The sequence below is a fragment of the Glycomyces sp. NPDC049804 genome, from assembly GCF_040674615.1.
Taxonomy (GTDB): domain Bacteria; phylum Actinomycetota; class Actinomycetes; order Mycobacteriales; family Micromonosporaceae; genus Glycomyces; species Glycomyces niveus.
Genome location: NZ_JBFAMQ010000016.1, coordinates 1 through 115,343, shown reverse-complemented (window position 1 = coordinate 115,343; position 115,343 = coordinate 1). Strand labels below are relative to the sequence as shown.

The window sequence follows — 115,343 nt, the reverse complement described above, 5'->3', positions numbered from 1 at the left end:
CATTCTTACATCGGATACCTTGAGGTCGGTGATTCCGAGGTCGGCCTTCTTGGCGAGATCGACAAGGATTGGGTGGCGTTCGACCGCTGAGGGAAGGTCGTCGACCGTATCTTCACCGGTGAATTCACCTCGTCTAAGATCTGTCTTGAGCCATTTCCAGAAAGGCTGCCACTCGGTGGCTTTGTAGACATCCGCCATGGCCAGCGCCGGAGCATAAACTGGCGTTTCTGCAGAGAGAGTCTGCAGCGCCGAACGGTTCGTCATAGTTGCGCCGATGATGATGTTCTCCCCGGTGCGATCGAGGAGGACTCGTTTCCGGTTCTGAGGGTAGGCGCTCAGATGCTCCCGGTCGACATTTCCCTCCGCGACCGACAGGCGATATTCGTACCGCACTCCGTTCAGGTCGCATTCGATCTCGTAGGAGGTAGGAAGTCCAGTCGAGGTTTGGTCGAGACGGAACGGTCGGTGCAGCGGTTCAATCCATCGAGTGACGAAGCGGTCTTTGAACAACAATGCTTCGATCAGGTTCGACTTGCCGGAGGCATTCGCGCCGTAGATCGCGGCGACCGGAAGCGCCTCGAACTCGCTGTCGCGGCGGCTTGGGAGCATCGAGAGTTCCTGGGGGTCGCGGAGCGACTTGTAGTTGGACACCTTGAAGCTGATCAGCATCCCGAACACCTCCTCTTTCAGAGGCTATCACGCAGAAAACCTGCACAAAGCCAGTTGAAGGCTCGGTGGGCCGAAGGACGGGCCCGCACCGCCACCCGAAAGCAGTGCGGGCCCGAACTGTTCTCCTCCCGGCTCCGGAGGAGAGTCTTACCAGCCGATCCAGGCGGTCTGGGCGTAGTCGCCGCCGAGGTCGTTGGATTGGAGGCCGGCGTTGGAGAGGGTCCAGAGCTGGTCGCCGATCACGACAGTGCGCAGGATCTGCGTGTTGTAGGGGTCGACGTCGGCCGCGCTGTGGTCGATCCAGGCCGCTTCGGTCAGGGTGTCGGCGCCGATGTCCAGGACGAGGACGCCGGACTGGTACTCCATGTCCCAGTCCGAGACGGGCAGCGCCGCGATCGAGGCGTCCTCCCAGTACAGGAACGCGTGCGGGTCCCATTGGACCGGCGAGTCCGCGCCTTCGCGGTAGTACTGGTCGAGCACCGTCGCCTCGGCCGCGGCCGTGTCGAAGAGGCTCACTTGGAGGCCCGTCGTCTGGCCTTCGGCCGTGGCCTCCTGGCCGACGCCCAGCAGGCGGTCGGGGCCGACCGGGTGGAGGTAGCCGGAGTAGCCGGTGATCTTGAGTTCGCCGGTGACGACCGGGTTCGCGGGATCGGCGAGGTCGATCGTGTAGAGCGGGTCGGTCTGGCGGAAGGTGACCACGTAGCCGGTGTCGCCGATGAAGCGGACCGCGTAGATCTGCTCGTCCACACCGAGATCCGTGACCGAGCCGGTCTTCTCGAGCGAGTCGTCGCCGACCGCGAAGACCGTGACGGTGGACTTCGACGGCTCGGCGTCCTCGGCCGGCTGGCCGCCCCACAGGCAGTCGATCCAGGGGCCGCAGCCGCCGCCGGTCGGGTCCTCGGTGGTCGCGACCCGCAGGTGGCCGTCGAACTCGCTCAGGGAGTACTGGTTGAGGAGGCTGCCGGGGACGGCCGCCTCGCCCGCGAGGCGGGCCTGGCCGCCGTCGAAGACGAAGCGGTAGATCTCGCTCTCGGCCTTCGCTTCGTCGTCGCCCCAGGCGTAGTCGTAGTGCGCCAGGTAGAGGCTGTCGGTGGTGCCGTGGACGGTCTCGCCGTCGACCATCACCGTCTGCGGCGCGGCCTCGGTCCAGCCGCCGTCGGCGGGGAGGGCGAGGACGCTCACCGAGGCGCCGGTGAACCGCTCGGGGTGCGCGATCTCGGCGCAGTCGACCTCGTGCGCTTCGCCGTTGACCTCGAACGAGGGGAGCCAGTCCTCGAGTTCGGTGTCCCGCACCGCGTCCGCGATGTCGGACTCGTCGGCCTCGCCGGTGTAGAGGGTGTCCCAGACCGGCTGGATGAGCGGCTGCGAGCCGATCGCCAGCCGCACTTCGCCGTCCACGAGACGGGCGTCCACCATGGACCCCTCCATCGTGAACGTGTCGAGCACTTCGAGCGAAGCGGTGTCGAGCCGCTCGAGCCGGAACTCGTTCACCCACTCGTCGCCGCGCTCGGCGCTCAGGCTGGACATCAGCAGCAGCTCGTCGTCGCCGAGGAACAGCTGGTGGTTCCACGCGTCGTCGGCGAGGTCGTGCTCGGCGGCGACCTCGCCGGTGCGGACGTCGACCGCGCGCAGCTTGCTGTAGTCGATGACGCTGTAGACGAAGGTGCCGTCGGTCTTGACGATGTCCGGTTCGTCAACGCCCGCAACGGCGTTGTTCGTGCCCGAGAACGCGTCGTCGCCGGCGGCCTGGGTCGGGGCCTCGGCGCTCGTCGCCCCGGAGTCCTCGACGGCGAATTCCTCGCCGCCGTTGCGGGCCAGGTCGTCGAACTCCCATTGGCTGAACGCGGCGATGGCGGCGTCCTGGATGCCTTCGAGGGCGTCGTCGCAGGAGTCGAACGCCGCGAGCTGGGCGGAGACGGGGACCCAGGGGATCGTCTCGATCGTGGGGTCGGGGGAGGGGGAGGTGCACGCGGTCGCGGCGGCGACGGTCGCCGCCGCGGCGCATGCGATGAGGAGTCTGCGGTTCATGTCCTTCGGACGCCGGGGCGGCGCGAACGGTTCCCGCGAACGACGAGACGGGCCCGGGGCGTCCCGGTCACGGCGAAACTTGCCAGCCGTAGACCAGGAGAGGCCCACGGGCCCGTCTCGGAACCGATCGGTTCAGCCCTTGGTGCTGCCCGCGGTCAGGCCGCTGATGAGATGCCGTTCGGCGAAGGCGTAGAACACCAGAGCCGGGAGCATGGCGAGCATGACGAAGGCGAGCACTTTCGCGGTGTCGGAGGCGAACTGGCCGCTGAACTGCGTGACGCCGAGCGGGAGCGTCCACCATGTGGACTTCTGGAGCACGACCAGCGGCAGCAGGAACGAGTTCCAGGAGCCGACCAGCGCGAGCACCGACACCGTCGCGAGCACCGGTCGCGACATCGGCAGCAGGATGCGGGTGAAGAACAGCCACGGCCCCGCGCCGTCGATCGTCGCCGCCTCCTCGACCTCGCCGGGGATCTGCCGGAAGAAGGTGCGCAGGATGATGATCGTCAGCGGCAGGCCGAACGCCGCCTGCGGCAGGATCACCCCGAAGGGGCTGTTGAGCAGCTCGAACGTCCGCAGGATGATGAACAGCGGCAGTACCGCCACCGCGAACGGGAACATCATCCCGGCCGCGAACAGCGTGAACAGGCCCTCTCGGCCGCGGAAGGTGAAGCGCGCGAACACGAACGCGATCATCGCCGAGCAGATCACCACGATGAGGGTGGTCACGAGCGCGATGAACACGGAGCTCCAGAGCTGCTGCCAGAACGTGGCCGAGGCGAGGACGTCGGTGTAGTTCGCGGTGTGCCACGGGTTCGGCAGGCCCAGCGCGTTCTCGCGGAGCTGCTGGTTGTCCTTGAAGCCGCCGAGGAACGCGAACAGGATCGGCGTCGCCACGAACGCGGTCGTGATGAACGCGGCGATGTAGAAACCGGTGTGGCGCAGGATTCGCGCGCTGCGCATGGTGACCGTCATGAGCGGGTCCCCCCGGAGGTGGTGATCGACCCCTGGAGGTCGCGGTTGAGGACGAATCGCTGGTAGAACAGCGCGAACACGAGGCTGATCAGGAACATCGCGATCGACAGCGCTGAGGCGTACCCGATCTGGTTGCGCTGGAAGCCCTGCTCGTACATGGTGATCGCGAGGGTCTCGGAGGCGTGGAACGGCCCGCCGCCGGTGAGCACGTACACCAGGTCGAACAGCTGCACGGCGCCGATCACGGACAGGAACACGATCATGCGCGCCGTCGGGCCCATGAGCGGGAGCGTGATGTTGCGGAAGGCCTGGCCCCTCGTGGCGCCGTCGATGGCCGCGGCCTCGTACAGCTCTTCGGGGATGTTCTGGCGCCCGGCCAGGAACAGGATCATGTGGAAGCCGAAGAACTTCCAGGTGAGGATGCCGAAGACGACGAACATGATGATGTTGCGGTCGGACAGCCATCCGATCTGCGCGTCGATGCCGAGGCTTCCCAGCAGGGAGTCGGCGAACCCGCGCCGCGGCGAGAACACCAGGCGGAACAGCACGGCCGTGACCGCCTCGGTGAGGACGTACGGCACGAAGAAGAGCAGCCGGAACGCGGTGCGCCCCGGGAAGCGCTGGTGCAGCAGCATCGCCAGGCCGAACGAGATCGGCAGCTGGACGAGCAGGGACAGGACCACGATGAGGCCCAGGCGCCACAGGTCCCCGAGGAAGACCTCGTCCTTGAGGAGGTTCTGGAAGTTCTCGAGCCCCACGAACTCGGTCGGCACGCCGCCGAGGCCGTTCCAGCGGAAGAACGAGACGTACGCGGCGAACAGCACCGGCAGGATCACGAACAGCAGGAACAGCATCAGGCCGGGGACGATGAACGTCGAGAGGGTCCCCGCGCCGGGGCGCCCGGACCGGCGGCGCGGGCGTGAGCCCGCGCGCCGGTCCGGGCGCCCCGTTACCGGGGAGACCCGAAGGGGCTCCTTGAGTGTCACTGCTCGGCCGCCCAGGCCTCGTTGACCATCGCCACGAAGTCCTCGGGGGTGACCTGGCCGAGGAGCAGGCCCTCGGTGGCGTCGTTGATGACGCCGCCGATGGCCGGCGGGTACGCCTGGTCGAGGTAGAGCTGCGTGCCGGTGGCGCCGGCGAGGGCGTCGACGACCTTCTGGGTGTCCTCGCTCATCTCCGGCGCGACCGACGCGGGGTCGGCGGCGACCGGGGTCAGGTTGCCCTCGGCGACCGCGCGGGAGTAGTTCTCGGGCGCCATGAAGTCGCACAGGAAGTCCAGGGCCGAGTCGGGCGCGTCCGCGGCGACCGCGTAGCCGTTGCCGCCGCCGAGGAACTCGGTGGTGGTGCCCACGCCGCCCTCGACCGAGGGGAAGGGGAAGAACCCGAGGTTCTCGGGGCCTTCGGTGCCGGAGTTGTCGCGCTGGGCCTGCGGGGCCCACTGGCCCATGAGCTCCATCGCGGCGAGGCCCTCGCCCATGATCGCGGCCTGGCCGTCGGCTTCGGCGTACACCGTGGATTCGAAGCCCTCCTGGAAGGGCTCCATCGCGGCGAGTTCGGCGAGCATCTGCCCGGCCTGGACGAACGCCGGGTCGGAGAAGTCGCCGGCGTCGGCCGCGGCTTCGAGGCCGTCGAGGCCCGCGAGGCGCATCGAGAGGTAGGTCCAGTAGAAGTGGCCGGGCCACTTGTCGGCGCCCGCGAGGGCGATCGGCGTGATGTCGGCGGCCTTCAGGGCCTCGACGGCGGCCAGGAACTCGTCCCACGTGGCCGGCGGCTGCTCGATGCCCGCTTGGGCGAAGAGGTCCATGTTGTACCAGAACCCGACGACCCCGGCGTCGAACGGCAGGCCGTAGAGCTTGCCGTCGATCGTGTAGGGCTCTAGGGCGATCGGGTTGATCTGGTCGATGCAGTCGAGCTGCCCGGTGAGGTCCTTCACGAGGCCGGCCTCGGCCTGCTCGGCGAGCACGCCGCCGCCCCAGGTGTGGAAGATGTCGGGCATGTCGCCGGATTGCGCGGCGGTGCCCATGCGGTCCTTGAACGCCTGGTTCTCGATGGGCTGCACGTCCATCGTGAGGTCGTTCGCGGCCTCGAAGTCGTCCGCGAACTCCTGGAAGAGGGACATGAGCGGGTCCTGGTTGCTGATGTGCCACCAGGTCAAGTCGGCGCTGCTCTCGCCGCTGTCGCCGCAGGCGGCGACGCCCAGCGCGAGCACGGCGGCCGTTCCGGCGGCCACCACCGCCCGCGGACGGAATAGGGGATTTCGCATCGTTGCTCGTCCTCTCGAGGGATGAAGGGTGCTCCGAAACTTTCGGAGCGAGTATCGGAAATTATCGATGCGGCCATACTACCGGTGAGCACTTCGAATGTGAAGGGGGTCTCTGTTACCGCTCGCCTTAGCGCCTTGACAGCATCGACGCAGGTCAATGGGGTGGGCCGGAATCGCCGACGGAGACGCGAAAACGGCCGCCCCGGTGAACCGGGACGGCCGTCAAGACTCTGGAGCGGGTGACGAGAATCGAACTCGCCTCTCAACCTTGGGAAGGTCGCATTCTACCAATGAACTACACCCGCGAACTCTGGCGAACAGAGCCGATCGAAGTATACAAGGCCGCGGCGGCGGGGCCGGGAGGCCCCGCCGCGCGCCTCGGCTACAAGGTCGCGAGCGCGGCCGTGATGTCGCCGTGGAGCAGCCCGACGTTGGCGTACACGCCGGGGTTGCCCGCCTCGGCGCAGCCGTGGCCCCAGCTGACGATGCCCACGAGCACGCCGTCGGCGACGAGCGGGCCGCCGGAGTCGCCCTGGCAGGAGTCCGCCCCGCCGTTCGCGAGGTCGCCGGCGCAGATCATGCTGCCCGCGTCGAACTCCGCGCCGTAGGCGTCGGCGCATTCGGCGTCGGTGACGTAGGGGACGTCCACGTAGAGCAGGTCCCGCGAGCCCGAGTCGCTCTCGGTGGTGCCCCACCCGGCGACGGTGAGGGTGCCCCAGTCCTTGGTGTCGGCGTCCGCCAGGGGAACGGTGGCGGCGTTCGGGATCGGTGCGGCGAGTTTGACGAGCGACCAGTCGTCGACCATGGTCGAGCCGTCGTAGCCGTCGGCGACCTTGATCTCGGCGACCTCGTACACCTCGGTCTGGGTGATGTCGGTGCCGCCGTGGCGGATCACCATGTCGGCGGCGGCGGTGCCCTCGGTGCAGTGGGCGGCGGTGAGGACGACGTCGGCCGCGATGAGCTGGCCGCCGCAGTAGTTGAAGGAGGGGTCGTTCGCGTCGGCGAGGGCGACGATCCAGGGGAACTGGCCGTCCTCGGCGGGCTGGCCGCCGATGATCTGGGCCTCGAAGCCGCCGTCCGTCGTGTCGGCTTCGGCCCAGGCGCCGGTCGCGCCGAGGGTGAGGGCGGCGGCGAGTCCGGCCGCGGCCGCGGCGCCGATCCTGGTGAGGGTCTTGCTGCGGTTCTGCACGCGCAGGTCCTTTCGAGATGGGTGGTCCGAAAGCGGCGGCCGTGGTGGGCCGCCATGCCGTGACCCTACGGGAAAAGCCCTCATATTCATATAATCCCGTCATCATCGGTATTTCAGTGAATATCCCTCTGAATAATGCCAATAAGGACATTCGATGGCGCTGAGTCCTCATCGGTGGATGGCGGTGCCGCCCGGCCCGGTGCGTCACTCGTTGGCGCTCAGCTGCATGACGGCGATCGCGATGTCTGCGCGCCGACGCTGGCGCAGACCCCGGCGTCGGGCGCTGCGAAGCAATAACGGCGACGGCCGGGCGGGCCGCGTGTCGCGCGCGGCCCGCCCGGCCGTCGATGAGTGACATCAGGTGGCCGCCTGCCATGCGGCCTCAAGTGGTCGGAGGGTTAGCCCTCCCAGCCCGCCAGGACCTCTTCGATGGCGTCGTTGAAGTCCGCGACCTCGCCGTACACGCCGGGGTTGCCCGCCTCGGCGCAGCCGTAGCCCCAGCTGACGATGCCGACCAGGACCTGCTCTTCACCGGCCGGGGTCATGATCGGGCCGCCCGAGTCGCCCTGGCACGAGTCGACGCCGCCGTTCTCCAGGTCGCCCGCGCACAGCATGGTCTGCGCGTCGACCTCGTCCGGGTAGGCGGCCTCGCAGTCGGCGTCGCTGACGAACGGCACCTCGACCCACTGCGCGGTGGTCGGGAAGCCCTCGCCCGTGTCGCCCCAGCCGGCGGTCTCGAGGAGGTCGTACTCCTCGGGCTCGGTGGCGAGCGCGATCGGCTCGACGTCGAGCGGCTCGGCGAGCTTGAGCAGCGCCCAGTCGTTCGACATCGCGATGGGATCGTTGTAGTCCTCGGCCACGTGAAGGTCCGCGACCGCGGTCTCGACGACGTCCTCGGACTCGAGGTCGATCGCGCCGGAGAAGACCACGAGGTCCTCCGCGACCGACTCCTCGACGCAGTGGGCCGCGGTGAGCACGACGTCCTCGGCGATCACCGAGCCGCCGCAGAACTGCCGCTCGTACGGGGTGCCCTCGCCGGGGGAGCCGAGGCCCACCAGCCACGGGTACTGGCCGTCGGTGACGTCGCCGCCGCCGATGATCATGGTCTCGAAGTCGCCCTTGGCGTCCGCGGGCTCCTCCGCGTTGGCGGCGATGCCCGCCCACGCGATGGCGGCGGCGCCGAGTCCTGCGGCTACGCCGGCGCCGAGACGGATCGCTTGCTTCCTCGTTCTGTCCACTGTGCATCCTTTCGGGGTGGATGTGAGGGTTGGGCCGTTTGGCCGTCCTAGCCCGAAAGACGCAGTGAGAGAGTTTCACGGTTGCTCGCGGCTAAAGAATGTTTTTCGGTGAATAGCGGCAAACGTCTACCGAGGCAACGCGAACGGCCGGGCAGGCGACGCCTGCCCGGCCGGAAGCCGCTGCGTGCTACCCCTTCGCGGAGCCGAGCTCCTTGCCCAGATGGATCGAGCCGTCGGTGCACGCGTAGAACCCGAACGGCGTGACGGGCGCGTAGCCGAGGACCCCGTACATGGCGACGGCCTCGGGCTGGCGCGGGCCGGTCTCGAGGATCACGCGCTTGCGGCCCGCCTCGGCCGCGGACGCCTCGACGGCGGCCACGAGGAGCTTCGCGAGGCCCTGGCGCCGGGCGTGCTCGCGCACGTAGACGCGCTTCATCTCGGCATCCTCGCCGTGCGAGCGCCAGCCGCCGCAGCCGGCCGGCTCCCCGGCCTCGTCGTACGCGACGATGAAGTCGCCGTTCGGCGGGTGGAAGTCGTCCTCGCCGAGCTGCGTCTCGTCGCCGCCGCCGTAGCGGCGGACGTACTCCTGCTGGATCTCGGCGCAGAGCAACTGCGCCACAGGGCTGTCGAACCGGGTCCTCGAAAGCGTGTACTGCACGCGTCCAACTCTGGCATGTGCGGGCCGGGCCGTGCCAGCGCTCTCGGTCACGCGGAAACACACCGCAAAGCGGTCGTAAACCGGCTGATCGGACGAGGTGCGAACTGCCCGTTCGGCGTCCGCGGCCGACCGAACGCACAGACTTGTCGCGCACCCTTCCAGCGGCGTCCTCCACGGCCGGTATCGGGTTCCCGACCATTACGATCTTCACATCGGCGATTGGTTGAATCGGGTCCGGCGTCCCGGGCACTCCGTCGCCCCGAACGCACGCGGGCGCGCGCATCCCTCCGGCTCCGGCCGGGCGCGTCCGGGCCCGTGCGCGAGCTTCTGCGAACACGCGGGCCGTCCGGCCGCGATCCTGTAGGAAGGAGGCATTCACCCATATGCGCGCAATGCTGCGACGGAAGCCCCCGATGGCCCGCGCTGACCGCTGGAACGGCTGGTCGGCGCCCTCGGTGCGGACGGCGTTCACGGCCGCGTTCGCGGTCGTGGTGGTCCTGGTCGGGCTGCGGCTGACCGTGCGCGACGATTCGCACGCGGTCTCGTGGCTGGCACTGCCTCCGCTGGCGGCCTCGGCGTTCCTGCCGTGGCGGTGGGTGGCCGGGGTCGGGCTGGCGAGCATGGGCGCGGCGTTCGCGTATCTGTGGATCCTGTACGACTTCGCGATGCACGGCGTGGCCTCGCACGGCGTGGACTTCCTGGTCGTGGCCGTGGCGGTGGTGATCTCGGCGGCGGTGGCGATCGTGCGCGAGCGCGACGACGAGCGGATGAAGCGCCTGACGCAGCTCGCCTCGGTGGTGCAGCAGGCGATCCTGCGGCCGATCGGGGAGCGTCTGGGGCCGTTCGACATCGCGGCGCGGTACGTCTCGGCGCGGTCGGGCGCGGAGATCGGCGGCGACCTGTACGAGGCGCTGAACACCGATTTCGGGGTGCGGATCATCATCGGGGACGTGCGGGGGAAGGGCCTGGACGCGGTGCGGCTCTCCTCGACGGTGCTGGGGTCGTACCGGCATGTGGCGTTCGAGCGGTCGGACCAGCGCTACATGATCAACGACCTGGACCACGCGGTGGCGCGGAACGCGGGCGACGAGGACTTCGTGACGGCGATCCTGCTGCAGGAGCGCGGCGGGACGCTGGAGATCATGAACTGCGGGCATCCGCCGCCGATGCTGGTGCGCGACGGGGTGGCGACCTACCTGGAGCCGGAGTCGATGGCCCCGCCGTTGGGGCTGGGCCCTTCGGTGCGCGAGCTGACGGTGCGGCTGCAGCCAGGGGACCGGATCTTCCTGTACACGGACGGCCTGGCGGAGGCGCGCAAGGACGGCGAGTTCTTCCCGATCCGCGAGCGGGCCTGGAGCCTCATCGGGCACGGCAACGTGGGCGACGGCCTGGCGTCGCTGGAGTCGGCGCTGCGCCGCTGGGTGGGCGGCCCGCTGACGGACGACATCGCGCTGCTGCTGCTGGACTACCGGCCGGAGACCGGCTGAGCCCGGGCGTTCAGACGGATTTGGCGAGGCGGCAGCGGCGCAGTCGCCGCATCCGCGAGACCAGTCGGCGGCGCTTGGTGAACCGGACGGGGAGCTGGCGGCGGAACTTCACTGCGCGGCCTCCTCGGCGGGCATGGCGACGGGCAGCTCGAGCTTGAAGACGCGGTGCAGGACGGGCCTGGCGCGGCGGTGGCGGCCGATGTAGGCGGGGCGGGCGCGCGCCGCGATGCGGTCGGCGACGGCTCGGATCATGGGTGTGCTCCAGGTGGGTTCGCACAGGCGGTCGGTCACCCGGTTCAACGAGGCACGGGTGCGCAGGTTACGGCGGCGCGCCCGCGGGATCGCGACGGTCACCCGATCGAAGGAGCGGCGGGTGGCCGGTCCGTCGGAAATCGGACTCGGTTTTCCTGCTGAGAGTACTTTCGCGCGGCGTTTCGGCGCGGCATACTTGAGGCTAGCTACTGACGGGTAATATGATGAGGGTTACCACCGAGTAATGGAGGACCCGCAATGACGCACTTCCGCCACAACCTTCGAGACCTGGAGTTCAATCTCTTCGAGGTCTTCGGAGCGGACAAGATTCTCGACGACCCGGCCTTCGCGGACCTGGACGAGGCGACCGCCCGCGAGATCCTGACCGAGCTGGCACGCCTGTCCCAGGACGAGCTGGCATCCGGCTGGGTGGAGGGCGACCGCAATCCGCCGGTGTTCGACGCCGCCAGCCACTCGGTGACGCTCCCCGAGTCGTTCAAGAAGGCCTACAAGGCGTTCATCGACGCCGAGTACTGGCGCCTGGACCTCCCCGAGGTCCTCGGCGGCACCGTCGCGCCGCGCATGCTCTGGTGGTCCCTGGCCGAACTCGTGCTCGGCGCCAACCCGGCCCTGTGGATGTACGCCGCGGGCTCCTCCTTCGCGCACACCGCCCACCTCGAGGGCACCCCCGAGCAGCAGGAGTGGGCGAAGCTCTTCGTCGAGAAGGGCTGGGGCGCGACCATGGTCCTCACCGAGCCCGACGCGGGCTCCGACGTCGGCGCGGGCACCACCAAGGCCTACAAGCAGCCCGACGGCTCCTGGCACATCGAGGGCGTCAAGCGCTTCATCACCTCGGGCGACCAGGACATGACCGAGAACATCGTCCACTACGTGCTCGCCCGCCCCGTGGGCGAAGAGGGCGTAGGCGGGCCGGGCACCAAGGGCCTCAGCCTCTTCATCGTGCCCAAGTTCCTGTTCGACCCGGCCACGGGCGAGCTCGGCGAGCGCAACGGCGTCAACGTCACCAACATCGAGCACAAGATGGGCCTCAAGGTCTCGGCCACCGCCGAGCTCACCTTCGGCGAGAAGGCCCCCGCGAAGGGCTGGCTCCTCGGCGAGAAGCACGAGGGCATCCGCCAGATGTTCCTCATCATCGAGTACGCGCGGATGATGGTGGGCACCAAGGCCATCGCCACGCTCTCCACCGGCTACCTCAACGCGCTCGACTACGCCAAGAGCCGCATCCAGGGCCCGGACCTGCTCAAGTCCACGGACAAGTCCTCGCCCCGCGTGCCGATCATCAAGCACCCGGACGTGCGCCGCTCCCTGCTCATGCAGAAGAGCTACGCCGAGGGCCTGCGCGCGCTCGTCGCCTACACCGCCTCCTGGCAGGACAAGTCCCGCCTGGCCGAGCTCGCGGGCGACGAGGACGGGGCCGAGACCGCGAAGAAGGTCAACGACCTGCTCCTCCCGCTCGTCAAGGGCTGCGGCTCGGAGCGGGCCTACGAGCTGCTGAGCTCGGAGTCCCTGCAGACCTTCGGCGGCTCCGGCTACCTCCAGGACTACCCGCTCGAGCAGTACGTGCGCGACGCCAAGATCGACACGCTGTACGAGGGCACCACCGCGATCCAGAGCCTCGACTTCCTGTTCCGCAAGATCATCAAGGACAACGGCGAGTCGCTCATGGTCGTCGCCGGCGAGATCATGGAGTCCACCCAGGACGGCCACCCGGCGCTTGAGGAGGTGCGCGGCAAGGTGCTGCGCGCGCTCGGCGACGTGCAGGGCATCCTCGAGGCGCTCCAGCCCGCGCTCATGGCCGCCATGGGCGACGAGCCGCGCGAGCTCTACAAGGCCGGGCTCCACTCCCGCCGCCTGCTGCTCGCCGTCGGCGACCTCATGGTCGGCTGGCTCCTGCTCCGCCAGGCCGAGATCGCCCAGGCGAAGCTGGACGAAGGCGCCGACGACGACTTCTACCGCGGCAAGGTCGCGGCCGCGACCTTCTTCTCCAAGGAGGTCCTCCCGCGCCTCACCGCCGACCGCAAGATCGTCGAAGCCGCGGACCTGACCGCCATGGACCTCCCCGACGAGGCCTTCTAGGTCTTCTGACCGGTCGCGACGAGACGCGCGCCCCCGCCTTCCCGGCGGGGGCGCGCGCCGTTCCGGGCCGGCTCTCGTACCGTCCGGACGCTAGGACGCCCCCGCCGTCGGGTCGAACGCGCCGAAGTCGAAGTACACCGCGGCCTGGTCGTCGCCGCTGGTCATCTCGGCGAGGGCCTGGTCCAGGCCGTACAGGGTCCCCCGCAGGTACTGCAGGTTCCGCCACATCGCCGCGTGGAACTCCAGGTACTGGCCGAGCGCGTTCTCCGCCGCCCCGGGCGCGGTCCCGAACGCGGGCGCCCTGCTGAGGGTCCCGGTCGCCAGGACCGGCAGCACCTCGTTCTCCAACTCCTCGATCAGCTCCACCAGGAACTGTCGGTACTCGCCGATCGACTCGGGGTCGAACACCCGATCCGCCATGGCCTTGCCCTCCGTCGCAGGTCTAGTTGTAGGGGTCCTCGTTGGGCTTCACATAGCCCCACACGTTCCCGGTCTCGCGCCGCGCCAGGCTCTGCGGCTCTTCCTTCTCCTCGGGCTTCTTCTTGTCCGCGTCCGAACGCTCCGAGGACTTTCCGCCCCGAGTCGGCGCCCCGGCCTGGTTCGCCTGGAACAGGCCCCCGCCGCCGCCGCGCGCCGGGCTCGAGGCCGCCGTCGTCGCCGGCGTCGTCATGGCCGGGCCGAACAGCCCCTGCGGCGCACCGCCACCGGCAGGCGGCGCCATCGCCCCGCCCGGCGGCCGCCCGCCGGAGCCGAACGAGCCGCCACCGGACCCTCCGCCGACACCGCCGCCGCTCGCCAGACCGCCCGATACCGCCTCGTCGTCGCCGGCCTCCTCGGCCTCCCACGGGTCCTCCTCGGCGTTGACCGTGCCGTCACCGCCCGGCGGGACCGGGCTCGGATCCTGGGTGGTCTGCGGCGCGACCGGCGGTGCGGGGCGCTCCGCCTCCGGCACCGCCAAGTCCATATAAGACGTACTGGCGCCGCTGGGGTACGGCCGGTCAGTGCCGGTCGTCTGCACCGCCGCGAGCTCGGCGCTCTGCCCGTCGCGCTTCTCCGCGATCGACTCGTCGATCGCCGCCTGCCGCTCCACGTACGCCGCGATCTCGGCCGCCACCCGCTCGGCGAAGACCTCCTTCGCCTCCTCGCCCACGAGCGCCCGCACCTCCGACACGAGCGTTCCGAGCGCCGAAAGCCGCTGCCCCACACGCTCTTCGATGAAGTCCCGCACCTCGGTCGCCAGCCCCGCGTCGGCCCCCGCCAGCTCCAGGGCCCTCTCGGCCTCCTCGCACGTCATCGTGATGCAGTCCCCGTGCCACCACGCCGGCCGCACATGCAGCGCCACCAGGCTCGACCACTCGCCCTCCGTGCCCACCAGCGGTGCGGGGTAAGGGATCTCGCCCGAGTCCCCGCCCTGCAGGGTGTAGATCGCCGACTCGCGCCCCGCCAGCTCGCCCACGGTCGCCTCGATGTCGTCGAGCGCGCCCTCCACCAGCGTCCGCGCCTCGCCCGCCTGCGCCGCGAAGGCGTCGAAGTCCTCCCCGGCCCAGCCCTCCGCCAGCAGCGCCAGCTTCGACTTGAACCGATCCGGCCACGTCCTCAGCCGCGACCCCACCTCCTCGGTCCAACCGGACCGCAAACGCTGCAAGGAGAACGCGTCGGCGTCCTCCGGCCGCACCGCCGTCACCGCCGCCCGGAAGTCCTCCTCCGTCGGGTACGCCATGCCCTCGCAGCGCGGCTTGAGCCGGTCCCGCTGCCCCTCCACCGGCACTGCCGACGCCAGCTGCACCCACGCTTCCTCGGCCGGGTGCGCCACCGGGTGCGGGCACGCCGCCGCCGAGCACCCGGCCCGGTCACCCGGTGCCGACGTGTCGCCGAACGCGATCGTGAACTCGAACGACGGCAGCTCCAGCGCACCGGTGTCAGCGGTCCAGTCCCCGCTTCCGGCGAAAAGCCCATCGGTCATCGGCGGCGCACCTCCTCACGTGGCGGCCCGTGTCCCCGGGCCTCGATTGCGTGTGCGCCCCATGGAAAGCGCCGCCGTCACGAATCCGTCATGGGTTGATCAAGCGCGCGCCGGGACCGACCCGTGACGGGCCGCGCGACAGTACTTCCGACGCCGCCGGGCGTCCGCCCGCGAGGGCGTCGACACCTCGAGAAGGAGGAGCCCATGACCGTGCACATGGACGTTGACGATGTGCGAACGGGCGGGACCGGCCTGCGCGGCCTGGCCCCCAACAGCCAGGCCGCGTCGAGGCGGGTGGAGCGCCCGGCGGCGACCGCGGCCGAGCAGAACACCGGCTTCGCCACCGGGGAGGCGGGCCGCCGCTGGCAGGCCGCCCTCGCGGCCGTCGCCACCGGCGTCGAGCGCCGCCTCGCCTGGCAGGGCGACCAGGTCGTCGGCGCTGCCGACGACCTCGACGCGGCCGACAAGGAGATGAGCTCCCGGTTCGGCGGCATCCAGAGCCAGCTCCCCGCCACGCCGAAGCCTTAGGAGGACCCATGCCCAGCTACCAGGACGCGCTCTCGGCCCACCCCTCGGAGTTCCTCACGTACGCCTCCGAGATGACCGCCGCCGCAACGGATCTCGCCACCCAGCAGACCGACTACGGCGCCAAGGTCGCCGAGATCAACAGCCACTGGCGCGACACGGCGAACGACGCCTTCAACGGCGAGGTCGGCAACGTCAACGCCCACCTCACGCAGGTCATCGGCGAGGTCACCGCCACGGCCGGCAGCCTGGCCGGGACGGCCGCGCAGATGCTCCTCGAATGCGCCGGCCTCAAAGCCGCCGACGCCGCGCTCAAAGCCGTCGGCTTCAGCATCCAGCCCGCTCCGCTGGTGACCCTCGGTCCGGCGCAGCGCACCGCGATCGCCATGGCGGGCCCGTTCGGCCCGATCCTCGAAGCCGCGCTGCAGGCGCAGGCGGCCGCGGGCACGATGGGCCTCCAGACCCTCACGTCCCTCATCAACGCCGCCGACGCGACGGCCGGAGCCGCCCTCAGCCAGGCCGCGGACCTCCTCAAGCCCTTGGACGACAAGTCGACCGGCGGCAAGGACATGGAGCGGCTGAAGGCCGCCGACGACCACTCGTCGAGCGGCACCGGGGGAGCGAACGACGAGGAGTCCTCCGAAGAGGAGGAAGAGAAGAAGGAAGAAGAGGAGAAGCAGGAAGAGCAGGCCGAGGAAGAGCAGCAGGGCCGGCAGCAGGAGCAGACCCAGCCGCAGGGCGAGCAGCCCGCCATGCCGGAGAACCCCTCCGGCATGGAGGACGTGGCGCAGCCCGAAATGCCCGCGATGGACAACCCTTGGGACGCTTCCGAACTCGAAGACCCTGACGACCCCGCCGGCGGCCTCGCCTCCGGCGGCGGCCTCGGAGGCGGTGGCATGGGCGGCGGCGCCGGCGGTCCGGGCTCGGGCCTGCCCGGAGGCGGCGCCCCGACGGGCGGCGGCATGGGCACCGGCACGATGCTCGGCGCTCCGGTCGGCACTCCCGCGGCGGCGGGCACCGGTGCCAAACCCGGTGGCGGCATGATGGGCGCCGGTGGCGGCCGCGGCGCCGGCGGCAACCAGGACGACGAGGTCGAACGCGAATCGTTCCTCACTGAAGACCCCGAAGACGACGTCTGGGGCATCGCCAAGGATGAGGAGACCTACTCCTAGCCGCACCCGCGCGCGTCAACCGTAGTTGACGATCGACGGATCGTCAACTATGGTTGACGCATGGCAGACGACAGGCGCACCACCCTCGCGGAGGACGAACCCGACCCGCTGCGGGGCCTGCAGGCCGTGCGGCACATGCGCACCGAGGCCGAGCGGCTCGAATCGGTCATGGTCCGCCGTGCCCGCAACGACGGTGCGAGCTGGGCCCAGATCGCCACGGTCCTCGGGGTCTCCAAGCAAGCGGTCCACAAGAAGCACGGCAGGAGCCGCTGATCGGCCGGTGAGCAGGTGGAGGCCGCCCCGTCCTCGGTGCGGCCTCCACTGCGGGGTCACTCCACGCTGGGGCAGCTGAGGCCGGCGGGCGGGACCTCGCGGTCGATGAAGTAGGCGTCGACCGCCTCGTCCACGCACGCTGATTTCAGGCCGTACACGGTGTGGCCCCAGCCCTCGTACGTCACGAGCGCGGCGCCGGTCTGCTCGGCGACGCTCTCCGACCACGGGTACACGGTCGCGTAGTCGTGCACGGTCCCGACGAGCACGATCGGCGGCGCGCCTTCGATGTCGAGCGGCGCTTGCGGGTTGGTCGCCTCGATCCCGGAACCCGAGCACATGAGCGGCAGTCCCGCGTAGGGGCTCCACTCGGTGACGGGGTGCGCTTCGGCGAGGCGGTCCATCATCGCGTCCCACTCGTCGAACTCGTCGATGCGGAAGTCCCAGTCCTGGCAGAACATGGCCATCTCCGGGAACTGCCGCACGGCCGCGGCCTCCATCACGGCTCCGTTCGCCTCGGCGGAGACCGAAGTCCCCTCCCGCATCGCCTGCAGCCCTGCGGCGAGCGGCGTCCACGCCCTCGGCTGGTTGGCGGCGAACGCGAAGCGGGTAAGCCCGAAGAAGTCGAGCGGCGCACCGCTCTGCGGGTCGGTCAGCTCGCCGGCCCGCGCCCGCTCCTGCAGCTCCTTGTAGACCTCGACGGTGCCCGCGCCGTGCAGGGCGCAGTCCTCGGTGGAGTCGCACCACTGCGCGAACTCGGTGAAGTTCCGCTCGAACGCGGCGGTGTTGGCGCTGATGAACTCCCACATCGTCTCCTGGCCGTGGTCCTGGTTCCCGTCGAGGACCATCGTGCGGACGTGATGCGGGTACGCCTCGGCGTACTGCTGGCCCATCAAGGTGCCGTAGGAGAACCCGAGGTAGTTGAGGTCGCCTTCGCCGATCGCGCGCCGGATGCGCTCGATGTCCTCGACGACGTGCAGGTTGTCGGCGTGGTCGAAGAGCGGCCCGGTGAGCTCGCGGCAGGACTCGGCGGTCGCCTCGCTGAGCGCCAGGTGCTCCTCGAAACCCGCCTCGGTCGTGGGCACGGGGTGGGTCTCGAACGCCGCCACGAGCTCGGCGCTGCAGTCGATCGGCGTGCTGCCCCCGACCCCGCGGGGGTCGAACCCGATGAGGTCGAACCGCTCGGCGGCGTCCTCCGCGAGCGCGTACTCGCCGTTGATCACATCCTGCACCCCGGACCCGCCGGGCCCGCCCGGGTCCATGAGGATCGACCCGATCCGCTCCTCCGGATTCGTGGCGGGGCGCCGCGCCAGCGCGATCTCGATCTTCTCCCCGCGCGGGCGATCGTAGTCGAGCGGCACTTCGACAGTGGCGCAGTCGAACTCGGGCGCGCCCTCGCACGGCCGCCAATCAATGGACCCCGGACCGCCCCCATCCCCGGCGAACGCCGCAGCGGGAACGAGCGCGAGCACGGAAACCGCCGCGGCACCCGCGGCCACAAGCAACCTGTTGATACTTCGCATACCATGGAAGCTATGCCGAACCGCCTTTGAAAACACTCCCGCCAGCACCCCCGAACCCGGTGGGGCACACGGTAAAACCCCAGCCAGAGGGGGGAGCTCGGTTGAGAAGGTCGCGCCGCTCTCCGGGCTTCAGGCCAGGTCACCGAGATAGACCGCTCGTCCCGGTCCTTCCTCGACACCGAGGGCACTGAGGTGCTTGCGCAGCCCGAGCGGCAGCACGACCAGGTCGGTGATCGCGGTCAGCGGATGCCAGACGACCCCCGCTTGAGTGCCGTCCGGTGCGGTGGCCGACTGCGTGTCGGCGGTGATCGCTCTGGCGCTGAAGTAGAGCTGGAGTTGCCGGGTCCGGGTGCGGTGATGCGGGTTGCCGATGTGCCGGTCGGGCAGGAACTCGCGGACCCAGAGCAGGTCGCCGACGGTGACGTGCAGTCCGGTCTCCTCCAGGACCTCTCGCTCGGCGGCTTCGGCGGCCGTCTCGCCGGCCTCGACCCGCCCGCCCGGGAGGACGTGGAACTCCCGGTCCTCGGTGCGGTGCCGGATGAGCAGCAGCCTGCCGTCCTCGTCGATCACGACAGCGCGGGCGCTGACCCGTGGATCTGGAGCGGGGTCGGGCCCCGAAGGAGTGGACGAGGTCCGGTCGCTCATCGGTCTGCCAGGAGCGGACCGGCGACTCGTAGGCTTTCGCTGCGCCTCAGGTGGATGCGGGCTTCGGCCGCGATGGGGCCGCCTGCGGCGATTGCGGCTCCGGTGGCGGTGAGGTCGGCGAAGGTGGTGGCGGGGCCGAAGAGGGTGCCGGTCCGCAGGGGCATCCACACGAGGGCCGCGATGTCCGGGTCTTCGGGGGCGAAGGCGGTCGGCTCCTCGATGAACTCGGCGAGGAACATGCAGAAGTAGGTGTAGGGGCCGAACGGGAGTCCCGGGCGGTACGGCCGGGTCGGGTCGGGATTCGGGACGCGGTGCACGATGAACGGCGCCGGGGCGTCGTCCGTGCGGGATTCGCGAAGCTCGTCGGTGTCGATGTCGTGCAGGAAGGTCCGCTCAGCGGGCACGAGCCGGACCGGCATTCCGAGCTCTTCGCGGGCCTCCCGGAGCGCGCACTCCCACGGGTCCTCGCCGGGCTCCTGGCCGCCGCCGACCCCGCCGACGTACCAGTCGGTGCCGCTGGCGTCCACGGCGTCGACCCCGTCGGCGGCGAACGTGGTGAGCACCTTGCCGTCGCGCATCAGAAGGACGCCCGCGCAGAACGGCCGCCCGGCCGTCAGCTTCCGGAACTCCACGGCCCCGGAGTCGGCCGCCCACAGCTGCGTTTCGTTCGATCCGGTGCTCATCGCGTTGCCTCCCTTAGTGAACCCCGACGGTACGCGACCAGGCGAGAATCCGCGCCGCAACGCCCGCCGGGTCGGTGTCGTCGGTGCGGACGACCGCGTCGAAGAGCGGCCGGTACGCGCGGGCGTCTTCGAGTGCCGCATCGACCTGGCCCGCGTCCCATCCTCGGGCGCGCAGGCGGTCCGCCCGCACCGCGTCGTCGCAGTCGAGCAGCAGGTAGGCGGTCGCGCCCGGCAGCTCGGTCGGGATGTTGGGGCTGAGGAAGAGGACGGGGTGTCCGGAGCGCCGGGTCATGTCGATGATCCGCCGCCACATCCTCCCGTAAGCAGGCCAGACCGGCTGGGCCTCCGGGACCGCGATGGGGACTCCGAGCAGGGCGCTGTCTTCGAGGAGTTCGTCGATGTCCATCACGACCAGGCCGTCTCCGTTTGCGAGGAGGGCGGCCTGGGTGCTGGTCTTGCCGGCTCCGGGCGCGCCGCTGACGGCGTAGAGCGGGGCGAGGGCGGTGTCCATGGCGCTCAACCTCCGATGCGGCGGAGCCAGGGGTGGTCGCCGTAGGCGGTGGTGATCGCTTCGCGGAGCCATCGGCGCTGTCCGGTGTCGAGCAGGGGGAGGACCTTCTCGAAGTCGTGCTCGTCCTTCGGACGGGGGCCTTTGGCCTTGTAGAGGAGCTGGATCTCGGGCCGCAGGTATGGTAGGCCGTCGCCCGCGACGCGACCGATCTCGTTCAGCGGCAGGCGGATGCGGGGGTCGCGGCGGGAGACCCATTCGGGGCCTTCGGATTCGTCGAGCATGAACTGGAACCGCCAGGGGGAGTCCGGGGTCGGGCGGCACCAGATGTCGTGGACTTCGGCGGGGAGCACTTCGCCGGGTGCCCAGGGGCGCAGCGAGCCCGGGGGGTCGGCCGCCCACAGTTCCCAGCCGGGGAGCGCCCGTTGGGCTTCCTGGTGGTCTCGCCGCAGCATGAGGATGTCGACGTCGCCGTGTTCGCGGAAGGGCTCGCCGACCGCGTACTCGATCGCGTAGCCGCCTGCGACCCACCACGGCGCGGCGACTCCCGCGAGCAGGTCGCGGACCGCTTCGGGGAGGAGGGGTTCCCACCGGTCCAGATCGATCGCTTCGGTCATGGCCTCATCCTCGCGTGCGGGAGGCCCTCGGCGCGAACGGTTTGCGGAGGGCCGCTCAGTTCCCGGGTTCGTGCCAACCGCCACCAACCTATTGATTTTCGATAGGAACCGATTGATAATCGATACATGAATCGTTTTTCGATAGCCATGCTGCGCCTCGCCGTCATCGCCGCGTTCCTCGGCGGCCTCTTCGGCCAGATCGTGGTCGCCCCCAACGTCGTGTCCGAAGGCGTCTACAGCGCCTTCTACGGGGACTACAACGAGCTGCGCCCCTATGTCATCGCCTACACGACGGTCGCGATCCTGGGCATCGCGTGTGTCCAGGTCGGGCTGTTCGCCCTGTGGCGGCTGCTCGCGATGATCAGCTCCGGCGCCATCTTCTCCCTCAAGGCCTTCCGCTGGCTCGACGCGATCATCGGCGCCTCGCTCGGCGCCACGGTCCTCGCCTTCGGCATGGCCCTGCACCTCACCTTCGATGTCGTCCCCTTCAGCCGCGAGAACACCATGGAAGCATTGAGCATGCTCGGCGGCTCCGTCGTCGGCGTCGGCGTCGGACTCGCGTTCGCGCTGCTCATGACGATCATGCGCGGCCTCCTCCGCAAAGCCACCGACCTCGAGACCGAGATGGCCGAGGTCGTCTGATGCCGATCATCGTCGACCTCGACGTGCTGCTGGCCGAACGCGGCATGTCGGTGGGCGAGTTCGCGGCGGCCGTGGGCATCACCCCCGCCAACGTCGCGGTCCTCAAGAACGGCAGGGCCAAAGCGGTCCGCTTCACCACCCTCGAGGCGATCTGCCGCGTCCTCGAATGCCAGCCCGGGGACGTCCTGCGCTGGGTCCCCGACGAGGAGTCCTGACCAGCGGGGATCATGGACGCCATGACCCCCATCGAACTGTGCTGCCTCCTCCGGGCCCTGCCCGGCGCCGAGCAGGCCATGACCGCCTACGAGGACAAGGTGACCGCGCTCGTCCCCGAACACGGGGGCGAGCTGCTGTCGCGCGTGGTCGGCGACGGCGCGGACGGCAGCCCGCACGAAGTCCACGTCTACCGCTTCCCCGACCAGGCCGCGATCGACGCCTACATGGCCGACCCCCGCCGCCTCGCCCTCGCCGCCGAACGCGACCGCACCGTGGCGAGCACGGTCCTCTTCCCCGTCCGCGTCGCCTGACCCTCACGCCAGCAGCGACTCCAACCGCGCCATCGCCTTCGCCTGGGCCGCTTGGACGGTCGCCGCCGCCTGGACGGACAGGTCTTCGCACTCGGTGTCGAGGGTCGCGTTCGGCACCAGGAACTTGAACGCCGTCAACCGCCCCTCCACATTGACCTCGGCGGAGCACAGGTCGTCATCGGTCGTGTGCTCGAACCGCTCATGCGAACTGCGGGCGATGCGGTCGCGCAGTTCGTCGCCGCCCCGGTCGGGGACGCGCGCGCCCACCAGGTCGGCGTGGGCGCGTTCGAGGACCAGCACGTACTCCGAGCGGGCCGCCTCCGCGGCCGTCCAGGCCGCCTGGATCGCGTCCGCCACCGCCGGGTTGCTCAACCGGTCGATAGTCGGGCTCAGCGCCAGGGACTGCAACCGCCCCAGGTAGTCGAGGCGCAACCACGCCACCCGGTCCGCGTCGGTGCCGTCGAAGCCGCGCCGCCCCAGCTCCTCGGTGAGCGCCTCGGCCCGCTCGGCGAGGTCCGCCGCCCGCTCGTACCGCTCCCGGTCCGGGGCGGCCTCCAGGGCGCGGTCGACGCCGTCGCGCACGGCCCCGGCGGGGAGCCGGGCGGCGGCGTGGCGGCCGGCGGCCAGGCGGTCCTCGTAGTCCTCGGGGATCTCGATCCGGTTCATGGGGCTTGCCTCCTCAAATGCTGTGGACCGCATCGTCGCCGCCGCGCTCACGGATCGGTCACCGATCGGTCATGCCCCGCCGCTGCGTTGAGGAATGCGCCGCTTATGGCGTTGTGGGACACTGAGGCCAACCCTGTCCCGGTCCGGATCGAAGGCGGAACCATGCCCCACCTCGACGTGCGTCTGCTTGGGCCCCTTGAGCTCCGAGTCGACGCCGCACCGGTCGCCATCCCGCGCGGGAACACCGCGACGGTCCTCGCGATCCTCCTGGACGAGGCGAACGGGGTGGTCCCGCTCGAGAGCATCGTGCGCGCCGTCTACGGCCTCGACATCCCCCAGGACCCCGAGACGCAGGTGCAGAACACCGTCGGCGTCCTGCGCCGCAAACTCGGCGCCGCCCGCGACCGGGTCGAGACCGTCGGCCGCGCCTACCGCTTCCGCATCGCCCCCGACGAGCTCGACACCCTGCGCTGCAAGGCGAACGAGGACCGCGCCCGCACACTGCGCACCGAAGGCCGCCTCGAGGAGGCCGTCGCCGCCCTGCGCGACGCGCTCGGCGAATGGCGCGGCCCCGCCCTCGCCAACCTCTCCGGCGCCACCGTCGACGGCATCCGCCGCCGCTACGACGAGCACCGGCTCGCCCTCCTCGAACGCCGCGTCGACCTCGACCTCGAGCTCGGCCGCGCCGCCGAGGTCGTCGACGAGCTGCGCCAGATCGTCGCCGTCCACGGCACCCGCCAGCGCTTCACCGCCCTGCTCATGCGCGCCCTCCACGGCGGCGGCCGCACCGCCGAGGCCCTCGAAGCGTATGCGGCCCTGCGGGAGCGACTCGCCGACGAGCTCGGCGCCGACCCCGACCAGGCCCTGCGCGACCTCCACACCGCGATCCTGCGCGACGGCCCGCCCAAGGCCGGGCCGGGCGCGCCCCCGCCCGTCGCAGAGGCGCCGTTCCCGCGGCCCGTCCCGGCGATGCTCCCGCGCGCGAACACGCGCTTCACCGGCCGCACCGGGCAGTTGCGGCTGCTGGACGGGCACCTGGCGGCGGCCGAGGGCGCGGCCGGGCTCGCCGTCATCACCGGCATGGGCGGCGTGGGCAAGACGGCGCTCGCGGTGTCGTGGGCGCACCGGATCGCGCACCGCTTCCCCGACGGCCAGCTGTACTTCAACCTGCGCGGGTTCGACCCGCTCGCCCAGGGCGCGGACGCGGCCGCGGTGCTCGCCGAGGCGCTCGTGGCCCTCGGCGTGGAGGCGCATCAGGTCCCGACGGGGCTCGACGAGCGGATCGGCCTGTACCGCACCGTCCTCGCCGGGCGCCGCGTCCTCGTCGTCCTCGACAACGCCCGGGACGCGGCGCAGGTGCGCCCGCTCCTGCCGGTCGCCCCCGGATCGTTCACGCTGGTCACGAGCCGCGACCGCCTCGCGGGCCTCGACGCGACCGAGGGCGCGGACACGGTCCCCCTCGAACTGCTCTCGGACGCGGACGCGTGGGCGCTCCTGGTGCGGCGCATCGGCATGGACCGGGCGATGGACGAGGAGCGCGCAGTGCTGCGGATCGTCGCCTCATGCGGGCGGCTGCCGCTGGCGCTGACCCTCATCGGGGCGTGGGCGGCGGCGCACCCGCAGTTCTCGCTGGCGTCGCTCGCGGACCGGCTCGACACGACCACGAACGTGTTCCGGGTGCTGGCCTCCTCCGACCCCGCTTCGGATCCGCGCTCGGTGTTCGCCTGCTCCTACCAGGCCCTGGGCTCGCGCGCGGCGCGCGCGTTCCGCCTCTTCGGCCTGCACCCGGGCGCGGAGGTCACGGTCGCGGGCATGGCGAGCCTCATGGGCCTGCCGGCCGCCGACGCGGAGGCCGCGCTGCACGAGCTCGCCGACGTGCACCTGGTCGACCAGCCGAGCGAGGGCCGCTACACCATGCACGACCTGCTGCGTTCCTATGCGGCCGAACGCATCGCCGAAGAGGTCGGGGCAGCTGAGCGGGACGCGGCCGAGACCCGCCTGGTGGACTACTTCATCCATTCGGCGCACGCCGCCGACACGCTCATCGGCCTCCGCGGCGACGGCGTCGACCTGGGCGAGCCCGGCCCGGGCGTGCTGCGCGAGCCGATCGCGGACCCGCGCGCGGCCTCGGCCTGGTTCACGACCGAGAGCGAGGTCCTGCTGGGGCTGCTGCGCCGCCCGGAGCTGCCGGGCGGGGACGTGAACCGGTGGCGGCTGGGCTGGTGCATGGCCGGGTACCTGACGGACCGCAGCGTAGGCAAGGAGCTGCTCGAGACCCAGTCGGCGGCGTTCGCGGCCGCGCAGCGCACCGGCGACGGGTTCGGCCAGGTCGTCTCGCTCGGCTATCTCTCGGCGGCCGCGATGTTCCTCGGCGACGAGGCGGCGGCCGACATGCACCTCAAGCGCGCCATGGCCATGGCGGACGATCTCGAGCAGCCGTGGGCGAAGGGGTTCGTGTGCTTCGCGCACTGCGTCCTGACCGCCCGCAGCGGCGACGACGCGGGCGCGGTGGCCTTCGCCCGCCAGGCCGGCGCGCACTTCCGGGCGTCGGGCGACAGCTTCTGGGAGTACCGGGCCGAGTGGGTCGCCGGCTGGCACAGCCTCCTGCTGGGCGACCTCGACGAGGGCCGGGCGGTCTTCGAGAAGCTGCTGGCCGTCAGCGAAGCGCTCGAAATCGTGCCCGCCGTCGCGAACTCGCAGCTCGGCCTGGGCCTCTTGGCGCACAAGGAGGGCCGACTGGACGAGGCCCTGGAGCGGTACGCGCTCGCGGCGTCGCTGCTCGCCGATTTCGGTCTGCCCTTGAGCGTGTCACTGGTGGGTGAACTGGTCGGGGACGTGCTCGAGACCCGCGGGGACCTCGCGGCCGCGGTCGCGGAGTGGCGCAAGGCCGAGCGCGCCTGCGTCGAGTTCGGGGCCCGCTGGGAGCTCGAGCGCATCCGCGGGAAGCTCGCCGCCGCGAGCCGGTAGCGGAAAGGGCCGCGCCCGAGGGCGCGGCCCGAAAATGCTCGCGGGTCAGGCGGTCTCGGCGCCGAAGTCGGTCGCGAGGAGCGCTTCGACCGCCGGGTCGTACAGGGCCGCACCGGTTTCGGAGACGCTGGCGATGCCGATGAACCCGTTGACGCCGTCCACGTCGACGACGAGGATCGCGGTGTCCTCGTACAGGTCGGTGGTGTCGGGCGAGGAGGTCCAGGAGTTGCGCCATTCGGCGAGGACGCCGGGGCGGCCGTCCACCTCGACGGGCGTGTAGGTGATCTCGCTCTGCTGGTAGCCCTCGACGGTGGAGAAGCCGTCGCCGAGCCAGACTTGGGAGGCGCTGAGGGCGCTGGCGTTGAGGTCGGCGGGGTCGAAGACGGCGGCGGCGCCGGAGTAGAGCCCGACGCCGAGGAAGGAGATCCAGCTCTCGGTGTGCTGGATCTGGTAGATCTCGGCGTCGGTGAGGGGTTCGGAGGCGACGCCGGGGCCGGCCGCGTACTGCCATTCGGTGCCGGGGATGGGCGTGACCGATTCGAGTGAGGGGACGGTGAGGTGGGTGCCGGATGGCGCGGGCGGCGCCTCGGACTCCTGGCCGCCGTCGTCGCCGGTCTCGCCTTCGCCGCCGCCGGGCGTGTCTTCGGCGGTGGTGTCGTCGCCGGCGTTGAGCCGGCCGTCGTCGTCGTTGCCGAGGAAGTAGTAGCCGCCGAACGCGCCGACGGCCATCAGGAGGACGACGCCGATGACGAGGATCGCGGTGCCCGCGCTGCTCTTGGTGGTGGCTTGGACGGGCGGCGGCCCGTACTGGCCGTACTGCGCCTGGTAGGCGGCGTTCGGGTCGTACTGCGGGTACGGCTGGCCCCCGGGCTGGCCGGGGTAGGGCGGCTGGCCGGGGAGCTGGGTGGTCGCGTAGGTCTCGGGGCCGGCCTGGCCGGGGGCGTAGCCTCCCGCGGGCTGCTGCGCGCCGGGTTGGGAAGGCCCGTACTGGCCGGGCTGGCCGGCGGGGTCTTGCGGGGGGTACGTCATGGACCGATCGTATCCGGCAGCCGCTCCGGCTGTCCCCCTCCGTTCGGTGGCCTTCGCGCCCTGGAGACGCTAAACCGGGACGGGTGCCGCGCCCGCCCCGGCTTCAGGGATCTCGAAACTAATCCCTAGTATTCCCGCCCTGTCAAGAGCGGTTTCGTTAGCGGATCACTACTTCAGGACGTGAACACCGCCACGGTCCGGCCGGGGACGGTGAACGTCCCGGTCGCATCGTCGAACGAGGCTTCGGCCATGGCCGGGTCCGCGGATTCCCGCAGCACCGGGTGGAGCGCAGCGCCCGAACCGGCGGCATCGGCGACGGTCTGCGCGACCGGGTCCGGACTGGCGTTGAACACCACGGTCACGGTCTCGAACGCGTCGTCCAGGCCATCGAGGTCGATGCGCATCGTGATCACGCCCGGCGTCTCCCCGGTCCCTGACTGCGCCTTTTCCGACAGTGGGAACGAGACCCGCTCGGCCACAGCTTCGGCGTCGCCGAGGTTGAACGCGCACGTGGAGGACGAGATCCGCAGGAGCTCCAGGTACCGCTGCTCGGCGAGCTCGATGTCCTCGCACGAGGGCTGGTCCACCGTCGCGATGGCGTCCTCGGCATAGGGCCACTTGGCCTCCGAGGTCCACTGCGGCGGGAGCCCGGCCCCGAAACCGTTGCTGGAGGTCCCGAACCCGGGCGTGCCCTCGCAGTTCCAGCGGATGGCGTTGAACCAGTCGCCCGAGTCGTACGAGTCGCGGTCGAGGGACTTCGAACGGAGCATTTCGGTTCCGGCCGTGGAGAACCCGGTGCCCTGGCTGAGCACCGCCGTGGCCATCGACAGCACCTGCATCTGCGCCCGCTCGGTCCCGGTGGCGTCGCCGTTCAGCTTGTAGGCGAGGGCGTCGAACAGGATCTCGTTGTCGTGCGCGTCCACATAGTTCACCGCTTCGCCGGGCTGGGCGGTGTATCCGGCGCCGGTGCCGTTGTAGTCGAGGCCGGCACCGGTCGTCGCGGTACCGTCCGCGGCGGTGAACTCGTAGCCGGCGAGGTTGCCGACGAGCCCGAGCTTCGTGAGGTCCTGGGCGTGCAGCAGCGCCGCAAGCTCAGCGTCCGTGGCGGTCCCGTCGTTGTCGTCGGTCCACGCGCCCGAGCCGAAGCCCTGCGTGGTCGGGTCGGCGTCGAACGGGCCGCCGCCGCGCACGGCGTCGCGCATCCGGTCGTTGAACGTCCCGATCCCGGTGCCCGCCATGTTCACCTGCGTGGCCTGCTCGAACAGGGCGTCGTCCGCGACCTCGCCGAAGTTCCAGCCTTCGCCGTAGAGCAGCTGGTCCTCGTCGAGGGCCGCTTGCACCGCGAGGAGGTTCGACTTCGGGTGGTGGCCCATGAGGTCGAACCGGAACCCGTCCACGTGGTAGGCGTCCTGCCACAGCACGGTCGACTCGACGATGAACTTGTCGAACATCGGCCGCTCGGTCGCGGTGTTCGCGCAGCACGTCGAGGTGTGGACCTCGCCGTCCGCGTCGAGCCGGTGGTAATAGCCGGGCACGATCCGGTCGAGCACGGACTTGTCGGCGGTGCCCGAGGCGGCCGTGTGGTTGTAGACGACGTCGTTCACCACGCGCAGGCCCAGGCCGTGCATGGCCTGCACCATCTCCCGGTACTCCAGGATGCGCCGCGCCCCATCGGCTTCCGTCGCGTAGGAGCCCTCCGGGGCGTTGAAGTGCAGCGGGTCGTAGCCCCAGTTGAACGCGTCCTCGGAGCGCACGGCCCCGACGCAGGCCTGCTGCTCGGCCGAGTCCGCCGCCATCGCGTCGAGCTCGCAGTCCACAGTGGCCTGGACGGTCTCGGGGATCGAGGCGATGTCGAACGTCGGCAGCAGGTGCACGTGGGTGAGCCCGGCCTCGGCCAGCTCCGCCAAGTGCCGCACCGACGCCGAGTCCTCCTGCGTGAACGCCGCGTAGGTGCCGCGCAGCGATTCGTCCACCGTCTCGTCGGCGATCGAGAAGTCCCTGACGTGCAGCTCCCACACCTGCGCCGCGGCCGGATCGACCGCGGCCGGCGCTTCCTCGCCGTCCCAGCCCTCCGGCTTGAGGTCGGCGGCGTCGAGGTCCACGATCTGGCTGTGCGTCGAGTCCGCCGCGAGCGACACCGAGTACGGGTCGGTCACCGAGTACGACTCCACCGCCTGCGTGGCGGGGTGCCACACTTCGAGCGCGAACCGGTAGTACTTGCGGTCCCAGTCCTTGCCGCCCTTGACCGACCAGACGCCGGTCCGCTCCGAGAACGTCATCTCGTGCACGCTCGGCTCGGTGTCCTCGGGCGAGTCGAACAGCTCGAGGCTCACCGACCGCGCCGTGGGCGCCCACAGCGCGACCGTGGGCTTCCTGCCCTTCCACGTCACACCGAGGTCCGCGTTCAGGGCGTCGTCGTAGACCGCGTCGATCACCCCGGCGGTCTGCACGCCCGTGGCGTACCAGGCCGCCCCGGTGTGGTCGCGTTCGACCGCGACGAGCTGCCCGCGCAGGGCCTCCCGGATCGCGTCGCCCTCCGCGTTCACCTTGAACGCCCGGTAGTCCCAGTACTGCGGCCACGCCCGGCGCTGCGCCTCGGTGAGCCCGCCCGCGGCGGTGAGGCCGATCGTCTCGAAGTCCCCGGTCAAAGCGCCGTCCTGGACCGCGATCGATCCGTCGGCGCTCGAAAGCAGCTCGAAGACCTTCCCGTCGGTGGCCTCCACGTCGAGGGCGATCGTGTCGCCGTCGAGCCAGACCGCCTGCTCCGCAGCGAGGTCGAGCTCTTGCGAGCGGCCCGTGGACGCCCCGGCGGGGCGCACGTAGCCGGGCGTGGCGGCGGTGATCCAGACTTCCTGGCCGTACTCGGCGAAGTCGAGCCGCTGGTCGGTCGGCAGGTCCTTCTCGTCGCCGCGGTGGAGGATGTACGACAGCGCCTCCGCGCCGTCCGCGAGGTCCACTTCGTACACCGCGCCGTAGGTGTCGGTGCGCACGGGCTGCAGCCCGGCGTTCCAGTCGGTCGGGTTCGCCGCGCCCTCCCAGGTGTGGAGGGTCCAGCCGTCGAGGTCGCCGTCGGCGCGCCGGTAGTGGATCACGGCCTTGCCGTCGGCGGCGGCCTGCGAGGCGTGCGCCCCGGTCGCAGTCACCCAGGTCTCGCCGAGGGAGGCGGGCTTGAACAGGACGTCGGAGTCGTACAGCTTCGTGTCTCCTGAGTGGACGATCAGGCCCATGTCGGCGTTCACGTCGTCCACGGGCACGTGCCAGTACTCGCCCCAGGCGTCGGTCCCGTCGGGCGCGCGCGGCGCGTCCCACTCGGTCGCGACCCCGTCGGCGAGCGCGTCGCCCCACAGGTGCAGGCCCCAGTCGGTGCCGGTCTTCGGCGAAGCTTGCGAGCCGTCAATGTGCTCTGCGGGGGCGTGGACGGTGACGTACCCGTTCGCTTCGGCGAGCGAGTAGGCCACGTTCCCGGACCCGGCGCTGAGCCAGATCTCCGGGGTCGCGTTCGGGTCGAAGGTGCGGTCGGAGGCGTAGTCCTTGTTGCCCTCGCCGTCGATCACGAGGTACCCGACCGAGGCCGCGTCCTCGTTGAGCCGCAGCGACGCGAAGGCACCGTAGGAGTCCTCGCCCGCGAACGCGTTCGACTCGGGCCAGGTGGTCTGCGAGGACTCGGCGATGTCGCCCCACGCGTACAGGCCCCACTCGGCGGCGTCGCCGTCGTAGTGGACGTTGGCCCAGTCGAGGGACCCGCCGGCCTGGTCGGGCGTGGCGACCGCGGTGGCCGCGAGCGCGGAGGCGGTGCGCCCCTCGCGGTCGGCGACGACGGCCTTGAACTCGACGCTCTGACCGCCCGCGAGGCCGTCGAGGTCGTAGGCGATGCGGTGGTCCGGGCCGGGCGAGGTGCCGACGTAGGTCCATTCGCCGCCGTCGACCGAGGCCGCGAACGCGACGCGGGCGAGCGGGTCGCCCGTGACCTCGGCGTCGACATACGCGGTGGTCGCGGACTCGGCGTCCACGGTGAGGCTCACGCCGGGCGCGTCCCCGGTCTCGACTGCGTCGTCGGCCTTGAAGACCACGGCCGAGAGCGGCGGCACGGTGATCGAAGCACTGCCGCTCGAAGCCTCGATCGAACCGTCCCCGTAGACCGGCGTGAACGAGTCGGCGTACGTCTCCACGCCCACCGTCTGCGCCGACGTCGAGTTCGAGACCGCGACCAGGTACTCGACGCCCTCGGCGGACCCGATGCGCGAGAACGCGAACACGCCGTCCTCGGAAGCGCGGGTCACCTGGACGCCGTCGGCGAGCGCCGGGTGCTGCTCGCGCAGTTGCGAAAGCTCGGCGATGGCCTGGTAGACCGGGTGCGAGGTGTCGTAGTTGTCGACCGCGTGGGTCGCGTCGGTGCCGATCAGCTCGTCGTCGAGGTACTCGCCGACCTGGGACGCGAACATGGTCTGGCGCGCGTAGTCGTCCCCGCCGGAGCCGGTGAAGCCCTGCTCGTCGCCGTAGTAGACGACCGGCTGGCCGCGTGTGAGGAACATGAGCTGCTGCGCGAGGATCGCCCGGTCGGTCCAGGTGGACTCCTCGGCCGTCTCGACGATGGTGCGGCCGACGCGGCCGATGTCGTGGTTCGACACGAACGTGGGCATCGCGAGCGCGTCGGTCCCGTCCGCGGTGAACAGCGGGTCGGAGGCGTACAGGTTCGCGAGGCCGTCGGCCCCGGCGGCGCCGGACGCGAAGCCGGTGGCCGCGCCGTGGAACCCGAAGTCGAGCACCGCGTCGAGCCCGCCCTGGCGCACGTACGGGCTCGTCACGGTCGGGTCGCCGGAGTAGACCTCGCCGAACGCGAAGAAGTCGATGCCCTTCGCGGCGGCGGCCTCCTCGATCCCTGCAAGAAATTGCGGCCAGAATTCCAGGTTCACGTGCTTCACGGTGTCGAGGCGGAACCCGTCGACGCCGGACTCGGCGATCCAGTCCGAGTAGACGTCGATCCAGCCGTCCACGACCTCGGGGCGCTCGGTCCACAGGTCGTCCAGGCCCGAGAAGTCGCCGTACGTGGAGGACTCGCCGGTGTAAGTGGAGTCGCCGCGGTTGTGGTACATCGTCGGGTCGTTCAGCCACTCGGGCGACTTCAGGTCGCCCTCGTCGTCCTCGAGCACCGGCGTGTAAGCCGACGAGTCGGCGTCGACCTCGGGGAACTCGTCGGAGGCGGCGTAGTTCGCGTCCTCGAACGGGCGCCCCTCGGCGTCCGTGTACGGCGAGTCCTCCTTCTCCACATAGGTGTTCGCGCCCTCGGCGTACTCGACGGCGTCGGCGGTGTGGTTGACGACGACGTCGAGGTAGATCTCGATCCCGCGCTCGTGCGCGGCGTCGATGAGGCTCTGGAGCTGGGCGTCGTCGCCGAGGTGCGGGTCGACGGCGGTGAAGTCGGTGCCCCAGTAGCCGTGGTAGCCGGCGCCGGTCCAGTTCTCGGTGACCTGCACGGGCTGGTTGACGACGACCGGGGTCAGCCAGATCGCGGTCGTCCCCAGGCCCTCGATGTAGTCGAGCCGCTGCTCGACGCCGGCGAGGTCGCCGCCCTGGTAGAACATGCGCTTCGCGGGGTCGTAGCCGGTGGCGAGCGCATCGCCTTGCATGCCACCGGTGTTGTTGGAGGCGTCGCCGTCCGCGAAGCGGTCGGTCATGACGAAGTAGAACTGCTCGGCCTCGTCGGCGGGGGTCGTGGCGAGGGCGGCCAGCTGGGCGTCGGTCGGCTCGTCGCTCCACGAGCCGTCGTCGCCTGGGGGCGGGTTGGTGCAGGCGGTCAGTGCCAGGGCGGAGCCCAGCACTCCCGCCGCTATGCGGGCGGTACGCGGCATTGCGCTTCTTCCTCCGGGGTTGGACGGGGGACGGGGCGCGCGCCGCGGCGTGACGAGTGCACGACGAGACGCGCACCCCGTGTGCGCAAGAACATACCATCTATGAAATTTTCTTACAACGTCTTGGTAATCCGTTGCGGCCGTGCTGCGCGGTCATGCGAAACGCCTAGTGGCGCTCGTCCTCCAGGACGCGCGTCGCCACCGGGCCGGTGTACTCGTAGTGGATGCCGCTCGCCGGCAGCGGGAACGACGACGTGCCGAACGGCGAGGAGGCCCCGATGTGACCGGAGGTGAACTCACCGACCTCCAGGTGGCCGGGCTTCACGGCGCGGCTGCGGGTCTTGACCGCGTTGTTGTCGGACGGGCTGGCGATGTTCGAGTCACTCATGCGCCGGATTCTAGCGGTCGCCCCTCGAACCGGGCACCGGATCACGCGTGCCTCGAGTCACCCCCGGACGGCACCGCAGCACCCGCCCCAGCGCCAGCCGCCCGCCCGTCCACAGCCCGTACCGCGACACCGCCCGATACCCGAAACCCGAACAGCTCGGCACGAAACGGCACTCCACCCGCATCCGCGGCGACAACCACCGCCGGTACCCCGCGATCAGCCGCAACCCCCACCGCCGCGCCCCCGGCCGGTGCCGCTGCTCGGCCGCGGCCAGCCGCTCCGGCGTCAACCGCCCGAACCCCAGCAGCGCCAACCCGAAAGCATGAAACGGCCCCGGATCGGTCGCTCCGCCGCATGCCGCCGCGCACGCGTTGCACGGCCCGCCCGGATCGCAGGACGCGGCCAGCGGTGCGCCGCAACCGGCCGAACACCCCGGCTGGTAGGCGCTGGCGCAGCCCGAAACCTCCACAGGACCGTTCTACACGCCGAACCGCGCCCGCTCCCGGAGCCCGGAGGATCAATGCGGATCGGGCCGCTTCCAGGTGTCGAATGAGGATGGTTGGCGGCTCTCTGCCGCAAAAGGACGCACACCGCACGTTATGACGAGAACACCCCGGTATCAGGGAATTGCCAGGGACGGTTCAGGGCCCGCTCAGGCTCATGTCCCACGGTTGAGGCCTCGGGGAATGAGGGGTTCCCGAGGGGTTATGGAACCCGGTGAGGCGGGTCTTCGGACTCATCCTCCACTGACGATCGCCGCTGGCCCGTCTCACCGGGCACTCTCCGCCCCGAGCGCGAGGCCGAAGCCTCGCACCGTGGCGAAGCCACCTTCCCCCAGGGCGGCCTACGTGTTGACCCGAGCAATCCCCACCCGGCCGACCCGCGTGCTGACCTGAGCAATCCTCTTGAGTCGCTTGCTGTCGCACCTTCGTGTCAGGGTTGTCGACGGGGGGCCCATCATGTGGAACATATCCGGAATATCCTGATATTCCATGCGCGCCACCGCCTTCATCAGCGCCGTCGTGCGACCGACCCCCGCGCGGCACTACCCGGAGCAAGCCGTCCGCCGATACGTCGCTCGGGAGTACGGCTCGGGGTCGTTCAGCGGTAGCGTTCGGGGTTCGGGAGCAGCTCGTTCATCGCCCCGGACCTGAAGCCCTGCTCGTCCAGGCGCACCTCGGCGAAGCCCTCGACGGCCGCCAGCACCTCGGGCCGTCCGGCCACGGCCGCCACCAGTTCGGCGTCGATCTCGACCTTGGCGGTGTCGCCGCCCATGTCCCGCACCCGCAGGTTACGCACCGGGATCGACGCGCGCGCGAGCGCGCGCCGCAGCGCCTCCTCGGCGTCGGCGACGCGTTCGAGCCCGCCCGCGGTCACCTCCACGCCGTACGCGATGCGGCTCGCGAGGCAGGCCGCGGCCGGTTTGTCCCAAGTGGGCAGGCCCCACGCCTGCGAGGCGGCGCGGATCTCGGACTTGCTGAGCCCGGCGTCGGCCAGCGGCGTGAGCGCCCCCGCGTTCGCGGCGGCGCGGATGCCGGGCCGGAAGCCGGCGCGGAGGTCGTCGGCGTTGGTGCCGGTCGCGACCGCGGCGATGCCGCGCTCGGCGGCGAGCGGCGCGACGACGCTCATCAGCTCGGTCTTGCAGAAGAAGCAGCGGTCCCCGGCGTTGGCGCGGTAGCCCTCGCGCGCGAGCTCGTCGGTGGCCGGGGCGTGGTGGGCGACCCCGAGCCCGGCCGCGAACTCGCGGGCGCGCTCGAGTTCGATGCGCGGCAAGGAGGGCGAGACGGCGGTCGCGGCCTCGACGCGCTCCGGCCCGAGCGCCCGCACGGCGGCCGCGAGGAGAAACGCGGAGTCGGCGCCGCCGGAGAACGCCACCATGAGCGACGGCAGCGCGGCGAGCCGCTCGAGCAGCGCGTCCACCGGGGCGCCGCCGACGGGTGCGGCGGACGGAGTGGAGTCGGTCGTCTGGGGAGTCGCCTGGGCCTGGGAGGTCACCTCACAGAGCCTATCCCGCCGCACGCGAGGGACCGTTTTCTGCGGGCATTCCGGATATGTCCCTACCGATGGGCCCCCCGTCAACAACCCTGACAGCAAGGTGTGACAGCAAGCGGCTCAAGAGGAACGCTCGCGTTCCGGAGCGCGGCGGTCGCCGCCGGGCGATGGTGTGGCGGGAGCGTCGATCCGCTGGAGGCCGGCGTCCCATGCACGGTTGCCGTTGGGCATCGCGGTCGCCGTTGCCACCACCTATGACCGGGAGGAGCGCCCGCCGGTTCCGCTACTCGAGGTCGCCGGCGACGGCGCGGAGCATTTCGGCGATCTTCGCGCCGGTCTTGCGGTCCGGGCGGCGGCCGCGGGAGAGCGGCGGCATGATCTGCTGCTCGAGGACGCCGATCATGTCCTGCAGCAGGCTGTTCAGCTCCTCCGGCGAGCGCTTCGGCGTCTCGGCCGCGGGGGCCGCACCGGCCTGCGGGGCGGCCACGACGTGCAGGCCCATCGCCTGGACCCCGCGGCGCGTGTCGATGATGCTGTACTCGACCTTGGTGCCCTTGGCGAGTTCTTCGACGCCTTCGGGCAGCGCGTCGCGGTGCACGAACACGTCCTTGCCGCCGTCATCGCGGGAGACGAATCCGAATCCCTTCTCGGCGTCGAACCATTTCACTCGACCACTGGGCACCGCTGAACCTCGAACTTCTCGTCTGCAGGGAACTGATGAGTCCGTCAAGCCTAGCCTGACACGAATCGGACGGAATGGAACGCTCGGGTGACAGGGCGACTACCCTGGTCCGCCTTAGGGGAGCGGGATCTCGAGCTTCGGGACCAGCCCGAGCTCGGCCGCGCCGCCCAGCAGCCGCTCGACCGCCGCGCGCCCCTCGGCGCCCAGGTCCCGCGAGAACTCGTTCACATACAGGTCGATGTGCATGCGGCACACGTCGTCCGACATCTCCTGCGCGTGCTCGGCCACATAGGCGCGGCTCGCCTCAGGGTGCGCCCACGCGTAATCGAGCGAGGCCCGGATCGCGGCGGTGATCGCGTCGGTGTCGAGATGGGACTTCGCGACGATCGCGCCGAGCGGGATCGGGCAGCCGGTGCTGCCCTCCCACCATTCGCCGAGGTCGACCAGCGATCGCAGCCCGTAGTCGCGGTAGGTGAACCGGGCCTCGTGGATGACGAGTCCGGCGTCGAAGCGGCCGTCGCGCACGGCGGGCATGATCTGGTCGAACGGCACGACCTCCCATGCCACCTCGGGCGAGCCGAGGTCGCGCAGCCACAGGTTGAACAGCATGAACGCGGTGCTGCGGTCCGACGGCACGGCGACGCGCTTCCCGGCCAGGTCGCCGACCGCGGTCCCGTCGCCGGTGAGCACGAGCGGCCCGCAGCCGCGGCCGAGCGCGCCGCCCGCGGGCAGCAGCCGCCACTCGTCGCCGAGGTGCGGGAGGGCCGCGTAGGAGACCTTCGCGACGTCGAATTCGCCTCGCGCGCAAGCGGTGTTGGTGACGTCGATGTCGGCGAACGTCAGGCGCGTCGCCGGTCCGTCGACGAGGCCCGAGGTCCACGCGTGGTAGATGAAGGTGTCGTTGGGGCACGGCGAGTGCGCCAAGTGCAGCGCGCCGGCCGGATCCTGGTCGAGGTCGAACGGTGTCCCGAGTGCCGCCATGCCTACAGCTCCCGGATGCCGGTGGTGAGCGTCTTCAGGGCGGAGCTCCAGTCCCAGTTCTCGACGTCGCGGTCGCCGATGTAGTTGGAGACGGCGCGGATCTCGGCGAACGGCAGCCCGGCCTGCTGGGCGGCCGTGGCGACGCCGAAGCCCTCCATGGCCTCCCCGATCGCGTCCGGGTAGCGGTGGGCGAGGTTCGCGGCGAGGCCGTCGGAGCCGGTGATCGACGCGAGGGTGAGGATCTCGCCGCGCACGCCCTCGACGGCGACTGTGAGGACGGTGTTGCAGCCGATCCGGTTGGTGCCGAAGCCGATCTCGTCGATCGGCTGGAACCGCCAGGGCAGGGCGACGCCGAGTTCGGCGGCGACGGAGTCGGTAGCGATGAGGAGGTCGCCGATGCGGGCCTTGCCTCGGAACGCGCCGCAGATGCCGGCGTTGACGACGACGTCGTAGGCGCGGCCCATGTGGCTGTTCTCGGCGATGGTCCGGGCGGTGGCGGCCGCGGCGGCGGCCGGGCCGACGCCGCAGACGAGGACGTCCAGCTCGTGGCGGAGTGAGCGCCCGGCCTCCACGGCCTGGGCTTCCTCGGGGACCGCGCACACGACGAGTATTCGCATGGCCTCAAAGCTACCGGGCGCCCGCAGGAGGCGGTCGGCGCCGGACCCGTGGCGAACGCCTCGCCCGCCGCACGGCCCTGAAGCGAGATCCGCTCGCGCGGCGACCGCAGGATTCGTTTGCAGGATCGGTTCGCGGGCAGTGCAAAGCGGGCATTTTGGGTGGGTCGTGCGTTGGAAGTGCGGGCCCCCGGTCGAAACCCTGACCGAGGGGTACGACATTTCCGTGCCGTCCATCAGCGGAGTGTGGTGTATTCCGCTCCCCACCGGGCGCACCGTCCGCGGGGTGCGGGCCCGAGCTGACCTATGCTTGAAAGCGTGCCTGACACCTCTGCCGCCGCCGCCAAGACCCGCAGCCGCAAACCGCGCCTGGACCGGGTCCTCGCCGACGCCCTCGACCTGGCCCGCGAGGCAGCGGAGGAGGCCGGCGAGGGGATCGGCGAGCACCTGGGCGTGGAGGCCGAGACCGAGCGGGTCGTCACCCACTACTTCGAGTGCACCCTGCCCGGGTACCGCGGCTGGCGCTGGGCCGTCGTGCTCACCCGCGCGCCCCGCGCCCGCGCCGCCACCGTCTCCGAGTCCGCGCTCCTGCCCGGCCCGGACGCGCTCCGCTCCCCGACCTGGGTCCCGTGGGCCGACCGCCTCCAGGGCGGCGAGGTCGGCACCGGCGAAGTCCTCCCCACCGAGGACGACGACGACCGCCTCATGCCCGCCTACCAGCTCTCCGACGACGAGGCCGTCGAAGACATCACCTTCGAGCTCGGCCTCGGCCGCGAGCGCGTGATGAACCGCGAGGGCCGCGCCGAGACCGCGCAGCGCTGGTACGAAGGCGACCGCGGCCCCCACGCGCCCATCGCCGAGGCCGCCCCGGCGCCCGCGCGCTGCGGCACCTGCGGGTTCTTCCTGCCGCTGGCCGGCTCGATGCGCCTGGCCTTCGGCGCCTGCGCGAACCTGTACTCCTCCGAGGACGCCCGCGTCGTCTCCGCCGACCACGGCTGCGGCGCCCACTCGCAGATCAGCGAGTTCGTCGACACGACCCCGCAGGGCGTCGAGAAGTCCGAGGTCATCTACGACGACGAGGGCTCCGAGCTCCTCTAGCCTGCGGGGACGCGAAACGGCCCGGGCGTCCCTGACACGACCCCGCAGGGCGTCGAGAAGTCCGAGGTCATCTACGACGACGAGGGCTCCGAGCTCCTCTAGCCTGCGGGGACGCGAAACGACCCGAGCGTCACTGACACGACCCCGCAGGGCGTCGAGAAGTCCGAGGTCATCTACGACGACGAGGGCTCCGAGCTCCTCTAGCCCGCGGGGACGCGAAACGGCCCGGCCGCTCAGCGCCCGGGCGTCACTCCACTGCTTACCGCTGCTCCGGCTCCCGCTTGGGGCGGCGGAAGTGCCTGCGGTCGGCCACCGCCATCCCGGCGGTGCCGAGGAGGCCGATCACCACGCCGGTGAGGGCGCAGGCGCCCCACCATTCGCGGCCCGCGTCGGCCAGGTCCTCGCGGAAGATCTGCGTCAGCACCAGTGCGACCGCCCACAGTAGAGTGCCGATCGCGGCGATCGGGGCCATCCGCATCTTCACGGCTTCGGGCGCGGGCAGGTCCGGGGTCCGCTTGACCCGCTGGTACGCCTCGCGAGGGGACGCCGACGAGCCGGACGGCGCCGGAGGCTGGGAAGTTCCGTCGGTGGGCACGCTGCCAATGTACGCTGCGTCAGTGCCTGCGACAATCGGTCACGCTGACATGAAGCGCCGTCGCGTCGGCGCGGGCGGGCCGGAGCCGCCGCGGGACGGTTTGCGGCGAAGGCGATCCGTTATCGGCACCCCGCCGGTTGTGGTCCGCCGGTAGGGTTGGGCGTACGCTCGGATGAGCTGGCGATGCGGCGCTGACAGACGACACGCGAGGGGTGGAAAGGCATGAGGCCGGTACGGTTCGTAGCCCTCTCAGAGGACGGTCATGCGCTGGTGCTCGCCGACGAACTCGGGAGGCTCCTCGCCCTGCCCATCGACGAGCGCGTCGCCGCCGTCGTCGACGTCCCCGAGAGCGGCAGCGCCCTCCGGGCCAAAGTAGAGGGTGCGCCGAGCCGGCCCGAGGCGAACCGCCGCCCGGCCCCGCAGCGCCCCGCCGCCGTCAGCCTCTCCCCCCGCGACATCCAGACCCGCATCCGCGCTGGTGAGAGCGCTGAGGACATCGCCGCTTCCGCGCAGGTCGCCGTCGACCGGGTCCTGCGCTACGCCGGGCCGGTGCTCCAGGAGCGCGCGATGCTCGCCCAGGCCGCCCGCCGTTCGCGGCTGGCGACGTCCGAACGCGGCGAGCGCATGTCCAATGTGGTTGATGTGAAGCTCGGGACGCACGGGGTGGACCCCGAGGCGGTCTCGTGGGACGCGTGGCGCACCGAGGACGGCTCGTGGCTCGTGCAGGCGTCGTGGTCCTCGGGCAAGACGACCGCGCGGGCGCGGTGGAAGCTCGACCGGGCCCGCCAGACGGTGACGCCCGACGACGAGATGGCGCAGTTCCTCTCGACGCCGCTGCCGCAGCAGGTGGCCGGCCGCCAGGAGGCGGTCTCGGAGCTCGGGGTGCGCCCGGGCGACCCGGTGCGGCCTTCGCGCGACCCGATGCACGGCCTGCGCGACGACGACGCCGCCTCGCACCCGGACCCGCTCCGGCGCGACCGGCTGCGCGAGGTGCTCGAGCGCCCGCTCGACGACATGTCCGGGCGCGGCAAGCGGACCTCGCAGCTGGGCCTGCCGGGCACGTCGGCGCCGGAGCAGCGCGAGACGCCGGAGGTGCCGTCGCTCGCGGTGCTGCGCCCCGGCAAGCGCTCGGCCGCCGAGGACGACATGAACACGCCGCCCCTCGCCGCGGCCGGCTCCAAGCCCCGGAACCAGCTCCCGGGCTGGGACGACGTGCTCTTCGGCGGAGCCGAGAAGAAGTAGCCCAGCGGGCCAACAAGCGGCTCGCGCGCCTGCGCGCAGGACATGACAACGGCCCGCGTTCCGTTCGAACGCGGGCCGTTGTCGTACCCCTATGGGACGCTGTCCTTTTTCGCTGGTAGTGGTGAAGGTGGGACTGGGCGGGTACCCGGGGTCACCCGTACGCCTCAGGGCGGGCCGTCGCGGCCCGCCCTTTTCCGTGTCCGCGGCCACGCGCCTTCGCCGCGCCCGGGCCGCGAGAAGTCGGTCACGGTTACTGGCTAGCCGACCGGTAAGTAGATATCCTTGCATGCAATGTCCCCGGTCATCATCAGTCAGCTGCACCGCACCTTCCGCGCGCTCGCCTACCCCGGCTTCCGCATCTACGCCGGAGGGCAGCTGCTCGGCACCCTCGCGTTCTGGCTCCAGACCACCGCCGTCAGCTGGCTCGTCCTCGAGCTCTCCGGCAACTCCGGCACCGCCCTCGGCTGGACCCTCGCCCTCCAGTTCGGCCCCTACCTCCTCTTCGGCCTCCAAGGCGGCAAGATCGCCGACGGCTTCGACAAGCGCCGCGTCCTGCTCCTGTGCTCCCTCGGCTCCGCCGCCGTCACCGCCGGGCTCGCCGCCGTCGTCCTCACCGGCCACATCCAACTGTGGATGGTCTACGTCGGCATGTTCGCCTTCGGCTCCGTGTCCGTCGTCGAAGGCCCCGCCCGCCAGGCCTTCTTCTCCGAACTCGTCGACCGCGAAGCCCTCCCCAACGCCGTCGGCCTCGGCAGCGCCATCTTCAACATGAGCCGCATCGCCGGCCCCGCGCTCGCCGGACTCCTCATCGCGGTCACCTCCACCGGCGCCGTCATCGCGGTATGCGCGGTGATCTTCCTCGGCCCCGCCCTCTCCTGCGCGGTCCTGCTGCGCCGCAGCCTCACCAACCCCATCCGCCGCGACGCCGCCGTTGGCGGCATCCGCGACGCCCTGCGCTACGCCGCCGCCCGCCCCGACATCATCGCCGTCCTCCTCTGCTCGCTCCTCGTCTCCGGCTTCACCTTCAACTTCGCGCTCACCCTCTCGATGCTCGCCCGCACCGAGTTCGAGACCGGCGCCGACTCCTACGGCCTCCTGCTCACCTCGCTCGCCGTCGGCGCGCTCGCCGGGGCGCTCGCCTCCGGCCGCCGCTCCACCCGCCCCAGCCTGAACACGATGCTCGCGTCCTCCGCCCTGCTCGGCGTCGGCACGCTGCTCGTGGGCTTCGCGCCCTCCCTGTGGTCGGCCATGGTCCTCCTCGCCCCCACCGGATTCGCCATGGTCTTCTACGCCCAGGCCGCCAACCAGCGCGTCCAGATGGGCGTCCGCGCCGACTTCCGCGGCCGCGTCCTCAGTCTCTACATGCTGGTCTTCCTCGGCTCCACCGCCGTGTTCGCGCCCATCGTCGGCGTCTTCATGGAGGTCTACGGCGCCCGCGCCGGCCTGTGGCTCGGCGGCCTCGTCGGGATCGCGACGCCCGCCGCGCTCGCCCTCGCCAAGCGCGCCCAGCTCAAACGCCGCGCCACCGCCCTCACCGGGAAGGCCATGCCCTAGCGGGCGTGTCATACCGTGAAACGGACGAAGACGTACCAGGACGCCGCCGAGTGTTCATTCACTGTTATCCGGCGATTCCCACTTCTTGAAAGACGCTGCCCGCGCCGCCCGCACGGCTTGTCCGAGAGATCCCGCGATACCCGTAACCTCCTGCGCCTCCACCGCACCAGGCGTGAACAGAAGTGTTACTCCGACGAAATTACTGTCCCGTCCCATGGGATTTCACTGAATGAGCCGTGTGCCATCCTGCGAGGATGGATCACATCGTGACAGCCCCGACCACGCCGCGACGACACACCTCTCGCCGCAGCGCGTGTCACTGACCCCGAGTAGAGCCCCTGGAGGGAATCCAGTGAGTGCCTCCGCCACCGCGGTCCCGCAGGCCGCGACCCACGTGCGCACCGAGCGCCTGTTCGCCGCGCTCCCGCTGCCGGACAACGCCGTCGCCGACCTCGCCGAAGTCGTCGCCGACCTCAACATCGCCCGCCGCGGCGCCCCCAGCCGCCCGGGCGCGACCGGCCGCCGCACCCCCTCTACGCGGCTCGTCCGCTCCGAGAACTGGCACCTGACCCTCTCCTTCCTCGGCGAGGTGCCCGCCGAGCGCTGCGCCGAGACCGCCGAGGTCATCGCCGCCGCCGCGCGCGAGTCCGCGCCGATGCGGCTGTGCGTCTCCGGCGGCGGCAGGTTCGGCCGCGGCCGCTACTCGGTCGTCTACGCCGGGCTCGACGGCGACGTCGCCGCCCTCGTCGACCTCGTGCACCGCGTCCGCGCCGGGCTCATCGCCGGCGGCCTGCCGGTCGACCAGAAGCAGTACCGCCCGCACGTGACCCTCGCCCGACCCGGCGACCGCGTCACCAACCAGCAGGCCGCTCAGGACCTGCTGACCCTGCGCCGCTACTACGGTCCGAGCTGGACGGCGAACGAGGTCGTCCTCTACCGCTCCGACTTCGGCAAGGGGCCGGTCGGCGCGCAGCCCCTCTACACTCCGGTGGCCGTCGCGCCCCTCGGCTGAGGCCCAAGAGAAAACGCCTCGCGATCTGCGCGAAAGCACCGCTACGCGCAGCGGTGACCGGTAGAAAGAGGGCATGTCCCACAGCGCCTCCGGCACCGGCCGTTCGACTCTCGCGTCCTCCGCGACCCAGGGCAGCACCAAGGGGTCCGGGCGCCCGCTCGCGCGGGTGTTCCTGCGCGCGTCCGGGATCACCGCGCTGGTGTGCTGGGCGGTGCTGCTCGTGTGGGCCTCGTTCGGCACCGGCGCGAGCTCCGGGTCCTCCGGCGTCTACATGATCATCGGGACGGTCGGGTCGGTCCTGCTCGTCGCCGTCGTCATCGCCACCGCCGCCACCCACGCCGGGCTGCGCACCATCATCGTGGCGCTCTTCACGGCGGTGCTCGCGGCCGCGGCCGGCTGGACGGTCTACTCGTCGATGCCCGAAGCCGGGCCGGGGCAGTTCATCACGCACCGGGCGGGGGTCGCGGCCCTCGCGTACGTGTTCGGCGTGGTCGGCGGCGGGCTCCTGGCGCTCTCGGAGTTCGTCGTGGAGGGCTACGCGGGCGGGCGCGCCCCGGCCCCGAAGCAGCTGCGGCGCAAGGTGGCCGTGCTCGCCACCGCGATCATCGTCATCCTCGCCGCGGCGCTCGCGCCCGCGATGCAGCGCTGGGCCGAGCTCGCGAACCAGGACGTGCTCGTGGGCGACGCCGCGGCGACCGGCAGCGCCACCGACCCGGGCCTGGACGGCCTCGCCGACCTCGCAGGCGAAGGGCGGTTCACCGACACGCCGTTCGGGCTCCTGCGCACCGACCACCCGGCCGACCCGACACCGCAGGCGGTCACCATGCTCGATCCCGCGACGGGCGCCGCGACCTGGTACCACCGCCGCTGGAACTGGCTCGCCTCGCAGTCGCCGGTGCTCTCGCAGGCGCAGGACCTCGTGGCGCTCACCGGTCCGCGCGCGGACAACAACGGCGACTTCCAGACCCGCGTCCTCAGCGCCCGCGACGGCTCCGTGGTCGGGACGGCCGACTTCGACGGCTCGCCGGGGGTCCTGCTCGCGCTCGCCGACGACCGGCTGCTGTTCACGAAGGACCGGAGCGAGACGTTCAGCGTGTACGACTTCGGCGGCGGCCTGGCGTGGCAGGCCGCGCTGCCCGACGGGTGCGAGGGGACGGCCGCGCAGCTGGCGGCGGGGCGCGCGCTCGTGCTCGCCGACTGCATGCCCGCGCCCGACCGGTCCGTGGCCCGCGACCTCGTGCTCGCGTTCGACCTCGACGACGGCACGGCCGCGTGGCACCAGGAGATCGACAGGAGCGCCGTGGTCGTACCCGAGTCGTTCCTGGTCACCGAGGACACGATCGTGATCGACAGCCGCATCGAGCACCGCGTGACGGACGGGCCGTTCTCGGCGCGCCGCTTCGAGCACCAGCTCATCGCGTACTCGATCGCCGACGGCGTCGAGCACTTCCGGGTGGCCGACCAGGTCTTCGGCTCGACGAACTCCTCGGCGTGCGGGGGGACCCTGTACCTGTCGCAGCCGACGGCCGCGGCCGCGTCGGGCGTGGCCGCGGGCGGCGAGGCGAAGGCGCAGGCCCCCACCAGCGAGCGGCGCACAGTGCAGATCATCGAGTGCTACAGCGCGAAGGACCGCGAGGGCTCGTGGCTCGGCGCGATGGCGTACGACGCGGACACCGGCGAGCGGCTGTACCGCAAGGCGGTGCGGCTGGGCTTCACGCCGCTGGACCCGGAGGTCGCGCGCGGCTGGGCGACGGTGCTGCCGGACAACCGGGCGATGCTCGCGGCCGACCTCTCGCTCGACCAGACCCGTCCGGACTGCCGCCTGTACGCGGTCGCGGAGGGGCGGGCCAGCGAGGTCGAGTTCGCGACCGAGCGGCCCGACGGCACGTCGATCCCGGCGAACTGGTGCCACGACGCGCAGCTCAGCCCGGTCGGCACGGGCGCGGCCGTCAGCTACGTGGACGAGGACGGGACCCGCGGCATCGCGGTGGTGGAGTGATCCGCCCCCTTCTTAAGGCGGTCATGTGAGCGCGCCGTCGTGAGCGCGGTCAAGCGAGGACGGCTCGCAACGTCCGCACAGCGGCGGTCGCGAGAGTGATTCGCGACCCGCGCTACGCGGGTTTCGCGAGTCGAGTTCACGATCCTTGCCGCCGCGAACTGGGCGAACACCTGGTGCCGCAGTGGTGAACGGGCGGCGAACGCCAAGAATGATCAAACGGTGTGATCAGTTCTCGGCTATCCGAGCATGAGTGATGCGCGAAACTGGGGTAGGGTGCTTCGCATGTGTGGAATCGTTGGATACGTCGGGGCGCGCAGCGTCGTCGACGTCGTGATCGACGGCCTGCGCCGTCTCGAGTACCGCGGCTACGACTCGGCGGGCGTCGCCCTCGTCTTCAACCCTGAGGCGGCCGACTCGTACCTGGAGTTCGACAAGAAGGCCGGGAAGCTCGCCAATCTCGAGGCGGTCCTCGCCGAGCAGGACCGCGGGCTCGAGGCCTCGTGCGGCATCGGGCACACCCGCTGGGCGACGCACGGCGTCCCCTCCGACCGCAACGCCCACCCCCACCTCTCCGCGGACGGGCGCATCGCGCTCATCCACAACGGCATCATCGAGAACTTCGGGCAGCTGCGCGCCGAGCTCGAGGCCGCCGGCGTCGAGTTCCTCTCCGACACCGACACCGAGGTGGCCGCCCACCTCCTCGGCCGCGAGTACGCCGTCGACGGCGACCTCACCGACGCCATGACCCGCGTCTGCGCGCGCCTCGAAGGCGCCTTCACGCTCCTGGCCGTGGCCGCCGACGACCCCGACACCGTGGTCGGCGCCCGCCGCAACTCCCCGCTCGTGGTCGGCCTCGGCGACGGCGAGTACTTCCTGGCCTCCGACGTGGCGGCCTTCATCGCCTACACGACCGAGGCGGTCGAGCTCGGCCAGGACCAGATCGTCACCATCAACCGCGAGCGGGGCATCACCGTGCGCGGCTTCGACGGGCAGCCGTCCGAGGGCAAGCCGTACTCCGTGGACTGGGACATCGCCGCCGCCGAGAAGGGCGGCTTCGACACGTTCATGGCCAAGGAGATCCACGAGCAGCCGCAGGCGGTCGCCGACACGCTGCGCGGGCGCATCGACGAGACCGGGCAGATCGTGCTCGACGAGGTCCGCATGTCCGACCAGGACTTCCGCGACATCGACAAGGTCTTCATCGTCGCGTGCGGCACCTCGTACCACGCCGGGCTCGTCACCAAGTACGCCATCGAGCACTGGACGCGCATCCCGTGCGAGGTCGAGCTCGCCAGCGAGTTCCGCTACCGCGACCCGGTGCTCGACCGGTCCACGCTCGTCGTCGTCATCTCCCAGTCGGGCGAGACCATGGACACCCTCATGGCGCTGCGCCACGCGAAGGACCAGAAGGCCCGCGTCCTCGCCATCTCCAACACCGTCGGGTCCACGATCCCGCGCGAGTCCGACGCGGTGCTCTACACGCGCGCCGGGATCGAGGTCGCGGTCGCGTCCACGAAGGCGTTCCTGACCCAGCTCGCCGCCTGCTACCTGGTGGGCCTCCACCTGGCGCAGGTGCGCGGCATCAAGTACGCCGACGAGGTCTCGGCGATCCTCGACGAGCTCGTGGCCTCGCCCGGGAAGATCGCGAAGGTCATCGAGAACCTGGAGCCGGTGCGCGAGATGGCCCGCGGCAGCGTCGGCAAGGACCGCGTCCTGTTCATCGGCCGCCACGTCGGCTACCCGGTCGCCCTCGAAGGCGCCCTGAAGCTCAAGGAGCTCGCGTACCTGCACGCCGAGGGCTTCGCCGCGGGCGAGCTCAAGCACGGCCCGATCTCGCTGATCGAGGACGGCACGCCGGTCGTCGCGATCGTGCCGAGCCCGCGCGGCCGCTCGCTCCTGCACGACAAGATCATCTCCAACATCCAGGAGGTGAAGGCCCGCGGCGCGAAGGTCATCGCGATCTGCGAGGAGGGCGACGCGATCACCGCCTCGCACGCGGACTTCGTGATCGAGACGCCCGCGACGCCGACGCTCCTGGCGCCGCTGCTGACCACGGTGCCGCTGCAGGAGTTCGCGATCGAGCTCGCCACCGCGATGGGCCGCGACATCGACCAGCCGCGCAACCTCGCCAAGTCGGTGACAGTGGAATAGCGCACTGAATCCTTTGCGGCGCGCGCGGACTCCGCGCGCGCCGATACGCGTTCGGTAACCATTCGGTTGCCTTGCGACCGTGCGATTTGCGGAACTTCCCCTGCACTCCGGCGGGAGTCCGACATTCTTCGTGCATAGACTCGCGTAGTGAGAAAACGCACCCTTATCTCGAGCGCCGTGGCGGTCGCCGCCGCCGGCGCCATCACCGTCGCGGGCACCGTGGTCGCCCAGGCGCAGGAGACCGGCGACGAAGCGCTCGCCGCCGCGATCGACGCGATCCTGACCGACAAGCGCCTCACCGACTCGCAGATCGGCGTCACCGTCGCCGACGCGAACACCGGTGAGGTCCTCTACGAGCGCAACGGCGCCAAGCGGGGCATCCCCGGCTCCAACGACAAGCTCACCACGACCGCCGCCGCCCTGGAGCACCTCGGCGCGGACTTCACCTACACCACTGACGTCCTGGGCGACCGGCCTGTCGACGGCGTCGTCGCCGGGGACCTCTACCTGCGCGGCAGCGGCGACCCGACGCTGCTGGAAGCCGACTTCGACCGGCTCGCGGCCGACCTCGCCGCCCTCGGCGTGTCCACGGTGGAGGGCGACCTCGTCGCCGACGACACCGCGTTCGACTCGGTCCGCTCCGGCGCCGAATGGGGCTGGTCCGACCTGCAGTTCACCTATGCCGCCGAGGTCTCGGCGCTCACCGTCGCCTCCGGCGACGACTACAACGCCGGCTCGGTGCGCGTGTTCGTCAAGCCCGGCGCCGCCGAGGGCGACCCGGCGCAGATCACCACGTCCCCGGCGACGGACTACGTGGAGATCGTCAACACCGCGACCACCGGCACCAGCACCAACGTCAGCGTGAACCGCGACCCGCACGACAACGTCATCCGCGTCAGCGGCACCGTGAAGGCCGGCGGCAGCGGCACCTTCGCGACCCGCTCGGTCATCGAGCCGACGCGCCTCGCCGCGGACGTCTTCGCCGACTCCCTCGAGGACGCGGGCATCACGCTCAACGGCGACCTGCGCTTCGGCGAAGCCACCCCGCAGGGGCCGGAGACGCTCGCGAGCCACCAGTCGATGACCCTCGCCGAGCTCGAGCCCGTGATCCTCAAGCCCTCCAACGCCTCCGTCGCCGAGGCCCTGTTCAAGACCCTCGGCTACGAGGCGACCGGCCTGGGCACCTTCAGCAGCGGCAAGGCCGCCACGTACGCCGGGATCGAGCCCTACGGGGTCGACACCGGGCCCATCCGCCAGGTCGACGGCTCGGGCATCTCGCGCCACAACATGATGACCTCCAACATGCTCGCCGATCTGCTGGTCGGCGCCAAGAAGGCCGACTGGTTCTCCACCTGGTACGACGCCCTGCCGATCGCGTGCCAGGACGGCACGCTGGGCGGCCGCATGTGCGGCACCGCCGCGGCCGGGAACGTGCGCGCCAAGACCGGCTCGATGACCAGCGTCTCGGCCCTGTCGGGGTACGTGACCGACGCCGACGGCCGCGAGCTCGTCTTCAGCGTCATCGTGAACGACTTCCTGTGGTCCACGGTCAAGGACATCGAGGACAAGATCGCGGTGGCCGTCGCCTCGCACAGCACCGCGGCGACCGAGGCCGAGATCAGCACCCTCTCCGCCGAGATCGACACGCCCGACTTCGCGGCACTCGAAGCCGAGGCCGAGGAGCTCCCCGCCGAGGGCGAGATGCCCGCCGGCCTCGAGTGCACCTGGTACGAGCCGGCCGTCTGCTAAGCGGCGCGGACACCACCGCACACGGAACGAGGGCCCGGCCGCTGCGCAGCGGCCGGGCCCTCGGCCGTATGGAGGGTCCTTTGAACGGATGATTTCGGTCTGGCCGAACGGCCGATACGGGCGGCCCCTCGCATTCGCGTCTGGATGCGCGGGTACGTCGTATCGGCCGTTTTCCGTTGCCTCCGAAGCGAGTTGCGTACCGCACATTTACGGATCATTCGCCGAAACGGGCAGGAGGTCGTACATACGCTCCCGCCTGTGAAGACTCGCACCCTCATCTCGGGCACCGTGGCGGTCACCGCCGCGGGGGCCCTCGCCCTCGCCGGAACGGTCGTCGCCCAAGCGCAGGAGACCGGTTCGGACGCCCTGGCCCAGGCCATCGACGCCATCCTCGCCGACCCCGCGCTGACCGACTCGCAGGCGGGCGTCATCGTCAAGGACGCGGCCACCGGCGAAGTCCTGTACGACCACAACGGCAACCAGCGCGGCCTGCCCGGCTCCAACCAGAAGCTCACCACTGTCGCGGGCGCCCTCGAGACCCTCGGGGAGGACTTCACGTTCACCACCGAGCTGCTCGGCGACCGCCCGGTCGACGGCGTCATCGACGGCGACCTCTACCTGCGCGGCTCGGGCGACCCGACCATGCTCGAAGAGGACTACCAGCAGCTCGCGGCCGACCTGGCCGCGCTCGGCGTCTCCACGGTCGACGGCGACCTGGTCGCCGACGACACCGCCTTCGACGCCGCCCGCCACGGCGACGAATGGGCCTGGGGCGACCTCCAGTACGCCGCCGCGTCGGAGATCTCCGCGCTCACCATCGGCTCGGGCCCCGACCACTGGGCCGGCACCGTCCGCCTGTTCATGACCGGCGGCGCCGCGAACGGCGACCCGGTGCAGATCAAGATGGTGCCCGAGAACGACTACGTGACCGTCGTGAACGAGGCGACGACCGGCGCGGAGACGGACCTCTCGGTCAACCGCGACGAGCACGCGAACACCATCCGCGTCACCGGGACCGTCGAAGCCGGCGTCACGCCCGACTACTACTCCCGCTCGGTCATCGACCCGACCGCCCTCGTCGCCGATGTCTTCGCGGACGCCCTGGCCGACAACGGGATCGACCTGACCGGTGACCTCCGCGTGAGCGAGCCGACGCCGCAGGAAGCGGGCGGGACGCTCGTGGCCCGCGAATCGATCCCGCTCTCGCAGTTGGCCGTCGACCTGCTCAAGCCCTCGAACAACTCGTACTCCGAGGCGCTGTTCAAGGCGGTCGCCCTCCACAACACCGGCGAGGGCACCTTCGCGGCGGGCCAGGACGGGGTCCACGCGGCGATCGAGCGGTACGGGGTGGACACGAGCGTCCTCCTCCAGGTCGACGGCTCGGGCATGTCCCGCTTCGACCAGATGACCCCGGACATGATCACCGACCTGTTCATCGGCGCGAAGGACTCGCCCTGGTTCGACACGTTCTACGCCGGTCTTCCGATCGCGTGCGTCGACGGCACGCTCGTCAGCCGTATGTGCGACACCCCGGCGGCGGGCAACGTGCGCGCCAAGTCCGGCTCGCAGAGCTCGATCTCGGCCCTCTCGGGCTTCGTGACCGACGCGGACGGGCGCGAACTGGTCTTCAGCGTCATCCTCAACGACTACCTCGTCAGCTCCGTGAAGTCGATCGAGAACCGGATCGCGGTCGCGATCGCCGGCCACAGCGAGGACGCCACCGAGGCGGAAATCTCGACGCTCGCGCGGGCCGAGGAGGTCGCCGAACCCGCCGAGGAGATGCCCGCCGAGCGCGAGTGCACCTACTACGAGCCGGTCGTCTGCTGATCGCCTGAGGCGCAACCGCACACGGAACGAGGGCCCGGCCGCTTCGCAGCGGCCGGGCCCTCGGTCGTCAGGGGGTCGCGTGACCCCGGGGCGCGACCGGTTCCGGGCCTGCGGGCGGGTTCACCTGCGGCCGTAGGTCAGTCGGCGCAGCAGTACCTCGAGCGGGCCGCGCAGCCCGGCCCGCGCCATCCATGCCGCGAGCGCCACGGTGGCGGCCCAGACGAGGACGGCGATCCCGGAGGCCGCTGCGTCCCCCAGTCGCGCACCGAGGTTCCCCGCGTACGGCACGAACAGCGCGGTGAACGCCACCGACTGGAGCAGGTAGCAGGTGAGCGACCGCTGCCCGCACGCCGCGAGCGCCCGCGTCAGCGGCCCCGCCGAGTCCGCAGTGGCGCGGGCGGCGGCGAGGCCGACCAGCGCGGCCAGCCCGAGCCCGGCGGCGAGGCCGGTGAGGGAGTGGAGGGCGTAGACCGCGACCGCGACGGGCGTCCCGGGGTGCCACAGCTGGGTTTCGGCGAGCATGAGCGGGAGGCCGCCGGCGACGCCTATCGCGATGCCGCCGAACGCGGTGCGGCGCAGGAGCGGGAGGTGGAGGGCGGGGTCGTCGAGGACGCGGCGGCGGGCGGCCCAGATGCCGATCGCGAAGGCGGGCACCACGTCGACGACGTAGAACGTGGGGGTGAGGGCCGACCACACGGCGAGGCGCATGGCGGCGGCTTCGAGCGGGTCGGCGACGAGTGTGGGGGTGGCGTTCTCGTGCCCGGCGGCGACGGCGGCGTACCCGGCGGCGATCACGACGAGTACATGGCAGGCGAGGACGATCCCGGTGGTGCGGAAGAGGGTGCGGTCCTTGGCGGCGAGGAGCCCGGTGAAGACGAGGCCGATGAACCCGTACGCGGCGAGGATGTCGCCGAAGAACAGCAGGAGCGCGTGCGCGAAGCCGAACGCGAGCAGCCACCGGGAGCGGCGGCGGACGAGGCGCTTGGCCTGCGGCCAGTCGGCGCCGGATCGCATGCGGCGGTCGACGAGCCGGGCGAGGCCGTAGCCGAAGAGGCCGGCGAACATCGGCAGCGCGCGCCCGTCCACGAACAGGACCTGGAGTCCGGCGACGACGCGGTCGAGGGGGTCGCCGTCGACGGCGTAGCCGCGGAAGCCGGTGGTCTCGTGCGCGAGGAACATGTGCGCGTGGGCGAGGGCGATGAACAGGAGCATCGCGCCCCTGGCCAGGTCGGGTGCGAGCGAACGCTCGGCGACGGGGGTGCTCATAATGGCGGGCGGGGAGAGGGCCATCTCGCCTCCAAGTTTTAGGTACACGACTGTATCTAAAACGATAAGATACATGACTGTAGCTAATTGAGGGGACCGCCCGTGCCCGAAGGACCGACGCGCCGCCGCGGCAAGGCACTGCTCGACGCCATCTACACCGCCGCCGTCGACGAAGCCGCCGCCTCCGGACCCGGCCGACTCACCATGGACGCCATCGCCAAACGCGCCGCCACCCCCCGCTCCACCCTCTACCGCCGCTGGTCCGACCCCCTCGACCTCCTCCTCGACGCCCTCGCCGACCGCCACCCCGTCGAACGGCCCGCCCCCGGCGCCGACGACCTCCGCGGCGACCTCGTCGCCGCCCTCCGCCTCATGGTCGAATGGGGATTCAGCCCCGCCGGACGCGCCGTCATGGCCATCCTCGGCGACCCCGCCCGCGACCCCCGCGTCGTCGAAGCCCTCTGGGAACGCGTCTTCGACCGCCGCGGCGGCACCTTCACCCAGACCGTCCTGCGCCACTACGCCTCCCGCGGCGCCCTCGACCCCGCCCGCCTCACCCCCGTCGTCCTCGACATCGGCGAAGCCATGGTCACCAAGCGCATGCTCGACACCGGCGCCGCACCCGACGACGACTACCTCCACGCCATCGTCGACCAGGCCATCCTCCCCGCCGTCGGCCTCGGCCCCGCCCCCGCCTGACCCGCCGAGACCCCAAGCGGGAACCCGCGAACCGTCACCCGGGACGGTGGAACCCTCCGATGCGGGGACGATCCGCCCGATCCCGTGGCACTCTTGGGGGGTGATCGTCGCCGTGGGCATAGACGTAGTGGCAGTGGACCGGTTCGAGCGCGTGCTCGAACGGACCCCGCACGTCGCCGACAAACTCTTCACCGAGGCCGAACGCCGCACCCCCGACGGGCAGAGCCGCCGCACCGAATCCCTCGCCGCCCGCTTCGCCGCCAAAGAAGCCGTGGCCAAAGCCCTCGGCGCCCCCGGCGGCATGCACTGGGCCGACTGCCAAGTGCTCTCCCTCCCCGACGGCCGCCCCACATTGACCATCACCGGAACGGTGGCTGCAGCGGCAGCGCAGCGTGGCGTCTCACGCTGGCACGTGTCGCTGTCGCATGATGGCGGTATCGCTACAGCGGTGGTGATCGCCGAAACGGCATGACGGCCGAACAGGCCTGAGAGGGAACACCATGGACGGTGCCTGGTCAGCAGCGGCAGTCCGCCGCGCCGAAGCCCAGCTGATGGCCCAGCTCCCGCCGGGCACCCTCATGCAGCGCGCCGCAGCCGGACTCGCCACCGAATGCGCCCGCCTGCTCCGCGAACGCAGCCCCGGCCGCCGCCGGCGCGGCGTCTACGGCGCCACCGTCACCGTCCTCGCCGGACCCGGCGACAACGGCGGCGACGCCCTCTTCGCCGCGGCCCGCCTCGCCAAGCGCGGCGCCCGCGTCTTCGCCGTCCCCGTCATGGGCGAACGCGTCCACCCCGTCGCCGCCGCCGCACTCACCAGGGCCGGAGGGCGACTCGTCGCCAACCCGCCCCGCCGATGCGACCTCCTCCTCGACGGCGTCCTCGGCATCGGCGGCCGACCCGGCCTGCCCGGCCGCGCCATCGACCAGCTCGCCGCCATCGACGCCGGCACCGTCGTCGCCGTCGACGTGCCCTCCGGAGTGGACGTCGACACCGGCGCCGTCCCCGCCAGCGCCGTCACCGCCGACGTGACCGTCGCCTTCGGCTCCTACAAGCCCTGCCACGTCCTCGGCCGCGCCGCCCTCCTCACCGGACGCCTCGTCCTCGTCGACATCGGACTCGGCCCGCACCTCGACCCGCACCCGGCCGTGCGCGTCGCCCGCGACGGCGACCTCGCCGCCTGGTGGCACGAGCCCGGCCCCGACGACGACAAGTACACGCGCGGCGTCGTCGGCGTCGCCGCCGGCTCCGAGCAGTACCCCGGCGCCGCCGTCCTCGCCACCTCCGGCGCCCTCGCCGGGCCCGCCGGATACGTGCGGTACGCCGGGGCCGCCGCCGAGTACGTGCGCCGCCGCCACCCGGAAGTGGTGTGCACCCAAGAGGTCAAGGAGGCCGGACGCGTCCAGGCCTGGCTCGCCGGCCCCGGCTTCGGCACCGACGAGGCCTCCCTCGCCGAACTGCGCCACGTCCTCGAATCGCCCGCACCGGTCGTCCTCGACGCCGACGCCTTGACGCTCATCGGCGAGTACCCGTCAGTGCTCTCCCAGCGCGAGGCGCCGGTGGTGCTCACGCCGCACGACCGCGAGTACGAGCGGCTCTACGGCTCCGCGCCCGCCGAGGACCGCGGCGCGGCCGCGGCCGCGCTGGCGAAGCGGTTGAACTGCACGGTGCTGCTCAAGGGCCACCACACGGTGGTCGCCTCGAGCGACGGCGAAGTGTGGGCGAATCCGACCGGTCGGCCCCAGTTGGCAACGGCCGGTTCAGGAGACGTGCTCGCGGGCTTCATGGCCTCGCTCCTGGCCTCGGGCATGAGCGGTATCCGCGCGGCGGTCGCCGCCGCCTACCTCCACGGCCGCGCCGGCGGCATCGCCGCCGCCGGCCGCCGCACGATCACCGCCACCGATGTCGCCACGGCCCTCCCGCAAGCGGTGGGCGAGACCCTCTCGGCAGCCGACACGCCCGGGCGCCGCAGCTGACGGGCAACGGTGTCGCACCCGTGCGTCAGGGTTGCGACCGGGGGCCCGTCGTTTTCCGATTTGCCCGGGACGCTCCGTTCACGTTCGGCGCGTTACCAGTCCTCGCCGGCGCGCATGATCGTCGCCGGGGCCAGGCCGGTCTCGTCGAGGAGGTAGGTGCGCATCGACTCGAGGCCGGGCGCGTAGACGTGGAGGCTCACGGCCGGGGTGTCGGAGAGATTCCGCATGCCGTGCACCGTGCGGTCGTCGACCACCGAGACCTCGCCCGCGTCAAGGGGTCGGCGTCGCAGGCCGGGGAAGTCGCCGGGCTGGACGGTGAACTCGGTGAGCCGGCCGGAGACCACCGCGACGGCGGCCGCGGCGGGGCGGTCGACGCCGCCGTGGTCGTGGAGGTCGGTGCCCTGCCCGGGGAGCCAGGCGAGGAGCCAGGCCTCGTGGCCCGGGCCGGTGAGGACGCGGCGCGCCCAGCGGCTGCCCTTCGTGAAGCGCGGGCGCAGGGTGAGGTTCGCGGCGTAGAAGGCGGCGAGGGACTCGAGGCGTTCGGCGGCCGGGGCGGCGGGCGGCAGCAGGCTGGAGCTCGTGCGAGTGCTGGAGTTCATCAGAACGATGTGACTTTCGATGTGTCGGAACGGTTGTCAGCGGAGGAGCACTGAGCGGCCGACGGGCGGCTCAGTGCTGGTGACAGCGACACATCGAGAAGGTCATGCGGGCAATGGTACACATTCCCAGGCAACTCACAGGAGCGACACACCATCGGTGGAACGCTCGTTACGCTGCGAATTTGTCACGGCCGGGGGCTACCCGCCCGCCAAGGCGCGCGCTAGGCTCATGTTCGGCCTCCCCGGCGGCACCCCAGTGCATCCCGCGGACGGCCGCGCGCGTGTCTTGAGTGCACCCCGTCTTCCCATCCCGAAGGAGCACCCTCCTCGTGAAGCAGCCGTCTCTTCGACGCAAATGGATGTCCGCCGCCGTGGTCGGCGGCCTCCTGGTCACCGTCGGTTCCGGCCCCGCCTGGGCGCAGGACTCGCCGGAGGACATCAACGACGAGATCGACGCGCTCGACGACGACCTCGCCGCGGCCGTCGAGGAGTACAACCAGCTGGCCTCCGAGGTCGACGCGAACCGCGAGCTCATCGAGGAGACCGAGGCGAACCTGCAGACGGCCGAGACCGAGCTCGACGGCCTGCGCTCCCAGCTCGCCGACTTCATCACCGAGACCTATGTGGACCAGGGCATCGGGGACGCGGCGCTGCTGCTCGAGTCGGGCACGCCCGACGCGTTCGTGGAGCGGCTCGACCGCCTCAACTCCGCGAACCTCTACAACTTCAACCTCATGGACGAGCTGCGCGCCGCGTCCGAGGAGTACGCCACCCAGCGCGACCTGCTCACCGACCTCCAGGCCGACCTCGAGACCGAGCAGGGCGAGCTGCAGAAGGCCGCCGACGAGCTCACCGACCGGATGACCGACCTCGAAGAGGAGTGGAAGACGGCCGCGGGCGAGGAGGTCGTCGAGTACGACCTGCCGCGCATGACGAACGAGCAGTGGACCATCGTCGACTTCGCGCTCGACCAGATCGGCGAGCCGTACGTGTGGGGCTCCGCCGGACCGGACTCGTGGGACTGCTCGGGCCTCATGCTCGGCGCTTACGCCCAGGCCGGGATCAGCCTGCCGCACAACGCGGCCGCGCAGTGGGACATGGTCGCGCACATCAGCGAGGACGAGCTCCAGCCGGGCGACTTCGTGTTCTACAACGGCCTCGCGCACGTGGGCATGTACATCGGCAACGGCCTCATCGTCCACGCCCCGAACTCGACCACCGTCGTGAAGGTCGTCGAGGTCCACCACGGCAACAGCTACTACGGCGCGGGCACGCTGCTGCACTAGCGCGACGCGTCGAGAGGCCCCGCGAGCACCGCTCGCGGGGCCTCTCCGCTTGTCCAGCCTTGCCGATCCGCCGCCACTGCCGCGAGCCGCTACGGCGGCTCCACGGCGATGCCCGCGAGCCGTAACTTGGGATCGCAGCGCACCACGAGGATCGCGATGTCGTCGCGCGGCGACTCGGGGGAGAACGCCTCGACGGCCTCCAGCAGCGCCGTGGCGATCTGCCTGGCGCCCTTGCCCGCCGCGTCCCGCACGGCCCGCTCGATGCGCTCGTGGCCGAACATGGCGGCGCCGTCGCGGCGCTCGGTGACGCCGTCGGTGAAGAAGACGAGGGCGTCGCCGGCGTCGAGGCGCACTTCCTCGGGGTTGACCTTCACGTCGGGGAAGAGCCCCACGGCGGTGCCTTCGCGGCCGACCCAGGAGGTCTCGCCGTCGGCGCGCAGCAGCAGCGGCTTCTCGTGGCCCGAGAGGCACAGGGTCGCGTTCAGGGTGCCGTCGCGGCGCGGGTCGAGCAGCGCCGAGGCGATGGTCGCGTAGCGCATGTCGCCGGGCTGCTCGAGGAGCGTGGCGTTGAGCAGTTCGAGGGCGCGCGGGAGCGGGCGGCCGTCGCGGGCCATGACCCGCAGGACGTCGCGCACGACGCCGGTGACGGCCGCGGCCTGCGCGCCCTTGCCGCACACGTCGCCGATCGCCACCCACAGGCGGTGGTCGGCGAGTTCGGTCGCGTCGTAGAAGTCGCCGCCGACCTCGGTGCCGGACACGGGGCCCGGCCCGGAGCCGGGCAGGCGGCGGGCCGTCGCGGGCAGGTACTCGGCGGCGAAGGAGACGCCCGTGACGTCGGGCAGCGAGCCCGGCATGAGCGCGGCCTGCAGCTCGTTGGCGACGGCCTGGCGCTCGGCGTGGATGCGGGCGTTGTCGAGGGCGAGCGCGCTGCGCTTGGCGAGGTCGGCGACGACCGCGCGCTCCTCTGAGGAGTGCTGGCGCTCGACGTGCTTGCCGACGGTGAGCACCCCGATGGTGGCGCCGCGCGCCGAGAGCGGCACGGCGATGCCGTCGAGGCCGCGCGGGACCGGCAGCTCCATGCCCGTCCAGCCGTCGGTGGCGAGCGCGGCGGCCAGGGCGGGGGCGGCGGTGTCGAGCTTGCTGCGCAGGTGCTCGAGCTCGCTTTCCTCGGCGTGCGTGAGCGAGGCGAGGCGCAGGTCGCCGCCGTCGGCGGTGAGGTGGACGGCGGCCCAGCGGCCGAGCTGGGGGACGACGAGCTGCGGGATGAGCGCCACGGTCAGGTGCTCTTCGAGCGAGTGCGCGAGCAGCTCGCCGGCCTCGGCGAGGTAGGTGAGCCAGCCGGAGCGGCGCTGCTCGTCGGTGCGCATGCGGTCGATCTGGATCGCGAGCGCGATGCGCTCGGCGACGAGTTCGGCGAGGGGCCGCCAGGTCGGCTCGGGCTCCCCGGCGAGCATGAGCTTGCCGCAGGCGGGGGCGGTGAGCGGGAGCGGGACGGCGACCGCGACGGTGCCGACGTCGCCGAACTTGGCGAGGATCTGCGCACCGGCCCCGTCGCCCGCGTCGTACTCGATCGCGCCGCCCGCGGCGGCGGTCGCGTCGTGGCAGCGGGCCAGGAGCTCGGTGACGATCTGGTCGACCGGCAGCCGCGACTGGATCGCGGGCGCGACCGTGAGGAGCGCGGCGAGCTGGCCCAGGTCGGGCAGGTGCGGGTCGGCGGCCGCGTCCGGGTCGGGCCGGGTGGCGGGCCGGGCGTCGGGGTCGCGGTCGATGCGGAACCAGATGGACTTGCCGGTCGCGTCGTGCGTGGTGCCCCAGGAGGACGCGAACCGGTCGACGAGGAGCAGGCCGCGCCCGCCTTCGGCGGTGACCTCGGGCATGGCGGTGTCGAGGGGGTCGATGCCGCCGGAGCGGTAGTCGGTGACGGTGACGCGCACGCCGATCGGGTCGGCCGCGACCGTGAGGTTGATGTCGGTGCCGGCGTGGACGACGCCGTTGGTCGCCAGCTCGGTGGTGAGCAGCAGGGTCTCGTCCAGCAGCTCGGTGAGCCCGGCCTCGGTCAGCACCGCGCGCACGGCGGCGCGGGCGGCGGCGGGGGAGCGGTCGTCGGCCGGGAGCCGGAGGCGCCGGGCGAACCTCTCGGGGTACGTCACGGGCCCCAGTCTATGCCCGTCGGGCCCCTGCCTGCGGGACCGCGTCGCCGCGCCGGGCCCTCGGGTGGGGCGGCTCGCGGCCACCGCTCGATGCCGTTGCGCGCCAACGGAAAACATGGGAACGGCGGCCGTCCTGTGGGGCGGCCGCCGTTCTGGAGTCGATCCGTGCGCTCTCGTACGCCGTCGATCGGCGCGCGCCTGCCCCCTACCGGGCGGGGGGCGGGCATGCGTCTCCAAGGGGTGCGGCGCTCTCGCGGTCTCCACTGATCGTTCGAACTCGCCCGCGGGAGCGCTGCGAATATGCACACGCACCACACGAGGCAGCGGTTGCGAGCTTCTGTCAGTTTTCTTTCGCTAACGTGGGGTGACCGAGCATAGTGCCCTGAGTAACCTGCCTTCACGTTTGCCCGGTTCATGTGACAACCTGGTACCGAAGCCTGTCTACGCAGCTGAGGAACCACGACATGACGGACACCGTTTCCCGTGTAGCCAACCCGATCGACGAGTCCGACCTGCTCAGGAGCCTGGCCGACGCGCTCGGGGCCGTCGAGCGGGGCGACTTCTCGGTGCGGCTCCCCCGCGGCGAGGGCCTGGCCGGGGAGGTCATCGACCGGTTCAACGCCGTCGTCGAGCAGGCCGATCGGCAGACCCGCGACCTCGCGCTCATCGCCCGCGCGGTGGGCGAGGAGGGCTCCTGGCACCACCGGCTCATCGTCGAGCACCTCGACGGCGGCTGGTCGGAGGGCGCGGCGAGCGTCAACCGGCTCGTGGAGGACCTGGTCCGCCCCACCACCGAGCTCGGGCGCGTCCTCGAGGCGGTCGCCGCCGGCGACCTCTCGCAGGAGGCGGCGCTCGACATCGAGGGCAAGCAGCTGCGCGGCGAGTTCCGCCGCCTCGGCGAGACCGTCAACCGCATGGTCGGGCTCCTGCGCGACTTCGCTGGCGAGGTCACGCGCGTGGCCCGCGAGGTGGGCACCGAAGGCCAGCTCGGCGGGCAGGCCGACGTCCAGGACGTCTCCGGCACCTGGCGGTCGCTGACCGACGCGGTGAACACCATGGCCTCCAACCTGACCGAGCAGGTCCGCTCGATCTCCACCGTGACCCAGGCCATCGCCGCCGGCGACCTGACGCAGAAGATCACGGTCAAGGCCTCCGGCGAGGTCGCCGAACTCGCCGACACCATCAACTCCCTCACCGCGACCCTCCAGGTCTTCGCGGGCGAGGTCACCCGCGTGGCCCGCGAGGTCGGCACCGACGGCCGCCTCGGCGGCCAGGCCGCGGTGCCCGGCGTCTCCGGCACCTGGAAGGACCTCACCGACAACGTCAACTCGATGGCGTCGTCCCTGACCGACCAGGTGCGCGACATCGCGAAGGTCACCGGCGCGGTAGCGCGCGGCGACCTCAACCAGAAGATCGCCGTGCCCGCGCAGGGCGAGATCCTCGAGCTCAAGACCACCGTCAACACGATGGTCGACCAGCTGTCGAACTTCGCCGACGAGGTCACGCGCGTGGCCCGCGAAGTGGGCACGGAGGGCCGCCTCGGCGGCCAGGCGCAGGTGTTCGGCGTCTCCGGCACCTGGCGCGACCTCACCCAGAACGTGAACCAGCTGGCCTCGAACCTCACCGAGCAGGTGCGGTCGATCTCCACGGTGACCGCGGCCGTGGCCCGCGGCGACCTGACGCAGAAGATCGCCGTCGACGCCCAGGGCGAGATCCTCGAGGTGAAGACCACCGTGAACACGATGGTCGACCAGCTCTCGAGCTTCGCCGACGAGGTCACGCGCGTGGCCCGCGAGGTCGGCAGCGAGGGCCGCCTCGGCGGCCAGGCCAACGTGCAGGGCGTCTCGGGCACCTGGAAGGACCTCACCGAGAACGTGAACCTGATGGCGTCCAACCTGACCGCCCAGGTCCGCAACATCTCCTCGGTCGCCACCGCCGTCGCCACCGGCGACCTCTCCCGCCAGATCACCGTCGACGCGCGCGGCGAGATGCTCGAACTCAAGACCACGATGAACTCGATGGTGGCGCAGCTGTCCCAGTTCGCCGACGAGGTCACCCGCGTGGCCCGCGAAGTGGGCACCGACGGCCGCCTCGGCGGCCAGGCCAACGTCCAGGGCGTCTCCGGCATCTGGGAGGCCCTCACCGACAACGTGAACTCCATGGCGTCCAACCTGACCGCCCAGGTGCGCAACATCTCCTCGGTCGCCACCGCCGTCGCCCGAGGCGACCTCAACCGGCAGATCACCGTGGACGCCCAGGGCGAGATGCTCGAACTCAAGACCACGATGAACTCGATGGTGGCGCAGCTGTCCCAGTTCGCCGACGAGGTCACCCGCGTGGCCCGCGAGGTCGGCACCGACGGCCGCCTCGGCGGCCAGGCCAACGTGCCCGGCGTCTCGGGCACCTGGAAGGACCTCACCGAGAACGTCAACTCGATGGCCTCCAGCCTCACCAGCCAGGTCCGCGACATCGCCTCGGTCACCACGGCGGTGGCCCGCGGCGACCTGACCCAGAAGATCACCGTCGACGTCCAAGGCGAGATGCTCGAGCTCAAGACCACCGTCAACACCATGGTCGAGCAGCTCTCCAGCTTCGCCACCGAGGTCACGCGCGTCGCCCGCGAGGTCGGCGTCGAAGGCAACCTCGGCGGCCAGGCCGAGGTCGCCGGCGTCTCCGGCACCTGGCTCGCCCTCACCCGCAACGTGAACTCGCTCGCCGCGACGCTCACACTCCAGCTGCGCGCCATCGCGAACGTCGCCCACGCCGTGGCCCGAGGCGACCTCACCCAGTCCGTCGACTTCGAGGCCGCCGGCGAGATCGCCGACCTCACCGAGTCGATCAACCAGATGATCACCGCCCTGCGCGACAAGACCCGCCAGAACACCGACGCGGACTGGCTCAACTCGAACCTCGCCCGCATCTCCTCGCTCCTGCAGGGCCGCCGCGGCGTCGAAGAGGTCACCCGCATGGTCCTCGACGAGGTCACGCCCCTCATCGACGCGCAGACCTCCACGTTCTACGTCCGCCACGAGGACGTCTCCGGGCACGTCACCTACCGGCTCAACGCCGTCTACGGCCACCCCAACCCCGGCGAGAAGAAGCTCATCGAGGACAACGAGGGCATGGTCGGCCAGGCCGCCGCGTCCAAGCGCACCATCCACCTGCACGACATCCCCGAGGGCTACCTCGAGATCTCCTCCGGCCTCGGCCAGGCCACCCCGACCGACCTCATCATCCTGCCCGTCCAGTTCGGCGACAAGGTCCGCGGCGTCATCGAGTTCGCCTCGTTCAACACCTACTCCGGGCTCCACAAGCGGTTCCTCGACGCCCTCGCCCCCAACGTCGGCGTCACCCTCGCCACCATCGAGGGCAACGCCCGCACCGAGGTCCTCCTGCGCGAGTCCCAGCGCATGGCCCAGGAGCTGCGGGCCCAGTCGAACCGCCTGCAGGAGACCAACGTCGAACTCGAGGAGAAGGCGCAGCTGCTCTCCGCCCAGAACAAGGCCATCGAGCTCAAGAACGAAGAGGTCGAGACCGCCCGCAAGGACATCGAGGAGAAGGCCGAGCAGCTCGCCCAGGCCTCCAAGTACAAGTCCGAGTTCCTCGCGAACGTCTCCCACGAGCTGCGCACGCCCCTCAACTCGCTCCTGCTGCTCGCCCGGCTCCTCTCCGAGAACTCCGACGGCAACCTCTCCGAACGCCAGATCGAGTTCGCCCGCACCATCTACAACGCCGGCACCGACCTGCTCACCCTCATCGACGACATCCTCGACCTCTCCAAGATCGAGGCCGGGCGCATGGACGTCTCCGTCCACCCCGTCGACCTCGCCGAGATCCTCGGCGACATCGAGTCCGCGTTCCGGCCCCAGGCCGAGGACAAGGGCCTCGAGTTCAACGTCGACGTCGGCTCGGGCGTGCCGCAGATGATGCAGACCGACGGCCAGAAGTTCCAGCAGGTCCTGCGGAACCTCCTGTCCAACGCCGTCAAGTTCACGCGCAAGGGCTCCGTCACCCTCGCCGTGCGGCGCGTCCCCGCCGACCTGCGCTTCGACGCCCCGCACCTGAACGCGGCCGGCGAGCGCCTCGCCTTCAGCGTCATCGACACCGGCATCGGCGTCGCCGAAGGCAAGAAGGGCATCATCTTCGAGCCCTTCCACCAGGGCGACGGCACCACGCGGCGCCTCTACGGCGGCACCGGCCTCGGGCTCTCCATCTCGAAGTCCCTCTCGCTCATGCTCGGCGGCGACGTCTACATCGAGCACACCGGCGACGCCGGCTCGAAGTTCACCTTCGTCGTGCCCGTCGAGATCGACGCCGACGGCGACTTCACGCCCATCCACGCCGAGATCCCGGCCGAGCGCGAGCCCTCTCCCGGGATCCTCACCGGCGCACCCGAGACGCCCTCCTCGTCGGCCGCGGCCCAGCACCTCGAAGGCGCGACCGTGCTCATCGTCGACGACGACATCCGCAACGTCTTCGCCCTCACCGCCGCCCTCGAACTGCACGGCATCGACGTGCACTACGCGGAGAACGGCGCCGACGGCATCGACGCCCTGCAGCACCACCCCGGCATCGACATCGTCCTCATGGACTCGATGATGCCCGGCATGGACGGCAATGAGACCACCCGCGTCATCCGCCGCATGCCGCAGTTCGCGGACCTGCCGATCGTGTTCCTCACCGCGCAGGCCCTCGCCGAGCAGCGCGAGAAGTCCGTCGAAGCCGGCGCGAGCGCGTACCTGACCAAGCCCGTGGACCTCGACCTCCTGCTCGACACCATGTCCCAGTGGATCGTCACCGACGACGGCGGGAACGGCCGCCACGCTGCGCGAGGCGGCGCACACGAGGCCGCCCCCGCGGTCGGCCTCCCCGCGTCCGAACGCGACAATGGCGGACCGACCGTTGGAGGCCCCGCATGAGCACCGCCCGCGTCCTGCTCGTTGACGACCGATCCGAGAACCTCCTCGCCCTGGAAGCCATCCTCCAAGGGCTGCCGGTGAACACGATCGCCGTCACCTCCGGCGAAGAGGCGCTCAAGCGGCTCCTCTCCGAGGACTACGCGGCGATCCTGCTGGACGCGCAGATGCCCGGCATGGACGGGTTCGAGACCGCGCGGCACATCAAGCAGCGCGAGAAGACCCGCCACACCCCGATCATCTTCCTCACCGCCGCCGACCGCGACGCCCACCTGGCGATGCGCGGGTACTCGGTGGGCGCGGTCGACTACATCACCAAGCCCTTCGACCCGTGGATGCTGCGCACCAAGGTGAAGGTCTTCATCGACCTGTGGGCGCAGGGCCAGGCCCTCCGCCAGACCTCCGAGCGCACCCGCGACCTCCGCGAACGCGAAGGCCACCTCACTCGCCGCCTCGACCAGGTCCGCGACGCGCTCGCCGCCTGGCAGGACGGCCGCGAGGCCGACCCCGAGATCGCCCGCATCCTGGGGATGCTGGAGCCGGGGCAGGCGTAGCGGCACAGGTTCGACCGCGGCCCCGCGCCCGGCGAAGCCTGCGAGCCGGCTTCGAGCACGGCAACCCTGACAGGGGTGTGACGCCGCGGCCTCGCTGCGTGTTCGAACGGCTGCGACGCATGCTGAAGAGGTTCGACCGCGGCGTGGGCCCCCGGTTTCCACCCTGACCGACGGGTACGACATCGTCGCCAGGGTGGTGTTCGAAGGGCAAGGGCGACAAGGTTTCGCGTTCTATCCGCCGCGGGGCCTCCTGCTTTCGGGCGAAACCGGTTAGGGTTGTCTCCGTGGTGCACCAGAAGCTCGACATCTCGGTATACCGCGAGGCGAACGAGACGATCGTGGTGCTGACCGGCGAAATCGACCTGCACACCGCGCCCCGGCTCTCCGCGGCCGTGGACGCCGCCCTCGCGGACGACCCTGTGCGCGTCGTCCTCGACATGCAGGGCGTGACCTTCTGCGACTCGCGCGGACTGGGCACGCTCGTCATCCTCGCGCGCGCGGCGGCCCGCTCCCGGGCCGTGCTCGTCCTCGCCAACCTCGGCGACTTCCTCAAGCGGCTCCTCGCCGTCTCCGGCATCGGCGAGCACTTCGTCATCCGCGAGCCCGAGCCCGAAGCCGAGACCCCCACGCTGGGCCTCAGCGACATCGAGGAGACCGGCACCGACAGCGGCCAGACCTTCGGCCGGCCCGCCCCCGACGCCGGCTCAGCCTCAGACTCCGGCCAGGAGCCCCCGCGATGAACCTCACCACCACGGCCCAGGCGATCCTCGCCTCGGCCGCCCTCCTCGCGCTGGGCGGCATCCTGCTCACCTGGATCGGCCTGGCCCGCAAGGCCAAGGGCCTCCTCGTCACCGGCGTCGCGCTGCTCTTCGCGGGCGGCGCGACCGTCCTCGCGTGGGCCATCGTCGAAGGCGCGGGCGCGCAGGCGTTCGCCGTCGGCCTCGCCGCCGCGCTCCTGCCCGCGCCGGTCCTCGTCGGCACCTTCCTGTGGCTCGGCCGCTACCGGCGCCGCCCGTGGCTCGTGCTGGCGTTCTGCTTCGGCTGGGGCGCGTGCGTCGCCACCGCGATCTCCCTGATCGTCAACACCAGCGCGTCGATCATCCTCGAGAAGAACGACCTCGACCCGAACCTCGCGGCCGTCGTCTCCGCGCCCGTGATCGAGGAGATCACGAAGCTCCTCGGCCCCCTCCTCGTGTACTGGACCGCCCGCCGCCACCTCACCGGCACCCTCGACGCGATCGTCTACTGCGGCCTCGCAGGGGCCGGGTTCGCGGTCGCCGAGAACGTCCTCTACGCCTCCGGCGCGTACCTGAACGGCGCCGAGTCCCTCGACGTCGCGGCGGGGATCGCGCAGGTGACGATCCTCGTCGCGGTGCGCGGCCTCGCGACGATGTTCGCGCACCCGCTCATGACGGGCCTGTCCGCGATCGGCCTGGGCAAGGCCGCCCGCCGTCCCGGCCGCAAGGGCCTGCAGACCGTCTGGATCATCGGGATGCTGCTGTGCGGTATGGGACTCCATGCCGTGTGGAACGGCTCCTCGGTGCTCGGTGTCAACCTCGACCTGCCCGCGCTGTGGTTCGCGCTCTACCCGGCGTTCCTCGCGCCCCTGTTCTTCACGATGGTCGGCGCGGCCCTGTGGCTGCGCGCCGCCGACGCCCGCCGCACGCAGGTCGCGCTCGCCCCGATGGTCGCCGCGGGGCAGGTCTCGCCGCCCGAGCTGGCGTCCCTCGCGACGTTCTCGCGCCGCGCCGCCGCGCGCGCCTGGGCGTACCAATACGCCGGGACGCCCGGTGAGGCCGCCATGAAGGACTTCCAAAGGGCCGCCTCCGATCTCGCCGAGCAGTACGACCTCGCCTCGATCGGCCGGCCCTGGGACCGGGCCCGCATCGAGCACGCCGCGCACACCATGAACGCGGCCCGCGCGGTCTACGCGGGCGCCGACCCGCACACGCCCGCCGCCCTCTGGGACGGCCGCCAGTACCACGTGACCTTCCCCGACGGGCAGATGCGCGCCGTGGACGCGCCCCCGCAGCCGGTGATGCCGCTTCCGGTGGCGCCCCCGCCTGCGTACCCTGGCACGTATGCATGAGGGACCCATCGGGCCCACCTCCTGGACCGCTTCCGCTGAGCCGTCCATGACAGTGCCCCCGCCGCGCTCCGGGAGGCCCCGCTGGAGGGAGCCCCATCCAGTCCGCGTCGGCCCCGTGGCGGCCGGCTCGGTCCTGTCCGGGCTGTGGGTGCTCCTGTGGCTCTTGGCGTACGCCAGGAGCTCGGGGGAGGCCCTGCCTACCGGGGCGGGCTTCGCCTGGGTGACTTTGGCCGCGAGTACGATCGGAGCGGTCGCCGCCGCGCTGCTGGCGCGCTACGGTGACCGCGGTGCAGCGGTCGGCGTAGCGGCGGTCGCAGGGACGGCCGCTGGCGTCACGGGGCTCTCATGCGAGCTGTATCTTTTGCTGACCGGCGACTGGATCCTGTGGTTACATCGACCGCAGGTCGCCACATCCTTCAGTAGGTCGTATCGAACGGCTGCCCAATCGGGCCGCAGGTTCCAATGAGTGAGAAGACGGGGACGGATCGTGTCGTATTTCGCTGTGGCTGTGGGCCGCGAGGGCGACGAGTGGGAGGCCGCCGAGGTCGACCTCGACGCTGTTGCCGACGTCGAGGACGCGGCCGAGGTCATGCGTGAGGCTTTCCCTGACGCCGACCTGACACTGCTGTTCGTCGACGCAGACGACGAGTACCTGACGGTGATGCGCCTCGACAACGGGGACGATCTGCGCACTTTCGGGTCCGACGCCGAGTACGCGTCGCAGTCGCGCCTGGGCGAGGCCCTGCTGGGCGACCTCGAGCCCGAGGACACCGAGGAGATCGACACCGAGGACGAGGAGTCGATCTCGGCCCGCCCGACCGAGCTCGACGCCGAGCCCGTCGGCGAGGCGGACGTGCTGGGCGACCTGGGCGTGCCCGGTTCGACCCTGCTGGCCCTGTGCGCCAAGGAGGGCATGATGCCCTCTGACGTCGTCTCCGAGGTCGCCAAGGCCATCGGGTTCACCGAGGCCCTGGAAGACGCCACCGGCTCCTAGGCCGCAGCCCCCATGCAGTCTCGCCGCGAGGTCCACGAGCAGTGGATGCGCCGCGCCCTCGCGGTCGCGCGCACCGGAGGCCTCCCGGCGGACCCCGAGCCCCGTTCGAGGCCGGGCGCCCCGGCACTCCCGGCCGACACCCCAGCCGCACCCCGACTGGATCTGCCCGTCGGCGCCCTCGTCATAGGGCCCGACGGGAACGAACTCGCCGCGGCCGCCAACGCCCGTGAGGCCCTAGGCGACCCGACCGCGCACGCCGAAGTCCTGGCGCTGCGCGCGGCGGCGGCCGCGCACGGCGACGGGTGGCGGCTGGAGGGCTGCACCCTCGTGGTCACGTTGGAGCCGTGCACGATGTGCGCGGGCGCGGCGGTGCTCGCCCGAGTGGGTGAAATCGTGTTCGGCGCTTGGGAGCCGAAGACGGGCGCGGTCGGCTCCCTCTGGGACGTCGTCCGCGACCCTCGCCTCAACCACAACCCGGACGTCTACGGCGGCGTCCTCGAAGCCGAGTCCGCGGCGATGCTTCGCGAGCATTTCGGGCGGAGCCCGAACGGCTTACGCAGCGGGCGGAGCCCGATCGGCTTACGCAGTGGGGCGGAGCCCGAACGGCTTACGCAGTGGGGCGGAGCCCGAACGGCTTACGCGGTGGTCGGAGCCCGATCGGCTTACGCTGTGGGCGCCAGCCTTCGAATCGGTCCCCTGGGACCCCCGATTTCCATGGTGCCGCATGGGTCCGACACGGCTCGCCGCCTTGGGCGTTTTCCGGCTCTAGCCTTCAAATCGGACACACGCGGGCCCCCCGAATCCAAGGGTGGCATCGGGGTCCGACACCTCGCGGCGCTTCGGGTGTTTCGCGGCTCTAGCCTTCAAAACGGGCAAGCAAAGGACCCCCGATGCCAAGGGTGGCACGGGGGTCCGACAGCGTTGCGAGCCTATTCGGCGACGGCGGCCTTCTCGGCGCGCTTCTCCTGCGTCCTGGCGAGCAGCTGCGCGATGTCGATGACCTCGACGTCCTCGTGGCCGGCGTCCGCGACGCCGTCACGGAGCATCGTCGAGCAGAACGGGCAGCCGACGGCGACGGTCTTCGCGCCGGTCGCCACGGCCTCGTCGGCGCGTTCGCGGTTGACGCGCTTGCCGAGCGGCTCCTCGAGCCACATGCGGGCGCCGCCGGCGCCGCAGCAGAACGAGCGCTCCTCGGTGCGGGGCATCTCCGTGACCTCCGCGAAGGAACCGAGCAGTTCCCTTGGCGGCGTGAAGATCCGGTTGTGCCGACCCAGGTAGCACGGGTCGTGGTAGGTCAGCTTGCCCTCGTGCTCCTCGACCGGCGTGATCTTGCCGGCGTTCACCAGGTCGTTGAGCAGCTCGGTGTGGTGCACGACCTCGTAGTTGCCGCCGAGGTCCTTGTACTCGTTGCCGACCGTGTTGAGGCAGTGCGGGCAGGTCGCGACGATCTTCACCGCGCCGACCTCGTTCAGCGTCTCGACGTTCTGCTCGGCGAGCATCTGGAACATGAACTCGTGCCCGATGCGCCGGGCCGAGTCGCCGGTGCACGTCTCGGCCTCGCCGAGGACCGCGAACTTGACGCCGGCGTCGTGCAGCAGCGTCGCGACCGCGCGGGAGGTCTTCTGCGCCTTGGGGTCGTACGCGCCGGCGCAGCCGACCCAGTACAGGTACTCGAAGTCCCCGCCGGCCTCGGCGATCGGCACCTCGAAGTCGAGCGGTTCGGCCCACTTGAGGCGGTTGGCGGGGTTCTCCCCCCACGGGTTGCCCTTGTTCTCGAGGTTGCGGAGCATCGTCTGGGCCTCGTCGGGGAAGTCCGACTCGATCATGACCATGTTGCGGCGCAGGTCGAGGATGTGGTCGACGTGCTCGATGTCGACCGGGCACTGCTCGACGCACGCGCCGCAGGTGGTGCACGACCACAGCACGTCGGGGTCGATCACCGAGCCGATGATGTTGATCTTCTCGTGCGGGTCCTCGCCGCCGCGCTCCTTCGCGATCGCCGCGGCCTTGAGGTACGGCGCCTGCTCGTACAGGTGGTCGCGCAGGTCGGTGATGAGCTTCTTGGGCGAGAGCGGCTTCCCGGTGTTCCAGGCGGGGCACTGCGACTGGCAGCGGCCGCACTCGGTGCAGGTCGAGAAGTCGAGCAGGCCCTTCCAGGAGAAGTCCCCGATGGTGGCGACGCCGAACGGCTGCGTCTCGGGGTCGGCGGTCTCGAAGTCGGCGGGCTCGCCGTCGATGAGCATGGGCTTGGCCGGGCCGAGCGAGGCAGCGCCGTCCGCGTTGCGCTTGAAGTAGATGTTGAAGAACGCCGTGACCCGGTGCCAGCCGATGCCCATCGAGGGGATGAGCGCGAGCATGAGGAAGAACGTCCAGGAGACGAGGATGTCGAGGCCCGCGACGAGGGTGACGGCGGTGTGCAGGGCCTCGGCGGAGGCGCCGTTCCACAGGTCCGCGATGAGCGTCGAGACCGGCGAGGTCCACTCGTGCCCGATCTCGCCGAGCGCGACCTTGAACGAGCGGATCAGCATGTGCGAGACCACGATCGTGAAGATCGTCGCCTCGATGTAGAAGGCCATCCACTGCCGGGAGTTCTCGAACCGCGACGAGGAGCGCCGTTGGCCGGCGTCCGAGGCGGTGCCCTGCGGCGGCACCGGGTTCGCGCGGGGCTGGCGGGCCATGCGGATGGCGAACAGGGTGACGATGGCGAGGCCGGTGAGCACGGTGAGGATCTCCGAGCCGAGCAGCCAGACGCTCCAGTGCCCGACGATCGGCAGGCTCGACTCGGGGTCGATGACCTCGAAGTACGACTGCGCGAGGGCCGGGAACAGCAGGAAGAACCCGAAGAACACCGCCCAGTGCGCCAGGCCCACCCAGTGCCACTTGAGCATCCTGGTGTGCCCCAGGGTCTCGCGCAGCATGGTCTTGACCCGTTCGCCGCGTTCGCCCTTCCTGGTCTTGTCGGGCGCGCCGAGCCGGATGAGCTCGAGCATCCCGAGCCCGGCGCGGACGAACAGCCCGATGGCGACCGCGGTGTACGCGAACGCGACCGTGGCCGTGACGATTTGGACGACTCCCATGGCGACCTCTCGACGTGCGGTGTTCCCGATCACGATACATGTTACTGATCAGTAGCCGCCCGTTGCCAGCAGCCCCGCCGAACAGGCCGTCCGACACTTCCCGGGAACTCGCTCCCACGGAACCCCGATTCGCGTGCAACCGGTATCCGCCAGCGCGCGTGTAGTCAGCACCGGATTCCTCCGGTCCCCATAACCCCCAGCTCAACGGCTAACTGAACAAGGAGCCCCATGTCCCCTGACTCCCCCAGGGCCCGCCGGGCAGGCCTCCGCCTGCTCGCCGCAGCAGCGGCGGGATGCACCGCCGCGGCCGCATTCGCGACCCCGGCGGCGGCCGCGATCCCCGGCATCTACGGCGACCCCGTCGCCACGCTGCAGCTCGCCCCCGATCTCGACAACACCGAGATGGCCGCGAGCTCGATGACCGTGGACTACACGTACGAGATCGACGGCGATACCACGACCCACGCGGTCGTCACGGAACTCGTGTTCGACGACCCCTACGGCGTCCTCGACATCACCACCGCCGACCCGGCCTGCGACGTCTCCGCCCCCGCCACGATCGTCTGCTCCGCGGACAGCGGGTCGCACACCGAATTCCTCTTCGAGGTGACCCCCGCCGCCAGCGCGGAGGACGACGCGATCGACTACACGTTCACGGCGACCGTCGACGGCTTCGACGTCGCGGGCAGCACCGGCGCCTTCGGCGTGGTGTCCGACTACGACGTCCACAACCCGTACGCCCACGGCGACTTCGTGCAGACCGGCGTCGTCGAGGGCGACGACATCCTGGTGAAGCCCGTCTTCTACCAGGCCTTCGACCTGGCCCCCACCACCGAGGCCGTCGTCCTCACCTTCGCCAACCCGGTCGCCGGCGAGGGCCTCGACACCACCGGGCTCGCCACGGTGCGGGACCTGTACAACAACTGCAGGGCCACGAGCGACGCCACCGGGATCGAGTGCGTCATCACCGACTTCTCCGATGCCCAGGGCCAGTTCCTGACCATCACCAACGGGGTCGCCTACAAGATCGCTGAAGACGTGGTCGGGCCGCTCGACGTGTGCGGCTGCCAGTACAGCGTCGAGACGATCAACGCTGCCACCCTCGCCGAGGAGTACGACAACCTCTCCTGGGTCTCCGGCAGCGGCACCGCGGTCGGCCTCACCACCGCCCCCGAAGGCTGGGACGGCGCCGAGGAGTCCAAGGCGCTCTACTGGGGCGGCGTCACCCTCACCACGGGCGAGAACAAGTACGACCTCGCCGTCGAGGAGATCACCCTCAAGGGCAACCTGAACACCAACGCCAAGGTCACCACCACCGTCTCGAACAACGGCTCGGCCGCGGCCGACGACCTCGACCCCGCCGGCCAGTCCTACCTGGTCCGCGCACAGCTGCCCCAGGGCACCGAACTGGTGCGGGTCGAAAGCGCCGGCGGCAACGTCTGGGACTGCTACGGCGCCGACGAGCTCGACGCCGTCTACGAGTCGACCCCGGACACGGCCCTCGAGCGGTTCGACTTCGCCTGCACCACCGACAGTCTCGAGCCGGGCGAGTCGGTGGACTTCATCTTCACCGTGAAGCTCACCGACACCACCGCCTTCCAGGGCGCGATTGAGATCGGCGCGGTCTTCGGCGACGAGTACGAAGGCGACTTCTACAACGACTTCGCGCTCATCTACAACGAGGCTGTCGAGGCCCGGTACGACTACAACCGGGACGGCTACGAGGACCTGTTCGTCGTGCGCAAGTCCGACGGCGCGCTCCGCTTCTACGCGGGCAACAGCACCGGCGCCTACAAAGCCGGCGTCACCGTCGGCACCGGCTGGGGCGCCTACGACATCATCATGGCCGGCGACCTGACCGGCGACGACGTGCCCGACTTCCTGGCCCGCGATACCCGCAACGGCACCCTCTACACCTACCCGGGCAACGGCAGCGGCGGCCACGGCACGCGCATCTCCAACGGCACCGGCTGGGGCACGATGGGCCAGATCGCCGTCGGCCACTACGACGGCGACGGCAACCCCGACATCCTCGCGACCGCGTTCGCCGACGGAGGCATGTACTTCTACGAAGGCCTCGGCAACGGCAAGTTCGGCGCCCGCGAGCTCTGGGGCGAGCAGTGGGACGGCTACGACGTCATCACCTCGCTCGGCGACCTCGACTTCGACGGCTTCGACGAGTTCCTGAGCCGCTGGAACACGACCGGCGTGTACTACATCTCCACCTCCCAGGGCCAAGTGTTCGAGTTCGCCCAGGACCTCGACACCTACCCGTACAGCAGCCTCCGCTACGAGCAGGTCATCGGCGCCGGCGACCTCGGCCGCGACGGCAAGGGCGACATCGCCGCCGTCGACATCAGGACCGGCCAGCTGGTGGTGCGCAGCTTCGACCCGGCGCAGGGGGGTTACATCTCCGGCAGCAAGGTCATCGGCAGCAGCGGATGGAACACCGTCCGGCTTCCCGTCGTCAACCTCGACCGGACCTACGACTACGACGGCGACGGCTACAGCGACTTCATCGCCCAGCGCAAGTCCGACGGCGACATCCGCCTCTACTACGGCACCGGCAAGGGCCACGGCACCCCGTGGACGTTCTGTGAGGACTGCGACGGCGTCACCGCGCTGGCCGCGGGCGGCGACTACACCGCCGACGGCCGCCTCGACGTGCTCTACCGCTTCAACGGCGGGCTGTACACGATCCACGGGATCGACGACGGCGTGCACTACGGCTTCGACGGCGCGGACGTCTACGCCGGCAGCGGCTGGAACTCGATGAGCGACATCAGCGGCGGGCACGACTACACCAGCGACGGCAAGGACGACCTTGTCGCCCGCCACACCTCCACCGGGACCCTGTACGTGTACCCGGGCCGGGGCGACGGGACCTTCGGGACGAAGATCAAGGTCGGCACCGGCTGGGGCGGCATGCGCGAGACCAACGCGGTCGGCGACCTCGACCACGACGGCCACGCCGACCTGCTGTCGATCGCGAAGTCGGACAGCTGCCTGTACTTCTACCGCGGCAACGGCAACGGCACCTTCAAGTCCCGCGTCCAGGTCAGCTGCGGCTGGAAGTCCTACGAGGCCATCACCGGCGTCGGCGACTTCAACCGCGACGGCCACGCCGACTTCCTCTCCCGGCGCGTGACCGATGGCGTCCTGTTCCTCTACCCCGGCAACGGCAAGGGCGGCCACGGCACCCGCGTCCAGATCGGCACCGGCTGGAACGCGATGAACATCGGCTAAGGCCCGTTTGAACAAAGGGCCGCGGACTGCGCATCAGCGGAGGCCGCGGCCCTTTCGCCTCCTCATCGGAGCCGCCACGGGTCCTGACGGGACACCGCCGACGACGCCCAGCCCATAGAATGCGAACAACCGGAACCCCCAACCCTGGACCCACACGATCCCGGGCCCCTCGGACCCACAGGAAACCTGAATGAACCGAATCCCCAAGCTGCAGCGGCGAGCCGCAGCCCGTATCGCCGCCGCGACGGCGGTCGCCGTCGGCGCCGCCCTCCTCGCGGCACCCGGCACCGCCGGTGCCGCCGTCGAAGACGTCGACTGCGCCGCGATCGGCGACCGCCCTTCGGTCGCCGGTTTCGAAGCCGCCCTTGAAACCGCCGTCGCCTGCGGCGTCGAAGTCCGCATCAGCGACCACTCGGGCCCGTACGACACCTACTTCGCGACGCCCGAACGGCAGGTGCACCTCGTGCAGACCGCCGATCCCGTTGCCGACAACCGCGACCTCGGCCCGGCCGACGCGACACTGGTCGAGTCCGGCGGGACCCTGGTCCAGGCGAACTCGCGGATCCCGTTCACCCTGAGCGGCACCGACACCGCCGCACCGCTGCTCCAAGGCATGGGCGGCGTCCTCGACTGGAACGGGGACCAGCCCGCTCCCGTCGTCTCCGAGAACACCGCCGTCTACGAGGGCCTGGCGGACGGCGTCGACCTCCTGGTGCGCACGGAGATCGCCAGCGCCGACCTCCGGTTCACCCTCGACGACGCCGAAGCGTGGCAACGGCTTTCGACCGGGCTCACCTACACCGGGGAGCTGTCCAGGTTGGCCGTCGGCACGCTGTTCGCCGGCCACACGGACAACGCCGGATGGGACCATTGGGCGCCCATGACCGTCCGCGAGGCGAACGGCGCCACCCACATCGCGGGAGCGACGCTCACCAGCGGCGCGCTCGCCCTGACGCTCGACCAGGCGGTGCTCGACAGCGCCGCGTACCCGCTCACCCTCACCACCCAGGCGACCGTCCACCGCTACGAAGTGAGCGAGTGGGGCGCGGTCACCTCGGCCGCACCGGAACTCGCCCTGTTCCGCGGCGACGGCGGGCTCGACCAGCCCTACTTCGAAGCGGCGGGCCAAGGCGCCGACGCGGTCATCGGCGCCTATTGCGACACGCTCGCCGATCCGGCGTGCGCGACCGAGCATGAGGCCGCCGTCTACTGGAACTTCTGGGCCGGCAACAAGATCACCGCGCTGCGGCCCGTCCCCGGCGTCACCTTCAAGGAGACGACCCAGTTCTTCTCGGTCGCTTCGGCCGACCCCGCCGCATGCGTCGCACCGGACCTGCACTCGTCCAGCGTCTACCGGCCGACGACGACCTGGGCGACGCGTCCTCCCGTCTCCACGACGATTCCCGCCATCGCCGGGGAGTGCCGAGACGGAAGGGCCGTCTACGACCTCACCGGCACCAGCGCCACCACCGCCTTGAGCATGCACCCGGGCGGGGAACCGGCGCGCTTCGACGGCGGCTCCGCACAAGTGGACACCTACTTCGCGATCGCGAACGTCACCGTCACCAAACCCGCCTGCTCGATCGGCACGGCGACGAAGGTCCAGACGACCTCCGCAGTGACCTACGGCGACTTCACGGTCGACATCTGGCGTGAAGACCTGCTCGACCCCGGCCTGACCTGGAGCCTCGGCATCATCGACGCCGACACCCGAGAGACGGTCTTCACCACCGAACCCGCGATCGCCGGAGGCGGCGCCCATACGCCGTCGACGGTAACGCTGCCCGACGGCGCCTATCAGCTCACCTACCAGTTCGCCTCCGCCCTAGCCGGCTACAGCACGACCGCGGTCTGCAACATCCGCATCGACACCGCGGCCCCCGACGTGATCTCGATCGACGTCGAAGACGGCGTCCACTACCGCGGTGACACCGTGACGGTCACCGTCGAAGTCTCGGACGAAGGGTTCCCCGACGGCGTGAACTCCATCAGTCTGTGGTGCGCCGGCCCCTGCTCGCCGCACTCCAAGACGCTGAGCAGCGGCACGACGGCCACATTCGAAGTCGGCCGCCTTGCAGAACGCCTGACCAGGGTGTCGATCACCGCGACCGACAAGGCGGGCAACCAGTCCACCGAATCGGTCCAGATCCTCGCCACCGAGCCCAGCAACGACTACAACCTCGACGGCTACCAGGACCTGGTCACCGTCCGACGAGCCGACGGCGCCCTCATGCTCCACCCGGGCAAGGGCGACGGGAGCTTCGGCACCGCGACCACGATGGGCACCGGCTGGAACGGCATGGACGTGGTCATGGCCGGAGACCTCTCCGGCGACCGCCGCCCCGACCTTCTCGCCCGCGACAACAAGACCGGCTACCTGTACACCTACCCGGGCGACGGCAAGGGCGGGTACGGCGCCCGGCTCCAGGTCGGTCCCGGCTGGAACGCGATCTCGGACTTCACGTCCGCGCTCGACTTCGACGGCAACGGCACCACCGACCTGATCGCGCTCTCGGAGCGCACGGCGACGCTGTACTTCTACCCCGGAGACGGCAAGGGCGCGTTCGGGACGAGGTCGACCGTCGCCACCGCGTGGGTCAGCGATTCGGCGACACTGGACAACCTCACTACCATCGGGAACGTCCAGGGGAAGTCCGGCACGCCGGACCTCCTCGCCTGGGACGCCGTCGTAGGCGGGTACCTCGTGTTCTTCACCGACGGCGAAGGCGGGATCGAGCAGGTCCGGCACATCGAAGAGGACCTCACGGCGGACAGCGCCGACAGCGGCTCGCGGTACAGCCAGGTCGTGGGCGGCGGCGAGTACACCGGCGACGGATGGAACGACATCTACGCCGTGGACGCGCGCACCGGAGCGCTGGTGCGCCGAAGCTACGACCAGAACCTCTTCGAGATGACCGGATCCAAGACGATCGGCACCGGCTGGGAGACCTCCAGACTGCCGGTGGCCGACTCCGAGCGCGCCTACGACTTCTACAGCGACGGCGCCAATGAGATCTTCGCCAGGCTCGCACCGACCGGAGAGCTCTTCCGCTACACGGGAGACGCCGTCGGCGGTATCGCGAGCAAGCACTCCTACAGCGACGACTACAAGAACGCGAACCTGATCGAGACCGCCGGCGACTTCAACGCCGACGGCCACAACGACCTCCTCGTCCGCGTCGCCTCCACCGGCACGCTGTATGCGGTCCCCGGCGACGGGCAGTTCGTCGACTACGCGGCCCGGATCCAGGTCGGCACCGGCTGGAACGCGATGAGCGCCATCGTCTCCGGCCACGACTACAACGGCGACGGCAGAGTCGACCTCCTCGCCCGCGAGCAGTCCACCGGCTACCTGTGGTTCTACCCGGGCAACGGCAAGGGCGGGCACGGGACGCGCGTCAAGATCGGCTCGAGCTGGAATTCGATGCGGGACCTCATCGCGCCCGGCGACCTCGACCACGACGGGCACGCCGACATCCTCGCGATCCGCAGCGCCGACAACTGCGTGTACTTCTACGGCGGCCGCGGCGACGGCACCCTCGAGTCCGGAGTGCAGATGAGCTGCGGCTGGGGGCCCTACGACGCCCTGGCCGCGGTCGGCGACTTCGACAACGACGGCCACGCCGACTGGATCGCCCGCCGCACAACCGACGGCGCCCTCTTCCTCTACCGGGGCAACGGCGCCGGAGGGTACAGCACCCGACCCCAGATCGGCGCCTCCGGCTGGAACGCGATGAACCTCATCGCTTGACCTCGCCAGTGGAACGGCGTTGTGACGACGCCCAGGGGAGCACCGCGGATGCGGTGCTCCCCGCTTCTGTTCCAGACCGAAGAAGTGCAACCGTTTCCAAACAAAGCGCGTGTTTCTGAAGCCGGTAACCGGCCCATGACCCACCCCCTTGGACACCCTGGACATCTGAATGAACGACGCTTCCCCCGCGAAGCCCCGCCGCAGGCACGCCAGGCTCGCGGCAGCCACCGCGACGGCGGTCGGCGCCGCGCTGCTCGCCTTCCCCGGCGGCCCGGCCTCGGCCCAGACCGGTATCGACTGCGACGCCCTCGGCGACGACCCGGCCCCGGTCCGCATCGGCCCCGCGCTCGACATCGCCCGAAAATGCGGCATCGAGGTCCGCATACACAGCAGCGCCACACACCACGCGACGATCTCCGTCATGCCCAGCGGCCAACTCCACCTGCTCTCGACGGTGGATCCGGTCCAGAAGTACGGCGACCTCGGCGACCCCGGTACGGCGCTGGTGGAGAGCAGCGGCTCGCTCAGCCTGGACAACACCGGTTGGCCGGTCTTCCTGCAATACACCGACCAGACCTACCCGTTGATCGAGACGAAGCTCGCGACCCTCGACTGGATCGAGGAGGCACCTGTCCCCACCTACACCGGTGCGACCGCCGTCTACGACGAACTGGCGCCGGGTCTCGATCTGACGGTCGAGGTCGGCCTCGCGGTCACCGACATCCGATTCACGGCCTCGGACGCCGACGCATGGGGCGCACTGTCCACGGGACTTCGGGCCCAGGGCAGCTACGGTGCCACCGTCGAAGCAGTGGACAACTCGCTTCGTATCAACCGGGGTGATGACCCCTTCGATGTCGAAGGGACCACTCCTTTCCTCGTGCGAGACGCCGCGGGTGAGACCCACCAGGCCCACGTGACCATCGGCGAAGACGGCGCCGTCACGGCGGAACTCCTCGACCAGACCTTGGCCGAAGCCGTGTTCCCGCTGACGCTGACGACCCAGTGGGCCAACCGCTCGCGCGAGGCCAACGAATGGGGCGCGGTGACCTCCGCTTCCCCCGACGTTGCCCTGTACGGAGGCGAGGCCGGGCTGGACGAGCCGTATTTCGCGGCGGCCGGACAGAACGCCGACGCGGTCGCCGGCGCCTACTGCGACGCGACGGCCGGGCCGGAATGCGCCGAGGCCCAAGCGATCGCCTACTGGAACTTCGACGCGAGCATCCGTCACATGCGCGAGCCCTCGGTCAGCTACGAGTACGACTTCCCGGTGACCTCGGCGATCTTCCAGATCGACGCCGCCGAAGGCTCGACATGCGTCGCGCCCGACCTGAACTTCACGACCGAATACTCGACGGCGGCCACCTGGAACGACCGCCCGACCGTTACGGGGCTCGCCGCGTCCGGTGCGTGCCAGGCCGACACCGCCGTATACGACCTGACCGGTCCGCTCAGCGAAGCCTGGGGCGACTATGCGAACGCGGAGCCGATCACCATCGGCACCGCCGAGACCGCCCCGACCGCCCGCTTCGACGGAGGCTCGGCACGGCTCGACGTCTACTTCGACATCGCGGGCATCAACACGACTGCCAGGTGCTCGTCAGACCCAGCTGCTCCCGACTTCTACCAGGACGCGGTGGATGCGAGCGTCCATGTGGAGGAATGGCGGGAAGAGATCTACGACCTCGGCCTGAGCTGGTCCGCGACCGTTAAGGACGAGACCACCGGCGAAATGGTGCTGGAGCTCGGACCGGAGCCGTGGCCCGACTGGGATCACCTCGTCGGCGCCATCGAATGGGGTCTGCTGGCGCAGGGGTCGTACGAGATCGACTACTCGATCGCTTCCAGCACTGCCGATCTCGACTACGCCGCCCCTCCGTGCCACGTAGTGGTCGACACGGAGGCGCCCAGCCCTGTCATAACCGTGGAACCCGGCCCGCACCGGATCGGTGACACGGTCTCGATCGAGGTCGCGCTCGACGAGCAGGATTTCGTGAACGAGCTCGACTGGTTGAACATCTCGGTCGACGACAAGGACTCCCAGCTGGTCGACAGCGCGACCCTGACCGAGGCTGGCACAGCGGTGCTCGAAGCCGAGCTGACCGGACCGGTCACCAGGCTCCGGATCCAGGTGGAAGACCGAGCTGGCAAGGACTTCTATACGTACGACCCGATCGAAGTCATCGCCGCCTTCGACCATTTCGACAACAACGGGGACGGGATCGACGACCTCATGGCCGTCCGTACGTCCGACGGTGCGCTGCTCTTCTACGCAGGCAAAGGCGATGGCACCCTCGACTACGGCTACATCAAGGGCACCGGCTGGGGCGGCATGGACGTCGTCATGGCGGGCGACTTGACCCGTGACGGCAAAGCCGACGTCCTCGCCCGCGACACCAAGACCGGCACGCTCTACACCTACCCGGGCAACGGGTCGGGCGGATTCGGCACTCGCATCACGGTCGGCACCGGCTGGAACGCCATGGGCGCGTTCACCTCCGGCGGCGACTTCAACAACGACGGCGACATCGACATGTTCGCCGTGAACAAGAGCGACGGCAAGCTCTACTTCTACGACGGCCAAGGCAATGGCAGCGGCAAATTCAACCCGCGCACCGCGATCGGCACCGGATGGGGCGTCATGGACACCCTCGCCTCCGTCGGCGACCTGAACGACGACGGCAAGGCCGACCTCCTCGCCCGCGACTCCCGCACGGGCCAGTACTACCTGTACAAGGGCACCGGCATGGGCAGCCTCGGCACCCGCACCGCTGTCCCCGCTTCGCTGGACGGCTCCGGCTCCGACCGCTACAGCCAGATCATCGCCGCCGGCGACCAAGACGGCGACGGCAAAGAAGACCTCTTCGCCGTCGACTCCCGCACCGGCGAACTGGAACTCCACTCGCTCAGCGGCACCGGCACGGCCGTGCACGCGGGCGAAGTCATCGCCACGGGCTGGGGCGGCAACCGCCTCGCGGCCGTCAACGAGCAGCGCACCTACGACTACAACGGCGACAACGCCACCGACTTCGTCGCCCGGCGCAACTCCGACGGGACCGCCTACCTCTATCCGGGCACCGGCAGCGGCGCCCACGGCACCCGCGTCTCGTGGGGCACGGTCCTGAAGGGCATGACGCTCATCGCGACCGCCGGCGACATGAACGGCGACGGCTTCGACGACGTCCTCGCACGGACCTCCGGCGGCACCCTGTACCTCTACCCGGGGACCGGTTCCGGCACGCTCAACACCGCGGGCCGGATCACCATCGGCACCGGATGGAACGCGATGAGCACCATCACCGGCGGGCACGACTACAACTCCGACGGCAAAGCCGACGCCCTCGCCGTGCAGTCCTCCAATGGGACGCTGTACCTCTACCCGGGCAAGGGGGACGGCACCTTCGGCTCCCGCATCCCGGTCGGCAGCTCCGGCTGGAACGCGATGCGTGAGGTCACCGCGGTCAGCGACCTCGACCACGACGGCCACGCCGACACACTGGCGGTGCGGTCTTCCGACGGCTGCCTGTACTTCTATGGAGGCACCGGCTCGGGGACCTTCAAGACCAAGGTCAAACTCGGCTGCGGCTGGAACGCCATGGACGCGGTCACCGGCGTCGGCGACTTCAACCGCGACGGCCACATCGACTGGATGGCCCGCCGCAAGTCCGACGGCTCGCTGTTCCTCTACCCCGGCAACGGGGCAGGGAACCACGGTGCCGCCAAGCTGGTCGGCAGCGGCTGGAACTCGATGATGATCGCCTGATTGAAGCGAACGACAGGGAGCCCGACCGGCTGGTCAGGCCCCAACGCTCTCGGGGGGCCGCCGCTAAAGCGGCCGCCCCGAGGCTCGCGGCCCTCTCGCGGATCCAAACGGGACACCGCGTGCAACCCCTGACCCATAGAATGCGTGTATCGGCAACCCCTGCCCCTGGGACGCCATGATCCCCAGCGCCCCCACAGACCCACAGGAAACCTGAATGAACCGAATCCCCCTGCTGCGGCGACGCGTCGCGGCGCGGATCGCCCGCGCGACAGCCGTCGCCGTCGGTGCCGCCCTCATCATCCCCGCCGGATCCGCGCCCGCCCAGGCCGCCGAGATCGACTGCGCCGCGCTCGGTGAACGCCCGGCTGCCAGCGGCATGGAGGCCGCTTTCGACGCGGCTGCCGCCTGTGACGTCGAAGTGCGGATCAGCGGCCGGGTTGACCCCTACACCACCATGTTCGCCACTCCGGACGGTCTGCTCCACCTCGCCCAGACTGCCGACCCCCTCCAGGAGTTCGGCACGTACGCCTCAGCCAGCCCCGAGCTCCGGGTCTGGGAGGGAGCCCTCACACAGAAGCGCTCCGATTGGTGGGTCTTCCTGCGCTACGACGACCCTGAACGGTCGTTGCTCACCACAAGTGGCGCTACCCGGCTGGACTGGGACGGCGAGATCCCTGTTCCGAGCTATGAACGCGCCACCGCCGTCTACGACGAGCTCGCCGCCGGCGTCGATCTCAGCGCGGAGGCCGGGGTTTCCTCGGTGAGCCTGCGGTTCACTGCCGCGGACGCTGCGGCCTGGGACCTGCTCGCATCCAGCCTCAACCCTGCATCTACATACGGGGTCAAGGTGATCAACGGCGGACTCCAACTCGCCTATGACCAATACAAAGGCGTGACGGAAGCGATGACGCCGTTCGTCCTTCGCGGCGCGGACGGCGGCCTCGTCCCTGTCGAACCGATCGTCGGTGCTGACGGCGCTTTCGCGCTGAACGCCAATGCGGAGGCGCTCGCCGCGGCCGAATACCCGCTGGCCCTCTCCACGCAATGGGTCATTCGTGACGACACCGTCAACGAATGGCTCACTACGACTTCCGCTGAGCCGGACACTGCTGTATTCCGAGGTGAGGCCGGTTTCGAGGCGCCGTACTTCGAGGCCGCGGGACAGGGCGGGAGCGCGGTCGTCGGCCCATACTGCGACACGCTGGTCGATGCGACCTGCGCGACCGAGTTCCAGGCGGCGACATACTGGCGCTTCAGGGGCCAGCTTTTCGGGAGCCTGCGGCCAGATCGCGGGTACACCTTCAGATACCCGATCGTCTCGGCGACATTCAGCGTCGATCCAGCAGAGGGAACCGAGTGCGTCGCACCCGATCTGATGCGCTTCTCAGAAGGAAGTCCCGGGCCGGACACGACGTCCACCTGGAACTCGTCCAAGCCGTTCAAGCCGGAGTTTGTAGCGTCGGGCAGCTGCCAGGACGGCACTGCCACGTACGACGCCACCTCCGCGACGAGGCTGATGAACCATTGGACGAGCTCGTTTACCGACACCGTGCTCGGCATGACCGGAAGCGACACCACCGCCCGCTTCGACGGCGGCTCCGCACGCTTTGACATCTACCTCAGCGCGCTCGGCTACAAATACGCCGCGCCCGCTGATTTCTGCGGCACGGGCTACCTGACCCCTGAGTTCACCAACGACTCGACGCCGTCCTACGGGGGCTTCACCTTCGACGTCTGGCGACCGGACCTGTTCGACCACGAGCTGAGCTGGACCGCTTCCTTCGAGAGCACGGGTTCGAGTACGACTGAGTTCAGATCGGCAGCGCAACCGCTGGCGGATGGTCTGAACCCGGTGCTGAGCGTGGGCGACCACGATGCGGTCAAGGACAGCCACTACTACGTCGGGTACGCCTTCACCTCGGGCACCACCACTTTCAAGGAGTATGAGGGCTGCTACCTGCAGGTCGATGCGAGCGCACCCAAGTTCGCCAGTGTCGATGTGTCCGATCCCGGCCTGAACTACGTCGGCGATACCGTGTCGGTCAAGGTGTCAGTGTCGGACCGGGGCTTCCCGGACGACTTGGAGCTGAACCAGCTCACCGTGAAGTGCTGGGGGGAGGGCGTCTGCCCTGCGGCCTCGTCGGTGACGCTCACCGACACGACCTCGGCCTGGTTCACACTCAAGTTCACCGACACCGCGAAGGCCGCGTTCAGCATCACCGACTCGGCGGGCAATGTGGCCTACTCCGAGGAGGTCTCGGTGACCCGCTCGCGCAACGACTTCAACGGTGACGGCCACCAGGACTTGATGGCCGTCCGAAAGTCGGACGGCCAGATGGTGTTCTACCCCGGGAACGGCGATGGCACGTTCGGCACGGGGGTCTCCCGGGGCAGCGGCTGGGGCGACATTGATGCGGTGATGAGCGGTGACCTCAACGGCGACGGCAAGGCCGATCTCCTGTGCCGGGATAACAAGACCGGTTATCTGTGGCTGTATCCGGGCAACGGGAGCGGCGGATGGGGCACTCGCATCAAGGTGGCCTCAGGCTGGAACGCCATGGGCACCTTCACCAGCGGGGGGGACTTCAACGGCGACGGCAAGACCGACCTGCTCGCGGTGAAAAAGTCGGACTCGAAGCTCTACCTCTACCCCGGCAACGGGACTGGCGGCTTCGGGACCGCGAAGGCGCTCGGTTCCGGATGGAACGTCTTCGATGCCCTTACCTCGCCCGGTGACATCGACAATGACGGGTACGACGACCTGCTCGCCCGCGACGTCCGGAACGGCGGCTATTACCTGTATCCGGGAAACAGCGCCGGCTCCTTCGGCACGCGCATCGCGGTGCCAGCCAACCTCGACGGGACCGGAAACGACCGCTTCCGCCAGGTCTCCGGGGTCGGCGACCTTGACGGCGACGGATTCGAGGATCTGCTCGCGATCGATTCGCGCACCGGTGAGCGTGAACTGCACTCCCTGGCGACCGGTGGCACGGCGCGGCATGAAGGGATCGTTTCCGCTGGAGGCTGGGGCGGGATCCGGCTTCCGGCTCCGGTCCGCGACAGCGCGTTCGACTACAGCGGGGACGGCATCACGGACGTGATCGTCGCCGACAAGAACTCGGCGCTCGGCCCCGCACGAGTTATCGGCGACGGCAATGGCGGGATCAGCGCGACCCTGAACTTTGAAGCCTCCTTTGGCGCTTGGAATCTCCTGGAGTCGGCAGGCGACTTGACGGGCGACGGCAAGGCCGACCTCCTCGTCAGGAATGGAGCTGGCGATCTCCATGTCCATCCCGGCAACGGCACGGGTGCCTTCGCCTCACCGTCTGTCAAGATCGGCTCCGGGTGGAACGCCTTCAGCGTGATCACCGGCGGGTCCGACTACAACGGCGACGGCAAGACCGACATCGTCGCTCGCGAGACATCCACGGGGAGCCTCTGGCTCTACCCGGGAAAGGGCGACGGCACACTCGGCGCGCGCGTCCTGATCGGGAATGGCTGGAACGCGATGCGCGAGATCGAGGTCACCGGCGACCTTGACCACGACGGCCACGCCGACATGCTCGCGATCCGGAACTCGGACGCCTGCCTGTACTTCTACGGCGGCAAGGGCAACGGGACTTTCAAACCGATGGCCAAGATCGGCTGCGGATGGGGCGCGATGGACGCCGTCACCGGCGTGGGCGACTTCAACCGCGACGGCCACGCCGACTGGATGTCTCGCCGCAAGTCTGACGGGGCCCTGTTCTTCTACCCTGGCAACGGGGCGGGGAACCACACCGCCAGCAAGATGATCGGTACAGGTTGGAACGCGATGACCATCGCCTGATGACAGATCAATGAGTTGCGGCCGCGACCGGTTCACCGGTCGCGGCCGCAGCCGTTTGCGCGGGCAATCTTTCTGCCTGGTGAGCAGCGGCTAAGGGGGCGCCTACCGGACCTGTCTCTCGGCCGTCCTAAACGCGCTGCACCGCCCACAAGGCGAACTCCAGGCACGCGCCATCGCAGGCAGGCCGTGAGTACCTGGTGCCCCGTTCTGCGACAAGCGAAAAGGAGACCCGAATGCCTTGAGCCCTAAGCGGACTCGCGGACCACTATTCTCGTGCCGAGGATGGTGACGAGGGGGCCGGCCTCTTCGCCGCGGATGCGGCCGCAGAGGAGGCGGGCCATCTCGCGGCCCATGGTCTCGGTGGGCTGGTGGACGGTGGTGAGGGGCGGTTCGGCGACTTCGGAGAGGGGGGAGTCGTCGAATCCGACGAGGGCGAGGTCCTCGGGGACGCGGATGCCGCGTTCGCGGGCGACGCGGAGCGTCGCGATCGCGAGGGGGTCGGAGTGGGCGAAGACCGCGTCGAGGTCGCCGGCGGTGTCGAAGAGGTGGCGGGCGGCTTTGATGCCGCTGGCCTCGTCGAAGCCTTCGGCGACGGAGACGAGGGACTCCTCGACGGGGAGGCGGTGGCCGCGGAGGCCGTCGCGGTAGCCGGAGAGGCGGTCGACGCCGACGGCCATGTCCTGCGGGCCGGCGATGAGGCCGATCCGCTTGTGGCCCTTCTCGGCCAGGTACTCGACGGCCTGCCGGGCGCCCGAGCGGTTGTCGCAGTCGACGTACGCGATGGGGCGGAATCCGGCGGGCGTGCCGCAGAGGACGATGGGGATGCCGGCGTCCTCGAGCCGCTCGGGCAGCGGGTCGCCCGAGTGGCTCGAGACCATCATGACGCCGTCGACGTGCTGCCCGAGCAGGTACGACTCGAGGTCGGCGCGGGAGCCGTCGCGCGGGGCGAAGGTCAGCATGAGCCGCATGTTCTCCTCGGCCAGCTGCTCCGTGATGCCCCGGAGGACGCCCGCGAAGAACGGCTCGGACCACAGCCACTCCTGCGACTCCGTCACCACCAGTGCCACGGTGTCCGTGCGCTGGGTGACGAGGGTCCTGGCCGCCTGGTTGGGGACGTACCCCAGCTCCTTGATCGCGGCCAGGACCGCCGCCCTGGTGTCCTCGGCGACTTTCGGGGAGCCGTTGATGACGCGCGAGACCGTGCCCCGGCCGACGCCCGCGTGGCGGGCGACGGTGTCGAGGGTCGGCCGGCCGCCGGAGCGGCGGCGGCGTTCGCTCTTCAAGGGCTCGCCGGGCGCCTCAAGCTGGGTCTCGGTCATCGTGCATCACCTCGGGCAACGTTAGTGTGGATCTATTCTGCCTCACGGTTCGAACGGGCCCGCCGCACCAGGTCGCCGTACCAGCGCCCGGAGTCCTTGACCGTGCGCTCGCCGGTCTCGAAATCGACGTACACCAGTCCGAACCGCTTCGTGTAGCCCCAGGCCCATTCGAAGTTGTCCGCCAGCGACCAGGCGAAATACCCGATCAGCGGGACGCCGGCCGCGACGGCGTCGGCGCACGCGGCGAGGTGGTCGCGCGCGTAGTCGAGCCGCTCGGGGTCGTGGATCTCGCCGTCCTCGATCTTGTCGGGGAAGGCCGAGCCGTTCTCGGTGACGGCGAGCTTGACGTCCGGGTAGCCCGCGTGCAGGCGCGTCAGCGTCTCGGCGAGCCCGGCGGGGTCGATCTCCCAGCCCATGTCGGTGACGGGCAGGCCGGAGGAGACGAACCCGATGTGCTCGTTCGCCGGCCACGCCGATCCGGCGCCGGTGGGCGCGGCGGAAGCCGAGGTAGCGCCCCCGTTACCGGTAACTGTGAAGCGGCTGTAGTAGTTCACCGAGAGCACGTCGATGGGGGCGTTGATCGTCTCCATGTCGCCGTCTTCGACGAACGCGAAGTCGCTGATCGCCTTGAAGTCCTCGACGATGTCCTCGGGGTAGGCCCCGCGCAGGGCCGCCTCGGTGAACCAGCGGTTCTGGACGCCGTCGACGCGGCGGGCCGCGTCGATGTCGACGGGGGTCTCGGTGGCGGCGTGGATCGGGTAGAAGTTCAGGCCGACGCTGACGGTCGCGTCGGGGTCCGCGGCCTTGATGGCGCGGGCGGCGAGGCCGTGGCCGAGCATGAGGTGGTGGGCGGCGGCGATGGACGCGGCCGGTTCGCGCCGCCCGGGGGCGTGCTCGCCGGAGGCGTAGCCGAGGAACGCCGCGCACCAGGGCTCGTTGACGGTGATCCAGTGCTTGACGCGGTCGCCGAGCGCGGCGTGCGCGATCCGCGCGAACTCGCCGAAGCGCTCGGCGGTGGCCCGGACGGGCCACCCGCCGGCGTCTTCGAGGGTCTGGGGGAGGTCCCAGTGGTAGAGGGTGATCCAGGGGGTGATGCCCTCGGCGAGGAGGGCGTCGACGAGGTTGGAGTAGTAGGCGAGTCCCGCCTCGTTGACGCGGTCGTCGCCGTCGGGGCAGATCCGGGGCCACGACAGCGAGAACCGGTAGGCGTTGAGGCCGAGCGCCTTGATGGTGGCGACGTCCTCGGGGATGCTGCGGTAGGAGTCGATCGCGGTGTCGCCGTTGGAGCCGTCGACCACGCGGCCGGGCTCGTTGACGAACGCGTCCCAGATGGACGGCCCGCGCCCGTCGGCGCCGGTGGACCCCTCGACTTGGTACGAGGAGGTCGCGGCGCCCCAGGTGAACCCGGTTGGGAACCGGGCCGCGAGCGCGGCCGCTTCGTTTTCGTTGCTCATCTACTTACCGGAACCTTCCATGATGCCTTGCACGATCTGCCGCCCGAACACGACGAACAGGATCGCGATGGGAATGATCGAGATCAGCGTCCCGGTGAAGACCATTGACAGGTCGGTCGACCAGGTCGCGGTGGAGATCTGCCGGATGGCCAGCTGGATGGTGGGGTTCTCCTCGCTCAGGACCATGAAGGGCCAGAGGAACTCGTTCCAGTTGAGCATGAAGGTCAGCAGTCCGAGGACGACCATGGCGGGGCGCAGCGCGGGGAGGACGATCCGCCACCAGATGCCGAGCGTGGAGGCGCCGTCGATGCGGGCGGCCTCGATGATCTCGTCGGGGACGGACTGCTCGACGTACTGGCGCATGAGGAAGATCCCGAAGCCGTTGATGAGGAACGGCAGGATCGCGGCCTGGAGGGTGTCGATCCATTCGAGCTCGACCATGATCATGTACATCGGGACGATGCCGAGCTGCTGGAGCGGCACCATCATCGAGAACAGGACCGTGCCCATGAGGATCTTGGATCCGCGGAACCTGAGCTTGGCGAACGCGAAGCCGCCGAGCGTGGAGAGCAGCACCACCGAGAGGGTGACGGTGCCGGTGATGATGAGCGAGTTCTGTAGACCCAGCAGGAGGTTCGCGTCGGGGTTGGTGAGCGCCTCCTGGATGTGCTCGCCGAGGTTGCCGCCGGGCAGGAGGGGCGGGGGGAATCCCGAGGCGTCCGCGGAGGTGCGCGAGGCGATGATGATCATCCAGTACAGCGGGAAGATCGAGAGCAGCGCGACGAGGACGAGGCCGATGCGGGTCATCGCGGTCGGGGCGAAGACGCCGGCGGGCTCGATGCGGTCGCCGGACTGCTTGCGGGGCCGCTTCGGCGGCGCGGGCTCGGCGGCCGGAACGGTCGGGCGGGGGGCGGTTGCGGTGCTCATTTGTTCCCCTGGATGCGGTTGACGACGAGGAAGTTGACGGCCGCGACGATGCCGATGACGATGAACAGGAGCCAGCCCGCCGCGGCGGAGATCCCGTAGTTGCCGTGGTTGCGCAGGATGTCGACCAGGACCATGGCGGTGGTCTGGAACTGGCCGTCGGCGCCGCCGTTCAGGTTGCCGTTGCTGAACATCATCGGCTCCACGAACAGGGTCATGCCGCCGACGGAGGAGACGAAGACGGTGAAGATGAGGATCGGCTTGAGCTGCGGGATGGTGATCTTCCAGAACTGCTGCCGGGGCGTGGCGCCGTCGACGGTGGCGGCCTCGTACAGGTTCCGGGGGATGGTCTGCATGGCGGCGAGGAAGATGAGCGCGTTGTAGCCCATCCAGCGCCAGTCCACCATGGACGAGATGGCGAGCCAGGAGGAGAGCCGTCCGGCCTGCCAGTTCACGGGGTCGAGGCCGATGAGCTCGAGCGCGCCGTTGATCATGCCGTATTCCTGGCCCCAGATGCGGGCGAAGATGACGCCGACGGCGACCACGGAGGTGACGATGGGGGCGAGGATGAGCATCCGCCACAGCATCGGGCGGCGCAGGCGCTTGTTGAGGGCGTTGGCGACCATGAGGGCGCACACCACCTGGGGGACGGTGGCCATGACGAACATGCCGAGGGTGTTGACGATCGACCAGTTGAACCGGTCGTACGTGGTCAGCAGGAACTCGTAGTTGTCCAGCCCCACGAACTCGCGTTCCGGCCCGCCGAGCTTCCAGCTGTGCAGGGAGGCGTAGAGCGTGTACGCCATGGGGAACAGGCCGAGGCCGGCGAAGAGGATGAAGTACGGGGAGACCAGCGCGTAGGGCGTCCACTTGACGTCGGCTCGAGTGAGCCGTTCGCGCCAGGTGAGGCGTGGTGCGGCGTTGCGGGTGGTCATGGGGCCTTCCTTGCTCGATGACGGCTCGGGGGCCTCGCCGCGGCCGGGACGGGTCGCGGCGACGCCTGCCGAGTCCGTTTCTGGCGGCCCTCACGGCGGATTCCTGCGGAGCCTGTTGCTTACGGAGCCTTGTCTGCGGGGGAGCCGGCCCGCCGCGGGTTGGGGCGCGGCGGCCCGACATGGTGCCGCCTGGAGGGACCGGGTCCTGGGGGGCGCGCCGAGCGAATGCTGGGAGTCGTTCGGCGCCGGTCCCTCACTGGCGCGGCGGCACGGGGTCCGGCGGGGGCGGTCCTGGCGGGCCGCGGTGCCGGGGCCGGACCCGGCGGCGGCAGGTGCCGCCGGGTCCGGGCCGGGGGTCTTACAGGCCCGCTCCGGCCAGTTCGACCGCTTCCTCAGCGGCGGACTGGATCTCGGACCAGGCGTTGTCGGTCGTGAACGTGCCGTTGGCGACGCCGTTGAGGACGCCTTCGACCGCGCCCTTGACCGGCGGGTGGAAGTAGGAGTACTCGACGGTGGCGAACTCCTGCACCGAGGCGCTCAGGATCTGGGCGACCGGGGCGTTGCTGAAGTACTCGCTGGTGTAGTCGGCGACCTTCGGGTCCGCCTGCGCCTCAGGCGAGGAGGGGAAGTTGCCGACGGCTTCGAAGACCGCGACCTGCTGGGCGGGCTCGGTCAGCCAGGAGGCCAGTGCGGCGGCTTCCTCGACGTGGTCGCCCTGGGACGGGACGGCCAGGACGGAACCGCCCCAGTTGCCGGCCACGCCGGGCGCGGCGGCCATGTCCCACTTGCCGGAGTTGTCCGGACCGGAGGTGCTCTCGATGACGCCGCGGGCCATCCAGCCCGGGCACGGCATGACGGCGAAGCCGCCCTCGGCCATGCCGGTGTTCCACTCGGGGCTCCAGGACGCGAAGTTGCCGATCGCGCCCAGGTCCTGGAGTTCGAGGACGGTGTCGATGGACTCCGTGGCGGCGGCCGAGTCGAGGGTCAGGTTGCCGTCGTTGTCGACGTACATCTTGCCGTCGCCGTTGCCGGCGAGCTGGCCCAGGAGCATGTTCTGCAGCTGGGTCGGGCCGTCGAGGAAGGCGGCGCCGGTGTCGGCGGCGACGAACTGCTGGGCGACGGTCTTGAAGCCGTCCCAGGTCGACCACGCGGCGGCGAGCTCGGTGCGGTCGGTCGGGAGGCCGGCGGCGGCGAACAGGTCGGTGCGGTAGCACATGGCCATGCCGCCGATGTCGGTGCCGAGGCCGAACAGCTTGTCGTCGGCGCCGTGGCTGAGGTTCCAGGTGCGCTCGGTGTAGTCGGCCTCGCGGTCGCTGTAGTCGGCGCCGAGGTCGTACCAGTTGTCGGCGTTGTTGAACAGCTGCGGGGTGGCCTGCTCGTCGATGGCGACGACGTCGCCCGCGCCGTTGCCGGTCTCGAGCGCGGTCTCCAGGACCGGGCGGTAGTCGGCGTCGAAGTTGAGGCCTTCGCCTTCGAAGACGACGTCGATGTTCGGGTTCGCGGCTTCGTAGGCCTCTTCGAAGCCGGCTTCGACGTAGCCGAAGGTGCCGAAGAGGGAGACGGTGAGGGTGATCTTGCCGTCTTCGCCGGTGGCGTCGTCGCCGCCTCCGCCGCCGCTGCAGGCGGCGGTGACCGCGAGGGCTCCGGCTGCGACGGCCGCGAGTGCGACCCGGCCGTGTCGATTGAGGAGATGCATCTTTGCTGGTTCCTTCCGCGCGCCTCGGCGGCGCCTTGCGATTCCAGAGGGGTTGAGGGACTGCTGTTTGCCTCGGCGCCCGCGGCGGCGGGGGTGCGGGCCGCCGCAGTGCACGGCGGCCCGCGACTGAAACCGCCGAGGCGATCGCCCTTGGGAGCGATACCAGGATCGTACGGGAGCGTGTTCCACAACGCAAGCCCGGGTGTGAGGGTCGTTACTCGCTTGTTACAGCGCCGCCCACGGCCTGGAGATCGATGATCTCAGATTCGTAACTGTAGTCACGACGTTACGCAGCTCTGAACTGGAAAAACACTTGCCAAACGGACGTGTATCCGCCGGTCCGGGTAGAAATTTAGAGATGTCAATGTATTGACATTTGCCCCCGAATCTTGGCAGCATGACTTGGGAGCGCTTCCGCAAAGCGGTCCGATTCGTTCCACCTGCACGGTTCGAAGACGGCCATCCCGGCATGAGCGCTCCCACGAAAACGGACACACCACCCACAGGAGTAGCCAAATGGATCTCGACAACCTGGCCCCGCCGAAGCGCGCCAGACGCCGATGGCGCCGCGCCGCCGCGGTGACGCTGCCGGTCGCCCTCGTGGGCACCCTCGCAGCGGTGGCCTCACCCCAGGCCTTCGCCAACCCCACCTGCGGCGGGTTCGAATACAACGTCGTCTCCACCTGGGGCGGCGGCTTCCAGGCCAACGTGTCCCTGACCGGCGGCACCGCCGGACTCAACGGCTGGGACCTCGAGTGGCAGTTCCCGGCCGGGACCACGGTCGCCAACGCCTGGAACGTCGACTGGAGCCAGAGCGGCACCACCTTCAAGGGCAGCGACGTCGGCTGGAACGGCACCGTCGCGTCCGGCCAGAAGCGGGAGGTGTTCGGCTTCATCGGATCCGGCTCGGCCACCGCGCCCACCGGCGTCAAGGTCAACGGCGAGACGTGCGGCAGCGTCACCCCGGTCGAACCCGAACTCGAGGTCTCCCGCGCGAACGTCGTGGTCGACCCCGGCACCACCGCCTCGATCGACGTCGGCTTCTCCGCCGCCACCCAGGCGGCCGCCACCGTGACCACCGCGCGCACCTCCGGCTCGACCGCCATCTCGGTCGCCTCCGGCGGCTCGCTCAACTTCGCCGCCGGCGACACCAGCACCAAGCCCGTCACCTTCAGCGCGGCCGCGAACGCCGCGCCCGGCGACTCGGCCACCTTCACCGTCTCCTCCTCCGGCTTCGAACCGCTCCAGGTCGTCGTCACCATCGCCGACCTCGGCGAGGTCACGGAGAACGAGGAACGCTTCCTCACCATGTACGACCAGCTCTCCGGCACCGACTCCCCGTACCTGCACCAGACGGGCCTCCCCTACCACTCGGTGGAGGAGCTCATCGTCGAAGCGCCGGACTACGGCCACCAGACCACCTCCGAGGCCCTGAGCTACCAGATGTGGCTCGAGGCGGCCTACGGCCAGGTCACCGGTGACTGGTCCGGTTACAACCAGGCCTGGGAGAACACCGAGCAGTACGCGATCCCGGACCTCAACCCGACCAACTACAACCCCAGCTCGCCGGCCTCGTACGCCCCCGAAGCGGACGCCGTCACCGACTACCCGACGCAGCTGGACTTCAACGCGCCCGTCGGCGACGACCCGCTCGCCGCCGAACTGCGCAGCACCTACGGCGACAACCGCATGTACGGGATGCACTGGATCCTGGACCTCGACAACGCCTACGGGTTCGGCGAATGCGGCGACGGCACCACCGAGCCGGTCTACATGAACACCTTCCAGCGCGGCTCGCAGGAGTCCACCTGGGAGACCATCGGGCACCCGTCGTGCGAGACCTTCGACTTCGGCGGCCCGAACGGCTACCTCGACCTGTTCGTGGGCGACTCCGCGTACTCGCGCCAGGAGCGCTACACCGACGCCCCCGACGCCGACGCGCGCGCCGTCCAGGTCGCGTGGATGGCCCAGAAATGGGCCACCGAGCAGGGCGCCCAGAACCAGATCGCCGGATCGCTCGACAACGCGTCCAAGATGGGCGACTACCTCCGGTACGCCTTCGCGGACAAGTACTTCAAGCAGATCGCCGGCGACTGCATCGGCATCAGCTCCTGCCCCGACGGGACCGGCAAGTCCTCGTTCCACTACCTGCTCTCCTGGTACTACTCCTGGGGCGCGGGACTGAACGGCGACTGGTCCTTCCGCATCGGCGGTTCCGGTGTCCACCAGGGCTACCAGAACCTCATGGCCGCGTACGCGCTCTCCGAGGGCGGCCTCCAGCCGAACTCGCCGACCGCTGACGACGACTGGGCCAAGAGCCTCGACGCCCAGCTGGACTTCCTGGAATGGCTCCAGGTCCCGGCCGGGAACGAAGGCGCCGGCGCCATCGCGGGCGGCGCGACCAACAACTGGGGCGGCAACTACGGCAACCCCACCACCAGCGCCGAGCACAACGGCCTCTACTACGACGAGCAGCCCGTGTGGCACGACCCGCCGTCGAACCGCTGGTTCGGCTTCCAGGTCTGGGGCATGGACCGCGTGGCGCAGTACTGCTACGAGACCGACGACGCCCGCGCCTGCGACATGCTCGACGAGTGGGTCGCTTGGGCGCTCTCCGAGTCGGAGATCAGCGCGACCGACTACAGCCTCCCGGGCGACCTGGAGTGGAACGGCGAGCCGGGGGCGGGCCTGTCCGCCTCGGTGATCAACATGTCCAAGGACCCGGGCGTGGCCGGCGCCTTCGCGAAGATCCTGTCGTACCACGCGGCCGCGACGAACGACGCGGCCTCGCAGACGGCGGCCTCGAACCTGCTCGACGGGCTCTGGGCGATCAACGACGGCGTCGGCGTGACGCAGACCGAGGGCCGGGCGGACTACTGTCGCTTCGGCGACGAGGTCTACATCCCCGAGGGCTGGACGGGCACCATGCCGAACGGCGACGTGCTGGAGAACGGGGTCACGTTCATCGAGACCCGCTCCTTCATGAAGGAGTTCGACGGCTGGGACCAGGTCCAGGCGTACATCGACGGCGGTTGCACCGGCCCCGCGCCGGAGTTCGAATACCACCGGTACTGGCACCAGGTCGAGGTCGCGACGGCCTTCCAGACCTACGCCACCCTCTTCGAGTGAACCCTTGAGGCGGCCTTGAGCCGTACATGAGCGGCGCCCGGTGACCAAGCCGGGCGCCGCACTCTCCACTACGCAGTGAACGGCGCGATCGGTTGCCTCGGCTTCCGATCGCGCCGTTCCGCGTCGTCAGGCGCTTGCGCCCGTAGGGGTCTCAAGCTGAGCACACAGGTCGGGTCCGCCGGACGGGGATCGCGGGACCACCGGGCCCGACCTCTATGCTCAGCGCCACCTGGCCCCCACCGCCAGTGCGCTGCAGTCGCTCTCGCCTCAGTCGACGTCGATGTCCAGGTCCTGCGCGGCGTCCCAGAAGGTCTCGGACACCGGGCGGGCGCTGGCGATGCCGGCCATGGCGGTGACGCCGCCGGGGAGGTAGGTCGAGGCGATGGTGGTGTAGTCGACGCCGTCGTCGGCGTGGGCGACGGTGATGGTGCCGCCGGCGCGGATGAGCCGCAGCCAGATCTCGTCGGATTCGGTGTCCACGGGGGACAGTGACCAGTTGGTGTGCTCGCGGGTGGTGACCGTGGAGACGAGGTGCTGGCCGCCGAGGTACTCGGCCCCGGTCTTGACCCAGTTGGACTCGTCGACGCGGATGGTGAGCGAGGCTTCGGCGTGCTGGTGGCGGTGCTCGGGGCGGAAGCGCATGGCGATCTCGCCGTCGCCCGGGAGCTCGAGGCCGTAGATGTAGACGTGTTCGGTGAGGCGCTCGGATCCGGCGCTGCGGTTGAAGGTGGTCTTGATCTCGAAGTAGGGAGTGATCAATCCACCGTCAACCGTCCATTGTACTTCTTCAGAAGGAGACTGCATGATCCTATGATGCCACACGCGATCAGGACGATTTCGGGCAAAACGGTCGTGGTAACCCAAAGTTAATCCAGTCTTCGAGTCGGTCACATTCCTGAAACCCCAGCTCAATGCCGATATGCAGCGCAGCGTGCGGCTTCCGTTACGCTGCTTGGAGAGCGTTCGACCCGCCCTTCGGCCGGGCGCCGAAGCGGTTGTCGCCCAATGGTTCGCGTGATTCGGATGCGATCGGCGACGCTCTAGAGGCTACCTCGGCGCCCCCGAATTGCAAACGCGGAAATGGGAACTGCATTCGTGTTTCATGTGATCGGGAATGTCCCGAGAGTTCGCCTCTGTTCGTATCCGTGCCAGGCGGACTAGAGTGCCGAGTGCTCATACCCGTGTCCTCGCGGCCTGCTCGACCGTTAGTCGGGAGAGAGGCGAACGCAGTGCACGGAAGCGAAGGCGAATGAGGGGATAGCGTGAGCATGCAGCATTCAGCGAGGCAGGCGCCGCAAGGCGCCGACGCGCCGGAACCGGGCCGCGGCCTGCCGCGCCAGGAGCGCGCCGCGCCGCCCCGCCGCTCGCGCCATACCGCCGAGGCCCCGGTGCCCGATCCCGCCTCGATGGTGGTGCCGATCCCCGCCCGCTCGCGCCGCTCCCGCCGCGAGGAGCCGTCGAAGCTCTTCTCCCTGGAGCAGCCGCCGCCGCTCGAGGCGCCGGCGGGGATCACCGAGATCACCGGCTGGGCCCTCGCCGCCGCGATGTGGCGCGACCACCTGCCCGAGCAGCTGCTGGGCATCGACTGCGCCTCCTGCAAGCAGGCGTGGCCCTGCGACACGTGGAAGATCGCGGACGACCTCCTCACCGAATGCTGCGAGGCCGCGGGCGGCGCCCCCGCCGGAGCCCGCTAGCCTCGCCAGGCGTGAAGTTGAGCCGACCAGACTCAACTTTCGTGCGGTTCATCACAATTCCTGTGATCGGCTTGACAGTCGATTCCCGTAGTTCGAACATTGAGTCTATCCGGCTCAACTTGGTTCGGGGTTCCCGCCCGGCCGCTTGAGACAGAGACTCGTCTCCGATCCCGGAGGCATCTGTTCGACTACGTCAGGAGATCAACATGGCACGTGCGGTCGGCATCGACCTCGGCACGACGAACTCCGTGGTCAGCGTCCTCGAAGGCGGGGAGGCCACGGTCATCACCAACGCTGAGGGGGCCCGGACCACCCCGTCCATCGTGGCGTTCGCCAAGAACGGTGAAGTGCTCGTCGGCGAAGTGGCCAAGCGCCAGGCGGTCACCAACCCTGACCGCACCATCCGCTCCGTCAAGCGCTACATGGGCACCGACTGGACCGTCGACATCGACGGCAAGTCGTACACCGCGCAGGAGATCAGCGCGCGCATCCTCATGAAGCTCAAGCGCGACGCCGAGGCCTACCTGGGCGAGAACGTGACCGACGCGGTCGTCACCGTCCCGGCCTACTTCTCGGACGCGCAGCGCACCGCCACCAAGGAGGCGGGCGAGATCGCGGGCCTCAACGTCCTGCGCATCATCAACGAGCCCACCTCGGCGGCCCTGTCCTACGGCCTCGACAAGGGCGAGGACGAGCAGACCATCCTCGTCTTCGACCTCGGCGGAGGCACCTTCGACGTGTCCCTGCTCGAGATCGCCGACGGCGTCATCCAGGTCAAGGCCACCTCGGGCGACAACCACCTCGGCGGCGACGACTGGGACGACCGGGTCATCCAGCACCTGGTCAAGACCTTCAACGGCCAGTACGGCGTGGACCTGTCCAAGGACAAGATGGCCATGCAGCGCCTCAAGGAGGCCGCCGAGAAGGCCAAGATCGAGCTCTCCAGCGCCACCAACACCTCGATCAACCTGCCCTACATCACCGCGGGCCCCGACGGACCCCTGCACCTCGACGTCTCGCTCTCGCGCGCCGAGTTCGAGCAGATGACCTCGGACCTCCTCGACCGCTGCAAGAAGCCGTTCGAGCAGGCCGTGAAGGACGCCGGGATCAACGTCTCCGAGGTCGACCACGTCATCCTCGTCGGCGGCTCGACCCGCATGCCGGCCGTCTCCGACCTGGTCAAGCGCCTCATCGGCCGCGACGCGCACAAGGGCGTCAACCCCGACGAGGTCGTCGCGATCGGCGCGACCCTCCAGGCGGGCGTCCTCAAGGGCGAGGTCAAGGACGTGCTGCTCCTCGACGTCACGCCGCTGTCGCTCGGCATCGAGACCAAGGGCGGGATCTTCACCAAGCTCATCGAGCGCAACACCACGATCCCGACGAAGCGCTCGGAGGTCTTCACGACCGCCGACGACAACCAGCCGTCGGTGCTCATCCAGGTGTTCCAGGGCGAGCGCGAGATCGCGGCCTACAACAAGAAGCTCGGCACCTTCGAGCTCACCGGCCTGCCGCCGGCGCCGCGCGGCGTCCCGCAGATCGAGGTCACCTTCGACATCGACGCGAACGGCATCGTGAACGTCTCCGCGAAGGACTCCGCGACCGGCAAGGCCCAGTCGATGACCATCTCGGGCGGCTCGAGCCTGGCGCAGGACGACATCCAGCGGATGATGGCCGAGGCCCAGGAGCACGCCGAGGAGGACCGGCAGCGCAAGGAGGAGGCCGAGACCCGCAACATGGGCGAGTCGCTGGTCTACCAGACCGAGAAGCTGCTGGCCGAGAGCGGCGACAAGATCCCGGACGACCTCAAGGGCCGCATCAACGAGGCCACGGCGACCCTCAAGGGCGCGCTGGGCGGCAGCGACATCGAGGCGATCAAGTCCGCCACCGAGGAGCTGTCGAAGGTCAGCCAGGAGGCCGGCCAGGCCATGTACGCGGCGGCGCAGGCCGCTTCGGGCACCGAGGCCCCGACCGCGCCGAACGCGGACGCCCCCGACTCCGAGACGATCGTCGACGCCGAGATCGTCGACGACGACAAGGACCAGAAGTGACGGACGAAGGCAACAAGGACGCCGACGACCTTCAGCCGGACGACGCCGAGGGCGCCGCGGAGGACGACTCGACGGATCTGACCGTCGACGACATCCTCGCGGCCGCCTCGGACGACGGGCAGGCCGCCGATGACGCGGTCGCCGTCCTCCAGTCGACGGTCGAAGAGCGCACCCGGGACCTGCAGCGCGTCACCGCGGAGTTCCAGAACTACCGCAAGCGCGTCGAGCGGGACAAGGCCCGCTCCGGCGAGCTGGCGACGGCCGCGGTGCTGCAGAGCCTGCTGCCGGTGCTCGACGACCTCGACCGGGCGCGCGACCACGGGGACCTCAACGGCCCCTTCGGGTCCGTGGCCGAGCAGCTGGTCAACGCGCTCGGCAAGCACGGCCTGGAGTCCTTCGGCACCAAGGGCGACGCGTTCGACCCGCAGGTCCACGAGGCCGTGGCGCACATGCAGATGCCGGGCGTCGACGGGCCGACCTGCATCGACGTGATGCGCTCGGGCTACCGCCTCGGCGACAAGCTCCTGCGCCCCGCCCTCGTGGCGGTCGCCGAGCCGACCGACGACGTGGCGCCGGCCGAGGCCGAGGAGCCGGAGTCCGAGGCGGCGGAAGCCGACGCGGAGGAGGCGGTGGCCGAGGAGCCCGCGGCCGATGCCGAAGCGGCCGAGGCCGAGGCGTCGGACGAGGCGAAGGCCGAAGGCAAGGGCAAGAAGAAGAAGGACAAGGGCGACAAGGACTCCTAGCGTCCGAGCCCCGATCGATGAGCGAGTAGAGGAGGCGTCCGGTGGCATCGCAGGAATGGCTTGAGAAGGACTTCTACGCCATACTCGGCGTGCCGCAGGACGCCTCCAAAAAGGACATCGAGCGGGCGTACCGCAAGCTCGCGCGGGAACTGCACCCCGACCACAACCCGGAACCGGCCGCCGAGGAGCGCTTCAAGGGCGTCTCGGAGGCCTACTCGGTGCTCCACGACGACAAGGCGCGCAAGGAGTACGACCAGATCCAGCTGATGAAGTCCGGGCGCGGCGGCTTCGGGGGCGGCATGCCCGGCGGCGGCGGCGTCAACTTCGAGGACCTGTTCGGGAACACGGGCGGCTCGGGCGGGTTCTCCGATTTGTTCGGCGACCTCTTCCGCGGCGGCGGCGGCGCCCACCGGCGCCGCTCGGGCGCGCAGCGCGGCAACGACCTGCGCACCCACATCACGCTCGACTTCGCCGACGCGGTGCGGGGCACCACGACCGAGCTGCGGATGCGCGCGCCGGGCGAGTGCGAGACCTGCCACGGCTCGGGCGCGAGGCCCGGCACGGCCCCGAGCACCTGCCCGCGCTGCAGCGGCCGCGGCCTGGTGACCGAGAACCAGGGCGCGTTCAGCTTCGCGCAGCCGTGCCCCGAATGCGAGGGCACCGGCACCGTGGTCACCGACCCGTGCCCCGACTGCGGCGGCACGGGCGCGACCACGCGGGACCGCGTGATCACCGTGCGGGTGCCGGTGGGCATCGGCGACGGCCAGTCGATCCGCCTGGCGGGCCGCGGCTCCCCGGGCGAGCGCGGCGGGCCCGCGGGGGACCTCCTGGTGAAGGTCACGGTGCGCGCGCACCCGCTGTTCGCGCGCGACGGCGACAATGTGACGGTGCGGCTGCCCGTCTCCTTCCCCGAGGCGGCGATGGGTGCGAAAGTGAAGGTGCCGACCCTCGACGGGCCGGTGACCTTGAAGATCCCGGAGGGCACGCCCACGGGGCGGGTTCTGCGGGTCAAGGGCCGCGGCGTGCCGGGCAAGGGCGACCTGCTCGTCACGGTGGAGGTCGAGGTGCCGCAGGTCCTCTCGGCCGAGGCCCGCGAGGCCCTGGAGAAGTACGCGGCCGCCAGTCCGGCGGCCAACCGCTCGAAGCTGGAAGAGCTGACGGGCCAATGAGACCCAAGGCGAGGAACACGACCCGCAACCCGGCGCTCCCGCGCCCGGCCCGCTGGCGCGCCGCCAAATCGCGCGAAGCGGCGGTCGTCCTCGCCCCGATCCCCGTCGATCACGGAACGCCGGAGGCCATCGGCCGCCTCGCGATGCTCCAAGGCGTGCGGCGCCTGCCGTCGCGCCTCGCCCGGCCGATCACCCGGCGCGTCTCCGCAGCGCGCGAACCGGAGGTCCGCACGGCCCCCGAAACCAAGGGCGCCGGCTGGATCCGACGCTTCCCGTCGCCGGTGCCCGGCGCGAAACGGGCCGAGCGCACCGACCGCGCGGCGGGCGACCGGTCGCGCGGCCGCATGCGGCTCGGCCGCAAGTCGCCTGCGGCGCGGCCTGCCGACTGGATGCCGGTGCGGTACCGGGTGGCGAGGGCGGTGGGGGCGGCGGCGAGCGCGCTGCCCGAGTCCCGGGCCGTGCGCGTGGGGACGGCCGTGGCCGAGCTCGTCGCGGCGAACCAGGGCGTCATCAAGGCCGGCCTGACCGCAGCGAGCGCGGTCCCGGTGCTCCGCCCGTACGTGAAGGTCGCCGCGACCGCCATGGGCGCCATCGCCGTCGCGCGGCGCATCGCGCGCGCCAAGAACGCCGCCGCCGATGTCGCCGCCGCCTTCCGCGGTCCCGCGGCACCCGGGACGGCCCACGCCGGCAACGGCTTCGGCCTCGACCCCAAGGCGCTTCCGGAACCGGCGGGCGGCCGCGAGGCGGCCTCCGCGCACGCCGCCGGCGCGGGCGCCGCGCCGACCGTCCCCGCGCAGGCGGACAGCCGTGACGCGACGACGGCGACCGGCGAGGGGCCCCTGCCCGCGAAGGACGGGGACGATTCGGAAGAAGTCGGCCCCTCCGCGGCGTTGCAATCGGAGCCGCACCGCGACGCGGGGGCGGCGCGCGCGTCCCGTGCCGCCGGCGCGGGAGCCAGTACTGAGCAAGGGAGGGAACCGTGACCGCATCCGACCGAACCGGCCCGGTCTCCGGGCCCGGCCGCGGCAACGGCCGCGCCGCGGAAGGCGACGCCGAGCGCGCCGCCCGCCGCGCGGACGACCGCCGCGTGGACCGCGCGCCCGACATGGGCGCCCGCCACGTGCGCATCGAGATCGCCTACCACCAGCGCCTCGGCGGCACGGCGGACGAGATCGACTACGACGCCAAGATCCTCGCGATCTCGGCCGCGGCCGAGATGGCCGGGATGCACCCGCAGACGCTGCGCCAGTACGACCGGCTCGGTCTCGTCGAGCCCGCCCGCACGCCCGGCGGAGGCCGCCGGTACTCGGTGCGGGACGTGACGCGCCTGCGCGAGATCCAGCGGCTCTCCCAGGACGAGGGCGTGAACCTCGCCGGGATCAAGCGCATCATGGACCTCGAGCGCGAAGTGCAGGCCGTGCGCGCCGAAGCGAGCGCGGCGGTCGAGGAGCTCGCGCGCGAGCTCCAGCGCGCCCGCGCGCAGCTCGCGGACCTCCAGGCGATGGCCGGTCCGTTCGGCCGCTCCACCGACATCGTCTTGTGGCGGGGCGAACAAAGATGACCGCTTTCCCCACCGCACCGTCCCGTTAAGATCGGCCCCATGCGACGAAAACGACGACGCTCCATCACGGCCGGCAAGCCGCGCCGAGCACGACATCGAAGTCTCCGGCCCGGCGGCGATCCGCTCCGGGCACAGGAACCGCACCACGCCGCCGCGCGCAGTGCGTTCGAACCGCGCAGCGCCGCTGCAGCGCACCTAGGACGTGAGCGATGCTCATAGTCATCGGATTGGTCATCATCCTGGCCGTCACCGCCGCCACGGGCTTCTTCGTGGCGCTCGAATTCGCCTACACCGCCGTCGACCGGTCCCGCCTCGAAGACATCGCGAACGACGGCGACCTGCGCCGCGCCTCGCGCGCCCGCCGCGCCCTCAAGATCTGCTCCAGCCTGTCCTTCGCGCTCTCCGGCGCGCAGCTGGGCATCACCGTCACCGCGCTCTTCGTCGGCTTCTTCGCCGAGCCCTACCTCGGCCAGGGCCTCGCCGACCTCCTCGGCGTCGCCGGCGTCCCCGCCGGCGTCTCGGTCACCATCGGCGTCGTCTTCGCGTTCGTGTTCGCGAACGTCGTCCAGATGATCCTCGGCGAGCTCGGCCCCAAGAACCTCGCGATCGCCCGCACCGAAGCGCTCGCACTCACCCTCGCCGCACCCACCAGCGCCTACCTCACCGTATGCGGGCCGATCATCCGCTTCTTCGACGCCGCCTCCACGAAACTCCTGCGCCGCTTGGGCATCCAGCCCGTCGAGGAGCTCGAGCACAACGCCACCCCCGAGGACCTCCACCGCATCATCGACGTCTCCCGCGACGAAGGCGCGCTCGACCGGGGCCTGTCCGAACTCCTCGACCGCGGCCTCGACTTCTCCGAGACCGTCGCCGACCAGGCCATGACCCCGCGCGTCAACGTCCAGACCCTCTCCGCCGACGCCACCGTCGCCGAAGCGGTCGAGGCCCTCGCCGGGGGCCACTCCCGCTTCCCGGTCGTCGGCGACGACGTCGACGACCTGCGCGGCGTGGTCGGCATCGGCCAGATCATCGGCGTCCCCCGCGACGAGCGCGGCTCCGTCACCGTCGGCGCGATCGCCGACCCGGCCCTGCTCGTGCCCGCCTCCCTGCCCCTCCCCACCCTCCTCGAACGGATGCGCAGCCAGCACCGCCAACTCGCATGCGTCGTAGACGAATTCGGCGGCTTCGCCGGGATCGTCACCCTCGAAGACCTCGCCGAAGAACTCGTCGGCGAGATCCGCGACGAGCAGGACCGCTTCGAAGCCGTCCCCGTCTCACTCGCGGGCGGCGCCTGGCTCATACCCGGCCGCTGGCGCATCGACGAAGTCGCCGACGCCACCGGCATCGAACTGCCCGAAGGCGAGCACTACGAGACCATCGCCGGACTCGTGATGTCCCAGCTCGGCCGCATCGCCCACCCGGGCGACACGGTCGACGTGGAGACCGTGCCGCGCGTCGGCGACGCCCCCGAGCACCCCGACACCGCGCCGCGCCTGGTGCGCATGGTCGTCGTCTCCTGCTCCCGCCATGTGCCGCAAGCGATCGAGCTGCGGCCCCAGCCGGTGGAGGTGACCGCGTGAGCACCGGTCCCGCGCTGCTGATCTCCGTACTCCTCCTGGCCGCCAACGCCTTCTTCGTGGCCGCCGAGTTCGCCCTCGTGGCCTCCCGGCAGCACCGGCTCGAGCAGGACGGCTCCCGCGCCGCCCGCGCCGCCCTGCGCGGCACCAAGAACCTGTCCCTGATGCTCGCGGGCGCCCAGCTGGGCATCACCGCGTGCACCGTCGGCCTCGGCGCGCTCGCCGAGCCCGCGCTCGCGCACGCGATCGAGGTGCCGCTGGAAGCGATCGGCCTCGAGGCGGCGGCGCATCCGATCGCGTTCACGATCGCACTGCTCGTCGTCGTCTTCCTGCACATGGTCGTAGGCGAGATGATGCCGAAATCGTGGGCGATCACCCACCCCGAGGCGTCCGCGATGGCGCTGATCTGGCCGTTCACCGGGTACGTGTGGGCGACGAAGCCCATCCTGCTGGGGCTCAACCACGGCGCGAACGCGATCCTGCGGGCGTTCAAGGTCGAGCCGGCGGACGAGAAGGCCCAAGCGCACTCGCCGGAGGAACTTCGGTACCTCCTGCGCTCGTCGGCGGAGGCGGGCATGCTCGGCGAGCCCGAGCGGCAGATGCTCACGCACGCCATCGAAGTGCAGCGCCGCCCGGTGGGCGAGCTGTCGATCCCGTGGCCGCAGGTCGTGACGATCCCCGCCGGTTCCACTGCGGTGCAGGCGGAGGAGCGCAGCCGCGACACCGGCCGTTCGCGCCTGGTCGTGGTGGACGCGGAAGAGCGCCCGGTGGGCCTGGTGCACGTCCGCGAGGCCGTCCAGGCCGAACCGGGGGCCGCGGTCGCGGACATGGCGGCCGCACCGCTGCTCGTCGGCGCCGACATCACCGTCGCCGCGGCGGTGGCGCTCATGCGCCGCCAGCGGGCGCAGCTCGCGCTCGTCACAGGCGCCGACCGCGAGGTCACGGGCCTGGTCGCCATGGAGGACCTGCTCGAGGAGATCATGGGCGACTTCGACGACGAGACCGACCGCCGCAACTAGCCGACGAATCGAACACAAGAGCGGGCCCCGACCACGGTCGGGGCCCGTTCCCTTGCGCCGTCTAGACGTTTTCAACGCGACACGCGGCGCGGGGCGTGTTCGTCGCCGGTTTCGGGCCCTTCAGGCGTGATCATGATTCATCAACCGTTTCCTGTGACTCTGGAAGACCATGTCGAAATTCTTCGAGGAAACCGGGCCCGAATTCGCTGTCGCCATGCGCGGCTACGACCGCAATCAGGTCGAAGAGTTCACCTCCCGGCTGTACCAGAACATCAAGACCCACGAGCAGCACCGCGACGAGGCGTCGCGGGCATTGGAAGCCGCAGAGCAGCAGCTGCGCCGCGCCGAGGAGCGCATAGCCGCGCTCGAGCGGCGCGTCGCCGACCGCGCCACGCAGATCGCCGAGGCCGAGGCCCCGACCCTGGCCGGGCTCGGCGCCCGCGTCGAGAAGATCCTGCGCGCCGCCGAACAGGACGCGGGCGTCCAGAAAGCCGACGCCAAGCGCCAGGCCGCGTCAATGCTGAACGAGGCCCGCGCCGAGGCCGAGTCGATGCTGCGCACCGCCCACACCGAGGCCGCGGAGATCACCGCGACCACCGACCAGGACGTCACCGAGATCCGCGCCCGCGCACTGAACGAGACGACCGAGCTGCGCGAGAACGCCCGCCGCAGCCACGACCTGGCCGTCGCCGACGCGCACCGCGAGGCCCAGACCGCGCAAGCCCAGTCCCGCGCCGAGGCCGAGAAGACCCGCTCCCAGGCCGAGCGGGAGATCGCAGTCCAGCGCGCCACGGCCGAACGCGAGGTCACCGAACTCAAAGCGCACGCCGCCCGCGAATCGGACGAGCAGCGCAACGCCGCGCAGCGCCTCCTCGCCGAAGCCGCCGAGCACCGCAAGAAGAAGACCCAGGAACTCATCCTCGCCGAGGCCGACCGCCGCGAACGCGCCCAGAAGGAGGAGGCCGACCGGCACCAGCAGGCCATCGCGACCGCCCAGCGGATCGTCTCCGAAGCCGAGGACCGACTGGCGCTGGCCGAGGAGCGGGCCCGCAGTTCGGAGAACCGGTCGGTGGAGCGCCGCGAGGAGGCCGACCAGCAGGCGAAGGACGCCCTGCACCGGGCGGTCGAGCAGGCGAAGGTGGTCAAGGCCGACGCGGCGAAGGAGGCGGAGCGCTTGCGCCGCAACGCGGAGGAGCGCGCCGCCGAGCGCGTGCAGCCGCTCGCCGAAGAGGTTGAGGCCCTCTCGCGCCAGCGCGACAGCGCCGGCTCGAACCTGACGGACCTGCGCCGCCAGCTCGGCCTGGTCTCGGGCGAGGAGGAGCCGACCCTCGCCGGCTCGAGCGCCGGGGCTTCGAACGCGCTGTCCTCGAGCGGGCTGTCGAGCGGGTCGAGCTTCGACCTGCCGTCGGCGGGCACCGGGTACGAGTCCCCGGCGGCGCTGGGGGTCTTCGAGTCGGAGTCGGCGCCGCTGCCGATCAACAAGCAGCGGGACGGCTCGGACATCGACCGCACCCAGCAGCTCCCGGTGGTCCGCTAGGGCCGCGCCGCAACTGAAGACCGAACGCCGCGCGCCGCGGTCGGCCGGAAGGGGGCGAAAACGCTCTCCGCACTGGCCGACCGCGGCGCGGCCCTATATTATAAATAAACTGAACTAATTCGGTGGGGGCACGACACCGCCCCCGCCCACCCCTCGGGCCCGCACGCCACGCGAGCCCCACCAGCAACGCGACCACCACAGGAGCCCCCGCACATGCAGCGCCGCATCTCGCTGATCCCGCAGCCGCAGCAGCTCACCGCCGCAGACGGCGACCTCGACCTGAGCACCCTCAGCGCCATCGCCGCAGCACCCGAGCTGCACCCCCTGGCCTGGCTCCTCTCCGACCTCCTCAACCGCGGCACCGGCCTGCGCCTCCCCGTCGCCCAAACCACCGCAAAGGACCCTGCCCAAGACCGCGTCCTGCGCCTCGCCCTCGAAGGCGAACGCCCCGAAGACTTCACGACCGCCGCCGAGGCCTACCGCCTCGACATCACCGCAGACGGCGCCACCCTCACCGCCGCCCACCCCGCCGGCATCGCCCGCGGCATCGCCACCCTCCGCCAACTCCTCCCCGCCGACGCCCTCCGCGAGGCCCCCGCCGCCGACCCGGTCGTGCCGCACGTGCGCATCGCCGACGAACCGCGCCTGCGCTGGCGCGGCGTCATGCTCGACGTCGCCAGGCACTTCCAGCCCAAGGACTTCGTGCTCAAGATGATCGACCGGGCCTGGCTCCACCGGCTCAACGTCGTCCACCTGCACCTCACCGACGACCAGGGCTGGCGCTTCGAGGTCCCCACCCGCCCCCGACTCACCGAGATCGGCTCCTGGCGCGCCGCGACGAAGATCGGCCACGCCCGCAGCGGCGAGGGCTACGAGCCCACCCCGCACGGCGGCTTCTACTCCGTCTCCGACCTGCGCGAGATCGCCTCGTACGCGCGCGAGCGGCACATCATGATCGTCCCCGAGGTGAACCTCCCCGGCCACGCCCGCGCGGTGCTCGCCGCCTACCCCGAACTCGGTGCGGGCCGGCATGAACCGGTGTGCCCCACGTTCGGCGTCTTCGAAGAGGTCCTGGAGCCGACGCAGGCCGCGCTCGACTTCGCGCTCGAGGCGTACACCGCGATCGGCGAGGTCTTCGACGGCCCGTTCGTCCACATCGGCGGCGACGAGGTGCCGATGACCCAGTGGGAGTCGTCCCCGATCGCCCGCGAGCTCATGGAACGCGAGGGCCTCGAGGACGCGCGCGGCGTGCAGGCCTGGTTCACCCGCGCGTTCTGCGACCACCTCGCCAAGATGGGCAAGCGCGTCATCGGCTGGGACGAGATCCTCGACGGCGGCGCGCCCGCCGAAGCCGCCGTCCAGGTCTGGCGCACCCAGGCCTACGTCGAGAAGGCCCTCGAAGCCGGACACGAGGTCCTCGTCAGCCCCCAGACCCACGTCTACTTCGACCACTACGAGAGCGACGACCCGCGCGAGCCCCTGCGCATCCACGGCCTCACCCCGATCGAGAAGGTCGCGGCGTGGGACCCGGCCCCGGCCGGCGTCGACGAGTCGCGCATCCTCGGCGCGCAGTGCCAGCTGTGGTCGGAGTACCTGCCGAACCCGCGCGACGTCGAGTACGCCGCGTTCCCGCGCCTCGCCGTCTTCGCCGAGGTCGCCTGGACCGACGTCGACGTGCGCGCCGCCGACCCGGTCCTCGACCGCCTCCCCGCGCACCTGGAGCGCCTGCACGCCATGGGCATCGGCTACCGGCCGCTCGAAGGCCCCCACCCCTGGCAGCAGGGCGGCACCGGCCGCTACCGGCGCTTCGACTGGGACTTCACCGAACCCGAAGCGGCCTAGGCGTGACGCCCGGAACATGACGGATCTCCCATGCCCCGAGCGGAATAGGGGGCCGCGGCGAGGACGTTGCCGGGACATGTGGAACAGCGAAGCCCTCGACCTTGACGCCTATCTCGCCTTCCTGGACTACGAGGGCGACCGCACGCCCACACTGGAGACGCTGCGGGACCTGCAGCGAGCGCACGTCCTGAACGTCCGATGGGACACCTTGGACAGTTTCCTTTACCGCGAGGCGCGCCTCGACCTGCCCTCCTTGCAGGACAAGCTGCTCCGCCGCGGCCGCGGCGGCTACTGCTTCGAGCACGTCACCCTCTTCGCCGCGGTGCTCGAGAAGCTCGGATTCCGCTTCACCGCCGTCTCGGGCCGGGTCCAGCTCGGCGCGGACGCCGACCGGCCCCGCCCGGCGACGCACGCGATGCTCCTCGTCGACCTCGACGGCACGCGATGGCTGAGCGACGTCGGCTTCGGCGCCAGCCCCCTCGAACCCATCGAACTGGCCGACGGCGCCCGCAGCGATGCCGGGCCCTGGCCCTACCTGCTGCGCTGGCAGGTGATCACCCACGGTTCGCCCGGCTGGGCCGTGCTCCAGCCCGGCGACGGCCCGGACGGCTGGCAGGTGCGGCAGGTCTTCACCGAGAACCCGCAGTACCCGGTCGACTTCGCCGTCGGCAACCACTTCGTGGCCGCGAACGACCGCTCCCCGTTCGTCATCCGCCCCTACGTCCAACGGCTCCGCCCCGACCGCTACGACACGCTCGACGCGCTCACCTGGACGACCGAGCACCCCGGCCGCACCCCGAAGAAGCAGACCGTCCGACCCAGCGAGGTCCCCGACCTCCTCGACGACGTCTTCGGCATCCGCACCGCCCCCGACGAAGCCGAACTGCTCGTCCGCCGCCTGACCGACCTGGACCCGCAGCGGGACTGACGGCGACGCGGCTATGGTGGGACGCATGGCCGTCTTCGAGGAGTTGCTCGCGCTCGAACACACCGGCTGGCGCGCGCTGTGCGACGGCACCGGAGCAGGCCACTACGCCTCGACGATGTCCCCGGACGGGCGGATGGTGCTGGCGAACGGCATGTCCCTCGACCGCGGCGCGACGGTCGAGGCCCTGCGCGAGGCACCGCCTTGGGCCGGGTACGAGATCGTCGGCCCCGCCCTCATCCCGCTCGGCGACGACGCCGCCGCGCTCGTCTACACGGGACGCGCCTGGAGGGACGGCGAACCGGCGTTCAACGCCCTGATGTCCTCCGTCTACACGCGCGCCCGAGGGACATGGCGCCTCAGCCTCTACCAGCAGACCCCAGCCGCTGAGACGGCGCTGTAGGCCGTTCCCGGCGCCGCCGGACCGCCGGCGGGCACCTCGACCCGCGACGACCAGTGCCCGGGCGACGACGCCTCGGTCCGGGCCGCATCCCGGCGACCGGCGCGAGCTGCGATCCGGCCCGCCCGGCACGGCGGCTCCACGACCCGCCGGCACCGCGCTCGCGAGCGCGGTCGTCCTCGGCCGGAAGCGGCGTTCCCGCACACGGCCGAACCGAGTCGCCCTGGCGCGAAACGAAACCCGTGCGGGCCGCCGAAGCGGCCCGCACGGGTTTCTTTACTATGGGTCTCAGTCCCCGACGGCGGTGCCGGCGCATTGCGGGTCAGCAGCAGGGTCAGCAATCGGGACGGCCGGCGCCGCCGCCGGGGAGTCCGCGCCCCGGGCCGCCCTCGCGGGCCGCCCGGGCGAGTTCCGGTTCCGGTCTACGGTCGCCCGTAGCCGACGATGCTGCCGCCGTAGTCGATGTCCACGATCTTCACGACGGTCGTCGAGTTCGGGGCGTGGATGATCTCGCCGCCGCCGATGTACATGCCGACGTGCGCGAGGTCGTTGTAGAAGACGAGGTCGCCTTCCTGGAGCTCGTCGCGGGAGATCCGCGCCGTCTCGTCCCACTGCATGGCGGCGTTGTGCGACAGGCTCCTGCCCGCCGCGGCCCACGCCTGCTGGGTCAGACCCGAGCAGTCCCACTCGTCCGGGCCGGCCTCGCCGTACACGTACGGCTCGCCGAGCTGCTCGAAGGCGAACGCCACGGCCGCGTTCGAGCCCTCGTAGTCGTACACGGGGCCGGGGTTCTCCTCCTCGTACGCGTCCTCGTAGTCGCTCTCGAGGTCGTCGATCTCGGCCTCGATCTCCTCCTGCTGCTTCTCGATGTCGCCCAGGATCTCGTCGGCGTCCGCCTGGAGCGCCTCGAGTTCCTCATGGCGGGTCTGCAGCTCCTCGACCTGCGCGATGCTCGCCTGGAGCGACTTCTGCTCGGCCGAGGAGAGGCTGTCGAGGTACATGAGGCGGTCGGCGAAGTCGCCGGGGTCGCCGTCGAGGACCGAGTTGACCATCGCGAAGTCGCCGCCGGCGTACGCCGTGGCGGCGTACTCGGCCAGGGCCTCGTTCGCCGCGGCCGCTTCGGCTTCGAGCGCGGGCAGCTGGGCCTCGATCTCGGCGATGAGCTCCTTGGCGTCGTCGAGTTCCTCGCGCTTGGCGTTGTAGTCCTCGATGACCTTCTCGAGGTCCTCGTGGCGCTGGTCGATCTCGGCCTGGATCTCCTCGCTCGTCTGCGCGTTCGCAGAGGAGGTGGTGAACAGTGCGGCGCTCGCGGGGAGCAGTGCTGCGGCTGCGACGGCGGCAGCGATACGCCGGGTACGCACCAAGGGATGCGCTCCTTCCTTTGGCCGCCTACCGGGTTAGCTGTCGGGTTCGGGCGGAAGGAAGGGTCGCCCTACACGCCCGGAGACGCGATTCACCCCGTCGGCCCTGCCAAGGACGCCGACTGCTGGTTCCCCGGTTCAGTGAGGCTGGGGGCCTCGCCGACTCGGCGGTGCCGCGCGGCGGGTGCGGGGTGCCCCCGAGTTTCCGACGCGACGCGTTCACGTTAGAGCCCGTTGTGGCCCTTGACAAGGGGCGGGGGAGAATTTCTCGCACAATGGCACGGAATACTACGGGCCGCTGCACCGGGCTGACAAGCAGTTGCCGAGATACCCCTTAGGGGTATACACTGGCGGCAGGAGGACCGAGCACACGAAAGGTGTGACATGAGCGAGCAGACCGACCGCACCGGAGTCGCCGGCGACACGCCCCCGGCACCGGAAGCGCACGGCCACGACGACCACTACTGGTACCACGGCGACAAGGCCGCGCTCACGCGCCGCCTCAAGCGCATTGAAGGCCAGATCCGCGGCATCCAGCGGATGGTAGACGACGACCAGTACTGCATCGACATCCTGACCCAGATCTCGGCGTCCACCAAGGGACTCCAGGCCGTCGCGCTCAACCTCCTCGAAGGCCACCTGGCCCACTGCGTCGCCGAAGCGCAGACCTCGGGTGACCCGACCGCCGCCGAAGCCAAGGTGAAAGAAGCCTCGGACGCGGTGGCCCGACTGCTCAGAACCTGAACACCACCAACGCTCCCCGAAGGAGAAGCCATGGAGACCGTGTACGAAGTCAAGGGCATGACCTGCGGCCACTGCGTCGGCAGCGTCACCCAGGAGATCACCGCCCTCCCCGGCGTCCAGAACGTCGCCGTCGTCCTCGAGACCGGCAAGGTGACCGTCACCAGCGAGACCCCGCTCACCGAGGACGCGGTCCGCGAGGCCGTCGACGAGGCCGGCTACGAACTCGTCGGCGCGTCCGAATAGTCCGGACTGTCTGCGGCCCTGCGCACCCGTTCACCGGCTGTTCAGGGCCGCAGCGTTGCGCCCCTCGCGAACCCCTGCGATACAGTCGAGGCATGGCAGTATCCGACGACGAACGCTCCGTAGAGCTCGACGAGGACTTCTCGGTGCTCCCGGACCAGACCTCCGACGACACCGACCGCGGCTGGGGCGAGGCCCCCGTCCGGCGCCCCCGGAAGTCCGAATTCTCGGCCCGCGACCTCGACCTCCTCGCGGAACGCCCCCCGCACTGGTAGCACCCCGGACCGTTCCCGTGACCCCCGAATCCGAGCCTTTCACCCCCGGCGAGCGCATCACCCTGGCCGCCGAGGCCGTCCTGCTGCGCGCCGAACTCGTCGACCACCGCGACGAGCGCCAGGCCGACTTCGACCGCCTGGCCCAGATGTGGCAGCCCACCATGGACGACGTCGACAGCGCCAACGAACTCCAGGCCATGGCCATCAACACGTACACGACCGCGCGCATCGAGAACGCCGAAGACCTCGCCATCCTCAACCGCGCCGTCGCCCTCGTCGACCAGTCGGTGGCCCTCATCGAACGCCCGACCCGCAGCCTCACGCCCCACCTCGCCCCGACCCTCGGCCAGCTCCAGGCCGCGCTCTTCGACCTCGAACGCTACGAAGAACTCCTGCCTCCCCTGGACGCCTTGGGATTCCTCCTCGCCGAAGTGGCCGCAGCCGACGAGTGATCCCACCGGGCACTTCCCGTGTCCACCCGCGTTCGCGCATCCGGCCGGACGGACAATGGCGACATGACGCCGACCTCCCCGCTGCCGCCCTGGCCGTCCACCCCGCCCGCGCACGGCGGTGTCACGCTCCGCCGAGCGCGCGAAGACGACCTCGCCATGGTCCGGGACCTCGCCACCGACGACTACGTGCCGACCATCGGTACCCTCCCTGCGCACGCCGACGACGCCGAAGCCCTCGCCTGGATCGACCGCCAGCACCAGCGCTACGTCGAAGGCACCGGCTTCTCTTTCGTGATCGCCGAAGCCGAGACCGACGCCGCGGTCGGCCAATGCGGGCTCTGGCTCAGTGAACTCGAGTCGGGCCGCGCGACGGCAGGCTACTCGATCGCGCCCGCCGCCCGCGGCCGCGGCTTCGCGGGAGACGCCCTCACCGCGCTCACCGCCTTCGGCTGGACCGTACCAGGCCTCTTCCGGATCGCCCTCTACATCGAACCCTGGAACACCGGCTCCATCCGCACCGCCGAACGCGCCGGCTACGCCCGCGAGGGGCTGCTGCGAAGCCACCAGGAGATCGCCGGGGTCCGCAGGGACATGCTCCTCTATGCGGCCGTCCGCACCTAAGGCTGTTCCGGAAGTCGGCGGGTGGTGATGGCCGTTCTGGTCGGGGACCATCGCAGTGTCGGGATCAGGACCAGAAAATCGATGGGGTGCTGCGGTACCTGCCCGGCTACGATCCGTTGATGGTCATGACGAGCCGCGGTCCGGAGGTTCCTCGTCTCGCCGAAATGCGATCCCTTTGGCTCAGTGCTGCAACTGCCGCGCTTGAAGAGGATCAAGCCGTGGCAGGTGTCGCCTTGGTCGGCTCGCTCGGCGATGGCCGCGCCGACGACTGGAGCGATGTCGACCTGCTCATCGCGGTGCAGGACGCTGCGCTCGACGACTTCGCCTCGCCCGCTCACCTTCCCTGCGGAACCGGCCAGTTGACGTTCGCCATCGACGCGCGCCACAATGGGCCCCGAGGCACGAGAGCCGTCAGCGGCCAATACGTCTTCAACGGCCTTCCCCTCTGGGTCGACTGGCATGTCCATCCAGTCTCGCTGGCGAGCTGGCCTTCCAATGGCACGGTCCTGTTCGATCGGGCCGGGATTCCTGCCACTCCTGCGGGATTCTCCGAGTACCTCAATCGTGGTGAGCATGAGACGGCCACCACCAACAGCACCGAAGAGGGTCAGGCCATGCGGCTGGCACTCGTTCCGGTCGCGGGCAAGCACCTTGCTCGCCGCTCACTGGAGGCTCCTCGGATGATTGAGTTCCTCGGCGGTCCCTATGAGCCCGCGGCCACTTGGCAGACGCAGCTGGTGACACTGCATCGGCTGCTCGATGGGTTTGCGACGCTCGGGCGCCCTGACGGCCTCACGGCAGGGCGCGCCTATCTCGACCTTCTCGAGCAGATTCTCAGCAACCGGCTGCAGGACGGCGTGTGAGATCGTCGGCGTTCGACGGCTTGCTCTGATGTATTCGGGGTGCATGTGATCATGCAACGGTGGCGGGTGTTGGCTTACGGCTCCGTCCGGGTATGGGTCACTGCGGGCAGCGACAAAGGGGTCCCTGCACCGGATGCTGTGCCTGCGGCTGCCCGGCTGACTTCGGTGAAGGTTCAATCGGGCAGCGGTAGAAGGGTCTGAGCGGCCTTGGCCGGTAGTGCGGCTGCCAGCCCTGACGGGGCTGCGGTTCAGGCGGGCAGCGACAACGAGGCGGCACTAGATTGGGGCGCTATTCCGGCTGCCAGCTCCGGTTCGGACGCGGTTCAGGCGGGCAGCGACAAAAGGGTCTGAGGGAGGCGCGGGTGTGCAGTGCGGCCGCCAGGCAGCGCTCGTGCCCCGCGATTCACCTTGGGCCGCAGCGGTTCCGGCGCGCCTCGTGAATGTCCCTCATGGATTATTCACCCCATTGAGTGATGACACCACCACCCCATGCCTGTCATCATTGAGGTACGAACACGCAAGCGAAAACAAGCAGACCATTCGAGAACAGCGGAAGGAGGCGAGCGGTCGATGAGCTCTTGCACCAGCACCCCCGGTTCCGAACGCGCAGCCGCCATCCGCTCCGCTCTCGATGACGCCGCCTCTTTGATCAACGCCCAGCACGCCCAGGTCCTCGCCGCCGTGATCGAGATGAAGGAGCAGGGGCTCCACCGCTCGGCGTTCGGGTTCTCCGCCTTGCGGGATCTGTTGGTCTCCCAGTTCGACTTCCACAACCGCACCGCCGCCGACATCGCGGCCATCGCCCGCCTGTCGGGGAAGTTCCGCCTCCTGGCCCAGGCGGCGGTGTCCGGAGCGGCGAGGATCGACCAGGTCGCCTACGCTATCCGCCAGCTCGAGCAGACCCCGGCCATGCGCCTGTTCGCCCGCACCCCCTTCCAGACCCCGGCCCCCTCCCCCTTCGACCCTGAGACCCTGTGTGCGACGCCTGAGGCCATGGTCGCCCAGTACTGCGCACACGCCACCTTCACCGAGCTGCGCCGTCACCTCGATGAACTCTGGACCTCGATCGCCGAAGCGACCGAGCTGTTCGATGCACTGGGCGAGCAGTCCATGCAGCGCCTGGAACTCACCCCGCAGGCCAACGGCATGTGGGCCTTGGAAGGCCAACTGTGCGAGGCGACCGGCCGCCTGCTCGACAAGTACCTGAAGACCGCCTGCCCGCCACCCCGCCAAGAAGACCAAGACCAGGACGCCGACGGCGGCGGTCTCCTTCCCGCCCAGGCCAACCGCAATGCCGAGGCCTTCCACCAGCTCCTCGCCGGGTACGGGTCCTCCCCGCAGGCCTCCACCCGCCACGGCCACACCGCCACCCTCGACCTGACCGTGGATATCGAGACGCTGCAAGGCAAGGACACCGGCCGGCTGCCTCTCCTCGAGGGCCAGCCCATCTCGGTCGCCCGCGCCCGCCTCCTCGCCTGCGAGGCCGGGGTCATCCCCTCGGTCTTCGACTACACGAAAGGCGAAGCGGTCGAACTCGGCCGGGCTGAGCGCCTGCCGAATGCGGCCCTGCGCCGCAAGCTCGAACTCGAGCAGAGCGAGGGTTGCGCTTGGCAGGGTTGTGACCGGCCCGTGGCGTGGACTGAGGCGCACCACATCCGGCATTGGGCTGACGGCGGGCCGACCACGGCTGAGAACCTGATCCTGCTGTGCCGGTTCCATCACGGCCGCATCCATACTGCGGGCTGGAGCGTGGAGAAGACCGGCCCCGGACAAGCGGTCATCACCCACCACGACGGCCACGACGGTCAGGGCGGCCAGGGCGGCAACGACAGTGAAGGCTGCGGCTGCTCCGACTGGCGCACTGACCGGGACATGGATGCCGAGAACGAGGGCACCGAATGGGACATCTTCCCGACCGGGCTCTACCGGACCGAATGGTCCGAGGCCATGAAGCCCGACCTGGACGCCCTCGCAGAGGCTATCGACAGAGACCGATGCCTCGCGGCGATCAAGGCGGCCAAGGCCAAATGCCGAAAGCAGTTCGCGGCACCCACACCAGTGCCGGTCTTAGGCTGCCCCAGCAGGCGAGGCATCTGCTGGGGGGAGCGCCGCACGCATCAAGCAGCGCAGCCCGACACCCACCAGGGTTCGGGCCCCTCCGCATGCCCAGAGCCGGAATCGGCCCCGGCACCCACCCTCCAGTCGCTGCCCGCTGTCAGTATTGGGTTGTGCCGGTTAAGCCATGATCGGTGCACCGGGTCGGATCTGACCTAGCTGCCTGCTGGCTCCGTTGGATG

The 115,343-nt window shown here is 70.5% G+C and carries 85 protein-coding genes, 1 tRNA gene, 3 pseudogenes and 1 riboswitch (1 of these 90 running past the window's edge); of the genes and pseudogenes, 51 read left to right on the top strand and 38 right to left on the bottom strand.

The window, feature by feature from the left end:
• From AB0K52_RS21600 to AB0K52_RS21560, 9 genes are all read right to left on the bottom strand, one after another.
• Window positions 1-669 carry the 5' portion of an ATP-binding protein gene (locus AB0K52_RS21600; RefSeq protein WP_363535210.1) on the bottom strand. It extends 627 nt beyond the left edge of the window, so the window shows 669 of its 1,296 coding nt (coding positions 1-669); it begins with the start codon at window positions 667-669; the stop codon falls past the left edge of the window.
• 147 nt (window positions 670-816) lie between these two features.
• Window positions 817-2,697 carry a beta-propeller domain-containing protein gene (locus tag AB0K52_RS21595; RefSeq protein ID WP_363535208.1) on the bottom strand — a complete coding sequence of 627 codons (1,881 nt, stop codon included), beginning with the start codon at window positions 2,695-2,697 and terminating at the stop codon, window positions 817-819.
• A gap of 132 nt (window positions 2,698-2,829) precedes the next feature.
• Window positions 2,830-3,672, bottom strand: coding sequence for a carbohydrate ABC transporter permease (locus AB0K52_RS21590; RefSeq protein WP_208497325.1), 843 nt, complete (start codon window positions 3,670-3,672; stop codon window positions 2,830-2,832).
• On the bottom strand, window positions 3,669-4,526 hold the full coding sequence (locus tag AB0K52_RS21585) for a sugar ABC transporter permease (RefSeq protein ID WP_363535205.1): 858 nt from the start codon (window positions 4,524-4,526) through the stop codon (window positions 3,669-3,671). The genes AB0K52_RS21590 and AB0K52_RS21585 overlap by 4 nt, the downstream gene beginning before the upstream one ends.
• Window positions 4,527-4,654: 128 nt before the next feature.
• On the bottom strand, window positions 4,655-5,935 hold the full coding sequence (locus AB0K52_RS21580) for an extracellular solute-binding protein (protein ID WP_363535202.1): 1,281 nt from the start codon (window positions 5,933-5,935) through the stop codon (window positions 4,655-4,657).
• A gap of 231 nt (window positions 5,936-6,166) precedes the next feature.
• Window positions 6,167-6,240, bottom strand: a tRNA-Gly gene (locus AB0K52_RS21575).
• Window positions 6,241-6,317: 77 nt separating this feature from the next.
• Window positions 6,318-7,124 carry a serine protease gene (locus tag AB0K52_RS21570; RefSeq protein WP_363535199.1) on the bottom strand — a complete coding sequence of 269 codons (807 nt, stop codon included), beginning with the start codon at window positions 7,122-7,124 and terminating at the stop codon, window positions 6,318-6,320.
• A 398-nt stretch (window positions 7,125-7,522) separates the two neighbouring features.
• On the bottom strand, window positions 7,523-8,362 hold the full coding sequence (locus AB0K52_RS21565; RefSeq protein ID WP_363535196.1) for a serine protease: 840 nt from the start codon (window positions 8,360-8,362) through the stop codon (window positions 7,523-7,525).
• 187 nt (window positions 8,363-8,549) lie between these two features.
• Complete coding sequence (locus AB0K52_RS21560; RefSeq protein WP_363535194.1) at window positions 8,550-9,020, bottom strand: GNAT family N-acetyltransferase; 471 nt, start codon at window positions 9,018-9,020, stop codon at window positions 8,550-8,552.
• A 413-nt stretch (window positions 9,021-9,433) separates the two neighbouring features.
• Between AB0K52_RS21560 and AB0K52_RS21555 the strand changes: the two genes are divergently transcribed.
• On the top strand, window positions 9,434-10,507 hold the full coding sequence (locus AB0K52_RS21555) for a PP2C family protein-serine/threonine phosphatase (RefSeq protein ID WP_363535191.1): 1,074 nt from the start codon (window positions 9,434-9,436) through the stop codon (window positions 10,505-10,507).
• Window positions 10,508-10,615: 108 nt separating this feature from the next.
• On the opposite strand, the gene AB0K52_RS21550 is transcribed toward AB0K52_RS21555, so the two are convergent.
• Window positions 10,616-10,759 carry a hypothetical protein gene (locus AB0K52_RS21550; RefSeq protein ID WP_363535188.1) on the bottom strand — a complete coding sequence of 48 codons (144 nt, stop codon included), beginning with the start codon at window positions 10,757-10,759 and terminating at the stop codon, window positions 10,616-10,618.
• Between the two features lie 258 nt (window positions 10,760-11,017).
• On the opposite strand from AB0K52_RS21550, the gene AB0K52_RS21545 reads away from it, so the two are divergent.
• The gene (locus AB0K52_RS21545) at window positions 11,018-12,856 is read left to right on the top strand and encodes an acyl-CoA dehydrogenase (RefSeq protein ID WP_363535185.1); all 1,839 of its coding nucleotides are present in this window, start codon (window positions 11,018-11,020) and stop codon (window positions 12,854-12,856) included.
• A gap of 90 nt (window positions 12,857-12,946) precedes the next feature.
• Here AB0K52_RS21545 and AB0K52_RS21540 read toward each other — a convergent pair whose 3' ends face one another.
• Complete coding sequence (locus AB0K52_RS21540; RefSeq protein ID WP_363535182.1) at window positions 12,947-13,276, bottom strand: hypothetical protein; 330 nt, start codon at window positions 13,274-13,276, stop codon at window positions 12,947-12,949.
• Between the two features lie 22 nt (window positions 13,277-13,298).
• Window positions 13,299-14,819, bottom strand: coding sequence for a hypothetical protein (locus AB0K52_RS21535; protein ID WP_363535179.1), 1,521 nt, complete (start codon window positions 14,817-14,819; stop codon window positions 13,299-13,301).
• Between the two features lie 204 nt (window positions 14,820-15,023).
• Between AB0K52_RS21535 and AB0K52_RS21530 the strand changes: the two genes are divergently transcribed.
• Genes AB0K52_RS21530 through AB0K52_RS21520 form a run of 3 tightly spaced genes read left to right on the top strand, consistent with a single transcriptional unit; the run spans window position 15,024 to window position 16,789 of the window.
• A complete protein-coding gene (locus AB0K52_RS21530; RefSeq protein ID WP_363535176.1) occupies window positions 15,024-15,347 on the top strand; it encodes a hypothetical protein in 324 nt (107 codons plus the stop codon).
• 8 nt (window positions 15,348-15,355) lie between these two features.
• Window positions 15,356-16,516 carry a hypothetical protein gene (locus AB0K52_RS21525; RefSeq protein WP_363535174.1) on the top strand — a complete coding sequence of 387 codons (1,161 nt, stop codon included), beginning with the start codon at window positions 15,356-15,358 and terminating at the stop codon, window positions 16,514-16,516.
• 60 nt (window positions 16,517-16,576) lie between these two features.
• Complete coding sequence (locus tag AB0K52_RS21520; protein ID WP_363535171.1) at window positions 16,577-16,789, top strand: hypothetical protein; 213 nt, start codon at window positions 16,577-16,579, stop codon at window positions 16,787-16,789.
• A gap of 56 nt (window positions 16,790-16,845) precedes the next feature.
• On the opposite strand, the gene AB0K52_RS21515 is transcribed toward AB0K52_RS21520, so the two are convergent.
• From AB0K52_RS21515 to AB0K52_RS21495, 5 genes are all read right to left on the bottom strand, one after another.
• Entirely contained in the window at window positions 16,846-18,147 is a 1,302-nt protein-coding gene (locus AB0K52_RS21515; RefSeq protein WP_363535168.1) for an alpha/beta hydrolase, read from the bottom strand.
• Window positions 18,148-18,438: 291 nt separating this feature from the next.
• Window positions 18,439-18,954 carry an NUDIX domain-containing protein gene (locus AB0K52_RS21510; RefSeq protein WP_363535165.1) on the bottom strand — a complete coding sequence of 172 codons (516 nt, stop codon included), beginning with the start codon at window positions 18,952-18,954 and terminating at the stop codon, window positions 18,439-18,441.
• The gene (locus AB0K52_RS21505; protein ID WP_363535162.1) at window positions 18,951-19,637 is read right to left on the bottom strand and encodes an NUDIX hydrolase; all 687 of its coding nucleotides are present in this window, start codon (window positions 19,635-19,637) and stop codon (window positions 18,951-18,953) included. The genes AB0K52_RS21510 and AB0K52_RS21505 overlap by 4 nt, the downstream gene beginning before the upstream one ends.
• A 13-nt stretch (window positions 19,638-19,650) precedes the next feature.
• The gene (locus AB0K52_RS21500) at window positions 19,651-20,148 is read right to left on the bottom strand and encodes a hypothetical protein (RefSeq protein WP_363535159.1); all 498 of its coding nucleotides are present in this window, start codon (window positions 20,146-20,148) and stop codon (window positions 19,651-19,653) included.
• Between the two features lie 5 nt (window positions 20,149-20,153).
• Entirely contained in the window at window positions 20,154-20,762 is a 609-nt protein-coding gene (locus AB0K52_RS21495) for an amino acid transporter (protein WP_363535156.1), read from the bottom strand.
• Between the two features lie 126 nt (window positions 20,763-20,888).
• On the opposite strand from AB0K52_RS21495, the gene AB0K52_RS21490 reads away from it, so the two are divergent.
• Genes AB0K52_RS21490 through AB0K52_RS21480 form a run of 3 tightly spaced genes read left to right on the top strand, consistent with a single transcriptional unit; the run spans window position 20,889 to window position 21,931 of the window.
• Entirely contained in the window at window positions 20,889-21,404 is a 516-nt protein-coding gene (locus AB0K52_RS21490; RefSeq protein WP_363535154.1) for a DUF2975 domain-containing protein, read from the top strand.
• Window positions 21,404-21,619: a helix-turn-helix transcriptional regulator gene (locus AB0K52_RS21485; protein ID WP_363535151.1), complete on the top strand. Its 216-nt coding sequence runs from the start codon at window positions 21,404-21,406 to the stop codon at window positions 21,617-21,619. Before AB0K52_RS21490 ends, AB0K52_RS21485 begins: the two co-directional genes overlap by 1 nt.
• 21 nt (window positions 21,620-21,640) lie before the next feature.
• Complete coding sequence (locus AB0K52_RS21480) at window positions 21,641-21,931, top strand: DUF1330 domain-containing protein (protein WP_363535148.1); 291 nt, start codon at window positions 21,641-21,643, stop codon at window positions 21,929-21,931.
• Between the two features lie 3 nt (window positions 21,932-21,934).
• Here the strand turns inward: AB0K52_RS21480 and AB0K52_RS21475 are convergent, their stop codons facing one another.
• The gene (locus AB0K52_RS21475) at window positions 21,935-22,597 is read right to left on the bottom strand and encodes a hypothetical protein (protein WP_363535145.1); all 663 of its coding nucleotides are present in this window, start codon (window positions 22,595-22,597) and stop codon (window positions 21,935-21,937) included.
• Window positions 22,598-22,759: 162 nt separating this feature from the next.
• Here AB0K52_RS21475 and AB0K52_RS21470 point away from each other — a divergent pair, with 162 nt between their 5' ends.
• Window positions 22,760-25,564: a BTAD domain-containing putative transcriptional regulator gene (locus tag AB0K52_RS21470; RefSeq protein WP_363535142.1), complete on the top strand. Its 2,805-nt coding sequence runs from the start codon at window positions 22,760-22,762 to the stop codon at window positions 25,562-25,564.
• Window positions 25,565-25,609: 45 nt separating this feature from the next.
• Here AB0K52_RS21470 and AB0K52_RS21465 read toward each other — a convergent pair whose 3' ends face one another.
• The 8 genes from AB0K52_RS21465 to mqnB form a co-directional block, all read right to left on the bottom strand.
• The gene (locus tag AB0K52_RS21465) at window positions 25,610-26,593 is read right to left on the bottom strand and encodes a hypothetical protein (protein ID WP_363535140.1); all 984 of its coding nucleotides are present in this window, start codon (window positions 26,591-26,593) and stop codon (window positions 25,610-25,612) included.
• A gap of 173 nt (window positions 26,594-26,766) precedes the next feature.
• Complete coding sequence (gene pulA / locus AB0K52_RS21460) at window positions 26,767-32,442, bottom strand: pullulanase-type alpha-1,6-glucosidase (protein WP_363535137.1); 5,676 nt, start codon at window positions 32,440-32,442, stop codon at window positions 26,767-26,769.
• 166 nt (window positions 32,443-32,608) lie between these two features.
• Entirely contained in the window at window positions 32,609-32,830 is a 222-nt protein-coding gene (locus tag AB0K52_RS21455; protein WP_363535134.1) for a hypothetical protein, read from the bottom strand.
• 10 nt (window positions 32,831-32,840) lie between these two features.
• The gene (yidD, locus tag AB0K52_RS21450; protein ID WP_363535222.1) at window positions 32,841-33,014 is read right to left on the bottom strand and encodes a membrane protein insertion efficiency factor YidD; all 174 of its coding nucleotides are present in this window, start codon (window positions 33,012-33,014) and stop codon (window positions 32,841-32,843) included.
• Between the two features lie 917 nt (window positions 33,015-33,931).
• The gene (gene larE / locus AB0K52_RS21445; protein ID WP_363535131.1) at window positions 33,932-34,825 is read right to left on the bottom strand and encodes an ATP-dependent sacrificial sulfur transferase LarE; all 894 of its coding nucleotides are present in this window, start codon (window positions 34,823-34,825) and stop codon (window positions 33,932-33,934) included.
• A 280-nt stretch (window positions 34,826-35,105) separates the two neighbouring features.
• A complete protein-coding gene (locus AB0K52_RS21440; RefSeq protein WP_208497366.1) occupies window positions 35,106-35,504 on the bottom strand; it encodes a cold shock domain-containing protein in 399 nt (132 codons plus the stop codon).
• Between the two features lie 114 nt (window positions 35,505-35,618).
• Window positions 35,619-36,434: a 1,4-dihydroxy-6-naphthoate synthase gene (locus AB0K52_RS21435; RefSeq protein ID WP_363535219.1), complete on the bottom strand. Its 816-nt coding sequence runs from the start codon at window positions 36,432-36,434 to the stop codon at window positions 35,619-35,621.
• 53 nt (window positions 36,435-36,487) lie between these two features.
• On the bottom strand, window positions 36,488-37,102 hold the full coding sequence (gene mqnB / locus AB0K52_RS21430; RefSeq protein ID WP_208497367.1) for a futalosine hydrolase: 615 nt from the start codon (window positions 37,100-37,102) through the stop codon (window positions 36,488-36,490).
• 315 nt (window positions 37,103-37,417) lie between these two features.
• Here mqnB and AB0K52_RS21425 point away from each other — a divergent pair, with 315 nt between their 5' ends.
• Window positions 37,418-38,197, top strand: a complete 780-nt coding sequence (locus tag AB0K52_RS21425) for a DUF3027 domain-containing protein (protein ID WP_363535127.1) — start codon at window positions 37,418-37,420, stop codon at window positions 38,195-38,197.
• Window positions 38,198-38,456: 259 nt separating this feature from the next.
• Here the strand turns inward: AB0K52_RS21425 and AB0K52_RS21420 are convergent, their stop codons facing one another.
• Entirely contained in the window at window positions 38,457-38,792 is a 336-nt protein-coding gene (locus tag AB0K52_RS21420; RefSeq protein WP_363535125.1) for a DUF2530 domain-containing protein, read from the bottom strand.
• 222 nt (window positions 38,793-39,014) lie between these two features.
• Here AB0K52_RS21420 and sepH point away from each other — a divergent pair, with 222 nt between their 5' ends.
• The 7 genes from sepH to dacB (AB0K52_RS21385) all read left to right on the top strand — a co-directional run bounded on the left by sepH (window position 39,015) and on the right by dacB (AB0K52_RS21385) (window position 50,326).
• Window positions 39,015-40,034 (top strand): septation protein SepH, encoded by a 1,020-nt coding sequence (gene sepH / locus AB0K52_RS21415; RefSeq protein WP_363535122.1) that lies wholly within the window; start codon window positions 39,015-39,017, stop codon window positions 40,032-40,034.
• A 291-nt stretch (window positions 40,035-40,325) separates the two neighbouring features.
• The gene (locus AB0K52_RS21410) at window positions 40,326-41,588 is read left to right on the top strand and encodes an MFS transporter (RefSeq protein WP_363535119.1); all 1,263 of its coding nucleotides are present in this window, start codon (window positions 40,326-40,328) and stop codon (window positions 41,586-41,588) included.
• A gap of 352 nt (window positions 41,589-41,940) precedes the next feature.
• Window positions 41,941-42,600 (top strand): RNA 2',3'-cyclic phosphodiesterase, encoded by a 660-nt coding sequence (thpR, locus tag AB0K52_RS21405; RefSeq protein ID WP_208497371.1) that lies wholly within the window; start codon window positions 41,941-41,943, stop codon window positions 42,598-42,600.
• Window positions 42,601-42,673: 73 nt separating this feature from the next.
• Complete coding sequence (locus tag AB0K52_RS21400) at window positions 42,674-44,599, top strand: PQQ-binding-like beta-propeller repeat protein (RefSeq protein ID WP_363535116.1); 1,926 nt, start codon at window positions 42,674-42,676, stop codon at window positions 44,597-44,599.
• A 282-nt stretch (window positions 44,600-44,881) separates the two neighbouring features.
• Window positions 44,882-46,750 (top strand): glutamine--fructose-6-phosphate transaminase (isomerizing), encoded by a 1,869-nt coding sequence (glmS, locus tag AB0K52_RS21395; protein ID WP_363535113.1) that lies wholly within the window; start codon window positions 44,882-44,884, stop codon window positions 46,748-46,750.
• A gap of 147 nt (window positions 46,751-46,897) precedes the next feature.
• Window positions 46,898-48,499: a D-alanyl-D-alanine carboxypeptidase/D-alanyl-D-alanine-endopeptidase gene (gene dacB / locus AB0K52_RS21390; protein ID WP_363535111.1), complete on the top strand. Its 1,602-nt coding sequence runs from the start codon at window positions 46,898-46,900 to the stop codon at window positions 48,497-48,499.
• Between the two features lie 258 nt (window positions 48,500-48,757).
• Window positions 48,758-50,326, top strand: a complete 1,569-nt coding sequence (gene dacB / locus AB0K52_RS21385) for a D-alanyl-D-alanine carboxypeptidase/D-alanyl-D-alanine-endopeptidase (protein WP_363535108.1) — start codon at window positions 48,758-48,760, stop codon at window positions 50,324-50,326.
• Between the two features lie 120 nt (window positions 50,327-50,446).
• Here dacB (AB0K52_RS21385) and AB0K52_RS21380 read toward each other — a convergent pair whose 3' ends face one another.
• Window positions 50,447-51,616 (bottom strand): DUF418 domain-containing protein, encoded by a 1,170-nt coding sequence (locus tag AB0K52_RS21380; protein ID WP_363535105.1) that lies wholly within the window; start codon window positions 51,614-51,616, stop codon window positions 50,447-50,449.
• Between the two features lie 78 nt (window positions 51,617-51,694).
• Between AB0K52_RS21380 and AB0K52_RS21375 the strand changes: the two genes are divergently transcribed.
• The 3 genes from AB0K52_RS21375 to AB0K52_RS21365 all read left to right on the top strand — a co-directional run bounded on the left by AB0K52_RS21375 (window position 51,695) and on the right by AB0K52_RS21365 (window position 54,264).
• Window positions 51,695-52,291: a TetR/AcrR family transcriptional regulator gene (locus AB0K52_RS21375; RefSeq protein WP_363535103.1), complete on the top strand. Its 597-nt coding sequence runs from the start codon at window positions 51,695-51,697 to the stop codon at window positions 52,289-52,291.
• Between the two features lie 100 nt (window positions 52,292-52,391).
• Window positions 52,392-52,763, top strand: coding sequence for a holo-ACP synthase (locus tag AB0K52_RS21370; RefSeq protein ID WP_363535100.1), 372 nt, complete (start codon window positions 52,392-52,394; stop codon window positions 52,761-52,763).
• Between the two features lie 28 nt (window positions 52,764-52,791).
• Window positions 52,792-54,264 carry an NAD(P)H-hydrate dehydratase gene (locus AB0K52_RS21365; protein WP_363535097.1) on the top strand — a complete coding sequence of 491 codons (1,473 nt, stop codon included), beginning with the start codon at window positions 52,792-52,794 and terminating at the stop codon, window positions 54,262-54,264.
• 92 nt (window positions 54,265-54,356) lie between these two features.
• Here the strand turns inward: AB0K52_RS21365 and AB0K52_RS21360 are convergent, their stop codons facing one another.
• The gene (locus AB0K52_RS21360; RefSeq protein ID WP_363535094.1) at window positions 54,357-54,863 is read right to left on the bottom strand and encodes a cysteine dioxygenase family protein; all 507 of its coding nucleotides are present in this window, start codon (window positions 54,861-54,863) and stop codon (window positions 54,357-54,359) included.
• Window positions 54,864-55,192: 329 nt separating this feature from the next.
• On the opposite strand from AB0K52_RS21360, the gene AB0K52_RS21355 reads away from it, so the two are divergent.
• The gene (locus tag AB0K52_RS21355; protein WP_363535091.1) at window positions 55,193-56,149 is read left to right on the top strand and encodes an NlpC/P60 family protein; all 957 of its coding nucleotides are present in this window, start codon (window positions 55,193-55,195) and stop codon (window positions 56,147-56,149) included.
• Between the two features lie 89 nt (window positions 56,150-56,238).
• Here the strand turns inward: AB0K52_RS21355 and AB0K52_RS21350 are convergent, their stop codons facing one another.
• On the bottom strand, window positions 56,239-58,299 hold the full coding sequence (locus AB0K52_RS21350; RefSeq protein WP_363535088.1) for a SpoIIE family protein phosphatase: 2,061 nt from the start codon (window positions 58,297-58,299) through the stop codon (window positions 56,239-56,241).
• Window positions 58,300-58,763: 464 nt separating this feature from the next.
• Here AB0K52_RS21350 and AB0K52_RS21345 point away from each other — a divergent pair, with 464 nt between their 5' ends.
• The 6 genes and pseudogenes from AB0K52_RS21345 to AB0K52_RS21320 form a co-directional block, all read left to right on the top strand.
• A complete protein-coding gene (locus AB0K52_RS21345; RefSeq protein ID WP_363535085.1) occupies window positions 58,764-63,218 on the top strand; it encodes a HAMP domain-containing protein in 4,455 nt (1,484 codons plus the stop codon).
• Window positions 63,215-63,769 carry a response regulator gene (locus AB0K52_RS21340; RefSeq protein WP_363535082.1) on the top strand — a complete coding sequence of 185 codons (555 nt, stop codon included), beginning with the start codon at window positions 63,215-63,217 and terminating at the stop codon, window positions 63,767-63,769. The genes AB0K52_RS21345 and AB0K52_RS21340 overlap by 4 nt, the downstream gene beginning before the upstream one ends.
• 284 nt (window positions 63,770-64,053) lie before the next feature.
• Window positions 64,054-64,509 carry an STAS domain-containing protein gene (locus AB0K52_RS21335; protein ID WP_363535079.1) on the top strand — a complete coding sequence of 152 codons (456 nt, stop codon included), beginning with the start codon at window positions 64,054-64,056 and terminating at the stop codon, window positions 64,507-64,509.
• Window positions 64,506-65,858 (top strand): PrsW family intramembrane metalloprotease, encoded by a 1,353-nt coding sequence (locus AB0K52_RS21330; protein WP_363535076.1) that lies wholly within the window; start codon window positions 64,506-64,508, stop codon window positions 65,856-65,858. The genes AB0K52_RS21335 and AB0K52_RS21330 overlap by 4 nt, the downstream gene beginning before the upstream one ends.
• Window positions 65,859-66,345: 487 nt before the next feature.
• Entirely contained in the window at window positions 66,346-66,852 is a 507-nt protein-coding gene (locus tag AB0K52_RS21325) for a tRNA adenosine deaminase-associated protein (RefSeq protein WP_205328125.1), read from the top strand.
• A gap of 12 nt (window positions 66,853-66,864) precedes the next feature.
• Window positions 66,865-67,377, top strand: a pseudogene (locus AB0K52_RS21320) (nucleoside deaminase); the annotation flags it as partial.
• Window positions 67,378-67,781: 404 nt separating this feature from the next.
• Here the strand turns inward: AB0K52_RS21320 and AB0K52_RS21315 are convergent.
• On the bottom strand, window positions 67,782-69,929 hold the full coding sequence (locus AB0K52_RS21315; RefSeq protein WP_363535073.1) for a (Fe-S)-binding protein: 2,148 nt from the start codon (window positions 69,927-69,929) through the stop codon (window positions 67,782-67,784).
• 228 nt (window positions 69,930-70,157) lie between these two features.
• Here AB0K52_RS21315 and AB0K52_RS21310 point away from each other — a divergent pair, with 228 nt between their 5' ends.
• From AB0K52_RS21310 to AB0K52_RS21295, 4 genes are all read left to right on the top strand, one after another.
• Window positions 70,158-73,175: an FG-GAP-like repeat-containing protein gene (locus AB0K52_RS21310; RefSeq protein ID WP_363535070.1), complete on the top strand. Its 3,018-nt coding sequence runs from the start codon at window positions 70,158-70,160 to the stop codon at window positions 73,173-73,175.
• Between the two features lie 190 nt (window positions 73,176-73,365).
• Entirely contained in the window at window positions 73,366-76,926 is a 3,561-nt protein-coding gene (locus tag AB0K52_RS21305) for a VCBS repeat-containing protein (protein WP_363535067.1), read from the top strand.
• A gap of 169 nt (window positions 76,927-77,095) precedes the next feature.
• Window positions 77,096-80,689 (top strand): VCBS repeat-containing protein, encoded by a 3,594-nt coding sequence (locus AB0K52_RS21300; protein ID WP_363535064.1) that lies wholly within the window; start codon window positions 77,096-77,098, stop codon window positions 80,687-80,689.
• Window positions 80,690-80,903: 214 nt separating this feature from the next.
• Entirely contained in the window at window positions 80,904-84,518 is a 3,615-nt protein-coding gene (locus tag AB0K52_RS21295; protein ID WP_363535061.1) for a VCBS repeat-containing protein, read from the top strand.
• A 245-nt stretch (window positions 84,519-84,763) separates the two neighbouring features.
• Here the strand turns inward: AB0K52_RS21295 and AB0K52_RS21290 are convergent, their stop codons facing one another.
• The 5 genes from AB0K52_RS21290 to AB0K52_RS21270 all read right to left on the bottom strand — a co-directional run bounded on the left by AB0K52_RS21290 (window position 84,764) and on the right by AB0K52_RS21270 (window position 90,846).
• Window positions 84,764-85,837, bottom strand: coding sequence for a LacI family DNA-binding transcriptional regulator (locus tag AB0K52_RS21290; protein WP_270124826.1), 1,074 nt, complete (start codon window positions 85,835-85,837; stop codon window positions 84,764-84,766).
• A 32-nt stretch (window positions 85,838-85,869) separates the two neighbouring features.
• Window positions 85,870-87,291 (bottom strand): GH1 family beta-glucosidase, encoded by a 1,422-nt coding sequence (locus tag AB0K52_RS21285; RefSeq protein WP_363535058.1) that lies wholly within the window; start codon window positions 87,289-87,291, stop codon window positions 85,870-85,872.
• Window positions 87,292-88,218 (bottom strand): carbohydrate ABC transporter permease, encoded by a 927-nt coding sequence (locus AB0K52_RS21280; RefSeq protein WP_363535055.1) that lies wholly within the window; start codon window positions 88,216-88,218, stop codon window positions 87,292-87,294.
• On the bottom strand, window positions 88,215-89,150 hold the full coding sequence (locus tag AB0K52_RS21275; RefSeq protein ID WP_363535052.1) for a sugar ABC transporter permease: 936 nt from the start codon (window positions 89,148-89,150) through the stop codon (window positions 88,215-88,217). Before AB0K52_RS21275 ends, AB0K52_RS21280 begins: the two co-directional genes overlap by 4 nt.
• Window positions 89,151-89,508: 358 nt before the next feature.
• Window positions 89,509-90,846, bottom strand: coding sequence for an extracellular solute-binding protein (locus AB0K52_RS21270; protein ID WP_363535050.1), 1,338 nt, complete (start codon window positions 90,844-90,846; stop codon window positions 89,509-89,511).
• A 516-nt stretch (window positions 90,847-91,362) separates the two neighbouring features.
• On the opposite strand from AB0K52_RS21270, the gene AB0K52_RS21265 reads away from it, so the two are divergent.
• Window positions 91,363-93,975 carry a glycoside hydrolase family 48 protein gene (locus AB0K52_RS21265; RefSeq protein WP_363535047.1) on the top strand — a complete coding sequence of 871 codons (2,613 nt, stop codon included), beginning with the start codon at window positions 91,363-91,365 and terminating at the stop codon, window positions 93,973-93,975.
• A gap of 267 nt (window positions 93,976-94,242) precedes the next feature.
• Here AB0K52_RS21265 and AB0K52_RS21260 read toward each other — a convergent pair whose 3' ends face one another.
• Window positions 94,243-94,734 carry a DUF1349 domain-containing protein gene (locus AB0K52_RS21260; protein WP_363535044.1) on the bottom strand — a complete coding sequence of 164 codons (492 nt, stop codon included), beginning with the start codon at window positions 94,732-94,734 and terminating at the stop codon, window positions 94,243-94,245.
• 503 nt (window positions 94,735-95,237) lie between these two features.
• Here AB0K52_RS21260 and AB0K52_RS21255 point away from each other — a divergent pair.
• The 12 genes and pseudogenes from AB0K52_RS21255 (at window position 95,238) to AB0K52_RS21200 (ending at window position 108,493) form a co-directional block, all read left to right on the top strand.
• On the top strand, window positions 95,238-95,669 hold the full coding sequence (locus AB0K52_RS21255) for a hypothetical protein (protein ID WP_363535041.1): 432 nt from the start codon (window positions 95,238-95,240) through the stop codon (window positions 95,667-95,669).
• A 206-nt stretch (window positions 95,670-95,875) separates the two neighbouring features.
• Entirely contained in the window at window positions 95,876-97,717 is a 1,842-nt protein-coding gene (gene dnaK / locus AB0K52_RS21250; protein WP_363535038.1) for a molecular chaperone DnaK, read from the top strand.
• A 44-nt stretch (window positions 97,718-97,761) separates the two neighbouring features.
• Window positions 97,762-98,274 (top strand): annotated as a pseudogene (grpE, locus tag AB0K52_RS21245) (nucleotide exchange factor GrpE); the annotation flags it as partial.
• Between the two features lie 227 nt (window positions 98,275-98,501).
• Window positions 98,502-99,629, top strand: coding sequence for a molecular chaperone DnaJ (gene dnaJ / locus AB0K52_RS21240; RefSeq protein ID WP_363535035.1), 1,128 nt, complete (start codon window positions 98,502-98,504; stop codon window positions 99,627-99,629).
• A complete protein-coding gene (locus AB0K52_RS21235) occupies window positions 99,626-100,612 on the top strand; it encodes a hypothetical protein (protein WP_363535032.1) in 987 nt (328 codons plus the stop codon). Before dnaJ ends, AB0K52_RS21235 begins: the two co-directional genes overlap by 4 nt.
• Before the next feature lie 122 nt (window positions 100,613-100,734).
• Complete coding sequence (locus tag AB0K52_RS21230) at window positions 100,735-101,190, top strand: helix-turn-helix transcriptional regulator (RefSeq protein WP_208497426.1); 456 nt, start codon at window positions 100,735-100,737, stop codon at window positions 101,188-101,190.
• Between the two features lie 209 nt (window positions 101,191-101,399).
• On the top strand, window positions 101,400-102,770 hold the full coding sequence (locus AB0K52_RS21225; RefSeq protein ID WP_363535029.1) for a hemolysin family protein: 1,371 nt from the start codon (window positions 101,400-101,402) through the stop codon (window positions 102,768-102,770).
• A complete protein-coding gene (locus AB0K52_RS21220; RefSeq protein WP_363535026.1) occupies window positions 102,767-103,786 on the top strand; it encodes a hemolysin family protein in 1,020 nt (339 codons plus the stop codon). Before AB0K52_RS21225 ends, AB0K52_RS21220 begins: the two co-directional genes overlap by 4 nt.
• Before the next feature lie 169 nt (window positions 103,787-103,955).
• Window positions 103,956-105,323, top strand: coding sequence for a cell division protein DivIVA (locus AB0K52_RS21215; RefSeq protein WP_363535023.1), 1,368 nt, complete (start codon window positions 103,956-103,958; stop codon window positions 105,321-105,323).
• Between the two features lie 213 nt (window positions 105,324-105,536).
• Complete coding sequence (locus AB0K52_RS21210) at window positions 105,537-107,165, top strand: beta-N-acetylhexosaminidase (protein ID WP_363535020.1); 1,629 nt, start codon at window positions 105,537-105,539, stop codon at window positions 107,163-107,165.
• 76 nt (window positions 107,166-107,241) lie between these two features.
• Window positions 107,242-108,093, top strand: coding sequence for an arylamine N-acetyltransferase (locus AB0K52_RS21205; RefSeq protein WP_363535017.1), 852 nt, complete (start codon window positions 107,242-107,244; stop codon window positions 108,091-108,093).
• Between the two features lie 25 nt (window positions 108,094-108,118).
• On the top strand, window positions 108,119-108,493 hold the full coding sequence (locus AB0K52_RS21200; protein ID WP_363535014.1) for a nuclear transport factor 2 family protein: 375 nt from the start codon (window positions 108,119-108,121) through the stop codon (window positions 108,491-108,493).
• 419 nt (window positions 108,494-108,912) lie between these two features.
• Here AB0K52_RS21200 and AB0K52_RS21195 read toward each other — a convergent pair whose 3' ends face one another.
• Window positions 108,913-109,851 (bottom strand): NlpC/P60 family protein, encoded by a 939-nt coding sequence (locus tag AB0K52_RS21195; RefSeq protein WP_363535012.1) that lies wholly within the window; start codon window positions 109,849-109,851, stop codon window positions 108,913-108,915.
• A 9-nt stretch (window positions 109,852-109,860) separates the two neighbouring features.
• Window positions 109,861-110,031, bottom strand: a riboswitch (cyclic di-AMP (ydaO/yuaA leader).
• Between the two features lie 204 nt (window positions 110,032-110,235).
• On the opposite strand from AB0K52_RS21195, the gene AB0K52_RS21190 reads away from it, so the two are divergent.
• From AB0K52_RS21190 to AB0K52_RS21160, 7 genes and pseudogenes are all read left to right on the top strand, one after another.
• Window positions 110,236-110,595, top strand: coding sequence for a metal-sensitive transcriptional regulator (locus AB0K52_RS21190; protein WP_363535009.1), 360 nt, complete (start codon window positions 110,236-110,238; stop codon window positions 110,593-110,595).
• 24 nt (window positions 110,596-110,619) lie between these two features.
• A pseudogene (locus AB0K52_RS21185) lies at window positions 110,620-110,838 on the top strand (cation transporter); the annotation flags it as partial.
• A gap of 92 nt (window positions 110,839-110,930) precedes the next feature.
• Window positions 110,931-111,110: a hypothetical protein gene (locus tag AB0K52_RS21180; RefSeq protein ID WP_363535006.1), complete on the top strand. Its 180-nt coding sequence runs from the start codon at window positions 110,931-110,933 to the stop codon at window positions 111,108-111,110.
• Between the two features lie 17 nt (window positions 111,111-111,127).
• The gene (locus AB0K52_RS21175) at window positions 111,128-111,562 is read left to right on the top strand and encodes a hypothetical protein (RefSeq protein WP_363535004.1); all 435 of its coding nucleotides are present in this window, start codon (window positions 111,128-111,130) and stop codon (window positions 111,560-111,562) included.
• Window positions 111,563-111,625: 63 nt separating this feature from the next.
• Window positions 111,626-112,183 carry a GNAT family N-acetyltransferase gene (locus tag AB0K52_RS21170; RefSeq protein ID WP_363535001.1) on the top strand — a complete coding sequence of 186 codons (558 nt, stop codon included), beginning with the start codon at window positions 111,626-111,628 and terminating at the stop codon, window positions 112,181-112,183.
• A gap of 86 nt (window positions 112,184-112,269) precedes the next feature.
• Window positions 112,270-113,046, top strand: a complete 777-nt coding sequence (locus tag AB0K52_RS21165) for a nucleotidyltransferase domain-containing protein (protein WP_363534998.1) — start codon at window positions 112,270-112,272, stop codon at window positions 113,044-113,046.
• Window positions 113,047-113,616: 570 nt separating this feature from the next.
• Window positions 113,617-115,320, top strand: coding sequence for a DUF222 domain-containing protein (locus AB0K52_RS21160; protein ID WP_363534995.1), 1,704 nt, complete (start codon window positions 113,617-113,619; stop codon window positions 115,318-115,320).
• Window positions 115,321-115,343 lie beyond the last annotated feature (23 nt).

Coding starts and splice junctions, on each gene's coding strand:
- AB0K52_RS21595 (WP_363535208.1), bottom strand. CDS start 2,697: ATGAACCGCAGACTCCTCATCGCATGCGCCGCGGCGGCGACCGTCGCC.
- AB0K52_RS21590 (WP_208497325.1), bottom strand. CDS start 3,672: ATGACGGTCACCATGCGCAGCGCGCGAATCCTGCGCCACACCGGTTTC.
- AB0K52_RS21585 (WP_363535205.1), bottom strand. CDS start 4,526: ATGCTGTTCCTGCTGTTCGTGATCCTGCCGGTGCTGTTCGCCGCGTAC.
- AB0K52_RS21580 (WP_363535202.1), bottom strand. CDS start 5,935: ATGCGAAATCCCCTATTCCGTCCGCGGGCGGTGGTGGCCGCCGGAACG.
- AB0K52_RS21555 (WP_363535191.1), top strand. CDS start 9,434: ATGGCCCGCGCTGACCGCTGGAACGGCTGGTCGGCGCCCTCGGTGCGG.
- AB0K52_RS21550 (WP_363535188.1), bottom strand. CDS start 10,759: ATGATCCGAGCCGTCGCCGACCGCATCGCGGCGCGCGCCCGCCCCGCC.
- AB0K52_RS21545 (WP_363535185.1), top strand. CDS start 11,018: ATGACGCACTTCCGCCACAACCTTCGAGACCTGGAGTTCAATCTCTTC.
- AB0K52_RS21540 (WP_363535182.1), bottom strand. CDS start 13,276: ATGGCGGATCGGGTGTTCGACCCCGAGTCGATCGGCGAGTACCGACAG.
- AB0K52_RS21535 (WP_363535179.1), bottom strand. CDS start 14,819: ATGACCGATGGGCTTTTCGCCGGAAGCGGGGACTGGACCGCTGACACC.
- AB0K52_RS21530 (WP_363535176.1), top strand. CDS start 15,024: ATGACCGTGCACATGGACGTTGACGATGTGCGAACGGGCGGGACCGGC.
- AB0K52_RS21525 (WP_363535174.1), top strand. CDS start 15,356: ATGCCCAGCTACCAGGACGCGCTCTCGGCCCACCCCTCGGAGTTCCTC.
- AB0K52_RS21520 (WP_363535171.1), top strand. CDS start 16,577: ATGGCAGACGACAGGCGCACCACCCTCGCGGAGGACGAACCCGACCCG.
- AB0K52_RS21510 (WP_363535165.1), bottom strand. CDS start 18,954: ATGAGCGACCGGACCTCGTCCACTCCTTCGGGGCCCGACCCCGCTCCA.
- AB0K52_RS21505 (WP_363535162.1), bottom strand. CDS start 19,637: ATGAGCACCGGATCGAACGAAACGCAGCTGTGGGCGGCCGACTCCGGG.
- AB0K52_RS21500 (WP_363535159.1), bottom strand. CDS start 20,148: ATGGACACCGCCCTCGCCCCGCTCTACGCCGTCAGCGGCGCGCCCGGA.
- AB0K52_RS21495 (WP_363535156.1), bottom strand. CDS start 20,762: ATGACCGAAGCGATCGATCTGGACCGGTGGGAACCCCTCCTCCCCGAA.
- AB0K52_RS21490 (WP_363535154.1), top strand. CDS start 20,889: ATGAATCGTTTTTCGATAGCCATGCTGCGCCTCGCCGTCATCGCCGCG.
- AB0K52_RS21485 (WP_363535151.1), top strand. CDS start 21,404: ATGCCGATCATCGTCGACCTCGACGTGCTGCTGGCCGAACGCGGCATG.
- AB0K52_RS21480 (WP_363535148.1), top strand. CDS start 21,641: ATGACCCCCATCGAACTGTGCTGCCTCCTCCGGGCCCTGCCCGGCGCC.
- AB0K52_RS21475 (WP_363535145.1), bottom strand. CDS start 22,597: ATGAACCGGATCGAGATCCCCGAGGACTACGAGGACCGCCTGGCCGCC.
- AB0K52_RS21470 (WP_363535142.1), top strand. CDS start 22,760: ATGCCCCACCTCGACGTGCGTCTGCTTGGGCCCCTTGAGCTCCGAGTC.
- AB0K52_RS21465 (WP_363535140.1), bottom strand. CDS start 26,593: ATGACGTACCCCCCGCAAGACCCCGCCGGCCAGCCCGGCCAGTACGGG.
- pulA (WP_363535137.1), bottom strand. CDS start 32,442: ATGCCGCGTACCGCCCGCATAGCGGCGGGAGTGCTGGGCTCCGCCCTG.
- AB0K52_RS21455 (WP_363535134.1), bottom strand. CDS start 32,830: ATGAGTGACTCGAACATCGCCAGCCCGTCCGACAACAACGCGGTCAAG.
- yidD (WP_363535222.1), bottom strand. CDS start 33,014: ATGCGGGTGGAGTGCCGTTTCGTGCCGAGCTGTTCGGGTTTCGGGTAT.
- mqnB (WP_208497367.1), bottom strand. CDS start 37,102: ATGCGAATACTCGTCGTGTGCGCGGTCCCCGAGGAAGCCCAGGCCGTG.
- sepH (WP_363535122.1), top strand. CDS start 39,015: ATGAGGCCGGTACGGTTCGTAGCCCTCTCAGAGGACGGTCATGCGCTG.
- AB0K52_RS21410 (WP_363535119.1), top strand. CDS start 40,326: ATGTCCCCGGTCATCATCAGTCAGCTGCACCGCACCTTCCGCGCGCTC.
- AB0K52_RS21400 (WP_363535116.1), top strand. CDS start 42,674: ATGTCCCACAGCGCCTCCGGCACCGGCCGTTCGACTCTCGCGTCCTCC.
- glmS (WP_363535113.1), top strand. CDS start 44,882: ATGTGTGGAATCGTTGGATACGTCGGGGCGCGCAGCGTCGTCGACGTC.
- AB0K52_RS21380 (WP_363535105.1), bottom strand. CDS start 51,616: ATGGCCCTCTCCCCGCCCGCCATTATGAGCACCCCCGTCGCCGAGCGT.
- AB0K52_RS21365 (WP_363535097.1), top strand. CDS start 52,792: ATGGACGGTGCCTGGTCAGCAGCGGCAGTCCGCCGCGCCGAAGCCCAG.
- AB0K52_RS21360 (WP_363535094.1), bottom strand. CDS start 54,863: ATGAACTCCAGCACTCGCACGAGCTCCAGCCTGCTGCCGCCCGCCGCC.
- AB0K52_RS21345 (WP_363535085.1), top strand. CDS start 58,764: ATGACGGACACCGTTTCCCGTGTAGCCAACCCGATCGACGAGTCCGAC.
- AB0K52_RS21340 (WP_363535082.1), top strand. CDS start 63,215: ATGAGCACCGCCCGCGTCCTGCTCGTTGACGACCGATCCGAGAACCTC.
- AB0K52_RS21330 (WP_363535076.1), top strand. CDS start 64,506: ATGAACCTCACCACCACGGCCCAGGCGATCCTCGCCTCGGCCGCCCTC.
- AB0K52_RS21315 (WP_363535073.1), bottom strand. CDS start 69,929: ATGGGAGTCGTCCAAATCGTCACGGCCACGGTCGCGTTCGCGTACACC.
- AB0K52_RS21310 (WP_363535070.1), top strand. CDS start 70,158: ATGTCCCCTGACTCCCCCAGGGCCCGCCGGGCAGGCCTCCGCCTGCTC.
- AB0K52_RS21305 (WP_363535067.1), top strand. CDS start 73,366: ATGAACCGAATCCCCAAGCTGCAGCGGCGAGCCGCAGCCCGTATCGCC.
- AB0K52_RS21300 (WP_363535064.1), top strand. CDS start 77,096: ATGAACGACGCTTCCCCCGCGAAGCCCCGCCGCAGGCACGCCAGGCTC.
- AB0K52_RS21295 (WP_363535061.1), top strand. CDS start 80,904: ATGAACCGAATCCCCCTGCTGCGGCGACGCGTCGCGGCGCGGATCGCC.
- AB0K52_RS21290 (WP_270124826.1), bottom strand. CDS start 85,837: ATGACCGAGACCCAGCTTGAGGCGCCCGGCGAGCCCTTGAAGAGCGAA.
- AB0K52_RS21285 (WP_363535058.1), bottom strand. CDS start 87,291: ATGAGCAACGAAAACGAAGCGGCCGCGCTCGCGGCCCGGTTCCCAACC.
- AB0K52_RS21280 (WP_363535055.1), bottom strand. CDS start 88,218: ATGAGCACCGCAACCGCCCCCCGCCCGACCGTTCCGGCCGCCGAGCCC.
- AB0K52_RS21275 (WP_363535052.1), bottom strand. CDS start 89,150: ATGACCACCCGCAACGCCGCACCACGCCTCACCTGGCGCGAACGGCTC.
- AB0K52_RS21270 (WP_363535050.1), bottom strand. CDS start 90,846: ATGCATCTCCTCAATCGACACGGCCGGGTCGCACTCGCGGCCGTCGCA.
- AB0K52_RS21265 (WP_363535047.1), top strand. CDS start 91,363: ATGGATCTCGACAACCTGGCCCCGCCGAAGCGCGCCAGACGCCGATGG.
- dnaK (WP_363535038.1), top strand. CDS start 95,876: ATGGCACGTGCGGTCGGCATCGACCTCGGCACGACGAACTCCGTGGTC.
- AB0K52_RS21235 (WP_363535032.1), top strand. CDS start 99,626: ATGAGACCCAAGGCGAGGAACACGACCCGCAACCCGGCGCTCCCGCGC.
- AB0K52_RS21230 (WP_208497426.1), top strand. CDS start 100,735: ATGGGCGCCCGCCACGTGCGCATCGAGATCGCCTACCACCAGCGCCTC.
- AB0K52_RS21225 (WP_363535029.1), top strand. CDS start 101,400: ATGCTCATAGTCATCGGATTGGTCATCATCCTGGCCGTCACCGCCGCC.
- AB0K52_RS21215 (WP_363535023.1), top strand. CDS start 103,956: ATGTCGAAATTCTTCGAGGAAACCGGGCCCGAATTCGCTGTCGCCATG.
- AB0K52_RS21210 (WP_363535020.1), top strand. CDS start 105,537: ATGCAGCGCCGCATCTCGCTGATCCCGCAGCCGCAGCAGCTCACCGCC.
- AB0K52_RS21205 (WP_363535017.1), top strand. CDS start 107,242: ATGTGGAACAGCGAAGCCCTCGACCTTGACGCCTATCTCGCCTTCCTG.
- AB0K52_RS21200 (WP_363535014.1), top strand. CDS start 108,119: ATGGCCGTCTTCGAGGAGTTGCTCGCGCTCGAACACACCGGCTGGCGC.
- AB0K52_RS21190 (WP_363535009.1), top strand. CDS start 110,236: ATGAGCGAGCAGACCGACCGCACCGGAGTCGCCGGCGACACGCCCCCG.
- AB0K52_RS21180 (WP_363535006.1), top strand. CDS start 110,931: ATGGCAGTATCCGACGACGAACGCTCCGTAGAGCTCGACGAGGACTTC.
- AB0K52_RS21170 (WP_363535001.1), top strand. CDS start 111,626: ATGACGCCGACCTCCCCGCTGCCGCCCTGGCCGTCCACCCCGCCCGCG.
- AB0K52_RS21160 (WP_363534995.1), top strand. CDS start 113,617: ATGAGCTCTTGCACCAGCACCCCCGGTTCCGAACGCGCAGCCGCCATC.